The 109,434-nt window shown below is 66.4% G+C and carries 114 protein-coding genes (2 of these 114 cut by a window edge); 76 read left to right on the top strand and 38 right to left on the bottom strand.

Annotated elements, in window-relative coordinates; genetic code table 11:
* The 8 genes from CQW49_RS10760 to CQW49_RS10720 all read left to right on the top strand — a co-directional run.
* Positions 1-190 carry the 3' portion of a peroxiredoxin gene (locus CQW49_RS10760; RefSeq protein ID WP_003609938.1) on the top strand. The gene continues 464 nt to the left of window position 1, outside the view, so only the last 190 of its 654 coding nucleotides appear in the window; its start codon lies off the left edge, out of view; its stop codon occupies positions 188-190.
* The gene (locus CQW49_RS10755) at positions 187-588 is read left to right on the top strand and encodes an ArsR/SmtB family transcription factor (RefSeq protein WP_003609940.1); all 402 of its coding nucleotides are present in this window, start codon (positions 187-189) and stop codon (positions 586-588) included. The genes CQW49_RS10760 and CQW49_RS10755 overlap by 4 nt, the downstream gene beginning before the upstream one ends.
* A gap of 100 nt (positions 589-688) precedes the next feature.
* Positions 689-961 (top strand): LPS translocon maturation chaperone LptM, encoded by a 273-nt coding sequence (gene lptM, locus CQW49_RS10750; RefSeq protein WP_003609941.1) that lies wholly within the window; start codon positions 689-691, stop codon positions 959-961.
* A gap of 108 nt (positions 962-1,069) precedes the next feature.
* On the top strand, positions 1,070-2,338 hold the full coding sequence (lysA, locus tag CQW49_RS10745) for a diaminopimelate decarboxylase (RefSeq protein ID WP_003609944.1): 1,269 nt from the start codon (positions 1,070-1,072) through the stop codon (positions 2,336-2,338).
* Between the two features lie 23 nt (positions 2,339-2,361).
* Positions 2,362-2,760, top strand: a complete 399-nt coding sequence (locus CQW49_RS10740) for a carboxymuconolactone decarboxylase family protein (protein WP_003609946.1) — start codon at positions 2,362-2,364, stop codon at positions 2,758-2,760.
* Between the two features lie 470 nt (positions 2,761-3,230).
* A complete protein-coding gene (rpmF, locus tag CQW49_RS10730) occupies positions 3,231-3,419 on the top strand; it encodes a 50S ribosomal protein L32 (protein WP_003609948.1) in 189 nt (62 codons plus the stop codon).
* 135 nt (positions 3,420-3,554) lie between these two features.
* Entirely contained in the window at positions 3,555-3,977 is a 423-nt protein-coding gene (locus tag CQW49_RS10725; protein ID WP_003609949.1) for a ferritin-like domain-containing protein, read from the top strand.
* 90 nt (positions 3,978-4,067) lie between these two features.
* Complete coding sequence (locus CQW49_RS10720; RefSeq protein ID WP_003609951.1) at positions 4,068-4,682, top strand: hypothetical protein; 615 nt, start codon at positions 4,068-4,070, stop codon at positions 4,680-4,682.
* 22 nt (positions 4,683-4,704) lie between these two features.
* On the opposite strand, the gene CQW49_RS10715 is transcribed toward CQW49_RS10720, so the two are convergent.
* The 3 genes from CQW49_RS10715 to CQW49_RS10705 form a co-directional block, all read right to left on the bottom strand.
* The gene (locus tag CQW49_RS10715; RefSeq protein WP_003609952.1) at positions 4,705-5,505 is read right to left on the bottom strand and encodes an ABC transporter permease; all 801 of its coding nucleotides are present in this window, start codon (positions 5,503-5,505) and stop codon (positions 4,705-4,707) included.
* 129 nt (positions 5,506-5,634) lie between these two features.
* Positions 5,635-6,054, bottom strand: a complete 420-nt coding sequence (locus CQW49_RS10710) for a group III truncated hemoglobin (protein ID WP_003609954.1) — start codon at positions 6,052-6,054, stop codon at positions 5,635-5,637.
* Between the two features lie 33 nt (positions 6,055-6,087).
* Positions 6,088-6,957, bottom strand: a complete 870-nt coding sequence (locus CQW49_RS10705) for a helix-turn-helix transcriptional regulator (RefSeq protein WP_003609956.1) — start codon at positions 6,955-6,957, stop codon at positions 6,088-6,090.
* A 310-nt stretch (positions 6,958-7,267) separates the two neighbouring features.
* Between CQW49_RS10705 and modA the strand changes: the two genes are divergently transcribed.
* The 3 genes from modA to CQW49_RS10690 all read left to right on the top strand — a co-directional run bounded on the left by modA (position 7,268) and on the right by CQW49_RS10690 (position 12,737).
* Positions 7,268-8,071: a molybdate ABC transporter substrate-binding protein gene (gene modA, locus CQW49_RS10700; protein ID WP_003609957.1), complete on the top strand. Its 804-nt coding sequence runs from the start codon at positions 7,268-7,270 to the stop codon at positions 8,069-8,071.
* Positions 8,072-8,239: 168 nt separating this feature from the next.
* Positions 8,240-9,760, top strand: a complete 1,521-nt coding sequence (locus CQW49_RS10695; protein ID WP_003609959.1) for a TldD/PmbA family protein — start codon at positions 8,240-8,242, stop codon at positions 9,758-9,760.
* Positions 9,761-9,929: 169 nt separating this feature from the next.
* A complete protein-coding gene (locus CQW49_RS10690; RefSeq protein WP_003609961.1) occupies positions 9,930-12,737 on the top strand; it encodes a hypothetical protein in 2,808 nt (935 codons plus the stop codon).
* Between the two features lie 94 nt (positions 12,738-12,831).
* Here CQW49_RS10690 and CQW49_RS10685 read toward each other — a convergent pair whose 3' ends face one another.
* Positions 12,832-13,740, bottom strand: coding sequence for a polysaccharide deacetylase family protein (locus tag CQW49_RS10685; RefSeq protein ID WP_003609962.1), 909 nt, complete (start codon positions 13,738-13,740; stop codon positions 12,832-12,834).
* Between the two features lie 91 nt (positions 13,741-13,831).
* Between CQW49_RS10685 and mgtE the strand changes: the two genes are divergently transcribed.
* The 4 genes from mgtE to CQW49_RS10665 all read left to right on the top strand — a co-directional run bounded on the left by mgtE (position 13,832) and on the right by CQW49_RS10665 (position 17,452).
* Positions 13,832-15,244, top strand: coding sequence for a magnesium transporter (mgtE, locus tag CQW49_RS10680; RefSeq protein ID WP_003609964.1), 1,413 nt, complete (start codon positions 13,832-13,834; stop codon positions 15,242-15,244).
* A gap of 87 nt (positions 15,245-15,331) precedes the next feature.
* Complete coding sequence (locus tag CQW49_RS10675) at positions 15,332-16,300, top strand: glycoside hydrolase family 25 protein (RefSeq protein WP_003609966.1); 969 nt, start codon at positions 15,332-15,334, stop codon at positions 16,298-16,300.
* Between the two features lie 141 nt (positions 16,301-16,441).
* Positions 16,442-16,852, top strand: a complete 411-nt coding sequence (rplS, locus tag CQW49_RS10670; RefSeq protein WP_003609968.1) for a 50S ribosomal protein L19 — start codon at positions 16,442-16,444, stop codon at positions 16,850-16,852.
* A 177-nt stretch (positions 16,853-17,029) separates the two neighbouring features.
* The gene (locus CQW49_RS10665) at positions 17,030-17,452 is read left to right on the top strand and encodes a hypothetical protein (RefSeq protein ID WP_003609970.1); all 423 of its coding nucleotides are present in this window, start codon (positions 17,030-17,032) and stop codon (positions 17,450-17,452) included.
* Positions 17,453-17,735: 283 nt separating this feature from the next.
* Here the strand turns inward: CQW49_RS10665 and kdpC are convergent, their stop codons facing one another.
* From kdpC to CQW49_RS10640, 5 genes are all read right to left on the bottom strand, one after another.
* The gene (kdpC, locus tag CQW49_RS10660) at positions 17,736-18,335 is read right to left on the bottom strand and encodes a potassium-transporting ATPase subunit KdpC (RefSeq protein ID WP_003609973.1); all 600 of its coding nucleotides are present in this window, start codon (positions 18,333-18,335) and stop codon (positions 17,736-17,738) included.
* 11 nt (positions 18,336-18,346) lie between these two features.
* Complete coding sequence (gene kdpB, locus CQW49_RS10655) at positions 18,347-20,443, bottom strand: potassium-transporting ATPase subunit KdpB (RefSeq protein WP_003609975.1); 2,097 nt, start codon at positions 20,441-20,443, stop codon at positions 18,347-18,349.
* 13 nt (positions 20,444-20,456) lie between these two features.
* On the bottom strand, positions 20,457-22,166 hold the full coding sequence (kdpA, locus tag CQW49_RS10650) for a potassium-transporting ATPase subunit KdpA (protein WP_003609977.1): 1,710 nt from the start codon (positions 22,164-22,166) through the stop codon (positions 20,457-20,459).
* Between the two features lie 13 nt (positions 22,167-22,179).
* Entirely contained in the window at positions 22,180-22,266 is an 87-nt protein-coding gene (gene kdpF / locus CQW49_RS26340) for a K(+)-transporting ATPase subunit F (protein ID WP_065083650.1), read from the bottom strand.
* Positions 22,267-22,490: 224 nt separating this feature from the next.
* Positions 22,491-23,996: a bifunctional aminoglycoside phosphotransferase/ATP-binding protein gene (locus CQW49_RS10640; RefSeq protein WP_003609980.1), complete on the bottom strand. Its 1,506-nt coding sequence runs from the start codon at positions 23,994-23,996 to the stop codon at positions 22,491-22,493.
* Between the two features lie 238 nt (positions 23,997-24,234).
* Here CQW49_RS10640 and CQW49_RS10635 point away from each other — a divergent pair, with 238 nt between their 5' ends.
* A complete protein-coding gene (locus CQW49_RS10635; protein WP_003609981.1) occupies positions 24,235-24,486 on the top strand; it encodes a hypothetical protein in 252 nt (83 codons plus the stop codon).
* A 140-nt stretch (positions 24,487-24,626) separates the two neighbouring features.
* Positions 24,627-24,986 (top strand): hypothetical protein, encoded by a 360-nt coding sequence (locus tag CQW49_RS10630; protein ID WP_003609983.1) that lies wholly within the window; start codon positions 24,627-24,629, stop codon positions 24,984-24,986.
* 275 nt (positions 24,987-25,261) lie between these two features.
* On the opposite strand, the gene CQW49_RS10625 is transcribed toward CQW49_RS10630, so the two are convergent.
* Entirely contained in the window at positions 25,262-25,915 is a 654-nt protein-coding gene (locus tag CQW49_RS10625; protein ID WP_003609985.1) for a hypothetical protein, read from the bottom strand.
* Between the two features lie 422 nt (positions 25,916-26,337).
* Here CQW49_RS10625 and carB point away from each other — a divergent pair, with 422 nt between their 5' ends.
* The 6 genes from carB (at position 26,338) to glyS (ending at position 35,840) form a co-directional block, all read left to right on the top strand.
* Positions 26,338-29,823: a carbamoyl-phosphate synthase large subunit gene (gene carB, locus CQW49_RS10620; RefSeq protein ID WP_003609987.1), complete on the top strand. Its 3,486-nt coding sequence runs from the start codon at positions 26,338-26,340 to the stop codon at positions 29,821-29,823.
* A gap of 176 nt (positions 29,824-29,999) precedes the next feature.
* Positions 30,000-30,473, top strand: coding sequence for a transcription elongation factor GreA (gene greA, locus CQW49_RS10615; RefSeq protein ID WP_003609989.1), 474 nt, complete (start codon positions 30,000-30,002; stop codon positions 30,471-30,473).
* Between the two features lie 9 nt (positions 30,474-30,482).
* Positions 30,483-31,652 carry a mitochondrial fission ELM1 family protein gene (locus CQW49_RS10610; RefSeq protein WP_099831778.1) on the top strand — a complete coding sequence of 390 codons (1,170 nt, stop codon included), beginning with the start codon at positions 30,483-30,485 and terminating at the stop codon, positions 31,650-31,652.
* Between the two features lie 92 nt (positions 31,653-31,744).
* Positions 31,745-32,737 (top strand): thioredoxin-disulfide reductase, encoded by a 993-nt coding sequence (trxB, locus tag CQW49_RS10605; RefSeq protein ID WP_003609996.1) that lies wholly within the window; start codon positions 31,745-31,747, stop codon positions 32,735-32,737.
* A 153-nt stretch (positions 32,738-32,890) separates the two neighbouring features.
* Positions 32,891-33,298, top strand: a complete 408-nt coding sequence (locus tag CQW49_RS10600; protein ID WP_024749780.1) for an endonuclease domain-containing protein — start codon at positions 32,891-32,893, stop codon at positions 33,296-33,298.
* A gap of 205 nt (positions 33,299-33,503) precedes the next feature.
* Entirely contained in the window at positions 33,504-35,840 is a 2,337-nt protein-coding gene (gene glyS / locus CQW49_RS10595) for a glycine--tRNA ligase subunit beta (RefSeq protein ID WP_003610000.1), read from the top strand.
* A gap of 62 nt (positions 35,841-35,902) precedes the next feature.
* Here the strand turns inward: glyS and CQW49_RS25110 are convergent, their stop codons facing one another.
* The 5 genes from CQW49_RS25110 to CQW49_RS10565 all read right to left on the bottom strand — a co-directional run bounded on the left by CQW49_RS25110 (position 35,903) and on the right by CQW49_RS10565 (position 40,167).
* Positions 35,903-36,340: a hypothetical protein gene (locus tag CQW49_RS25110; protein WP_003610001.1), complete on the bottom strand. Its 438-nt coding sequence runs from the start codon at positions 36,338-36,340 to the stop codon at positions 35,903-35,905.
* A gap of 461 nt (positions 36,341-36,801) precedes the next feature.
* Entirely contained in the window at positions 36,802-38,133 is a 1,332-nt protein-coding gene (locus CQW49_RS10585; RefSeq protein WP_024749781.1) for a DUF3422 family protein, read from the bottom strand.
* Between the two features lie 128 nt (positions 38,134-38,261).
* Complete coding sequence (locus CQW49_RS25105) at positions 38,262-38,879, bottom strand: hypothetical protein (protein WP_003610004.1); 618 nt, start codon at positions 38,877-38,879, stop codon at positions 38,262-38,264.
* A 139-nt stretch (positions 38,880-39,018) separates the two neighbouring features.
* On the bottom strand, positions 39,019-39,456 hold the full coding sequence (locus CQW49_RS10570) for a cyclic nucleotide-binding domain-containing protein (RefSeq protein ID WP_003610005.1): 438 nt from the start codon (positions 39,454-39,456) through the stop codon (positions 39,019-39,021).
* 15 nt (positions 39,457-39,471) lie between these two features.
* On the bottom strand, positions 39,472-40,167 hold the full coding sequence (locus tag CQW49_RS10565) for a winged helix-turn-helix domain-containing protein (RefSeq protein ID WP_003610006.1): 696 nt from the start codon (positions 40,165-40,167) through the stop codon (positions 39,472-39,474).
* Positions 40,168-40,236: 69 nt separating this feature from the next.
* Between CQW49_RS10565 and CQW49_RS10560 the strand changes: the two genes are divergently transcribed.
* Complete coding sequence (locus CQW49_RS10560; RefSeq protein WP_003610007.1) at positions 40,237-40,803, top strand: L,D-transpeptidase family protein; 567 nt, start codon at positions 40,237-40,239, stop codon at positions 40,801-40,803.
* Here CQW49_RS10560 and CQW49_RS10555 read toward each other — a convergent pair.
* The gene (locus CQW49_RS10555) at positions 40,788-41,459 is read right to left on the bottom strand and encodes a YggS family pyridoxal phosphate-dependent enzyme (protein WP_003610008.1); all 672 of its coding nucleotides are present in this window, start codon (positions 41,457-41,459) and stop codon (positions 40,788-40,790) included. The two genes, CQW49_RS10560 and CQW49_RS10555, sit on opposite strands and share 16 nt — an antisense overlap.
* A gap of 13 nt (positions 41,460-41,472) precedes the next feature.
* A complete protein-coding gene (locus tag CQW49_RS10550) occupies positions 41,473-42,012 on the bottom strand; it encodes a coiled-coil domain-containing protein (RefSeq protein ID WP_024749783.1) in 540 nt (179 codons plus the stop codon).
* A gap of 462 nt (positions 42,013-42,474) precedes the next feature.
* Here CQW49_RS10550 and rpsL point away from each other — a divergent pair, with 462 nt between their 5' ends.
* The 27 genes from rpsL to CQW49_RS10415 all read left to right on the top strand — a co-directional run bounded on the left by rpsL (position 42,475) and on the right by CQW49_RS10415 (position 58,801).
* The gene (gene rpsL, locus CQW49_RS10545; protein WP_003610013.1) at positions 42,475-42,846 is read left to right on the top strand and encodes a 30S ribosomal protein S12; all 372 of its coding nucleotides are present in this window, start codon (positions 42,475-42,477) and stop codon (positions 42,844-42,846) included.
* Between the two features lie 12 nt (positions 42,847-42,858).
* Complete coding sequence (gene rpsG, locus CQW49_RS10540) at positions 42,859-43,329, top strand: 30S ribosomal protein S7 (protein ID WP_003610014.1); 471 nt, start codon at positions 42,859-42,861, stop codon at positions 43,327-43,329.
* Positions 43,330-43,365: 36 nt separating this feature from the next.
* A complete protein-coding gene (gene fusA / locus CQW49_RS10535) occupies positions 43,366-45,441 on the top strand; it encodes an elongation factor G (RefSeq protein WP_003610016.1) in 2,076 nt (691 codons plus the stop codon).
* Between the two features lie 45 nt (positions 45,442-45,486).
* The gene (gene tuf, locus CQW49_RS10530; RefSeq protein WP_024749352.1) at positions 45,487-46,677 is read left to right on the top strand and encodes an elongation factor Tu; all 1,191 of its coding nucleotides are present in this window, start codon (positions 45,487-45,489) and stop codon (positions 46,675-46,677) included.
* Between the two features lie 113 nt (positions 46,678-46,790).
* The gene (rpsJ, locus tag CQW49_RS10525; RefSeq protein WP_003613511.1) at positions 46,791-47,099 is read left to right on the top strand and encodes a 30S ribosomal protein S10; all 309 of its coding nucleotides are present in this window, start codon (positions 46,791-46,793) and stop codon (positions 47,097-47,099) included.
* Positions 47,100-47,157: 58 nt separating this feature from the next.
* A complete protein-coding gene (gene rplC, locus CQW49_RS10520; RefSeq protein WP_003613512.1) occupies positions 47,158-47,871 on the top strand; it encodes a 50S ribosomal protein L3 in 714 nt (237 codons plus the stop codon).
* 3 nt (positions 47,872-47,874) lie between these two features.
* Complete coding sequence (gene rplD / locus CQW49_RS10515) at positions 47,875-48,495, top strand: 50S ribosomal protein L4 (RefSeq protein ID WP_003613513.1); 621 nt, start codon at positions 47,875-47,877, stop codon at positions 48,493-48,495.
* On the top strand, positions 48,492-48,788 hold the full coding sequence (locus CQW49_RS10510) for a 50S ribosomal protein L23 (RefSeq protein ID WP_065083667.1): 297 nt from the start codon (positions 48,492-48,494) through the stop codon (positions 48,786-48,788). Before rplD ends, CQW49_RS10510 begins: the two co-directional genes overlap by 4 nt.
* Positions 48,789-48,810: 22 nt before the next feature.
* Positions 48,811-49,650, top strand: a complete 840-nt coding sequence (gene rplB, locus CQW49_RS10505; RefSeq protein ID WP_003613515.1) for a 50S ribosomal protein L2 — start codon at positions 48,811-48,813, stop codon at positions 49,648-49,650.
* 3 nt (positions 49,651-49,653) lie between these two features.
* Positions 49,654-49,932: a 30S ribosomal protein S19 gene (gene rpsS, locus CQW49_RS10500; RefSeq protein ID WP_003613516.1), complete on the top strand. Its 279-nt coding sequence runs from the start codon at positions 49,654-49,656 to the stop codon at positions 49,930-49,932.
* 6 nt (positions 49,933-49,938) lie between these two features.
* Positions 49,939-50,325: a 50S ribosomal protein L22 gene (gene rplV, locus CQW49_RS10495; RefSeq protein WP_003613517.1), complete on the top strand. Its 387-nt coding sequence runs from the start codon at positions 49,939-49,941 to the stop codon at positions 50,323-50,325.
* A gap of 13 nt (positions 50,326-50,338) precedes the next feature.
* Positions 50,339-51,082, top strand: a complete 744-nt coding sequence (gene rpsC / locus CQW49_RS10490) for a 30S ribosomal protein S3 (RefSeq protein WP_003613518.1) — start codon at positions 50,339-50,341, stop codon at positions 51,080-51,082.
* A gap of 18 nt (positions 51,083-51,100) precedes the next feature.
* Entirely contained in the window at positions 51,101-51,514 is a 414-nt protein-coding gene (gene rplP / locus CQW49_RS10485) for a 50S ribosomal protein L16 (protein WP_003613519.1), read from the top strand.
* 12 nt (positions 51,515-51,526) lie between these two features.
* Positions 51,527-51,742, top strand: coding sequence for a 50S ribosomal protein L29 (rpmC, locus tag CQW49_RS10480; protein WP_003613520.1), 216 nt, complete (start codon positions 51,527-51,529; stop codon positions 51,740-51,742).
* Positions 51,743-51,751: 9 nt separating this feature from the next.
* Positions 51,752-51,994, top strand: a complete 243-nt coding sequence (rpsQ, locus tag CQW49_RS10475) for a 30S ribosomal protein S17 (RefSeq protein ID WP_003613522.1) — start codon at positions 51,752-51,754, stop codon at positions 51,992-51,994.
* Between the two features lie 85 nt (positions 51,995-52,079).
* The gene (rplN, locus tag CQW49_RS10470) at positions 52,080-52,448 is read left to right on the top strand and encodes a 50S ribosomal protein L14 (protein ID WP_003613524.1); all 369 of its coding nucleotides are present in this window, start codon (positions 52,080-52,082) and stop codon (positions 52,446-52,448) included.
* The gene (gene rplX, locus CQW49_RS10465; RefSeq protein ID WP_003613525.1) at positions 52,448-52,765 is read left to right on the top strand and encodes a 50S ribosomal protein L24; all 318 of its coding nucleotides are present in this window, start codon (positions 52,448-52,450) and stop codon (positions 52,763-52,765) included. The genes rplN and rplX overlap by 1 nt, the downstream gene beginning before the upstream one ends.
* Positions 52,758-53,435: a 50S ribosomal protein L5 gene (gene rplE / locus CQW49_RS10460; protein ID WP_003613527.1), complete on the top strand. Its 678-nt coding sequence runs from the start codon at positions 52,758-52,760 to the stop codon at positions 53,433-53,435. Before rplX ends, rplE begins: the two co-directional genes overlap by 8 nt.
* A 41-nt stretch (positions 53,436-53,476) precedes the next feature.
* Complete coding sequence (rpsN, locus tag CQW49_RS10455) at positions 53,477-53,782, top strand: 30S ribosomal protein S14 (RefSeq protein ID WP_003613528.1); 306 nt, start codon at positions 53,477-53,479, stop codon at positions 53,780-53,782.
* Between the two features lie 12 nt (positions 53,783-53,794).
* The gene (gene rpsH, locus CQW49_RS10450; protein ID WP_003613529.1) at positions 53,795-54,193 is read left to right on the top strand and encodes a 30S ribosomal protein S8; all 399 of its coding nucleotides are present in this window, start codon (positions 53,795-53,797) and stop codon (positions 54,191-54,193) included.
* A gap of 34 nt (positions 54,194-54,227) precedes the next feature.
* On the top strand, positions 54,228-54,761 hold the full coding sequence (gene rplF / locus CQW49_RS10445) for a 50S ribosomal protein L6 (RefSeq protein ID WP_003613531.1): 534 nt from the start codon (positions 54,228-54,230) through the stop codon (positions 54,759-54,761).
* 11 nt (positions 54,762-54,772) lie between these two features.
* Positions 54,773-55,135 carry a 50S ribosomal protein L18 gene (rplR, locus tag CQW49_RS10440; protein ID WP_003613534.1) on the top strand — a complete coding sequence of 121 codons (363 nt, stop codon included), beginning with the start codon at positions 54,773-54,775 and terminating at the stop codon, positions 55,133-55,135.
* A gap of 182 nt (positions 55,136-55,317) precedes the next feature.
* Positions 55,318-55,890 carry a 30S ribosomal protein S5 gene (gene rpsE / locus CQW49_RS10435; protein ID WP_003613536.1) on the top strand — a complete coding sequence of 191 codons (573 nt, stop codon included), beginning with the start codon at positions 55,318-55,320 and terminating at the stop codon, positions 55,888-55,890.
* A gap of 15 nt (positions 55,891-55,905) precedes the next feature.
* A complete protein-coding gene (gene rpmD, locus CQW49_RS10430) occupies positions 55,906-56,094 on the top strand; it encodes a 50S ribosomal protein L30 (protein ID WP_003613538.1) in 189 nt (62 codons plus the stop codon).
* A gap of 10 nt (positions 56,095-56,104) precedes the next feature.
* Positions 56,105-56,587 carry a 50S ribosomal protein L15 gene (gene rplO, locus CQW49_RS10425; RefSeq protein WP_003613540.1) on the top strand — a complete coding sequence of 161 codons (483 nt, stop codon included), beginning with the start codon at positions 56,105-56,107 and terminating at the stop codon, positions 56,585-56,587.
* A 280-nt stretch (positions 56,588-56,867) separates the two neighbouring features.
* Positions 56,868-58,202: a preprotein translocase subunit SecY gene (gene secY / locus CQW49_RS10420; protein WP_003613542.1), complete on the top strand. Its 1,335-nt coding sequence runs from the start codon at positions 56,868-56,870 to the stop codon at positions 58,200-58,202.
* Positions 58,199-58,801 (top strand): adenylate kinase, encoded by a 603-nt coding sequence (locus tag CQW49_RS10415; protein ID WP_003613544.1) that lies wholly within the window; start codon positions 58,199-58,201, stop codon positions 58,799-58,801. Before secY ends, CQW49_RS10415 begins: the two co-directional genes overlap by 4 nt.
* 131 nt (positions 58,802-58,932) lie before the next feature.
* On the opposite strand, the gene CQW49_RS10410 is transcribed toward CQW49_RS10415, so the two are convergent.
* Positions 58,933-60,225: a metallophosphoesterase gene (locus CQW49_RS10410; RefSeq protein WP_003613546.1), complete on the bottom strand. Its 1,293-nt coding sequence runs from the start codon at positions 60,223-60,225 to the stop codon at positions 58,933-58,935.
* Between the two features lie 151 nt (positions 60,226-60,376).
* Between CQW49_RS10410 and CQW49_RS10405 the strand changes: the two genes are divergently transcribed.
* Positions 60,377-60,712 (top strand): hypothetical protein, encoded by a 336-nt coding sequence (locus CQW49_RS10405; RefSeq protein ID WP_003613548.1) that lies wholly within the window; start codon positions 60,377-60,379, stop codon positions 60,710-60,712.
* 37 nt (positions 60,713-60,749) lie between these two features.
* Here the strand turns inward: CQW49_RS10405 and CQW49_RS10400 are convergent, their stop codons facing one another.
* The 5 genes from CQW49_RS10400 to CQW49_RS10375 all read right to left on the bottom strand — a co-directional run bounded on the left by CQW49_RS10400 (position 60,750) and on the right by CQW49_RS10375 (position 65,677).
* The gene (locus CQW49_RS10400; protein ID WP_003613549.1) at positions 60,750-61,451 is read right to left on the bottom strand and encodes an acid phosphatase; all 702 of its coding nucleotides are present in this window, start codon (positions 61,449-61,451) and stop codon (positions 60,750-60,752) included.
* Positions 61,452-61,725: 274 nt separating this feature from the next.
* Complete coding sequence (locus CQW49_RS10390; RefSeq protein ID WP_003613550.1) at positions 61,726-62,523, bottom strand: PopZ family protein; 798 nt, start codon at positions 62,521-62,523, stop codon at positions 61,726-61,728.
* Positions 62,524-62,703: 180 nt separating this feature from the next.
* A complete protein-coding gene (locus tag CQW49_RS10385) occupies positions 62,704-64,137 on the bottom strand; it encodes a TolC family outer membrane protein (RefSeq protein ID WP_003613552.1) in 1,434 nt (477 codons plus the stop codon).
* 106 nt (positions 64,138-64,243) lie between these two features.
* Positions 64,244-64,969 carry a protein-L-isoaspartate O-methyltransferase family protein gene (locus tag CQW49_RS10380; protein ID WP_003613554.1) on the bottom strand — a complete coding sequence of 242 codons (726 nt, stop codon included), beginning with the start codon at positions 64,967-64,969 and terminating at the stop codon, positions 64,244-64,246.
* A 246-nt stretch (positions 64,970-65,215) separates the two neighbouring features.
* Positions 65,216-65,677: an RrF2 family transcriptional regulator gene (locus tag CQW49_RS10375; RefSeq protein ID WP_003613555.1), complete on the bottom strand. Its 462-nt coding sequence runs from the start codon at positions 65,675-65,677 to the stop codon at positions 65,216-65,218.
* 218 nt (positions 65,678-65,895) lie between these two features.
* On the opposite strand from CQW49_RS10375, the gene CQW49_RS10370 reads away from it, so the two are divergent.
* Positions 65,896-66,399: an Lrp/AsnC family transcriptional regulator gene (locus CQW49_RS10370; protein WP_024749787.1), complete on the top strand. Its 504-nt coding sequence runs from the start codon at positions 65,896-65,898 to the stop codon at positions 66,397-66,399.
* A gap of 82 nt (positions 66,400-66,481) precedes the next feature.
* Positions 66,482-67,453, top strand: coding sequence for a cysteine synthase A (gene cysK, locus CQW49_RS10365; protein WP_003613557.1), 972 nt, complete (start codon positions 66,482-66,484; stop codon positions 67,451-67,453).
* On the opposite strand, the gene CQW49_RS10360 is transcribed toward cysK, so the two are convergent.
* Complete coding sequence (locus tag CQW49_RS10360) at positions 67,398-67,790, bottom strand: hypothetical protein (RefSeq protein WP_003613558.1); 393 nt, start codon at positions 67,788-67,790, stop codon at positions 67,398-67,400. The two genes, cysK and CQW49_RS10360, sit on opposite strands and share 56 nt — an antisense overlap.
* A 33-nt stretch (positions 67,791-67,823) precedes the next feature.
* Complete coding sequence (locus CQW49_RS10355; protein WP_003613559.1) at positions 67,824-68,774, bottom strand: aspartate carbamoyltransferase catalytic subunit; 951 nt, start codon at positions 68,772-68,774, stop codon at positions 67,824-67,826.
* 184 nt (positions 68,775-68,958) lie between these two features.
* Here CQW49_RS10355 and CQW49_RS10350 point away from each other — a divergent pair, with 184 nt between their 5' ends.
* The 5 genes from CQW49_RS10350 (at position 68,959) to nadC (ending at position 73,970) form a co-directional block, all read left to right on the top strand.
* Positions 68,959-69,450: an SH3 domain-containing protein gene (locus tag CQW49_RS10350; protein WP_003613560.1), complete on the top strand. Its 492-nt coding sequence runs from the start codon at positions 68,959-68,961 to the stop codon at positions 69,448-69,450.
* 257 nt (positions 69,451-69,707) lie between these two features.
* Complete coding sequence (gene nadA, locus CQW49_RS10345) at positions 69,708-70,799, top strand: quinolinate synthase NadA (RefSeq protein WP_003613561.1); 1,092 nt, start codon at positions 69,708-69,710, stop codon at positions 70,797-70,799.
* Between the two features lie 42 nt (positions 70,800-70,841).
* The gene (locus CQW49_RS10340; RefSeq protein WP_003613563.1) at positions 70,842-71,474 is read left to right on the top strand and encodes a DUF4202 domain-containing protein; all 633 of its coding nucleotides are present in this window, start codon (positions 70,842-70,844) and stop codon (positions 71,472-71,474) included.
* Between the two features lie 100 nt (positions 71,475-71,574).
* Complete coding sequence (locus tag CQW49_RS10335; protein ID WP_003613564.1) at positions 71,575-73,122, top strand: L-aspartate oxidase; 1,548 nt, start codon at positions 71,575-71,577, stop codon at positions 73,120-73,122.
* Complete coding sequence (gene nadC, locus CQW49_RS10330; RefSeq protein WP_003613566.1) at positions 73,122-73,970, top strand: carboxylating nicotinate-nucleotide diphosphorylase; 849 nt, start codon at positions 73,122-73,124, stop codon at positions 73,968-73,970. The genes CQW49_RS10335 and nadC overlap by 1 nt, the downstream gene beginning before the upstream one ends.
* Positions 73,971-73,973: 3 nt before the next feature.
* Here nadC and CQW49_RS10325 read toward each other — a convergent pair whose 3' ends face one another.
* Entirely contained in the window at positions 73,974-75,035 is a 1,062-nt protein-coding gene (locus CQW49_RS10325) for a bile acid:sodium symporter (protein WP_003613568.1), read from the bottom strand.
* Between the two features lie 178 nt (positions 75,036-75,213).
* Positions 75,214-76,059 (bottom strand): ChbG/HpnK family deacetylase, encoded by an 846-nt coding sequence (locus CQW49_RS10320; RefSeq protein ID WP_003613570.1) that lies wholly within the window; start codon positions 76,057-76,059, stop codon positions 75,214-75,216.
* Between the two features lie 316 nt (positions 76,060-76,375).
* Between CQW49_RS10320 and CQW49_RS10315 the strand changes: the two genes are divergently transcribed.
* Together CQW49_RS10315 and murJ are read left to right on the top strand one after the other, a co-directional pair.
* Complete coding sequence (locus CQW49_RS10315) at positions 76,376-77,335, top strand: glycosyltransferase family 2 protein (RefSeq protein WP_099831776.1); 960 nt, start codon at positions 76,376-76,378, stop codon at positions 77,333-77,335.
* Positions 77,336-77,427: 92 nt separating this feature from the next.
* Positions 77,428-78,966 (top strand): murein biosynthesis integral membrane protein MurJ, encoded by a 1,539-nt coding sequence (gene murJ, locus CQW49_RS10310; protein WP_003613573.1) that lies wholly within the window; start codon positions 77,428-77,430, stop codon positions 78,964-78,966.
* A 3-nt stretch (positions 78,967-78,969) separates the two neighbouring features.
* On the opposite strand, the gene CQW49_RS10305 is transcribed toward murJ, so the two are convergent.
* Positions 78,970-79,938: a beta-ribofuranosylaminobenzene 5'-phosphate synthase family protein gene (locus CQW49_RS10305; protein WP_003613575.1), complete on the bottom strand. Its 969-nt coding sequence runs from the start codon at positions 79,936-79,938 to the stop codon at positions 78,970-78,972.
* A gap of 162 nt (positions 79,939-80,100) precedes the next feature.
* Here CQW49_RS10305 and CQW49_RS10300 point away from each other — a divergent pair, with 162 nt between their 5' ends.
* From CQW49_RS10300 to CQW49_RS10245, 12 genes are all read left to right on the top strand, one after another.
* The gene (locus CQW49_RS10300; RefSeq protein WP_003613577.1) at positions 80,101-80,475 is read left to right on the top strand and encodes a 4a-hydroxytetrahydrobiopterin dehydratase; all 375 of its coding nucleotides are present in this window, start codon (positions 80,101-80,103) and stop codon (positions 80,473-80,475) included.
* A gap of 33 nt (positions 80,476-80,508) precedes the next feature.
* Positions 80,509-81,348: a dihydropteroate synthase gene (gene folP, locus CQW49_RS10295; protein ID WP_003613579.1), complete on the top strand. Its 840-nt coding sequence runs from the start codon at positions 80,509-80,511 to the stop codon at positions 81,346-81,348.
* Positions 81,345-81,878, top strand: coding sequence for a 2-amino-4-hydroxy-6-hydroxymethyldihydropteridine diphosphokinase (gene folK / locus CQW49_RS10290; RefSeq protein ID WP_003613580.1), 534 nt, complete (start codon positions 81,345-81,347; stop codon positions 81,876-81,878). The genes folP and folK overlap by 4 nt, the downstream gene beginning before the upstream one ends.
* A 520-nt stretch (positions 81,879-82,398) precedes the next feature.
* The gene (gene amoC, locus CQW49_RS10285) at positions 82,399-83,169 is read left to right on the top strand and encodes a bacterial ammonia monooxygenase, subunit AmoC (RefSeq protein WP_003616009.1); all 771 of its coding nucleotides are present in this window, start codon (positions 82,399-82,401) and stop codon (positions 83,167-83,169) included.
* Positions 83,170-83,413: 244 nt separating this feature from the next.
* Positions 83,414-84,172: a bacterial ammonia monooxygenase, subunit AmoA gene (gene amoA, locus CQW49_RS10280; RefSeq protein WP_003616006.1), complete on the top strand. Its 759-nt coding sequence runs from the start codon at positions 83,414-83,416 to the stop codon at positions 84,170-84,172.
* A gap of 173 nt (positions 84,173-84,345) precedes the next feature.
* Positions 84,346-85,641 (top strand): bacterial ammonia monooxygenase, subunit AmoB, encoded by a 1,296-nt coding sequence (gene amoB, locus CQW49_RS10275; protein ID WP_003616003.1) that lies wholly within the window; start codon positions 84,346-84,348, stop codon positions 85,639-85,641.
* Between the two features lie 425 nt (positions 85,642-86,066).
* Complete coding sequence (locus CQW49_RS10270) at positions 86,067-86,642, top strand: HD domain-containing protein (RefSeq protein ID WP_051418902.1); 576 nt, start codon at positions 86,067-86,069, stop codon at positions 86,640-86,642.
* A 2-nt stretch (positions 86,643-86,644) separates the two neighbouring features.
* Entirely contained in the window at positions 86,645-87,157 is a 513-nt protein-coding gene (locus CQW49_RS10265; RefSeq protein WP_003615948.1) for a tyrosine phosphatase family protein, read from the top strand.
* Positions 87,154-88,173, top strand: a complete 1,020-nt coding sequence (locus CQW49_RS10260) for an NUDIX hydrolase (RefSeq protein WP_003615949.1) — start codon at positions 87,154-87,156, stop codon at positions 88,171-88,173. The genes CQW49_RS10265 and CQW49_RS10260 overlap by 4 nt, the downstream gene beginning before the upstream one ends.
* A 74-nt stretch (positions 88,174-88,247) precedes the next feature.
* Positions 88,248-89,000, top strand: a complete 753-nt coding sequence (locus CQW49_RS10255) for a hypothetical protein (RefSeq protein ID WP_003615950.1) — start codon at positions 88,248-88,250, stop codon at positions 88,998-89,000.
* 260 nt (positions 89,001-89,260) lie between these two features.
* Positions 89,261-90,922, top strand: a complete 1,662-nt coding sequence (locus CQW49_RS10250; RefSeq protein ID WP_051418722.1) for a peptidoglycan L,D-endopeptidase MepK — start codon at positions 89,261-89,263, stop codon at positions 90,920-90,922.
* A 156-nt stretch (positions 90,923-91,078) separates the two neighbouring features.
* Entirely contained in the window at positions 91,079-92,254 is a 1,176-nt protein-coding gene (locus CQW49_RS10245) for an IS4 family transposase (RefSeq protein WP_024749735.1), read from the top strand.
* A gap of 108 nt (positions 92,255-92,362) precedes the next feature.
* Here CQW49_RS10245 and CQW49_RS10240 read toward each other — a convergent pair whose 3' ends face one another.
* Positions 92,363-94,840 (bottom strand): putative bifunctional diguanylate cyclase/phosphodiesterase, encoded by a 2,478-nt coding sequence (locus CQW49_RS10240; RefSeq protein WP_003613445.1) that lies wholly within the window; start codon positions 94,838-94,840, stop codon positions 92,363-92,365.
* Positions 94,841-95,122: 282 nt separating this feature from the next.
* Here CQW49_RS10240 and cobT point away from each other — a divergent pair, with 282 nt between their 5' ends.
* Positions 95,123-97,042, top strand: coding sequence for a cobaltochelatase subunit CobT (gene cobT, locus CQW49_RS10235; RefSeq protein WP_003613448.1), 1,920 nt, complete (start codon positions 95,123-95,125; stop codon positions 97,040-97,042).
* A 475-nt stretch (positions 97,043-97,517) separates the two neighbouring features.
* Here cobT and rpmB read toward each other — a convergent pair whose 3' ends face one another.
* The 3 genes from rpmB to CQW49_RS10220 all read right to left on the bottom strand — a co-directional run bounded on the left by rpmB (position 97,518) and on the right by CQW49_RS10220 (position 100,054).
* Complete coding sequence (rpmB, locus tag CQW49_RS10230) at positions 97,518-97,814, bottom strand: 50S ribosomal protein L28 (RefSeq protein ID WP_003613454.1); 297 nt, start codon at positions 97,812-97,814, stop codon at positions 97,518-97,520.
* A gap of 281 nt (positions 97,815-98,095) precedes the next feature.
* Positions 98,096-98,290 carry a hypothetical protein gene (locus CQW49_RS10225; RefSeq protein ID WP_003613455.1) on the bottom strand — a complete coding sequence of 65 codons (195 nt, stop codon included), beginning with the start codon at positions 98,288-98,290 and terminating at the stop codon, positions 98,096-98,098.
* A 126-nt stretch (positions 98,291-98,416) separates the two neighbouring features.
* Positions 98,417-100,054 (bottom strand): autotransporter domain-containing protein, encoded by a 1,638-nt coding sequence (locus tag CQW49_RS10220; protein WP_003613457.1) that lies wholly within the window; start codon positions 100,052-100,054, stop codon positions 98,417-98,419.
* A 134-nt stretch (positions 100,055-100,188) separates the two neighbouring features.
* Between CQW49_RS10220 and CQW49_RS10215 the strand changes: the two genes are divergently transcribed.
* Complete coding sequence (locus tag CQW49_RS10215; protein ID WP_099831879.1) at positions 100,189-102,204, top strand: tetratricopeptide repeat protein; 2,016 nt, start codon at positions 100,189-100,191, stop codon at positions 102,202-102,204.
* Between the two features lie 15 nt (positions 102,205-102,219).
* On the opposite strand, the gene CQW49_RS10210 is transcribed toward CQW49_RS10215, so the two are convergent.
* Entirely contained in the window at positions 102,220-103,710 is a 1,491-nt protein-coding gene (locus CQW49_RS10210) for a caspase family protein (protein WP_003613461.1), read from the bottom strand.
* 223 nt (positions 103,711-103,933) lie between these two features.
* Between CQW49_RS10210 and CQW49_RS10205 the strand changes: the two genes are divergently transcribed.
* Complete coding sequence (locus CQW49_RS10205) at positions 103,934-104,944, top strand: TraB/GumN family protein (protein WP_003613463.1); 1,011 nt, start codon at positions 103,934-103,936, stop codon at positions 104,942-104,944.
* A 94-nt stretch (positions 104,945-105,038) separates the two neighbouring features.
* Here the strand turns inward: CQW49_RS10205 and CQW49_RS10200 are convergent, their stop codons facing one another.
* The 5 genes from CQW49_RS10200 to CQW49_RS10175 all read right to left on the bottom strand — a co-directional run.
* Complete coding sequence (locus CQW49_RS10200; RefSeq protein WP_157926083.1) at positions 105,039-106,022, bottom strand: efflux RND transporter periplasmic adaptor subunit; 984 nt, start codon at positions 106,020-106,022, stop codon at positions 105,039-105,041.
* 2 nt (positions 106,023-106,024) lie between these two features.
* A complete protein-coding gene (locus tag CQW49_RS10195; RefSeq protein WP_003613466.1) occupies positions 106,025-107,752 on the bottom strand; it encodes an AsmA family protein in 1,728 nt (575 codons plus the stop codon).
* Positions 107,753-107,872: 120 nt separating this feature from the next.
* Positions 107,873-108,217, bottom strand: coding sequence for a hypothetical protein (locus CQW49_RS26170; RefSeq protein WP_065083576.1), 345 nt, complete (start codon positions 108,215-108,217; stop codon positions 107,873-107,875).
* 395 nt (positions 108,218-108,612) lie between these two features.
* The gene (locus CQW49_RS10180) at positions 108,613-109,095 is read right to left on the bottom strand and encodes a hypothetical protein (RefSeq protein ID WP_003613470.1); all 483 of its coding nucleotides are present in this window, start codon (positions 109,093-109,095) and stop codon (positions 108,613-108,615) included.
* 111 nt (positions 109,096-109,206) lie between these two features.
* Positions 109,207-109,434, bottom strand: partial view of a GNAT family N-acetyltransferase gene (locus tag CQW49_RS10175; RefSeq protein ID WP_003613472.1) — the 3' portion only. 219 nt of this gene lie beyond the right edge of the window; the window shows 228 of its 447 coding nt (coding positions 220-447); the start codon falls outside the window, past its right edge — the gene reads right to left on this strand; the stop codon is at positions 109,207-109,209.

Raw genomic sequence — 109,434 nt, 5'->3', positions numbered from 1 at the left:
CGGCCGTTCGGTCGAGGAGATGCTGCGATTGGCCACGGCCTTGCAGAAGACCGCCTCGGGCGAGGTGATGACGCCGGAGGGCTGGACGCCCGGCGGCGATCTGTTGCTGCCGCCCGCCACCGGCGCAGCCGAGGCGCTGACGCCCGGCGCCCCCGACGACTGGTTCTATCGGATCTGCAAGGACAAATGACCGCGATCTACCAATCCCGCGAGCGGGCCAATGAAGCGGCCGAACGGCTGAAGATCTACGCTCAGCCGCAGCGGCTCATGATTCTCTCGTATCTTCTCGCCGGCGAGCGCACCGTCGGCGAGATCGAGGCGGCGACGGCCATCGGCCAGCCGGCGCTCAGCCAGCAGCTCGCCGAGCTGCGCCGCGCGGCGCTGGTCGAGACGCGGCGCGCCGCCAAGCAGGTCTATTACAGGCTCGCCGACGCTCGCGCCGCGCTGTGCATCCGCTGCATCGAGGCCGTCTTCGAGGGCGAGGGCGATCCGGAGAGCGCGCTCGCGGGCGTCCTGCGCACGCCGGATGCGGGGGAGGAGCCGCGCGGCCGCGCCGGCGCCGCCAGCTTCGCCAAGATCATTTTATGAGAGATCATTCCGTGAGAGATCATTCCGTGAGGCGGCCCTCGTCATCGGCCCGCTTTCGTCTATAGTGCCGCGCCAATCGCATCCGAAGGACTTCTCGTCCATGCCATACCTCGCACGGCCGCGCAGGGCGGCGCTGCTCCTCGCGCTCGCGCTCGCCGGCCTTTCCGGCTGCGGACGGCGCGGCCCGCTGGACCTGCCGCCCGAGGTCGCGGCGCTGCCCAAGGAGACGGTGGTGCAGACGACCACGGTCACGCCCGAAGGCTCGAAGAAGCCGGTGGCGGAAGATGTGAAGGCGGTGGAATATATCCCCGGCACGTCCGGCTTTCGGCCGCCCGAGCGCTATCCCTTCATCCTCGATCCGCTGCTCGACTAAAGGCGCGCGTCGGTCTATCGGGAAGCGCAACGGCCCTCACCCTCCCCGCTCCGCGGGAGAGGGGGCGTCACGAGCCCTGCGTCGGACGCAGGCAGCCAGGACCCGCTCATGCATCATTTCGACTATCGCGCCGGCGTCCTCCACGCCGAGGACGTGGCCCTGCCGAAGATCGCCGAGGACGTCGGCGCGCCCTTCTACTGCTATAGCGCGGCGACGATCCGGCGGCACTTCACCGTCTTTTCCGCCGCTTTCGCGGGGCTCGACGCGCTCGTCTGCTATGCGGTGAAGGCCAATTCCAATCAGGCCGTGCTCGCCCTGCTCGCCGGACTCGGCGCCGGCATGGACGTCGTCTCCGGCGGCGAGCTGCGCCGCGCCCGCGCCGCCGGCGTTCCCGCGAGCAAGATCACCTTCTCCGGCGTCGGCAAGACGGCGCAGGAGATCGCGCTCGCGATCGACGAAGGCATCTTCTGCTTCAATGTGGAGTCCGAGCCGGAGCTCGAGGCGATCGCTGCGATCGCTGCGGCGAAGGGGAGACGCGCCCATATCTCTCTGCGCGTCAATCCGGACGTCGACGCCAAGACCCACGCCAAGATCTCGACCGGCCTCGCCGAGAATAAATTCGGCGTGCCCTTGTCGCGCGCCCGCGACATTTACGCGCAGGCGGCGCGGCTGCCGGGACTCGACATCGTCGGCGTCGACATGCACATCGGCTCGCAGATCACTGATCTTCGCCCCTTCGACGCGGCCTTTTCCCTGCTCGCCGAGCTCGTCGTCGGCCTGCGCGCCGACGGACACGCGATCTCCCATGTCGATCTCGGCGGCGGCCTCGGCATTCCCTATCACGCCGGCGAGGACCCGGCCTCCTATCATCCAGACCGCTATGCGGAGATCGTGCGCCGCCATATGGGCGCGCTCGGCTGCAAGCTCCTGTTCGAGCCCGGCCGGCTCATCGTCGGCAATGCCGGCGTGCTGGTGACGCGCGTCCTCTATGTGAAGCAGGGCGAGGCCAAGACCTTCGTCATCGTCGACGCCGGCATGAACGATCTCGTCCGTCCGACCCTCTACGACGCCTGGCACGAGATCATTCCGGTGACCGAGCCCGCGCGGGGGCGGAACGAGATTCTCGCCGATGTCGTCGGGCCGGTGTGCGAGACCGGCGATTACATTGCGCTCGGCCGCTCGATCCCGGCGCCGGCGCAGGGCGATCTGCTCGCGGTTCTGACCTCCGGGGCCTATGGCGCCGTGCAGGCGGGAACCTATAATTCGCGGCCGCTCATTCCCGAGGTGCTGGTCGACGGCGCGCGCTGGGCGGTGGTGCGCGCGCGTCCGAGCATAGAGAGCCTCATCGCGCTCGACAGCGTTCCCGATTGGCTGTGATCGCGTGCAGTGAGGAGCAAACAATGTCCACGGTTCGACTGCTGAGCGACGAGGAGCTCTCAGAGGAGGCGCGCGCCGTCTTCGCCGATATACGCGCGACGCGAAACAGCGATTTCGTCAATAATTTCTGGCGCGCCCTCGCGCATAATCCCGTCACCTTGAAGCGCACATGGGAGAGCATCAAGGCGGTGATGGGGCCGGGCGCGCTCGATCCGAAGATCAAGGAGATGATCTATATCGCCGTCTCGATCGCGCATTCCTGCCCCTATTGCATTCATTCGCATACGGCGAGCGCGCGCGCGAAAGGCATGACCGAGGCCGAGTTCCACGAGCTTATCGCCGTCGTCGGCATGGCGTCGGAGACCAATCGTCTCGTCACCGCGCTGGGCGTGCCGATCGACGAGCTGTTCGAAGTGAAGTGAGCATCGCATGATTTCAGCCCATTGGTGGTCGGCGCCATGTCCGCCGGCCGCGCCGGTCGAGAAGAAACCGCGATCCGATCGCGCGGCCTCTGCGGTTCTCAGTCGCGGAAAAGGCGAGGCTATCAATTCGAGTCCAAAGCTCCGAATTCGGGTCGATGACGCCGCCTCATCTCCTCGTATGTCGCAATGTCTCGGCTCGGCGCCCGCGACAAGCGCGGTCATGACGCGGCTGTAGGGGAATTGCTGACCTGGACTCGGAGCTCTGTGTCCGAGCCCGGGGCATCGAATCCAGGTTGACAATTCCTCTACGGCCGCACATTGGGTCGGGACGGGGGCAATGGGCTGTCGTCCTGCGCCTGATCGACTCGATCGGATCGGAGCGCGCTCTAGCCAGCCGCGTCGATTTCGTGTATGCGCCCCCAACCGAGTTTCGCCCCGCCGCCGCGCGGGGAGCTGGAGATCGAGACACTATGGCCGTTCCGAAGAGAAAAACCTCGCCGATGAAGCGCGGTTTCCGCCGCTCCGCCGACGCCGTCAAGGCGCCGACCTATGTCGAGGACAAGGATTCGGGCGAGCTGCGCCGTCCGCACCATATCGACCTGAAGACCGGCATGTATCGCGGCCGTCAGGTGCTGAAGGTCAAGGCTCAGGAAGCCTAAGCGAGCCCGCGAGACGGCGATCGGCGGGGCCCGCGTCGCTTCGCCGCGTCCGCGATGTTTCGAGCCGCGTGGCGGCTCCTGCGCGGAAGGACGGAGCGTTCCCATCTCTCGAAAGAGATATCGGGGAGGATTTCCGTGACCGACACACAAACGATCGAAGCCCTGGCGGACGCCCTGGACGACGCGTTCAAGGCGCGCGCGACTTATCGCAAGGTCATCGAACGCTTCGGGCCGACGCCCCCATTCGCGAATATCGTCGAAGCCGAAGAGCGGCATGTGGCCGCGCTTCTCGCGCAGTTTCGGCGCCTTGGCGCAACCCCGCCGAAGGATCGTTGGGACGGTCGCGTCGACGCGCCGCTGTCGATCGCCAACGCCTGCGCCGACGCGGTGCGGGCCGAGATCGATAATGACGCATTATATGAGCGCCTGCTCGATCGCGTGACCGACCCGCAGGCCAGGCTGGTGATGGAGCGCCTGCAGGCGGCCTCGCGCAGCCGCCATCTTCCCGCGTTCAAGCGCTGTCTCGAGCGCGAGGGCCGCGGCCGCCGCTCCTTCTGACCGGGCGAGATCGGCGCGTTGCCAGCGGCGCGGCTTGGTTCTATTCGACGGCTCGGCTCGCCGCAGCGAGCCGCGAGAGACGGGTCCCCCATGAAACCGATCATCATCGTCGCGGCCAGCGCGCTGCTCGGCCTCGCGGCTCCGAGCGTGGCGCAACCTCGGCCGAGCGGCGACTGGCCCTGCCGGCAGGTGAAGGTGCCGAGCGTCGCCGTCGCTGGAGTATGGACCGGCCCCGCCATCGACGATGCGGCGAAGCAGCGGCTGCGGGAGGATTTAGCGCTCGGCGAGCTCGCGGCGCGGATCAGCGCGCGGCGCACGCCCGTCGAGGAGGCGCAGAAGGTCGTCGAGACATTCGCGGCCGCGGCGGGCGACAAGCGCAAGGAGCGGCTGACGGCCCTGTTCGCCGGCGTCTATGAGCGGCTCGAGGCGGAGCGCCGCGAGGTGATCGACGGGCTCGAGCGCTATGGCGCGAAGCAACGGCAGCTCGCCGAAAAGCTGCGCGATGAGAGCGAAGCGCTGCGCGCCGAGCAGGACAAGACGCCGCAGGATGCGCAGAAGGTGAGCCGAGCGAGCGAATCGCTGCAATGGGATTTGCGCGTGTTCGACGAGCGCCGCAACGCGCTCGCTTATGTCTGCGAGACGCCCGCGCTGATCGAGCAGCGGCTCGGCGCGCTGGCGCGGGCGATCGAGGCGGCGATCGATTGACCGCCGCGCGGCGTTCGGGCGATCAGCGCAACAGATAGCCGCGCATGAAGCGCTCGCACACGAGGCCGAGGAAGATCGCCCCGACGCCGAATTTCAGCACATAGGGCTTGTCGAGAAATCCAACGCCGATGCCTTCATAATAGGCCGAGCGCATCCATTCGAGCGATTGCGCGAGCGGATTATAGCCCATCAGGCTGCGCAGCGGCTCGGGCAGCTTGTCGGGCAAAAAGAGCACGCCCGAGCTGACGTAGAGGGTGATGCGGGCGAGGCCGAAAATCACCATCCACATCGGCACCACCATCACCATAATGGAGTTGAGCATTCCGATTCCGATGCCGAGCAGAATCGCCGAGCCATAGGCGCAGAAGGCCTCCTCTATATTGCGGGGCATGACGTCGATGCCGAGGGATGCGCCAATGACGAGGACAATCAGCGTCACCGTGCAGCAGGAGAGAATCTCGAGCAGCGAGGCGGCGAACATGGCGTCGAGCAGTTTGACAGAAGGAAAGCCGAGCAGCGGCCGCGACGAACTTATCGAGCGCATCGTAAAATTGGCGAGATAGCTGAAAGCCTGGAAGGTCGCCGCGCCGGTGGCGTAGAACAGCGCGGCGCTTTCGCCGATGGGCGCCTGGCGGCCGCGAAAAACCGAGACCGCGACGAAGGCGGTGATGTGCGTCATGGGCCAGGCGATCGCCAGTAGAAAGCCGAGGCCGCTGCCGAAGAAGCGAGTGCGCATGTTGCGGAGCATCAGCGCGAGCAGCACGCGCCGCTGGCGGCGGAATGCGGCGCCCAATCCCACTTCTTCATCGGAGTTCAGAAGCATAGGCGGTTTCCTGTCGTCTTGTGCATTGCGGCGAAAGCCGTGCTGCTCCGCGGAATATAACCGGCGGCGCGCAATGAACAAGGCGAGTTGGAACAGCCGATGCGCCGTCGCGGGTCCAGACGGCTCAGCTCACGCTGGATGGCGCGATGGACGGCCGTCGGCGTCGGTGAAGGGAAAGAGCCCGCCCTGGAAGCATTGCGCCATATGCGTCGCCTTGGCTGCCGCCTGCTCGGCCTGAGTCGCCGGCAGCGTCTCGCGCGCAGTCTCGACGAACAGCTCCAGCCAGCGCGTGAAATGCTGCGGCTCGATCGGCAGATTGATATGGACCGCGAAGGGATGGCCTTCGTAGCGCTCGGTGCGCAGCAGCGATTTCGACCAGAAATTGGCGATGATGGCGAGATGGCCGTCGAGATCGGGAATGGCGGAGAATATCGGTCCGATCAGCGGATCGGCGAGGCCCTTGTCGTAGAAGCGGCGCACGCAGGTCGTGATGGCGGCTTCGACGGCCGCGCGCTCGGCGTCGTCGGGGACTTCGGGAAACTCGAACATCTTCTTCTCCTCGAGGTGACGGCGCCGATCGCGTCACTCGGCGTTGAAATGCACGGCGCCGAATTGCGAGACGTCATAGCCGCCGAGCGTTTCGGCGCGCTCGCGAAACGCCGCGCCCGCGCAAAAGCGCGCGAGCTTCTGGAATGGCGGATCGAAATAGGCCTTGCGCCAGACGACGAGATCGAAGCGCTCGACGACGACCGGCGCAAATTCGAGGCCGAATTGGCGGGCGCTCGCCTCGAGGCCGAAGCCGACATCGGCGCGTCCGGCGGCGACGGCGGCGGCAAGATCGGTCTCCGAGCGCTCGACCGCGGGGATGCGCTGCAAATCCTCGCCGCTCATGCCCTCGCGATGCAGCAGCGCCGACAACACCAGCTCGCTGCCGGCCTCGGGCTGCCGCGACTGGAAGCGCAGGCCGCGGGCGTCTGCGAGCCGCTCGACGCGCCGTCCGAGCTCCTTGCGCACCATGAGGCCGCGCGTGCGCTTGGCCCATTCGATCAGCACTACGGGCTCGCCGGCCAGGCGCTCGGAAACGGCGGCGACGTTCCAGCCGTCCTCGCCGGGCTCGGGAATATGCAGGCCCGCGGCGATGCACCCGCTCGTCGCGGCGCGCTCGAGGCCGTCGAGCGCGCCGTCGAGAAAGGCGGCGATGCCGGAGCGGGACTCGCGCAGCGCCCATTCGAGCAGCGGATCATGGCCGCCCGCGACGATGAGCGGGCGCTCCCCGCGCGCGGCGCCGCGACCCTTGGCCGCCAGCCAGTCCTCGATCTCGCCGCGCGGAAACAGCAACTTGCCGGTGACGCGACGCACCGGCAGAGCGCCCTCGGCCGCGAGATCATAGACCTTGCGCTCCTTGACGCGCAGCAGAGCGGCGAGCTCGCGTGTGGTCAGAAAATCAGACATTGTGCATTTTTTCCGAAGGCCCGTAAAATTAGCAGAGCAGAGCGAAACCGGCAATGCGGAAGAATGGGCGTTTCTTTCCCGCAGGGCCGGAGAATTGGCCCTGCGAATCGGGGTCTGATGAGGGTTCCCATTGTAATAGCAGAGGAAATCGCAAATCGCGAGGCGCCGACGCCGCCGTCTCCCGCGAGCGGGCGAAGGGAGACGCTCCCTTTTTGTCGCAGATGCGAAATTATGTGATTTATTCCACACGATCAGAAATTATGCATAATTGCTCCAAGGCCGTGTCGCGGCATGTTCTCGAGGACATCTCATGGAAAAAATCGCCAGCCTGGCGCTTGTCGCCGCATTGCTCTTCCATCTCCCGGCCCGCGCCGAAGCCCCCGCCGCCGACAAGGCGACCGACGCCAAGACCGTCACCGTCTTCGCCGCCGCCAGCCTCAAGAACGCGCTCGACGAAGCCGCCGCCGCCTTCAAGAAAAAGACCGGGACCGAGGTGTCGATCAGCTATGCGGCGTCCATGCCGCTGGCCAAGCAGATCGAGGCGGGCGCGCCGGCCGATATTTTCGTCTCCGCCGACACGGCCTCGGCCGACTATCTCTCCACGCGCGGCCTGCTGAAGGCGGGCACGCTGACGAATTGGCTCGGCAACAGCCTCGTCCTCGTCGCGCCGAAATCCGCAGGCGGCAAGAAGATCGCGCTCGAGAAAGGCGCGGTGCTGGCCGCCCTCGGCGCCAGCGGCCGCATGGCCGTCGGCGATCCGGCCTCGGTGCCGGCCGGCAAATACGCCAAGGCGGCGTTCACCAGCCTCGGCATATGGGAGGCGCTGGAGCCGCGCCTCGCCATCACCGAGAATGTGCGCGCCGCGCTGACCTTCGTCGCGCGCGAGGAGGCGCCGCTCGGCGTCGTCTATCAGACCGACGCCAATTCCGATCCCAAGGTCGCCGTTGTCGGAGTTTTCCCGGCCGGCTCGCATCCGCCGATCGTCTATCCGATCGCTCTGACCGCAGCGTCGACGAGCAAATCCGCCGCCGATCTCCTCGCCTTTCTGGAGAGCCCGGCGGCCGCGCAATTCTTCACGCGCCAAGGCTTCACCATGCTTTCGCATGGCCGCTGAGCGGAATTGACGTCTCGAGCGCGGCGGCGCGGGCCGCGCTCGAGTGGTTTCGAGAGCGAGCATGTGAGCCAACGGAAGCCGTCGTGACGCGGTGGAAATAAGAGAAACCTTTTCCCCGAGCCCCCTTCGGCGCTAATCTCGCGCGGCCGCAGCCGGAGGAGCTTCGAGATGACGCCGCGCCCCTTCCCACAGGAGCCGGAGGCGGAATGGGATTTCCGCCTCGATCGAGCCGGTCTCGCCGATCTCGCCGAGACGGCGCTGGCCGCCGCCCGCGCGGCCGGCGCGAATTATGCCGACATCAGGCTCGGCGCGACGCGGCGGCAGTCGATCAGCGCCAGAGAGGCGCGGCTCGATGATTTTTCCGAGAGCGTCGCGCCCGGCTTCGGGCTGCGCGTGCTCGTCGACGGCTGCTGGGGCTTTTACGGGGCGCGCGCGCTCGACGCCGCGACCCTCGCCGAGGCCGCGCGGCGCGCCGTCGCCCAGGCCCGCGCCGTCGCGCCGATCCGCACGCTCCCCGTGTTCGTCGAGGAGACGGCGCCGCAGCAGGCGGAATGGATCATGCCGATGGGCGTCGATCCATTCGCCGTCGAGGCGCGCGACAAGGTCGATCTGCTGCTCGCGGTGAACGCCGCGGCGCAGGAGGCCGGCGCCGATTATTGCCACGCCTCGCTCGCCTTCGCGCGTGAGGACCGCTTCTTCGCCGACAGCCGCGGCAGCCGTATTTTTCAGTCGCGCACGCGCACGCAGCCCTCCTTTCTCGCGACCGTCGTCGACAAAAGCGGCTCCGGCCGTTTCGCGACGCGCGAGAGCCTCGCGCCGGCGCGCGCGGCGGGATGGGATTATGCGCTCTCCTGCGATCTCGTCAGCGAGGCGAAGCTCGCCGCGCGAGAGGCGCGCGAGAAGCTGGAGGCGAGGCCGGTCGAGGCCGGCGTGATGGATGTGGTGATCGATCCCACCAATCTCTGGCTGACGATTCATGAGACGGTCGGCCATTCGACCGAGCTCGACCGCGTGCTCGGCTGGGAGGCGAATTTCGCCGGCACCTCCTTCGTCAAGCCGCATATGCTGAATGATCTGCGCTTCGGCAGCGAACTGATGACGATCCGCGCCGACCGCTCGCAGGATGGCGGGCTCGCCGGCGTCGCTTACGACGACGACGGCGCGCCGCGCGAGCGGGCCGAATTCGAGATCGTCTCCAAGGGCGTGCTGCGCAATTTCCAGATGGCGCTCGGCCAGGCGCATCTCATCGGCGCGGAGCGCTCCAATGGCTGCGCCTATGCCGACGATCCGACCGCTTTTCCGATCCAGCGCATGCCCAATATCTCGCTGGCGCCAAATTCCTCGCCTTGCTCGCTCGAGGAGCTGATCGGCGGCGTCGAGAGAGGAATCTATGTCGTCGGCGCGGGCAGCTGGAGCATCGACCAGCAGCGCGACAATTTCCAATTCGGCGGTCAATTGTTCTACGAGATCAGAGACGGCCGCCTCGGCGAGATGGTGCGCGACGCCGCCTATCAGGGGCGCACCATTCCGTTCTGGAACTCGCTCGACGGGCTCGGCGACGCCTCGACCTATCGGCTCTGCGGCACCTTCACCTGCGGCAAGGCCGAGCCCATGCAGCTCGCGCCGGTCTCCCATGGCGCGCCGGCCGCGCGCTTCCGCGGGCTCAGCGTGCTGAACACCGGGCGCTGAGTTCCGAATCGCGAGCTGACACCTGTGAAGGCCCTTTGCGAGTCCTTCAATGTATGCGCCGATGATGCTACTTGAGATTGTGTGATTCTGCTGATACAAGTTTAGAGTAGTGATTGAAGAGCGGGTGCGAACAACACCATCGCTGCTGACTAACTCGTAGGTTTGCGCCATGCAAAACAGTAATTTGGATGTTGCTCCGCCCAGCTCGGCCGCGAACGACGGACAGTGGGATTTTTATCGGGATTACCGCCCGGCGCTAGGCGCTGCGGCGAGATCGTCCCGCGTTGCGATGATGCTCGAGCGTGAAAGCGGCGATGACGCCGCCAAGCTCAGCGGCGCTCTTGCTCTGATGCGGCGCAGGCTCGACATTTTCGATGCGCCGAAGGAAGAGCTCGCTTCTCGCTTTCGTGAATTGCTGGCGAATGCGCGATCCGCGGTTTCGGCGGCGGATGAGGTGGCCCAAACACTGATGTCCGCAGCCTCGGGCCGTTCCGCGCTTCTGGTGGAACGCCGAACTCACGCCAGGGCGTGCATCGAGGCGATGATTCTGGAGATTGCGACGTGGGGAGGCGCTGCGGCCGCCGGTCCGGTCGGCGCGACGCTCGATCTGGTTCTAAACCTCTATTCAGGCTCCGATCATGGCGCCCTGGCCGCGCCGGACAAGGAGTTTCTGGCGAGCGCCTATGTCGCGCTTCGGGCGGCGCTCGTCGGAGCCGCCCGTTCCGCTTACATCGACAGGATGCTCGATATCCGCGTTCGCACCGCGGGACCCGAACATGAGAGAATTGAGATTTACGATCGCAAGCGCGGCGCGGCTCTGACGCCGTCCATCCTTTATGACGGCGAGGGAGCGATGCAATCCGCCATCGCGGTCCGCGACCTTCTTCGCGAGTCGTTGGCTTGGGAGCATATCTCCGATTCCGATCTGTGCGAGCTGGGAGATCTGCTCGACGCGACACTCGAAGGTGGCGCGCTTTCGCATGCGCTTCGCGCAGATCCGGCGAGCGGACGTCCCATCGACATCTCCACGGTTGGCGAAATCAGAGAGACTGCCCGTGAATTTGCGCCGCGCGTTCCGCTCGCGCTCGCACCGCTGCGCCGGACGGCTCCTGTGCGAGACGATGGCGGCGCTGTCGGAGAAAGTAATCTCGCGGTCAGGATCGCGCCGCCAGAATATCCGTATCCGTTCGATGGGCTGACGCCGGACGATCTCGCCGTGTTCCTGACGCCGACGCTCGCACGCGGCCCGCTCCAGCAGCTTGGTCTCGACGTGGACCAGGTCGCAGCGGCGCGACGGCGCAGGATCGCCGCCGAAAGCGTCGCGTCCGCATACCAGGAGTCCCGCGAGCGTGGGGCGGCTGGCGACCTCGGCAAGGAAACTTTGACCGCGTTTTCTTCGCAGCTCGTTCAAGAGCTGGCAAAAGAGTTCGCAGCGGAGCAGTTCAAGGATTTTTTCAAGGGTGCAGCGAAGATGGCGCTTTTGTCCTCCGGCGTGGCATGTCTCGGCCCGCTGGTCGATCTGGTCTTCGGCTTCATCTTTCCCAAGCCCAAACCGCTCACGATCGAAGACGTACAGAAGCTGATCGATGAGGCTATCGGCTACAACAACGATATTTGGGCGGGCATCCGTCTTTCCGACGCCTATTGCGATGCCTTCAACGCCTACACGTCGCATGTCGAGTCATTGGAGCTCGAACGCACCAAGCCCAACAAACAAAAGACTATGATGCAGTATGACCAATGGCGCGCCCCCTATACAGAATGTAAAAACCTTTGGGGTCGGGTGGCTGGTACAAGCCAGACAGGCTGGATTTTTGAATGTGGCCGGCTGCCGATTGTCGAAGACTCTGTCATGCTGTACTTCAAGGTCGTTTCAGATATGATTCTCGCTGATGATCTTCATTTTACGTATGAACAATGGCTTGTGAGCGGAAAAAAATCATCGGAAACCGATCTCGCCACCCAATACGAGATTCATAAAAAGAAGACAAATGAAATCATTATGGGCCACATCTCAGAGCTAGGATCGATTCTGAAGCAATACGAAACAATACTTCATGACGCGCCAGATTCGACTTATATAAAGACGATCGCAAGAAATGATTTTAAATTTGTTGATTATCGATGGTGGGTATTTGAAGTCAGATATAATATAGAAGACAAATTCTATCACAAAATATTCAAAAAAGACCTAAAGGTTCTGGAGCACGCCATTTACACAGGCTGGTCTAAGAATATGGAGAAAATATATAATCACCATCATGGCTGGCTGGCTCATCTACAAACGATGTATTATGCACGATACGCTCGATTCATGAATATAAGAGCTGAATTCAATAAATTATTCTCGCATATTTCTAGCATTCCGATGAGTTTGTGGCGCATAAAATATACGATTGGAAACCACAGCTCTTTTATAAACGAGTACAATTTCGTTATACATAAGGAGGACAATAGCAAGATGCATTTCAATCTTCTCAAGAGACCAAGTAATGGTTACGATAACAAAATGAGCTTCTTAACGCAATATGGATTCGTTTGGATATATTTTGATACGTGCACGGCCATGTTCGGTGTCGGTGATTATGCGGATATTTACAGTGCAGACTACGGAATTGGCGTGACTCCACCACTATCGGACTGGCAGTGGCCAGGAGAAAGAATTGATGATATCCGGGGAATAGCACGGCGCAGTATAAAATTATTGAGGGTTACGACGCCCTACACGATCACGTTTTGGTCTGAGACGAATTTTGAAGGCAAGAAATTCTCTATGCCGTCCAACAATACAACGCATCAGTACGACGATGTCTCTCCCTGCAAGAGCATGCAGATCAGGGTGGATACGCGATTTTGGTATGGACTGAATCAAGTCGGACGAACGCTCGAGATCGCATTCAAAAGCAAGAAAAACACAGAGGAGCCATCGGATCGCTTCGCCCTCGATCCCGACATGAGCGCAATCTATGGACAATAGGATTTTGTGGCAATCGGACGAGGCGTGACAACAAGCGCTTTCCGATCGAACGGAATATCGTTCGATCGATCAGAATTCGCTCGAACGCATCGCCTCAGCGCGGCGATGCGTCGTTGGTCTTCACGCCGCGGCCCTCCTGCGGCTCGCGCCTTTGTCCCTTCGGCCCGAGCGTCTTGGCGATGATCGCCTCCGTCGCCGATCTCCAGCCGGGCTTCGCTTCCTCGATCGGCGTCGGCCCCCGGCCGGGGACGAGATGGACGAGCCTGAAGCCGCGCTCCTTCAGCGCGCGTAGGAATTGCGGCATCATGCGCGCGGTCGAGCCGCGCGGATCGTGAAACAGAACGATTCCCTTGCGCGCCGCCTCGAGCCGCGACATGACCAGCGCCAGCTCGGCTTGCGGGGTCATCTCCTGCCAGTCGGAGGCCCAGAGATCGGCGCCGAACACGGCGATGGAGCGATCCTCGAGCCAGCTCACCAGCTCGGGCGTGTCGGCGAAGCCGGGGAAGCGGAAGAAGGGCGTGCGCGGCGCTGGTCCCGCTGCGCCGAAGCCGGCCGCGTCCACCGCCGCTATGCCCTTGTCGATATCCACACGCGCCGACTCGTCGCTCATCAGCCGCAGCGTCCGCGCCGGATGGCTGTAGGAATGATATCCGGCGTTGTGGCCGTCAGCGATGATGCGCCGCACCAGCGCCGGCGCTTCCGCGGCATGGCGGCCGATCAGGAAAAAGGTCGCGCGCGCGCATTCGGCTTTCAGAGCGTCCAGAACCTGATCGGTCGGCCCGGCCACTGGCCCGTCGTCGAAAGTGAGCACGACCTCATGATCGGCGAGCGCGAGCGTGCGCGGATAGGTCTCGAGGCCGAGCGCCAGCCTCTGGCCGCCGTCGATGACGATCTCGCGCGCGACGCCGAGCGCCTGCGGCCCGCAATCGCGCGCCGCGGCCGCGGCCGCGGTCGCGGTGAAAAGGCCCAGGAACAGCGGCAGGAGGCGAGTTTTCAGCGACATCGGCAGTTTGCTTTCCCGTCTCGGCGCGTTATGCACCCCTCGCCCCCGGCGGCTCCGCCGGGGAGGAATTTTCGCAGCATCGGGGCTCCATATGTCGCAAGACCATGAAAAATCGGCGCCCCTCGAGAGATGTTTTCGCGACGAGGAGACCGGCGAGCCGCGCGCCGACTTCGTCGCAGCCGTAGAGACGGCGATCGCGGCGGAGGACGCCGACGCCGTGCGGGCGCTGGTGGCGCCGCTGCACGAGGCCGATCTCGGCGCGCTGATCGAGCTGCTCGGCCATGAGGCGCGGCCGAAGCTCGTCGAGCTGATGGGCGCGGAGTTCGACTTCCTCGCTCTGACCGAGGTCGGCGAGACGACGCGCGAGGACATCCTCGAGGAGGTGCCGGTCGAGACCTTGGCCGAGGCCATGCTCGAGCTCGAGAGCGACGACGCCGTCGCTCTGCTCGAAATGCTCGAGCCCAAGGAGCAGGCGCAGGTTCTGGAGGCGCTGCCGGCGCATGAGCGGGTGGTGCTGCGCCGCTCGCTGGAAGCCGCCGAGGGCACGGCCGGGCGCCTGATGCAGACGACGCTGGTCGCCGTGCCGCCGTTCTGGACCGCGGGCGAGGTGCTGGATTTCTTCCGCGCGACCGAGCCCGACGTGCTGCCCGACAATTTCTTCGAAGTGTTCGTCGTCGATCCCGGCTATCGCCTGCTCGGCACGGTGTTTCTCGACGCTCTGGTGCGCGCTCACCCGAAGACGCTCGTCGAGGACATCATGCAGGCGGATCGCCGCCGCGTGCGCTTCGACGAGGAAGGCGAGGAGGTGGCGCGCATGTTCGAGCGCTATAACCTCGTCTCCGTGCCGGTGGTCGACGAGGCCGAGCGGCTCGTCGGCGTCATCACCATCGACGACGTCGTCGATGTGATTCAAGAGGCCGCCTCCGAGGAGATCAAGGCGCTCGGCGGCGTCAATCCGCACGAGGAGCTGACCGACAGCTTCTGGTGGATCGTGCGGAGCCGCTTCGTCTGGCTGTTCGTCAATCTCGGCACCGCCTTCCTCGCGGCGAGCGTGCTCAAATCCTTCGAGAACCAGCTCCAGCAGATGGTGGCGCTGGCGGTGCTGGCGCCGATCGTCGCCAGCCAGGGCGGCAATTCGGCGACGCAGACCATGACCGTGACCGTGCGGGCGCTGGCGACCCGCCAGCTCTCGCGCGCCAACGCTCTGCGCATCATCTTCCGCGAGCTCGGCACCGGCGCTCTGAACGGCGCCGCCTTCGGGCTCATCACCGGCCTCGTCGCCGCCAATTGGTTCGAGAATGTCGGCCTCGGCCAAGTGATGGCGCTGGCCATGCTCACCAATCTGACCGCCGGCGCGCTCGGCGGCATTCTCGTGCCCATGCTGTTCGACCGGCTGAACATCGACCCGGCGGTGTCGTCCAGCGCCTTCGTGACGACGGTGACGGATGTGACCGGCTATGGCTCGTTTCTCGGGATCGCCACCTTGTGGTTCCGACTGGGGTGATCGCTGGAGCTCGGGCGCTCCCGATTCGCTCGAGCCCGAAATTTTCGCATTAACGCTTCGTTACCGGTCGGGGTATAATCTTCCCCGATGCGTTCCTACCGCCTCATTCTGGCGGCGCCTGCCGCCGCCCTCCTCGCGACCGCCCTCTCGGGCTGCGGCGGCGCGCTCGACCCGACCGCCACCCACCGTCCGCGCTTCGCGACCAGCTCGCCGCCGATCGTCAACAAGCGCAAGGACCCGAGCTATCTCGCTTATGCGGTGCCGGAGTCGGAGCTGCACGCCTATCCGGCGACGCGCAGCGCCGAATATGCGGTGCATGGCGTCGACGTGTCGAAATATCAGGGCGAGATCGACTGGCAGGCGGTGAAGAACGCCGGCGTCTCCTTCGCCTTCATCAAGGCGACCGAGGGCGGCGACGCGCTCGACTCGAAATTCTACCGCAATTGGGCGGCGGCCAAGGCCGCCGGGATTCCGCGCGGCGCCTATCATTTCGTCTATTGGTGCCGTCCGCCGCACGAGGAGACCGGCTTCTTCAAATCCGTCGTGCCCAACGAGCCCGACGCGCTGCCGCCGGTGCTGGACGTCGAGGCGACGCCGACCTCGCGCAGCTGCAAGCGCACGCTCTATCGCGAGGAGGTGCTGCGCGACATGCGCGCCATGCTCGAGGATATGGAGCGCCATTACGGCAAGAAACCGATCATCTACAGCTCGGTCGACTTCTATCAGGCGATCCTGCACTCGGGCGCGCTCGCCGAATATCCGATCTGGGTGCGCTCGACCAAATATCATCCGACGGTGCGCTACGGCGACCGCAAATGGACCTTCTGGCAATATCGCTCCGACGGCAGCGTGCCGGGCATCACCGGAGCGGTGGACCAGAACGCCTTCCACGGCAATCACGCGCAATGGAAGGACTGGCTCGCCTCGGTCACCGGGCTGCAGGCGGCGCCGGTCGCGGCGCGGCCGGTCGACGACCGAGCCGCCGGCCGGCTCGTCGAGGACGAGCCCTCCCTGCCGCCCGCGGTCGAGGCGATAATCTCGTCCGGCTCGAACTGACGCGCGTTTCGGCCGGCTTTTCGGCGATGCGCTCGACAATCGGCTCCGCCTCGTGTATGGCGGCGCGTCCAAATCAAAACAGCGTCCCGAAACGCTCGCCTGGCCGTCGATGCGGCGAAGGCGAAACGGCAGGAGTTTTTCATGCCCTCCATCATCGAGCAGCTCGACGCCGAGCAATCCGCCCGCCTCCTCGCGAACAAGACCATCCCCGAGTTTCGCCCCGGCGACACCGTCGTCGTCAATGTGAAGGTCAAGGAAGGCGACCGCACCCGCGTCCAGGCCTATGAGGGCGTCGTGATCGCGCGCCAGGGCGGCGGACTCAACGAGAGCTTCACCGTCCGCAAGATTTCCTACGGCGAGGGCGTCGAGCGCGTCTTCCCGATCCATTCGCCGCTGGTCGATTCGATCAAGGTGGTGCGCCGCGGCAAGGTGCGACGCGCCAAGCTCTATTATCTGCGCGACCGCCGCGGCAAGTCGGCCCGCATCGCCGAGCGCATCGACACCAAGGCCAAAGGCAAGACCAAGGACAAGGCCGCTCCCGCCGCCGAGTGACGCGGCCGTCATCGCGAGCCGAAGGCGAGGCGATCCCTCGGATCGTTTCGTCGCGCATCTCGAGAAGCGAGCCTGAAGGCTCGCGCTCCAGCGTCGCTCTTGGACCACGAGTCTTGGACCACGAGCCTTCAGGCTCGCTCTTCGGAAGGCCGCAATGACGCTATCCACTGGGTCTCGATGAGCAAGCTGCTGTTCTGGGCGCTGGACGCCCTCGTGCTCCGCGGGCCCGAGTCTCGGCTCGCGGAGGGCGCGCTCGCGGCTCTTGACAAGCTCTCCGTGGCGGGTTGGCGTCATGTCGTCGTCGCCGATGAAGCGGCTGGCGCCGATACGCTCGACCGTCTCGGCGTCGCCGACCGCGTGGCGTGGTTCTTCGACGGCGCGCCGGTCGCCGAAGCGATCGGAGCGCTGCGTCCCTTCGACGAAGCTTTCGTGATCGGCTCGAACCTGCCGCGCCACATCCTGCCGGCGCGCGAGGAGGCGCTTCCCTCGATCCTCGTCGGCGACGCCTCGCCGCTCGCGCAATTTTGCGCCGAGCAGGCGAGCGATGTTCCCGACGCGCTCGCAACCTGGACCATCACGCGCAAGAATCTGCTGGCCTGACTGCGCGTCGAGAGCGAGCCTCCGAGATAAATATTCATTTGCCGGCTCTCGACGCGCGCTCCTTCTCCCACTCTTGGGAGACCCTCGCTTCAGCGAGAATCGGATGAGGGCGTCTCCGGCTGGCCAGCGGCTCATCGGCTGCGGCCCTCATCCGACCCGGCCCCAGCCCGTCGCTTGCGACGGGCGTCCTTACGGACGCCCTACGGCCGGGCCACCTTCTCCCGCAAAGCGGGAGAAGGGAGGGACCTTTCGTCGACTGACGGGATGCCCGGCGGCTTGTCGCCTAACGCAGTTCGTCCAGCGCCAGATTGAGCTCCAGCACATTTACGCGCGGCTCGCCGATGACGCCGGCGACGCGCTGCTCGATGCGCGCTTCGACGAGCGCCTGCACGCGCGCCGGCGTCAGCTTGCGCGCCGCCGCCACGGCGGGAGCCTGCGCCAGCGCGAATTGCGGCGAGATATGCGGATCGAGCCCGGACGCTGATGCGGTCGCCGCATCGGCCGCGACCACATCGATGCGCCCCGCCGCGAATTCCGCCTCGATCGCGGCGTCGACGCGATCGACGAGCTTTTTCGAAGTCGGCCCGAGATTGGAGCCGCCGGAATTGGCGGCGTTGTAAGGCGCGTCGATCGTCTTGGACGAATCCTCCGGGTCGGGCGCGACGGTCGCCGAGGGGCGGCCGTGGAAATAGCGAGCCGATGTGAAATTCTGTCCGATCAGGCGCGAGCCGATGGTGACGCCATCGCGCTCGATCAAGCTTCCATTTGCGTTGTCTTTAAAGGCGAGCTGCGCGATCGCAGTGATCGCCAGCGGATAGGCGAGGCCGGTGAGGAGAGAGAAGAGCGCGATCATCACGATTGCGGGACGAAGTTGTGCGAGCATGGAGCGGCTCCTCAGGCGAGATGCAGCATCGACACGAGAAGGTCGATGAGCTTGATGCCGATGAAGGGGATGACGACACCGCCCAATCCGTAGATCAGCAGGTTTCGCCGCAGCAGAGCGGCGGCGCCGACGGGCTTGTAGGCGACGCCGTTCAGCGCCAGCGGAATGAGCGCGACGATGATGAGCGCGTTGAAGATGATGGCGGAGAGAATCGCCGATTGCGGCGAGCCGAGACGCATCACATTCAGCGCCTCGAGCTCCGGATAGGTCACGACGAACAGCGCCGGGATGATGGCGAAATATTTGGCGACGTCATTGGCGATCGAGAAGGTGGTGAGCGAGCCGCGCGTCATCAACAGCTGCTTGCCGATGGCGACGATCTCGATGAGTTTGGTCGGATCGCTGTCGAGATCGACCATATTGCCGGCTTCGCGCGCCGCCTGCGTGCCCGTCTGCATGGCGACGCCGACATCGGCCTGCGCGAGCGCCGGCGCGTCATTGGTGCCGTCGCCGCACATGGCGATGAGACGCCCGCCCTGCTGCTCGCGGCGGATGTAAGTGAGCTTGTCCTCCGGCGTCGCCTGCGCCAGAAAATCATCGACGCCGGCCTCGGACGCGATCGCCGCCGCGGTGACGGGATTGTCGCCGGTCACCATCACCGTCTTGATGCCCATAGCGCGCAGCTCGGAAAAGCGCGCCTTGATGTCCGGCTTGATGATGTCCTTCAGATGAACGACGCCGAGCAGGCGACCGTTTTCGCTGACGGCGAGCGGCGTGCCGCCGGCGCGCGAGATGCGCTCCACTGCGCGCGCGAAATCCTCCGGCGCCTGGAGCTTGCCGGGCTTTGCGCGCTCGAGCGTGTCGGCGCCGGCGCCGCCGTCCGGCGCGAGCGGCGCATCCTTCAGGCTCTGCTCGAGAATGGCGTCGACGGCGCCCTTGCGCAGCGAGCGGCCCGGCAGATCGACGCCGGACATGCGCGTATGCGCGGTGAACGGAACCACGCGCGCTTCCGCAGGCAGCTGCGGCGCGGCGAGATCATAGCGGCTGCGCGCCAGCGCGACGATGGAGCGGCCTTCCGGCGTCTCGTCGGCGAGCGACGCGAGCAGCGTCGCCTCGGCGAGCTCATGCTCGCTCGCGCCGCCGACCGCGATGAATTCATCGGCCATGCGATTTCCGAAAGTAATGGTCCCGGTCTTGTCGAGCAGCAGCGTGTCGACATCGCCCGCCGCCTCCACCGAGCGGCCCGATGTGGCGATCACATTGAAGCGGATCAGCCGGTCCATGCCGGCGATGCCGATCGCCGACAACAGGCCGCCGATCGTCGTCGGTATGAGGCAGACGAGCAGGGCGGCCAGCATTGTGAGCGACAGATTGGTTCCCGAATAGCGCGCGAGCGGCCACAGGCCGACGCAGACGATGAGGAAGATGATGGTGAGGCCCGACAGCAGGATCGACAGCGCCAGCTCATTGGGCGTGCGCTGCCGCTCGGCGCCTTCGACGAGCGCGATCATGCGGTCGATGAAGGTCGAGCCGGGCGCGGCGGTGATCTTCACCTTCACCCAATCGGAGAGCACGCTGGTGCCGCCGGTGACGGCGGAGCGGTCGCCGCCGGCCTCGCGAATGACCGGCGCAGACTCGCCGGTGATGGCGGATTCATTGATCGAGGCGACGCCTTCGATCACCTCGCCGTCGCCGGGAATGAGATCGCCGGCCTCGACCAGAACGACATCGCCGATGCGAAGATCGAGCGCGGAGACGCGTTCGACCGCGGCGCCCTTGCAACGCTTGGCCTCGGTATCGCTGCGCGTGCGTCGCAACGTGTCGGCCTGCGCCTTGCCGCGCCCTTCGGCCACCGCCTCGGCGAAATTGGCGAACAGCACGGTGAACCACAGCCAGGCGGCGATCTGGCCGGAGAACAGGGCGTCGCCATTGCGCGCGACGAGATCGCGCAGGAACAGGATCGTCACCAGCGCCGAGACGATCTCGGTGACGAAGATGACGGGATTGCGCGCGAGCCGGCGCGGGTCGAGCTTGCGGATCGAGTCGATCGTCGCTTGTCGTAGAATGGCGGGGTCGAGGAGAGCGGGAGCGGCGGGTTTCGCAGACATGACGAAGCTCCGTTCAGAAGGTCTTGCCGGCCGCGAGCAGCAGATGCTCGACGACGGGACCGAGCGCGAGCGCCGGGAAATATTGCAGCAGATAGAGGATCACGATCACGCCGAGCAGCAGGCCGACGAACAGCGGCCCATGCGTCGGAAAGGTTCCGCTCGACGCGGCGGCGCGCTTCTTGGCGGCGAATGAGCCGGCCATGGCCAGTACCGGAATGACGAAAGCGAAGCGCCCGAGGATCATGGCGACGCCGAGCGTCGTGTTGTACCAGGGCGTGTTGCCGGAGAGGCCGGCGAAGGCCGAGCCATTGTTGTCGGTGGTCGAGGCGTAAGCGTAGAGGATTTCCGACAGGCCGTGCGGGCCGGCGTTGCTCAATGAGGAGAGCGCGCCGGGCAGCAGGACGGAGGCGGCCGAGAAGCCGAGCGCGCTGAGCGGATAGATCAGCACGGCCAGCATGGCGAGCTTCATCTCGCGCGTCTCGATCTTCTTGCCGAGATATTCCGGCGTGCGTCCGACCATGAGGCCGGCGACGAAGACGGCGATCACCGCGAGCAGCAGGAAGCCATAGAGCCCGGCGCCGACGCCGCCCGGCGCGATCGAGCCCATCAGCATGTTGAACAAGGGAACGAGGCCGCCGAGCGGCAGGAAGGAGTCGTGCATCGAATTGACGGCGCCCGTGCTGGTGCCGGTCGTCGCCGCCGCGAACAGCGCGCTGGTCGCGACGCCGAAGCGCACTTCCTTGCCCTCCATATTGCCGGGCGACGGATCGACGCCGATCTCGGCGAGAAGGGGATTGCCGCCGGCCTCGGCCCAATAGGCGACGAAGGCGCCGGCGACGAGCACGATGAGCATGGCGATCGCGATGGCGCGGCCCTGGCGTTTGTCGCCCGCGGAGCGTCCGAAGGCGAAGACGAGCGCGAAGGGAATGACCAGCAGCGCCCAGATCTCGAGGAGATTGGTGACGGCGTTGGGATTTTCGAAAGGATGCGACGAATTGGCGTTGAAGAATCCGCCGCCGTTCGTGCCGAGCTCCTTGATCGCCTCCTGGCTGGCGATCGGGCCGATGGCGATCGTCTGCTTCGCCCCTTCCAGCGTCGTCGCGTCGATGGAGCCCTGCAAGGTCTGCGGTGTTCCGAGAGCGACGAGCGCGATGGCGAGGACGAACGAGAGCGGCAGCAGCAGATAGAGAATCGCGCGCGTGAGATCGACCCAGAAATTGCCGACGGTCGCCGATTCCGCGCGGGTGAATCCGCGAATGACGACGAAGGCCATGGCGAGGCCGGTCGCGGCGGAGAGGAAATTCTGCACCGTGAGGCCGAGCATCTGGACGAGATGACTCATCGTCGTCTCGCCCGCGTAATTCTGCCAATTGGTGTTGGTGACGAAGCTGATCGCCGAGTTGAAGGCGAGATCGGGCGCGACGCCGTCGAAGCCCTGCGGATCGAGCGGGAGCATGTTCTGCAACCGCTGCAGCGCATAGAGCGACAAAAAGCCGACGAGGCTGAAGGCGAGCATGGCGAGCGTATAGGCGAGCCAGCTCTGCTCGCGCGCCGGATCGACGCCGGCGAGCCTGTAGAACCCTCGCTCGATCGGCGACAGGATCGGCGAGAGAAAGTTGCGCTCGCCCGCGAGCATGCGGGCGATGAAGGCGCCGAGTGGAACAGCGGCGGCGATGACGAGCGCCAGCACGAACAGGATCTGCGCCGAGCCTATGGCGGTCATGACGAGACCTCTTTTAGAATTTTTCGGGGTGAAGCAGCGTGTAAACGAGATAGGCGCCGAGCAGCAGCGCGACGCCAAGGCCGATGATGGGCTCCGACATGGGCGGGCTCCTCTCACAAGCGGCCGCAAGCGCGGGCGTAGGCGCCCATCAGCGCGAGCAGAGCGAGGCCGAGGGCGATGAAGACGAGATCGAGCATGGCTGGTCTCCCAAAGCGAAATGCGATGGCGATATGCCCGCGACGCGCATAAGGGCGCCATTCGGATTTCCGTCCGGGCGCATAAGGGACTCGTAAGGATCGGCCGAAAATATAGGGCGGGCGCTTCCTACGAGCGCCCCGCCATGTCGCGGGCGATCGCGTCGACCGGGCGCGACGCGTCGATGCGCGTCCAGCTCACATCGCCGATGTCGTAGCGGCGCTGCGCGACGAGCACATCGGGCGTCGCGTCGGAGACGTCGTCGCGGCGCGCGGCGACGCGCTGCTCGGAGAGAGCGGCGTCGGCCTCGAGCCAGAATCCTGAGAAGGGGAGGCCGCACGCGCGTGCTTGCGCCTCGATGGCGGCGCGCTCGTCGGAGCGCGCATGCACGGCGTCGACGATGACGCTCCAGCCGCAGGCGGCGACGCGCGCCGCCTCGCCGCGCAGCAGCGCATAAACTCGTTCCGACATATCGGGCGTGTAGGCCTCGGGCGGCAGGCGCGTCGTCGGCGCGACGCCGCAGAGCCGCTTGCGCAGCCGGTCGCTGGAGAGCGTGCGCGCGCCGGGCGCCGAGCCGAGCAGCGGCGCGAGGGCCACGGCGACGCTCGACTTGCCGGTTCCGCTCAACCCGCCGATCGCGACGATGCGCGGCGGGGCAGGGCGCAGCAGCGCGCCGGCGAGATCGAAATAGTCGCGCGTCTCCTGGTTCATCGCATCGGCGTCGGCGTCCGGCTGGCCGGCGCGGGCCGCCGCCACATCGGCGCGAATGGCCGCGCGCAGCGCCATGAAGAAGGGCAGCAGCGGCAGCCCGTCGGTCTCGTCGCGCGCGTCGAGATAGCGGTTCAGCGCGCGCGCCGCCAGCTCGCGCAGCCCGCGGCGCGTCAGATCCATCAGCAGAAAGGCGAGGTCGTAGAGAATGTCGATCGTCGCCAGCGCGTCGGAGAATTCGATGCAGTCGAAGGGCGTCGGCTCGCCGTCGACGACGCAGATGTTGCGCAGCGTGAGGTCGCCGTGGCAGTGGCGCACCTTGCCCTCGTCGCGCCGGCGGTCGAGCAGCGCGCCATGCGCCTGCGCCGCCCTGCGCAACCCGTCCGCCAGCGCGCGGCGCTCCGCCGCGCCGACTGCCGAAGATTTGGCGAGCGAGCTCGTCTCGCCGAGATCGAGCAGCTCGGCCATCACGGCGCCGCCGCCGCGCGTGCGGATTTCGGCGCCGTCGTGGAAGGCGGCGAGGCGCGTGGCCAGCCGCTCGATCAGCGGCGCCGTCAGGCCGCCGGACAGGGCGAGACGGTCGAGCAGCGCATCTTCGTCGAAGCGGCGCATCTCGACGATGGCGTCGACGAGCTCGCCCGCTCCGTCGAAAGCGAGAGCGCCGTCGGCCTCGCGGGTGATGCGCCGGGCGGCGAGATACAGCGAGGGGGCGAGCCGGCGATTCAACGCGTGCTCGCGCTCGCACATGGCGAGCCGGATGTGCGGCGTGTGGAAATCGAGATAGGGGAAAATCACGTCGCGCTTGAGCTTATAGGCGCGGTCCCGCGTCAGCACGACGATGGAGATATGGGTGATGATGGGCGCGCCGGCGCTCTCGCCCTGCGCCATGAGGAAGCGGACCGTCTCGTCCTGCGCGCCGAAGCTCATGATGGTGATTCCCGCCTGCTCACTGGCATCATATGGACGCGGCGCGGCGGAGGCAAAGCGCGCTTCTGATCCGCGGCCGTCGGGCCGACAGGCGGACAACAGGTTGATTATTTCTGCCGAATTGACAGATATGGGGCATAAACCTACGCTCTAAATTCAGGCTGCCGCCGCTCGATCGGACGGCCACGGCCGAAGGTGACGAGCGAGGGCGTTCACATAAGGAGAAGGGTCGTCTTCAATGTCCGATGAAGCCTTGAAAAATAGCTCGCCCGAGGCTGCGAGGGTGCGACTGACGCTCGATCTCTCTCAACGGTTGAGCGCGATCGTGGATCGCATCGCGGCCGAGAACGAGTCCTCGAAAGCCGACGTTCTGAGATTCGCGATCGAGTTTCTGAGCGCGGCGACCGAGGCGAAGAAGGCCGGAATGCACGTCGGCGCCTGGAAGGAGGAGGGCGGAAACCGTCGCGAGCGCGAATTCGTCGGCATCTGAAGCGAGCTTGCATCTCCAATTTTCTGTTAAACTCCCGTATTCGCATCGACCTCAGCCGCTCAACCATTTTCGAACGACTTCTGAACACCGTAGTTGATCGGCGGCTCGGCGTGGGATCACTGCGGAATCGGGAGGCCCAAATGGGTATTATGATCTGCGAGACCCACGGGCGGGTCGGATTTGTTGAGACCTGTTCGCATGTGGCGAAGGAGATTGAACGCAAGAACGTGCCGGACGGCCACCGTCTGATGATCATGGGAAATCTGTTTGTGTGTGACGATTGCTTCAGGTCCCTCGGATTTGAGAAGTTCGCGAGCCTCGCCGAGTTGTCGCTGGAGGAAGTCGTTGAGGTTACAGACGGCCGGATGGAAGCGTTCGAAGTGGCGTACGAGGCTATCGAAGGTCGGCGAGTATTCTGCTTGAAATGTCTTGCAGAACTTGAATCTCAGAGCCCCGCTACGGCGCTACCCATCGCGGAGCCAGACGACCAAAAACGATAAGGACATCGAAATCAAAACGGGATGGTGGGCCGAGCGGAGCAGTTGCGAGGAACGTCGCCCCGAGTTTGTCGCAGATGTCACGCTCTAACCAACGGAAAGTGGAGGACGACAATCTGACGCAATGCCCTGCTGGCGGCGCCCATGCTGCGTGTCACAGAAGGAGCCGTTCATGGGCTATGATGGTTGGCCGGGGTCCGCATGCTTATCTCCGAGATGTCCGCAAACTCCCGGAATCACACCGACCTCGGCTGTTCAACCATTTTCGAAACGGCTTCTCACGGGCCCGAAGTCCCCTGTCCTTTCCCCATCCGCTTCTCGATCTCGCCGCGCGCCCATTTATAGCCCTCGATCGCGCGCGGTTTTCCCCATTGGTAGAGCTCGATCGCGCGCGGCTTCGCCCAGTCATAGGCGCGGGCGCCCCATTGACAGGCTAGCAGCCCCGCCTTTTTCGAGCCCTCGACCGTCCGGTCGAACCAGGGCAGCATCTGGCTGTCCGGCGGAATTTTCGCCCGCATCCAGGCGACGCCGTCGTCGCCGATCTGGCCGAGGTCGCGTCCGAGATGTCCCCAGGGGTCCTCGACCGGCGTCTTCGCCATCTTCTCGCGGAAACGGGCGAAATCCTCGGCGAGCGCGGCGTTCTTGCGGCGCTCTTCATCGAGAAGGCTCTGGAGCTGGCGCACCAGCGCTTCTTCCTCCTGCGCGTGGCGCTCGTTCTTTTCGGCGAGACGGGCCTCGCGGCGCGCCTCCAGCTGAGCGTCGTCGATCTCATGGGTCGATTCGTTCACCTGATAGGCCATCGCCTCATATTTCGAGATCACCTCGTCGCGCTGCTGGATCGCGCTGCGCAGCAGTGCGATCAGCGCGTCGCGGCCGAGCTTGTCGTAATCGGCGTCCGGCTGGGACGTGCGGGTTTCGGCCCTCTTCTCCATGCGATGCTCCGCCCTCTCGCTCTGCGGCTCTCGCTCGCGAGGCCCGCCGGCAGGAAATAATGCGGCGCAGCTTATTGTCCACCGCTGGGGAGAGCGGCGATGAGAGGAAGATTTCCGCATAGACGCCGAAAGCGCCGCCCGATCGCGAGAGGAGCGAGCCCTTCGCCGCCGGCCGGGTCCGAGACGACGCGTCGTCGCGCCCCCTTCCCCTGCCGCGGATTCTCGTCTAACACACGCTCGACCGTCGGGCCGGGCCGCCCGCCCCGTTCGGTCTCGTCTCGAGGGAGGGCGCGCTGAACCTTGAAAAGGCTGCGGCGCGGCCTTTTTTTGTGCGCCCGTGCGGATTGTGGCGGCGTGGCGACGGAACGCGCGTTATCCTCATTCCGAGGCGCGCGTGAAGAAAGGATGACAGTCGGACCGACATGCCGAAACGAACCGACATATCGACCATTCTGATCATCGGCGCCGGCCCCATCGTCATCGGCCAGGCCTGCGAGTTCGATTATTCGGGAACCCAGGCCTGCAAGGCGTTGCGCGCCGAGGGCTATCGCATCGTCCTCGTCAACTCCAATCCCGCCACCATCATGACCGATCCCGATATGGCGGATCGGACCTATGTCGAGCCGATCACGCCCGAGATCGTCGCCAAGATCATCGAGAAGGAGCGATACGCCATTCCCGGCGGCTTCGCGCTGCTGCCGACCATGGGCGGGCAGACGGCCCTCAATTGCGCCCTGTCGCTGGAGCGCATGGGCGTGCTCGAAAAATTCGACGTCGAGATGATCGGCGCCGACGCCAAGGCCATCGACAAGGCCGAGGATCGCGAATTGTTCCGCGAGGCCATGACCAAAATCGGCCTCGAGACGCCGCGCTCGCGCCTCGCCAACGCCACCGATCTGAAGACCTCCGACAAGGCGCGGCGCAACGCCGAGATCGCCGAGATCGAGGCTTCCGAGCTGCCGCTCGAGGAGAAGCAGAAGCGCATCGCCGACATTCGCCGCCGCTGGGAGACGGGCGAGCCGGAGCGCAAGCGGCGCTATATCTCCAAGGGCCTCACCGAGGCGCTGGAGGCGCTGGAGGACATCGGCCTGCCGGCGATCATCCGCCCCTCCTTCACGCTCGCCGGCACCGGCGGCGGCATCGCCTATAACAAGGCCGAGTTCATCGACATCATCGAGCGGGGCCTCGACGCCTCGCCGACCACCGAGGTGCTGATCGAAGAGAGCGTCATCGGCTGGAAGGAATATGAGATGGAGGTGGTCCGCGACCGCGCGGACAATTGCATCATCGTCTGCTCGATCGAGAACATCGATCCGATGGGCGTGCATACGGGCGATTCGATCACCGTCGCCCCGGCGCTGACGCTGACCGACAAAGAATATCAGATCATGCGCGACGCCTCGATCGCCGTGCTGCGCGAGATCGGCGTCGAGACCGGCGGATCGAATGTGCAATTCGCCGTCGATCCGGCGACCGGCCGCATGATCGTCATCGAGATGAATCCGCGCGTGTCGCGCTCCTCGGCGCTGGCGTCCAAGGCGACCGGCTTTCCCATCGCAAAGGTCGCGGCCAAGCTCGCCGTCGGCTACACGCTCGACGAGATCGCCAACGACATCACGGGCGGCGCCACGCCGGCCTCCTTCGAGCCGACGATCGATTACATCGTCACCAAGATTCCGCGCTTCGCCTTCGAAAAGTTTCCCGGCGCCGAGCCGGTGCTGACGACGGCGATGAAATCGGTCGGCGAGGCCATGGCGATCGGGCGCAATTTCGCCGAATCGCTGCAGAAGGCGCTGCGCTCGCTGGAGACCGGCCTCTCGGGTCTCGACGAGATCGAGATCGACGGAATGGGCCGCGGCGACGATATGAACGTGCTGCGCGCCGCTCTCGGCACGCCGACGCCGGACCGGCTGCTGGTCGTCGGCCAGGCGCTGCGCCTCGGCATGGATCCGGCCGAGATTCACGAGGCCTGCAAGATCGATCCCTGGTTCATCGCGCGCATCGCCGAGATCGTCGCGTTCGAGACCAAGGTGCGCAAATTCGGCCTGCCGAAGGACGCCGAGAATTTCCGCGCGCTGAAATTCGCCGGCTTCTCCGACGCCCGCCTCGCGACGCTCTCGGGCGAGGCCGAGAAAGGCGTGCGCGCCGCGCGCCGCGCCCTCGACGTGCGTCCGGTCTATAAGCGCATCGACACTTGCGCGGCGGAATTCGCCTCGCCCACCGCTTACATGTATTCGACCTATGAGACGCCTTTCCTCGGCGCGCCCGCCAATGAGGCGCGCCCTTCCGACAGGCGCAAGGTCGTCATCCTCGGCGGCGGACCGAACCGCATCGGTCAGGGCATCGAATTCGATTATTGCTGCTGCCACGCCTGCTTCGCGCTCGCCGACGCCGGCTTCGAGACGGTGATGATCAATTGCAATCCGGAGACGGTGTCGACGGATTACGACACATCGGATCGCCTCTATTTCGAGCCGCTGACGGCGGAGGACGTCGAGGAGATTCTCGATGTCGAGCGCAGCAATGGGACGCTGCACGGCGTCATCGTGCAATATGGCGGGCAGACGCCGCTGAAGCTCGCCCATGCGCTGAATTCGGCCGGCTTGCCGATCCTCGGCACGCCGGTCGATTCGATCGATCTCGCCGAGGACCGCGACCGCTTCAAGCGCCTGCTCGACAAGCTCGGCCTGAAGCAGCCGAAGAACGGCATCGCCTATTCGGTGGAGCAGTCGCGGCTCGTCGCCGGCGAGCTCGGTCTACCGCTGGTCGTGCGCCCGTCCTATGTGCTCGGCGGGCGCGCCATGGCCATCATCCGCGATCAGAACGCGCTCGACGATTATCTGCTCGGCACGCTGCCGAGCCTCGTTCCCTCCGATGTGAAGGCGCGCTATCCCAACGACAAGACCGGCCAGATCAACACCGTGCTCGGCCGCAATCCGCTGCTGTTCGACCGCTATCTGACCGACGCCATAGAAGTCGACGTGGATTGCGTCGCCGATGGGACGAGCGCGGCCATCGCCGGGGTGATGGAGCATATCGAGGAGGCCGGCATTCATTCCGGCGATTCGGCCTGCTCGCTGCCGCCGCGCTCGCTGTTGCCGGGCACCGTGGCCGAGCTCGAGCGGCAGACGATCCTGCTCGCCGACGCGCTCGGCGTCGTCGGCCTGATGAATGTGCAGTTCGCGCTGAAGGACGGCGAGATCTATGTGCTCGAGGTCAATCCGCGCGCCTCGCGGACCGTGCCTTTCGTCGCCAAGGTGGTGGGCGCGCCGATCGCCAAGATCGCGGCGCGAATCATGGCCGGCGAGAAGCTCGCGGGCTTCGGCCTGCCGCGGCCCATGCCGAATCACGTGGGCGTCAAGGAATCGGTGTTCCCCTTCGCGCGCTTCCCCGGCGTCGACACTGTGCTCGGCCCCGAGATGCGCTCGACGGGCGAGGTGATCGGGCTCGACCGCAGCTTCGAGGCGGCCTTCGCCAAGAGCCAGCTCGGCGGCGGCACCAAGGTGCCGCGCCAGGGGACCTTGTTCGTCTCGGTTCGGGACGCCGACAAGCCGCGCGTTCTGCCGGCGGTGAAGCTATTGGCCGAGCTCGGCTTTTCGGTGGTCGCGACCGGCGGCACGGCGCGCTATCTCGCCGAGAACGGCGTGCCGGCGCAAAAGCTGAACAAGGTCTCGGAGGGGCGGCCGCATATCGTGGACGCGATCAAGAACGGCTCGGTTCAGCTCGTGTTCAACACGACCGAAGGCGCCCAGGCGCTGGCCGATTCACGTTCCTTGCGCCAAGCTGCGCTATTGCATAAAGTGCCCTATTATACGACGCTCGCCGGCGCGATCGCGGCGGCGCAGAGCATCCGGGCCTATGTATCGGGAGATCTCGAAGTCCGCGCCCTGCAGGACTATTTCGCGTGACTGACGCGCCTCGGCCGGGCGCGCGCGAGCTTGAGATTCGGTCGCCGCGTCAGCGGCTCATTCATGTTCAAGGGGTTCGATCGCCTGCCTGGTTTCGCGAAACCGGCGGAGGACGAGCGATTTATTAAAGAAGCGCGGCCGAGCCTCCGGAACAAAAAGAGCAGAGAGCAAGAGAGATGGACAAGGTGCCCATGACCGCCGCCGGCTACGCCGCTCTCGACACCGAGCTGCGGCATCGTCAGCAGACCGAGCGCCCGCGCATCATCCAGGCGATCTCCGAGGCCCGCTCGCACGGCGATTTGTCGGAGAACGCCGAATATCACGCCGCCAAGGAAGCGCAGTCGCTGAACGAGGGCCGCATCGCCGACCTCGAGGACAAGCTGTCGCGCGCCGAGGTCATCGACGTCTCCAAGCTCTCGGGCTCCACCATCAAATTCGGCGCGACGGTCACGCTGGTCGACGAGGACACCGAGGAGGAGAAGGCCTATCAGATCGTCGGCGAGCCCGAGGCCGACGCCAAGAACGGCCGCGTCTCCATCGCCTCGCCGATCGCCCGCGCGCTGATCGGCAAGAAGGCCGGCGACACCGTCGAGGTGAAGACGCCCGGCGGCGGCAAGAGCTATGAGATATTGAAGGTGGCCTTCGTCTGAGCCGCGAGTGTGACGAGGTTCGCCCTGCCTTCTCCCGCCGAGCGGGAGAACGGCGAGGGCGCTGGCGATATTGCGTCAGCCTGGGTTCTCTCCGACGGCCGCGCTGGTCATGAGGCGCAGACGCTCGGCCTTGCCGCGGCGCTGGGCCTCGCTCCGCGCCTCGTCCGCATCGCGCCGCGCCGCCTGATCGCCGCGCTCGCGCCTTTCGGCCCGATCGATCCGCGCGAGGCGGGCCTGCTCGCTCCGCCCTTTCCCGATCTCGCGCTCGCCTGCGGGCGGCGCACCCTTCCTTATCTGCGTCATCTGAAGCGCGCCTCCGGCGGCGCGGTCTTCACCGTCTATGTCAACACACCGGCGACCGGGCGGGCGGCCGCCGATCTCATCGTCGCGCCGCGCCACGATGGTTTTTCGGGCGCCGATGTGCTGACGCCGCTGACGCCGCCCAACCGGCTGACGCCGCAGCTTCTGGCGCAGGCGCGGGCCGCGCCCGATCCGCGCATCGCCGCGCTGCCGGCGCCGGTGGCGGGGCTGCTCATCGGCGGGGACAGTCGGCATTTCCGGTTTTCGGAGAGGGATGTCGCCGGGCTGGCGGCGGCGGCGCGCGGGTTGCTGGAGGAGGGGTGGAGCGTTGCGGCGACATTGTCGCGGCGCACGCCGAAGCGCTTGGCCGCGGCGCTGCAGTTCTCCCTTCTCCCGCTTGCGGGAGAAGGTGGCCCGACGAAGTCGGGTCGGATGAGGGCGCCGGCAGCTCGAGGCGAATGGGGGCCGCGCGGCGACACGGACCCTCATCCGACCCCGCTTCGCGGAGCCACCTTCTCCCGCGCGCGGGAGAAGGAAGGGAGCGGCCACATCCCGCGCGCTTTCCTCTGGAATGGCGATGGGGAAAACCCCTATCTCTCCATCCTCGCCCGCGCCGACGCCCTGCTCGTCACCGGCGACAGCGTCAACATGGTCTCCGAGGCGGCGGCGACTGGCGCGCCCGTGCATGTGTTCGCGCCCGGCGGCGGCTCGGCCAAGCTCGCCGCTTTCCTCGCCGGCCTCGAGGCGCAAGGGGCGGCGCGGCGCTGGACGGGGCGGATGGAGCGATGGTCCTATGCGCCCGTCAATTCGACGCCGGAACTGGCGGAGGCCATTGCGCTCGCCTATCGGCGATTCGCCGACGGCGCCCGATTTGCCTAAAGAAGGCGACGGTTGCGGCGCAAACAGGAATGACTAGATTGCGCTCATCCGAGCGCGCCGGCGCCGCCCATCCTTTCGCAGAGGCCCCTTCCATGTCCGCAGACGATCAAGGCCTGCACGCCCGCGTCATCGTGCTCGGCTCCGGCCCCGCCGGCTATACCGCCGCCATCTACACGGCGCGCGCCATGCTGGAGCCCGTGGTCATCGCCGGCTTCGACCAGGGCGGGCAGCTCATGATCACCACCGACGTCGAGAATTACCCCGGCTTCGCCGAGCCGATTCAGGGCCCCTGGCTGATGGATCAGATGCGCGCCCAGGCCGAGCATGTCGGCGCGCAGCTCGTCTCCGACCATATCGTCGAGGCGCGGCTCGGCAAGCGGCCCTTCGAGCTGTTAGGCGATTCGGGCAAGCTCTACACCGCCGACGCGCTCATCATCGCGACCGGAGCGAAAGCCAAATGGCTCGGCGTTCCGAGCGAGGAGAAGTTCAAGGGCTATGGCGTCTCCGCTTGCGCCACCTGCGACGGCTTCTTCTTCCGCGGTAAGAAGGTTCTGGTCGTCGGCGGCGGCAATACGGCGGTGGAGGAGGCGCTCTATCTCTCGCAGATCGCCGCCGAGGTGACGATCATGCATCGCCGCGACAGCTTCCGCGCCGAGCGCGTTCTGCAGGAGCGGCTCGCCGCAAAGCCCAATGTGAAGATCCTTTTCGATCACGCCATCGACGAGATTTTGGGCGACGAGTCGCCGCTCTCGGTCACGCAGACCCGCGTGAAGAATGTGAAGACCGGCGCGACGCAGACGCTCGACGTCGACGGCGTGTTCATCGCCATCGGCCATCAGCCGGCGTCGGAGCTGTTCGTCGGCCAGCTGGAGCTGAAACCGTCCGGCTATATCGTCGTGCAGCCGGGCACGACGCGCACCAATATTCCGGGCGTATTCGCGGCCGGCGACGTGGCCGATGAGATCTATCGCCAAGCGGTGACGGCGGCCGGCCTCGGCTGCATGGCGGCGCTCGATGTGGAGCGATATCTTCTCGACACGCCCGCCCCGGCGGGAGAAGCGCTCGCATCGGAGGAGCCGTTGTGAATGATCCCGCGCGCCACCCTCGCCTTGAAGGGGGAGGCTCGCGCCGCAGGCGCGGGTGGGGACCCGCCGCTGAGGCTCGGGGAACGCCACCTCACCCGGGCTGCACGGCAGGTCGAGGCCTCCCTATCGGGGGATGAGAGAGGCGATATATTCATGCGCAGCAACGATAAGCTCCGTCGATTTCGTCTTGAAACCGCCCGGCGGCTGCGCGCGAATGCGACCAGCGCCGAACAAAGGCTCTGGCAAAATCTCGACCGCGTCCCACTGCTGCGTACGCATTTTCGACGGCAAGCGCCGATCGGGCCTTATGTCGTCGATTTCGCCTGTCTCAGCAGGAAGTTGCTGATCGAGATCGATGGGCCGTCGCACACCGAGGAGGGCGCGCAGGAGCGAGATCTCGCGCGGACTCGCTGGCTGGAAAACGAAGGCTATCGCATTCTCCGATTTTGGAACCATGAGGTGTTCGAGAACATCGACGGCGTGCTCGACACGATTTACGCGGCGCTGTACGGCTCGCTCGGCGTCGAGCCGAAAGCTGCGTCCGCCGATCGAAAAGATTGAGGCCGCCACATGCTTCTGCGCGATATTGCGGAAAGCCCACCCTCCCCTTCAGGGGGAGGGTCGCGCCGAAGGCGCGGGGTGGGGTTCACCGCCGAGACTCGGGGAGCACCCCACCCCGTCGTGCTTCGCACGCCGACCCTCCCCCTCGAGGGGAGGGTGGAGGGCTGCGCGGTTTCTCCTCTCAGACACAGATGCAGATAAAGCGATGCCCGACCTTCTCCTCGAGCTGTTCTCCGAAGAAATTCCCGCCCGCATGCAGCGTCAGGCGGCCGATGATCTGCAGCGGCTCGTCTGCGGCGCGCTCGCCGAGCGCGGGCTCGCCTATGAGGGCGCGGCCTCCCATGCGACGCCGCGCCGGCTGGCGCTGCATGTCGCCGGACTGCCGGCGCGCCAGCCCGATGTGCGTGAGGAGAAGAAGGGGCCGCGCGTCGGCGCGCCGGAGGCCGCCATCGCCGGCTTCTTGAAGAGCGCCGGCCTCGCCTCGATCGACGAAGCGAAGATCGAGAAGGATCCGAAGAAGGGCGAGTTCTATGTCGCCGTCATCGAGCGCGCCGGGCGCGAGACGATTCAAGTGCTGGCGGATGTGCTGCCGGGAGTTGTGAAGGGCTTTCCCTGGCCGAAGTCGATGCGCTGGGGCGCCGCCTCGGCGAAGCTCGATTCGCTGCGCTGGGTGCGCCCGCTGCAATCCATCCTCGCCACCTTCGGGCCGGAGACGGAGACGCCCGAGGTGGTTCGCTTCTCGGTCGACGGAATCGAGAGCGGCAATGTCGCTTTCGGCCATCGCTTCATGGCGCCGCAGGGTTTCTCCGTGCGGCGCTTCGACGATTACGCGCCGGCGCTGGAGAAGGCGAAGGTGGTGCTCGACGCGGCGCGGCGGCGCGACATCGTGCTGCATGACGCGCGCACTCTCGCCATGGCGCAGGGCCTCGAGCTGGTCGAGGACGCGGCGCTGCTCGAGGAGGTCGCCGGCCTCGTCGAATGGCCGGTCACGCTGATGGGCGCTTTCGACGAGAGCTTCCTCTCCATTCCGCCGGAAGTCATTCGCGCCACCATTCGCGTCAATCAGAAATGTTTCGTGCTGAAGCGCGCCGACGGCGGGCTCGCCAACAAGTTCATTCTCGTCGCCAATGTCGAGGCGAATGACGGCGGCGCCACCATCGTCGGCGGCAATCAGCGCGTCATTGCGGCCAGGTTGTCGGACGCGAAATTCTTCTATGAGACCGATCTGAAGACCAAGCTCGAGGAGCGCCTGCCCAAGCTCGACAACATCGTCTTCCACGAGAAGCTCGGGACACAGGGTGAGCGCGTCGCGCGCATCGCCGCGCTGGCGCGCGAGCTGGCGCCGCTCATCGGCGCCGACGCCGACAAGGCCGAGCGCGCGGCGCGTTTGGCGAAAGCCGATCTCGTCACCGAAATGGTCGGCGAATTCCCCGAGCTGCAAGGACTAATGGGCCGTTATTATGCGAGGGCGCAGGGCGAGGACGCCGATGTCGCGGCGGCGCTGGAAGACCACTACAAGCCGCAGGGGCCGAACGACCGCATTCCGACGAATCCCGTGTCGATCGCCGTGGCGCTCGCCGACAAGCTCGACACGCTGGTCGGCTTCTGGGCGATCGACGAGAAGCCGACCGGGAGCAAGGACCCTTATGCGCTGCGCCGCGCCGCGCTCGGCGTCATTCGCATCGCGCTCGAGAGTGAGCTGCGCCTGCCGTTGCGCGACGCATTCGCCGCGGCCCAAGCGACGATCTGGTTCGACGCGCGCACGCCCTTGCGCGATCTGGTGACGAGCGAGGTCGAGCGCGTCGGCTGCGATCTTTCGCCGACCGGCGCCGCGAGCCTCTCGGCGGATGCGCTGACGCATCTGCGCGCCGATATCGAAACGCAGCTCGCGGCGGTCGGCCGCGAGAAAGGCGCCGAGGCTCCGTCCGCGCAGGCGGAAATCTTCATGCGCGAGACTCTGCCGTCGCTGCTCGAGGCCAACGCCGCCGACCTCCTCGCCTTCTTCATCGATCGCCTGAAGGTCTATCTTCGCGATCGAGGCGCCCGATATGACCTGATCGATGCGGCGCTCGGAGCCTCTGCTTCGGCGCAGGTTCGGGAAGGGAGCGCGAAGATGCCGGATGATCTGCTCACCATCACCCGCAAGGTCGAGGCTCTGGCCAAGTTCCTCGACACCGACGACGGCAAGAATCTGCTCGCGGGCTTTCGCCGCGCGGCCAATATTCTCAAGATCGAGGAGAAGAAGGACGGGGCCGGCGCCTATGACACGCCGCACCATCCCAATTTGCGCATGGAGCAGCCCGAGCACAAGCTCGCCGCGGCGGTCAAGCGCGCGCGCGAGGAGACGGCGGAGCGGCTCGAGGCGGAGAATTTCGAGGGCGCGATGCGGGCGCTCGCCAAGCTGCGCGAGCCGGTCGACGCCTTCTTCGATCAGGTGACGGTCAATTGCGAGGACGAGAAGCTGCGGCTCAACCGGCTGCGCCTGCTCGCCGAGCTGCGCGGCGCCATGCTGCAGGTCGCCGATTTTGCCAAGGTGGCGTGAACGAAGGGCTCGCGGCAAGGCCCGCGAGCCGCCTTTTTAGGAGCGCGGTCCGGCGCCGGCCGTCAGCTGTCGCGGCGCAGTTGCGCGCTTCGCGCGCGGCGCTTCGCATAGATCGGATCGTTCGGAGACTCGAAGAAGCGCGGCTCGCTGGGCTCGACGCGTCGTGGGCGGCGCGAGAAGGCCAGCACCACAGCATCGTGACGGCGGGCCTCGAGCGGCTCCGCATGCGCAAGCGCGAGCGCCGGCCAGCGCGCCGCCGGATGAAGGGTCAGCAGCATCCGCAGCACGATCAGGAGATCGGCGGCGCGCGCCGGCACGCCGAGATCGAGGAAGCGGCGCAGATCGGCGACGATGGCGCCGCGCACGGTGTCGAGGCCCTTGTGGGCGTTGAGCAGATAGCTCGTCAGCAGCGAGCGGTGCTTCGCAGAGGGAGCGGCGCCCAGAACCAGCTCGTTCGACGCGAGGCCGGCGATGGCCGCGCATTCCGACACAGAAATCATGATGAGCTCCTTACGCGTTACGCAAACATGGACACGCCCGGCGGGCGGCGGCGGCTCAGAAGGACAAGGGCGCCTCCATCGGATCAAAGACAGGTAAAATCATGAAAAGAAATATCTCAAATTGATCGAATGCGTACGTATGGCTTTGCTCATCTCCTGCCCTCTTCTTGTCTTCTTCGAAGTTTCTTCCCGACCGCGAGCGGGGTCGATGCTCGTCAATACTTGCTGGCGAGCGAATCCAAAATTAGGGCATTTACTTATGTTGGCGCGAGCTGGCGCGCCGGCGGAAAATACATGATGATTTTCAATTGTTTGCCTCGCACCGTATTTCTGCTGCCGAGCGAATGTCGGAGAGGGCGGCCTATGGAAATAAAATCAATTCTAGCAATTCTGCTCGTTTAAACAAGATGTATTTCATAAAAGTCTAGTAATTCGCGCCGGAGATAGGGCGCTGGAGCGCGTCAGCTGACGCGCTCCTCCTCCTGCGCCTTGGCCGAGAGCCGCTTCACCCGCTGCCAGAACGCCCAGGCCCCCAAGATCACCAGAGGCATGGCCGTGGCGGCCGCCTCCTCGCCGGTGAAGCCGAAGGGCAGGAAGCCGGCGTCCTTCACGCCCTTGAAGAAATACAGCGAGAGGCCGGCGACATAATAGCTGAGCGCGGCGATGGAGAGGCCGCCGACCAGCTTCTGCAGGCGCATCTGCAGCCGCGCGCGGCGGTTCATGTCGTCGAGCAGATCGCGGTTCTGCTGCTCGAGCTCGAAGGTGATGCCGGTGCGCATCAGGTCGACGGCGCGCTCGACCTGGGCGGCGAGCCGCGCCTGCCGCGCCTCGAAAGCGTTGCAGGTCTCGATCGCCGGATCGAGCCGGGCGCTGAAGAAGGCGGAGATGGTCGTGTAATGGCTCTCCTTCGCCTCCTGGATCAGGGCCAGTCGGTTCTTCACTATGGCGTGATAGGCGCGGCTGGCGCCGAAGCGGAAGGCGGTGCGCGTCGACAGCGCCTCGCTCTTGGCGAGGAGATCGCTCGAGCGCTTCAGGAGATCGCGGCTCGTGCGCATGTCCTGGGTCTGGCTGAGCGCATGGGTGACGTCGGAAATCTCGCTCTCCATCGCCCGCAACTGAGGCCCGGCGGCCCGCGCCTCCGGCAGGCCGAGCAGGGCCATGGTGCGATAGGTCTCGATCTCCAGCACGCGCTGCAGCAGCCGCCCCGTCTCCAGCGCGCCGATGCCGCCCGTCTTCACCAGCAGCCGGGTGAAGCCGAAGGGATCGACGGCGAAATCGGTCATCACGTGCGCGGCGCCCTTGGCCGCGCGCACGAGGCAGAGGCTCTGCGAGTTGAACAGCTGCGCGAACGCCTCGTGGGAATGGCCGCCCTCGACGGCGCAAAGATGGGTGGCGACGATCAGCCGGCCCGGCGCCCGAAACGCGAACTCGCCGGCGCCGAGCGGATCGGGATGAGTAAAGGGCTCGCCCGCCTCCTTCTGCGTGGACCAGGTGTAGGTGGTGAACTCGGTGTGCTGCTCCCAGCGCAGTCGCCAGTCGCCGATCGAGAGGCGCTGGAATTTGGCGTCGCCGGTCGGCGACGGCAGCATATGCGAGCGCAGCAGCTCGGCGAGCGCGGCGCGGTCGGCGCGGGCCTCGTCCTCATTGGTCGCAAAAGCGAAATGATAGATGCGCTGCGGCAGCTCGATCGGCAGGAACGGCCTCGCGTGCAGCTCCGCGAGAATTGCGGCGCGCGCTTCATGCTCCTGCAGCCGGCTCGCCGCGGCGGCGCGGCCTTCGTCGTCTCTTTCCATCACGGTCGCTCTTCTCTCACGCTTCGGACGAATCGCGAGGACGAGCATATCGGCTCCGGCCGCCGATGGAATGCGGCGAATGGCGCCGCGCCGGGCGCATCGGCCCGGCGCGAAACCAGGGTGTGACGTCAACGCCCGCCGTGGAACCCGCCGAAGCCGCCGTGATGGAAGCCGCCGCCGAAGCCATGACCGCCGAAGCCATGACCGCCTCCCCAGCCGCCGCCGAATCCGCGACCGCCTCCCCAGCCGCCGCCGAAGCCCCGGCCGCCTCCCCAACCGCCACCGAAGCCCCGGCCGCCGCCCCAATAGCCGACGCGCCGGCCGCCCCAGCCGCCGCCCCATCCGACGATTGGTCGGCGATAGCCCCAGCCGCTGGAATAAACGGGGGAGCCATAGCCGTAACCGTAATAAGGATAGCCGTAGCCGTAGCCGTAGCCGTAATAAGGATAGCCATAGCTGTAGTTGTAATAATAAGGATTGTCAGAGTAGACGGGGTAGGCGCTGCTCACGATCGGCGCCGGGCTCCCATAGACGTAATGATAGACATGCCTGATGCGGCTGCGCGCGTAGCCGCGGTGACGGTGTCGTATGGCGCAATAGGCGACGGTCTCGACCTGGGAGGGCAGTTCCACGGTCGATCGGCCGGCGACGCTGGTCGGCGCGGCGAAGCTGTCGGACGGGACGAAGGCGAGCGCGATTGTCGCGCCGAGCGCCGCCGTGGCGCCGAAATGGGCGGGATAGGACATGGCTTTTCCTCCTCGCCGGCGGCGCGACGCTGGCCGCGCGCCGGAACACGATGCGCCCCTACTCGCAATTTTCATAAATTAGGAGGGAATCGCCCCGCCGTCGAGAGCGCGCCCGCGGGATTCTCGCGGCGACGGTCGCTCAAGACGCGAGAGCGAGTTCGCGCGCGAGCAGCGTCAACCGCTCGGCGAGGCGCCGGCGCACGCGCAGAGTGGTGGCGGGATATTCCTCGAGCAGCCGGTGGAACAGAGCGCGGGTGATCTTCAGCGTCGTCGCCGGCTCCCGCGCCATGGCCGTGATCGGGCGAGTGGTTTCTGCGATCAGCGCGGTCTCGCCGATCAGCGCGACCGGGCGCAGGATCTTCTCGGCGGGCCGGCCGTCGTCATGCTTCTCCAGCGCGATCGAGCCGCCGGTGAGAATATAGCCGCCGTCCGACGGCTCGCCGCGCCGGAACAGCGCGTCGCCGGCGCGCAGCAGCTTGGTCTCGGAGCCGAACACGAGCAGGCGCAGCGCCTCGGTCTCGAAATCCTCGAACAAAGAGATGCGCCGCAGATTGGCGATGTCGTCCTCGAGAGCCATGTCTCCCGCGCCCTTTCAGAGTCCGTTGCGCGTCGCCTCCTCGTCGCTGCGTCGCCGGAACACGAGGCGATAGCCGTTGTTCCTCGCGATCAACAGCCGCCCTGGCGCGCCGATCTTGCGACGCAGGCGGCTGAGATGAACCTCCAGCGTCCGAGTCGTCACATCGGGACGATAGCCCCAAATGTCGCGCAGCAATATCTCCTTCGTCACGATCTCCCCATCGGCTTCGACGAGCCGGGTGAGAATCGCCGATTCCTTCTCGGTGAGCGGCAGCCGGCGCCCGGCCGCGTCGACGAGCTCGAAAGCGCCGGGCCGGAAGCGGCGGGCGCCGATGTCGACCTCCCGCGCCTTCGCGCCGCTCGCGACGCGCAGCCGCGCCAGCAGATCGGGGAAGCGAAAGGGACGCGCGATGCGGATGGTCCCCGGGGTGGGGGAGGAGCCCTCGCCGATCCGCAGAACAGGTCCCTCGAATCGCTGCATCACGCCGGCGAGCGCCGCTCCGCTCTCCGCATCGACGAGCAGAATATCGAGCGCGCCGGCGGCGATGAGCGTCTTCGCCGCGTCGATGGCGCTCGCGTCCAGGATCACGAAATCGGGATGGAGGGCGAATTGCTCGACCAGCGCTCCGCGCAGGCTCGGCGCTGCGGCGATCAGGATGCGACGCGGCGGCGACACGAAATGGACCTCCGGCGCTCTCTCCTCACCGAACATGAGCGGCTCGGCTCGCGCCGGCGCCGTTCGATTTTCTCCCGGCGCGCCGGGAGTGTAAAGAAGAACGCCATGTCCGCCCTCTTCTCCCGCCCGCCGCGCGTCCGCGGCCTTCGCCTCCTGCGCGTGGCCCGCCGCTTCGACGGCGCGCCGAGCCACAGGGGCAAGCTCATCGCGGGGACGCTCGTCCTTCCCTGCGCCATCGGCCGCGCCGGCGTCACCCGCGCCAAGCGCGAAGGCGACGGCGCGACGCCGGCGGGACGGCTGCGGCTGCTGCAGCTGCTGCTGCGGCCCGGACGGGCGGCGGCCTGCGCCATTCCCTCGCGCTTCATCCGGCCGGACGATCTCTGGTGCGACGATCCGGCGTCCTTCTCCTATAATCATCCGCTGCGCGCGCCGACGAAGCTCGGCCATGAGCGCCTGTGGCGAGACGACCGGCTCTATGACGTCGTCGGCGTGCTCGACTACAATATCCGTCCGCGCGCGCTCGGGCGCGGCAGCGCGATCTTCTTTCACATTGCGACGCTGGATCTCGGTCCGACCGCCGGCTGCGTGGCGCTGCGCGCGCGCGACATGGCGCGGCTGCTGCCACGGCTCGCGCGCGGCGTGCGGATCGCGATCGATCAGCCTTTCGAATAATCGCGCTCGCCCATGATCGCCGATCCAATGCGCACATGGGTCGCGCCGAGCTGAATGGCGAGCTCGTAATCGGCGCTCATGCCCATAGACAGATCCTTCAGCCCGTTGCGCCGCGCGATCGCCGCGAGCAGCGCGAAATGCGGCGAGGCCTGCTGATCGACCGGCGGCACGCACATCAGCCCGGCGATCTCGAGCCCAAATTGCTCGCGGCACTGCTTTATGAAGGCGTCGGCCTCCTGCGGCCGCACGCCGGCCTTCTGCGGCTCCTCGCCGGTGTTGACCTGCACGAGAAGGCGCGGACGCCGCCCCTGGCGCGCGATCTCGGCGGCGATGGCCTCGGCGATCTTCGGGCGGTCCACGCTCTCGATGACGTCGAAGGTCTCGACGGCCTCGCGCGCCTTGTTGGATTGCAGCGGACCGATGAGATGCAGCTCCACGGGAAATCGCTCCCGCAGCGGCCCCCATTTGGCGCGCGCCTCCTGCACCTTGTTCTCGCCGAAGACGCGATGGCCGGCTTCGAGCAGCGGGATCACCGCCTCGCCGGGAAAGGTCTTGGAGACGCAGACGAGCGTGATCTCCGCCGGATCGCGGCCGCAGTCGCGCGCGCGCTCGGCGATGGCATGCTCTGCGGCCTTCAGACGGTCGACTATTGTCATGGGTTGTTTCGGCTCAGCGGACGTATTTCACGATGGTGAAGCTGGCGCCGATCAGCACGATGACGAAGCCGAACAGCCCGCGCAGCGTCTCGTTCTTCGATTGGGCGATCTCGAGGCGCACGCGCGTCTCCGACTCGGAGATGTCTCGCTTGACCTCATGCCGCAGCCGCGCTTCCGATTCGACGACGTCGCGCCGCAGCGTGTCGAAATCCTGCCTCAGCAGCGAGATGTCGTGCTTGACCCCCTCGACGCTCAATTTGGTCTCGTGCCGCAGCGCCTCGATGCTCGCAGCCGTCTCATGCTCGAGAGCCTCGCTGCACGCGGTCATCTCACTCTTGAGGGCGTCGCTGCTCGTGGTCGTCTCATGCCTCAGGGCCTCTATGCTCGCCTGCAGCTCGTGCTTGGCGTTCTCGACATCCGCTTTGGTCACGACGCCTTCGGAGAATGCGCTATCGAGCGCTTCCGCCGAGGCGCGCGCCTGCTCGGGCGTGAAGCCGCCCCGAGGGAGGCGATCCACATAGGCGAGCTGGTTGAAAAGCACTTGCGCGGGCATGGCTTCGATATAGCACGCACGCGCCGTTTCGGCGAGGGCGCCGGGCCGTGGGGGAGAGCCCCCGATCACTCCCCGCAGCCACCGCGCACGAATTCGCAAAGCTCCTGGCGGCCCCTTCTCGAAATTTTCTTCCCGCATTGCAATCTGCGCTTGACGCGTCGAGGCGCGGACATTAGGTTCCGCCCACTTTCGGCAGGCCGTAAGTTCCATGTGGTCGCGAGCGCCGAGCGCGCGACGTTCCGGACTTAAACGCTGCTGGCCTCACCTGAGACTGCCACGCGGTTGGTCATCATACGGCGAGAAATCGCCGGACAGGAAGGCACGACCCCGGATTCGGGGTCCTCTGCATGAGGAGCGCCTTGGGCCGGCCGGCCGAGGGCGCTCAGCTCGCTTGCGTTTCATCGAACGCGAGCGGGTCCAAGAAGAACGATTCGCCAATTCGCCACACGCGAAGGACCTGGAATGCCGACGATCAGCCAGTTGATCCGCAAGCCGCGGCAACCGAAGACCTACCGCGAGAAGTCCCGCCATCTCGGGGCCTGCCCGCAGAAGCGCGGCGTCTGCACGCGCGTCTACACGACGACGCCGAAGAAGCCTAACTCGGCTCTCCGCAAGGTCGCCAAGGTTCGTCTCACCAACGGCTTCGAGGTCATCGGCTATATTCCGGGCGAGGGCCACAATCTGCAGGAGCACTCGGTGGTCATGATCCGCGGCGGCCGCGTGAAGGACCTTCCCGGCGTGCGCTATCATATTCTGCGCGGCGTGCTCGACACGCAGGGCGTCAAGGACCGCAAGCAGCGCCGTTCGAAATACGGCGCGAAGCGTCCGAAGTAAGGAGCGAGAGCCATGTCGCGTCGCCATCGCGCCGAGAAGCGGGAAATCATCGAGGACGCCAAGTTCGGCGATACCGTCGTCACCAAATTCATGAACTCGATCATGTACGCCGGCAACAAGTCGGTCGCCGAGGCGATCGTCTACGGGGCCTTCGACATCATCGAGTCCAAGGCCAAGAGCGACCCGTTGCAGGTCTTCAAGACCGCGCTCGAGAATGTCGCGCCGGCGATCGAGGTTCGCTCGCGGCGCGTCGGCGGCGCCACCTATCAGGTGCCGGTCGAGGTGCGCAACGAGCGCCGTCAGGCGCTGGCGATCCGCTGGATCATCACCGCGGCGCGCGCTCGCAACGACAAGACGATGGTCGATCGTCTGTCTGCGGAGCTGCTCGACGCCTCCAACAACCGCGGCAATGCGGTGAAGAAGCGCGAGGACACGCACCGCATGGCGGAAGCCAACCGCGCCTTCTCGCATTACCGCTGGTAACCTTGTTCCGTCGCCCTCTCACCGAGGACTTGTCCTATGCCCCGTAGCCATCCCATCGAAGACTATCGCAACTTCGGCATCATGGCCCACATCGACGCGGGCAAGACGACGACGACCGAACGCATCCTCTATTACTCCGGCAAGAGCCATAAGATCGGCGAGGTGCATGAAGGCGCCGCGACGATGGATTGGATGGAGCAGGAGCAGGAGCGCGGCATCACCATCACCTCGGCCGCGACGACGACCTTCTGGAACGGCAAGCGCCTCAACATCATCGACACGCCCGGCCACGTCGACTTCACCATCGAGGTCGAACGTTCGCTGCGCGTGCTCGACGGGGCGGTCTGCGTTCTCGACGGCAATCAGGGCGTCGAGCCGCAAACCGAGACGGTGTGGCGTCAGGCCGACAAATATCATGTGCCGCGCGTCGTCTTCGTCAATAAGATGGACAAGATCGGCGCCGATTTCTATCGCTGCGTCGACGACATCGTGACCAAGGTGGGCGGCAAGCCGATCTGCATGCAGCTGCCGATCGGCTCCGAGAACCAGTTCAAGGGGATCGTCGATCTCGTCCGCATGAAGGCGGTGGTCTGGGACGACGAGGGTCTCGGCGCCAAATATCATGACGAGGAGATTCCGGCCGATCTCGTCGAGAAGGCCAAGGAATATCGCACCACGCTGGTCGAGGCGGCGGTCGAGCTCGACGACGACGCCATGGCCGCCTATCTCGACGGCCAGGAGCCGAGCGAGGAGGTGCTGAAGCGCCTCGTCCGCAAAGCCGTCCGCTACACCGCCTTCCATCCGGTGTTCTGCGGCTCGGCCTTCAAGAACAAGGGCGTTCAGCCGCTGCTCGACGCCGTCGTCGATTATCTGCCGTCGCCGCTGGATCGCGAGGCGATCAAGGGTGTCGACATGAACACGGGCGCCGAGCTCGTGCGCAATCCGTCCGACAGCGAGCCCTTCTCCATGCTCGCCTTCAAGATCATGGACGATCCCTTCGTCGGCACCATCACCTTCTGCCGCGTCTATTCCGGCAAGATCGATTCGGGCACGACCGTGCTCAACTCGACCAAGGACAAGAAGGAACGCGTCGGCCGCATGCTGCTGATGCATGCGAACAACCGCGAGGACATCAAGGAAGCCTTCGCCGGCGACATCGTCGCGCTGGCGGGCCTCAAGGAGACCCGCACCGGAGACACGCTCTGCGACACGCTGAAGCCGGCGATCCTCGAGCGCATGGAGTTCCCGGAGCCGGTCATCGAGATCGCCATCGAGCCGAAGTCGAAGGCCGATCAGGAGAAGCTCGGCATTGCTCTGTCCAAGCTCGCCGCCGAGGATCCGTCCTTCCGCGTGTCCACCGATCAGGAGAGCGGCCAGACCATTCTGAAGGGAATGGGCGAGCTGCATCTCGACATCAAGGTCGACATTCTGAAGCGCACCTATAAGGTCGACGCCAATATCGGCGCGCCGCAAGTCGCCTATCGCGAGCGTCTGACGAAGCGCGTCGAGATCGACTACACGCATAAGAAGCAGACTGGCGGCACGGGCCAATTCGCTCGCGTCATCATCATTTTCGAGCCGAATGAGCCCGGCTCCGGCAACGCCTTCGAATCGAAGATCGTCGGCGGCTCGGTGCCGAAGGAATACATCCCCGGCGTCGAAAAGGGCATCAACAGCGTGATGGGCTCCGGCATCCTCGCAGGCTTCCCGGTGGTCGATGTCAAGGCGACGCTGATCGACGGCGGCTTCCACGATGTCGACTCGTCGGTGCTCGCCTTCGAGATCGCCTCTCGCGCGGCGTTCCGCGAGGCGCTGCAGAAGGGCGGCTCGGTGCTGCTCGAGCCGATCATGAAGGTCGAGGTGGTGACGCCCGAAGACTATACGGGCTCGGTCATCGGCGATCTGAACTCTCGACGTGGCCAGATTCAGGGCCAAGACATGCGCGGCAATGCGGTGGTCATCGACGCGATGGTGCCGCTCGCCAATATGTTCGGCTACGTCAATCAGTTGCGCTCCTTCAGCCAGGGGCGCGCCAACTACACGATGCAATTCGACCACTACGACCAGGTCCCCGAGGCGGAGTCGAAGAAGGTCCAGGCGAAATACGCCTGATCATATCTCGACGTCTCGGAATCAGTCTTCTGAAGGAGTGTGGCCATGGCCAAGGAAAAGTTCTCTCGCACGAAGCCGCATTGCAACATCGGCACGATCGGACACGTCGACCATGGCAAGACGTCGCTGACGGCGGCGATCACCAAGGTTCTGGCCGAGAGCGGCGGCGCGACCTTCACGGCCTATGACCAGATCGACAAGGCCCCCGAGGAGCGCGCGCGCGGCATCACCATCTCGACGGCGCATGTCGAATATGAGACGCAGAATCGCCACTACGCCCACGTCGACTGCCCCGGCCACGCCGATTATGTGAAGAACATGATCACCGGCGCCGCGCAGATGGACGGCGCCATTCTGGTCGTGTCCGCCGCCGACGGCCCGATGCCGCAGACGCGCGAGCACATTCTGCTCGCCCGCCAGGTCGGCGTGCCGGCGCTGGTCGTGTTCCTGAACAAGGTCGACATGGTCGACGATCCGGAGCTGCTCGAGCTCGTCGAGCTCGAGGTGCGCGAGCTTCTGTCGAAATACGAGTTCCCCGGCGACGATATTCCGATCGTCAAGGGCTCGGCTCTGTGTGCGCTCGAGAATAAGAATCCCGAGCTCGGCCATGACGCGATCATGAAGCTGATGGCCGAGGTGGACGCCTATATTCCGCAGCCGGAGCGTCCGAAGGATCAGCCCTTCCTGATGCCGGTCGAGGACGTGTTCTCGATCTCGGGCCGCGGCACGGTGGTGACGGGCCGCATCGAGCGCGGCGTGGTCAAGGTCGGCGAGGAAGTGGAGATCGTCGGCATTCGCGCGACGACGAAGACGACGGTGACCGGCGTCGAAATGTTCCGCAAGCTGCTCGATCAGGGCGAGGCGGGCGACAATGTCGGCTGCCTGCTGCGCGGCACCAAGCGCGAGGACGTGGAGCGCGGTCAGGTTCTGTGCAAGCCGGGCACGGTGAAGCCGCACACCAAGTTCAAGGCCGAGGCCTATATTCTGACGAAGGAGGAGGGCGGCCGCCATACGCCGTTCTTCACCAATTATCGTCCGCAGTTCTACTTCCGCACGACGGACGTGACCGGCATCGTGACGCTTCCGGAAGGCGTCGAAATGGTGATGCCGGGCGACAATGTCTCGATGGATGTCAGCCTCATCGTGCCGATCGCCATGGAGGAGAAGCTGCGCTTCGCCATCCGTGAAGGCGGCCGCACCGTCGGCGCCGGCGTCGTCGCCTCGATCATCGAGTAACAGGGATTTGGACCGCGAGCCTAGAGGCTCGCATTCATGAAGCGGGGCTGCGAGCGTGAAAGCTCGCGGTCCAAAGCGAGCCGCGCGGCCCGCGGTCCAAGAGGAAGACGCTGATGAACGGACAAAACATCCGGATTCGCCTCAAGGCGTTCGATCACCGGATTCTCGACACGTCGACCAAGGAAATCGTCTCCACCGCCAAGCGCACGGGCGCGCAGGTGCGGGGGCCGATTCCGCTGCCGACCAAGATCGAGAAGTTCACGGTGAACCGCTCGCCGCATATCGATAAGAAATCGCGCGAGCAGTTCGAGATCAGAACGCATAAGCGCGTGCTCGATATCGTCGATCCGACCCCGCAGACGGTGGACGCGCTGATGAAGCTCGATCTCGCCGCGGGCGTCGACGTCGAGATCAAGCTTTAAAAAATAAACCGGGCGCCTCTCGCATCGAAGAGCGATGCGCCTTGCGAAGGAAGAGATCATGCGGTCTGGCGTCATCGCGCAAAAGGTCGGAATGACCCGCGTTTTCACCGAGGCGGGCGAGCATGTGCCGGTCACGGTGCTGAAGCTCGACGGCTGCCAAGTCGTCGCGCATCGCACCATGGAGCAGAACGGCTACACCGCCGTGCAGCTCGGCATCGGCCGCGCCAAGGTGAAGAACGTCTCCAAGGCCGAGCGCGGGCGCTTCGCCATCGCCAAGGTCGAGCCGAAGCTGAAGCTCGCCGAGTTTCGCGTCGCCGAATCCGAGCTGCTGCCGGTCGGGGCCGAGATCACCGCCGATCATTTCGTGGTCGGCCAGTTCGTCGATGTGACCGGCACCTCGCTGGGCAAGGGCTTCGCCGGCGCTATGAAGCGCTGGAACTTCGGTGGTCTTCGCGCCACTCACGGCGTGTCGGTGTCGCATCGTTCCCATGGTTCGACCGGCGGCCGTCAGGACCCCGGCAAGACCTTCAAGAACAAGAAGATGGCGGGCCATATGGGCGTCGACCGCGTGACCACGCAGAATTTGCGCGTCGTGCAGACGGATGTCGAGCGCGGCCTGCTGCTGGTCGAGGGCTCGGTTCCCGGCCATGCCGGCGGCTGGATTTTTGTGCGCGACGCTGTGAAGCGCGCGCTGCCGGCGGAGGCGCCGCAGCCGGGCAAGTATCGCCTCGGCGAAGCCGCCGCCGCGCAAGACGAAAACAAGGAGGACTGAGCCGTGCAGATCGGCGTCACGTCGTACGACGGCCAGGAGGCCGGCTCGATCGAGCTCGCGGACGAGATCTTCGGTCTCGAGCCGCGGACCGACCTCATCTTCCGCATGATCCGCTGGCAGCTCGCCAAGCGGCGTGCGGGCACCCATGCGGTGAAGAACCGCGCGGACATCGCCCGCACCGGCAAGAAGATGTATAAGCAGAAGGGCACCGGCGGCGCCCGTCACGGCTCGCGTCGCGTGCCGCAGTTCATCGGCGGCGGCCGCGCCTTCGGGCCGGTGGTGCGCAGCCATGAGCATGACCTCCCCAAGAAGGTGCGCGCCCTGGCGCTGAAGCACGCGCTCTCGGCGAAAGCCAAGGACGGCGCCATCATCGTCTGGGAGAATGCGTCGCTCGACGCGCCGAAGACGAAGATGCTGAAGGCCGGTTTCGACAAGACCGGGCTGACCAGCGCGCTGATCATCGACGGCGCCGAGCCGCAGGTGAATTTCGCGCTCGCGGCGCGCAATCTGCCGAAGATCGACGTGCTGCCGGTCACGGGCGTCAATGTCTACGACATTCTGCGCCGCGATAAGCTGGTTCTCACCCGCGCCGCGGTCGATGCGCTGGAGGCGCGCCTGAAATGAGCAAGGACCCGCGCCATTACGACGTGATCGTCTCTCCGGTCATCACCGAGAAGGCGACGATCGCCTCGGAGCAGAACAAAGTGGTCTTCAATGTCGCGCGCACCGCGACCAAGCCGCAGATCAAGGCGGCGGTCGAGGGGCTGTTCGACGTGAAGGTGGATGCGGTCAACACGCTGCTGCGCAAGGGCAAGCTGCGCGCCTTCCGCGGTGTGCGCGGCCGCCAGTCGACAGTGAAGAAAGCCGTCGTCACCCTGGCCGAAGGCCATAAGATCGACGTGACGACGGGACTGTAAGAAGGGCTCGAGGACAAGAACCATGGCGCTGAAGACATTCAAGCCGGTCACGCCGAGCCTTCGACAGCTCGTCATCGTCGACCGCAGCGATCTCTACAAGGGCAAGCCGGTCAAGACGCTGACCGAGGGCAAGACGTCGTCGGGCGGCCGCAACAACAACGGCCGTGTGACGGTGCGCTTCCGCGGCGGCGGCCACAAGCAGACCTACCGTCTCATCGACTTCAAGCGCCGCAAGCTCGACGTCTCCGCAAAGGTGGAGCGGATCGAATATGATCCGAACCGCACCGCCTTCATCGCGCTCATTCGCTACGCCGACGATGAATTGTCCTACATTCTCGCGCCGCAGCGGCTTTCCGCCGGCGACGTGGTGATCTCGGGCAATCAGGTCGATGTGAAGCCCGGCAACGCCATGCCGATCGGCAACATCCCGGTCGGCACGATCGTGCATAATGTCGAGATGAAGATCGGCAAGGGCGGCGCGATCGCCCGCTCGGCCGGCAATTATGCGCAGATCGTCGGCCGCGATCAGGGCTATGTGATCATTCGCCTCAATTCGGGCGAGCAGCGTCTGGTGCACGGCCAGTGCTTCGCGACGATCGGCGCGGTGTCGAACCCCGATCATATGAACATCTCGCTCGGCAAGGCGGGGCGCGCGCGCTGGCTCGGTCGTCGCCCGCACAATCGCGGCGTCACCATGAATCCGGTCGACCATCCGCACGGCGGCGGCGAGGGCCGCACCTCGGGCGGCCGTCACCCGGTGACCCCCTGGGGCAAGCCGACCAAGGGCAAGAAGACGCGCACGAACAAGCAGACCGACAAATTCATCGTGTCCTCGCGGCACGCCAAGAAGAAGAAGGGCTGATCCATGGCTCGCTCTATCTGGAAAGGCCCGTTCGTCGACGGCTATCTGCTGAAGAAGGCGGAGACCGCGCGCGGCTCGGGACGCAACGAGATCATCAAGATCTGGAGCCGTCGCTCCACCATCCTGCCGCAGTTCGTGGGGCTGACCTTCGGCGTCCACAATGGCCACAAGCATATTCCCGTCAATGTCAGCGAGGATATGATCGGCCATAAGTTCGGCGAGTTCTCCCCGACGCGCACCTTCCACGGCCACGCCGCGGACAAGAAGTCGAAGAGAGGCTGATAACCCATGTCCAAGCCGAGCAATCCGCGCGCGCTGGCCGACAATGAGGCGAAAGCCGTCGCCAACACGCTGCGCGTCTCCCCGCAGAAGCTCAATCTTCTCGCGCAGCTCATCCGCGGCAAGAAGGTCGATCGCGCGCTGGCCGATCTCGAATTCTCCCGCAAGCGCATCGCGCATGAGGTGAAGAAGACGCTCGAGAGCGCCATCGCCAATGCCGAGAACAATCACGGCCTCGACGTCGACGATCTGATCGTCGCCCAGGCCTTCGTCGGCAAGTCGCTCGTGATGAAGCGCTTCGCCGCTCGCGCGCGAGGCCGCTCGAGCCGCATCGAGAAGCCCTTCGCGAATCTGACCATCATCGTCCGCGAAGTCGAAGCGACGGCGAAGGCGTAAAGAGGAGCTATCGATGGGTCAGAAGGTCAATCCGATCGGTCTGCGCCTCGGCGTCAACCGCACCTGGGACTCTCGCTGGTTCGCCAGCAAGGGCGAATATGCGAAGCTGCTGCACGAGGATCTCGCGATCCGCGCGGCGGTCGCCAAGCATCTGAAGCAAGCAGCGGTGTCGCGCATCATCATCGAGCGCCCGCACAAAAAATGCCGTGTCACCATTCACTCCGCCCGTCCGGGCGTCGTGATCGGCAAGAAGGGCGCGGATATCGACAAGATCCGCAAGCTGGTCGGCCGACTGACCGGCAGCGAGGTCGTGATCAATATCGTCGAGGTGAGGAAGCCCGAGGTCGAAGCGACGCTGGTCGCCGATTCGATCGCGCAGCAGCTCGAGCGCCGCGTCGCCTTCCGTCGCGCCATGAAGCGCGCCGTGCAGTCGGCCATTCGCCTCGGCGCACAGGGCATCCGCATCAATTGCTCGGGCCGTCTCGGCGGCGCGGAGATCGCGCGGCTGGAATGGTATCGCGAGGGTCGCGTGCCGTTGCATACGCTGCGCGCCGATGTCGATTATGGCGTCGCCACCGCGCATACCGCTTATGGCGCCTGCGGAATCAAGGTGTGGATCTTCAAGGGCGAGATCCTCGAGCATGATCCGATGGCTCAGGACAAGCGTCTCGCCGAGGCGGCCGCGGGCGGCGGAGAGCGCGACCATCATGGCGAGCGTCGTCGTCGCGAGCCCCGCGAACCGCGCGACGCGGCCTAATTTCGAGAGCAACGCATCATGCTGCAACCCAAGCGCACCAGATTCCGCAAGGCCTTCAAGGGCCGCATCCACGGAAACGCCAAGGGCGGTTTCTCGCTCAACTTCGGCCAGTTCGGCCTGAAGGCGATGGAGCCCGAGCGCGTGACGGCGCGCCAGATCGAGGCGGCCCGCCGCGCCATGACGCGCCATATGAAGCGCGCCGGACGCGTGTGGATTCGCATCTTCCCGGATGTGCCGGTGTCGAAAAAGCCGACCGAGGTGCGCATGGGTAAAGGCAAGGGCGCGCCGGAGCTCTGGGCCGTGCGCGTCGCGCCAGGCCGCATCATGTTCGAGGTCGACGGCGTGCCCATGCAGCTCGCCCGCGAGGCCCTGACGCTCGCAGCGGCGAAGCTGCCCATCAAAACGCGCTTCATCGAGCGCATCGCCGAGTGAGGACGCTTTAAGATGAGCACGACCAAGCAACGCGTATCCGATCTTCGCGCCCAGTCCGAGGATCAGCTGAACGACGAGGTCCTGAAGCTGAAGAAGGAGCAGTTCAATCTGCGCTTTCAGCGAGCGACGGGGCAGCTCGAGAACACCGCGCGCGTGCGGGTCGTTCGTCGCGACATCGCCCGGGCCAAGACCATCACCGCGCAAAAGCGCGCCGAAAAGCTGAGTTGAGAGGGCGCAATGCCGAAGCGAATTCTCCAGGGCGTCGTCGTCAGCGACAAGCAGGAAAAGACCGTGGTGGTGAAGGTGGAGCGTCGCTTCACTCATCCGCTGTTCAAGAAGACGGTGCGGCGCACCAAGAACTATCACGCTCATGACGAGGAGCGTCAGTTCAAGGTCGGCGACGAGGTGGCCATCGAGGAGACGGCCCCGATCTCGCGGCTGAAGCGCTGGAAGGTCGTCGGCGTTGTCGGCAAGGCCTGACGCGCCGGGCAAATATCGATGAAATGGTTTTCTCGGACGAAGTCGGGGAACCGAAACCAGACCGAGGCGAAAGGCGGGACGTGCCATGATACAGATGCAGACAAATCTCGATGTCGCCGATAATTCGGGCGCCCGCCGCGTCATGTGCATCAAGGTGCTGGGCGGGTCGAAGCGCAAATACGCCGGCGTCGGCGACATCATCGTCGTCTCGATCAAGGAGGCGATTCCGCGCGGCCGCGTGAAGAAGGGCGACGTGCTGAAGGCGGTCGTCGTGCGCACGGCCAAGGACATCAAGCGCGCCGACGGCTCGGTGATCCGCTTCGACTCCAACGCCGCGGTGCTGATCAACAATCAGCAGGAGCCGATCGGCACCCGCATCTTCGGACCGGTGCCGCGCGAGCTGCGCGCCAAGAACCATATGAAGATCATCTCGCTCGCTCCGGAGGTGCTGTGATGGCCGCGAAGATCAAGAAGGGCGATAAAGTCGTCGTTCTCACCGGCCGCGACAAGGGACGCTCGGGCCAGGTGCTGCAGGTCATTCCGACGGAAGGCCGCGCGGTGGTGGAGGGCGTCAATCTCGTCAAGCGGCATCAGCGCCAGACGCGCACGCAGGAGGCCGGCATCGTCACCAAGACGGCGCCGATCGACCTCTCCAATCTCGCGATCGCCGATCCCAAGGACGGCCAGCCGACGCGCGTCGGATTCAAGATTCTCGAAGACGGCCGCAAGGTCCGCTTCGCCAAGCGTTCCGGAGAACAGATCGATGGCTGAGGAAAAGAAGCCGAAGGCCGCCAAGGCTCCGAAGGGAGAGGGCAAGGCCGGCAAGGCGAAATCCGCCCCGGAGGCCGCGCACGCCGAATCGTCCTCCCACCAGAAGGCGGTTCTGCCGGAGGGGCCCTATACGCCGCGCATGAAGAAGCACTACGACGAGGTCGTGCGCGCCAAGCTCACCGAGCAGTTCGGCTATAAGAACGCCTTCGAGGTGCCGACGATCGAGAAGATCGTGCTGAACATGGGCGTCGGCGAGGCGGTCAACGACAGCAAGAAGGTGACTTCCGCCGCCGCCGATCTCGGCCTCATCGCCGGCCAGCGTCCGGTGGTGACGCGCGCCCGCAAGGCGATCTCCACCTTCAAGGTGCGCGAGAACATGCCGATCGGCGCCAAGGTCACGCTGCGCAAGACGCGCATGTACGAGTTTCTGGATCGGCTCATCACGATCGCGCTGCCGCGCGTTCGTGACTTCCGCGGGCTGAACCCCAAGTCGTTCGACGGCCGTGGCTCATTCGCGCTCGGCATCAAGGAGCACATCGTGTTCCCGGAGATCGACTACGACAAGGCCGAGTCGATCCTCGGCATGGATGTGATCGTCGTGACAACGGCGAAGACCGACGACGAGGCGCGCGCCCTGCTGCACGCGTTCAATTTCCCGTTCCGGCAGTGAGACTGTAAACAGTCTCAAACGCGGAAACCGAAGGCGAGAACATGGCCAAGAAGAGTTCGATCGAGACCAACAAGCGCCGGGCGAAGCTCGCCAAGGCCTATGCCGGCCGCCGGGAGCGCCTGAAGGCGAAGGCGAATGACGAGGCGTTGACGGCTGAAGAGCGCTTCGAAGCGCGCCTGAAGCTCGCCGAGCTGCCGCGCAACTCGGCCGCAATCCGCATCCGCAACCGCTGCGAGGTGTCGGGCCGACCGCGCGCTTTCTATCGCAAGCTGAAGCTCTCGCGCGTCGCGTTGCGCGAGCTCGGCTCGCGGGGGCTCATCCCCGGTCTCGTGAAGTCCAGCTGGTAAGGGAGAGCGCTCATGTCGATCAGCGATCCGTTGGGCGATCTGCTCACCCGCATCCGCAATGCGCAGATGCGCCGCAAGGACAAGGTCTCGACGCCGGGCTCGCGGCTGCGTGGCCATGTGCTCGACGTTCTGAAGGACGAAGGCTATATCCGCGGCTACACGACCACGGATTTCGGCAATGGCCGCACCGAGTTCGAGATCGAGCTGAAATATTACGACGGCGAGCCCGTCATCCGGCAGATCGAGCGCGTCTCGCGTCCGGGCCGGCGCGTCTATGCGGGCGTGGACAAGACCCCGCGTGTCGCCAACGGCCTCGGCATCACCATCGTGTCGACGCCCAAGGGCGTCATGGCCGATCACAAGGCCCGCGAGAACAATGTCGGCGGAGAGGTGCTGGCGAAGGTCTTCTGACCTTCGCTCCAGCGATCGAGGATAGGAACCACCCATGTCTCGTATCGGCAAGAAGCCCGTCATCGTGCCGGCCGGCGTCACCGCCAAGGTCGACGGCCAGCTCGTGCAGGTCAAGGGCGCGAAGGGCGAGCTGCAGTTCCGCGTGCCGGACGATGTCGCTGTCACGCATGAGGGCAATGCGATCAAGGTCGATCCGCGTTCGACCAGCAAGCGCGCCCGCGCTCTGTGGGGCACCTCGCGGGCGCAGGTGAACAATCTCGTGATCGGCGTCACTACCGGCTTCGAGAAGAAGCTGGAGATCAACGGCGTCGGCTATCGCGCCGCGGTCGCCGGCAAAAATCTCCAGCTCGCGCTCGGCTATTCGCACGATGTGAACTATCCGATTCCGGCCGGCATCAATATCGTGACGCCGAAGCCGACCGAGATCGGCATCTCCGGCATCGACAAGCGCCAGGTCGGGCAGGTCGCCGCCGAGATCAGAGCGCTCCGCGGCCCCGAGCCCTATAAGGGCAAGGGCGTCAAATATGCCGGCGAATTCATCTTCCGCAAGGAAGGCAAGAAGAAGTAAGGACGCCAGCCATGGCAAAGGACGTCAGTGCACTCGGCCGCCGCAAGGCGCGTGTTCGCCGCAGCATTCGCGCGCGCGCCTATGGTCGGCCGCGCCTTTCGGTGTTCCGCTCCTCGGAGCAGATTTATGCGCAGATCATCGACGACGAGAAGGGCGTGACGCTCGTTTCGGCGTCGACGCTCGAGAAGGCCAATCGCGAGAGCCTCGCGACCGGCGCCAACAAAGAGGCGGCGCATATCGTCGGCAAGCAGATCGCCGAACGCGCCATCGCCAAGGGAATCACCGAAGTGGTGTTCGACCGCGGCGCCTATATCTACCACGGCCGCGTGCAGGCGCTGGCCGAGGGCGCCCGTGAGGGTGGACTGCAGTTCTGAGGAGCCTCCCGGTCACGGGAGCGGCGTCGCGCAGTGGCGCGACAGACGAAGGCCGCGGCGACGAGAGGGATGAGGGAGCAACCTCGTCCGACCACATCGCCAGAGGCCGCCTCTCCCGGGATCGGGAGCGGAGAGAGACCCAAGCGAGCGGCGATCCTGCCGCGTAAGTGACGGAAGAAAAAATGGCGCGTGAACCAGAAGGCGGCCGCGGCCGCGACCGGGATCGGGATGACCGCGACAGCGAATTCGTGGACCGTCTGGTCCACATCAATCGCGTCGCCAAGGTGGTGAAGGGCGGCCGGCGCTTCGGCTTCGCCGCGCTCGTCGTCGTCGGCGACCAGAAGGGTCGTGTCGGCTTCGGCCATGGCAAGGCGCGCGAGGTGCCGGAGGCGATCCGCAAGGCGACGGAGGCGGCCAAACGCTCGCTGATCCGCGTGCCGCTGCGCGAAGGCCGGACCCTGCATCACGACGTCAACGGCCGCCATGGCGCGGGCCGCGTCGTGCTGCGCGCGGCGCCTCCCGGCACCGGCATCATCGCCGGCGGCCCGATGCGCGCCGTGTTCGAAACGCTCGGCGTTCACGACATCGTCGCCAAGAGCCAGGGCTCGTCCAATCCCTACAACATGATCCGCGCGACCTTCGACGCGCTGGAGAACGAGGATTCGCCGCGGTCCGTCGCGGCGCGCCGGTCTCTCAAGGTTTCGGCACTGCAGGCGCGCCGCCAGGGCGCCGAGGCCGAAGCGGTCGACGCCTGAGGGGAGCGCTGAGCGATGACGGACAAGAAGATCACCGTGGAGCAGACCGGCAGCGCGATCGGAAGGCCCGAGCGCCAGAGCCGTACGCTGCTCGGCCTCGGCCTGACGCGCATCGGCCGCCGCCGGACGCTCGAAGACACGCCCGCTGTGCGCGGGATGATCGCCAAGGTGGCGCATCTCGTCAAAATCGTCGACGAGAAGTGAGGGCTCGACCATGAAGCTCAACGAACTCTCCGACAATTCCGGCGCCAGCAAGAATCGCATGCGCGTCGGCCGCGGCATCGGCTCCGGCAAGGGCAAGACCTGCGGCCGCGGCGTCAAGGGCCAGAAGGCCCGCACCGGCGTCGCCGTGAAAGGCTTCGAAGGCGGTCAGATGCCGCTGCATCGGCGCCTTCCCAAGCGCGGGTTCCATAATCCGTTCCCGACGGATTACAACGAGGTCAATCTCGGCCGCATTCAGCAGGCGGTCGAGGCCGGCAAGCTCGATCTCGCCGCGCCGGTGACGGTGGAGGCGCTGATCGCCGCCGGCGTCGTCGCCAAAGCGCGTGACGGCGTCAAGATCCTCGGCAATGGGAAGCTCGAGGCGAAGCTCGCCTTCGAGGTCGCCGCCGCGTCCAAGGGCGCGGTCGCGGCGATCGAGGCTGCGGGCGGCACGGTCAAGCTGCTCTCCGGCGCGGTCGAGGAGCCGTCGGCCTGAGGCTGATCGGGTCGAGGCGGGCGGCTGCGCCGCGTCGCCCGGCCTAGACGGCGCGCGAGCCTCCAAAATACTGGCGGCCCGCCGCTCCGTCGTGATACGGAGTCGCTGGGACGGTCCGGCGACAAAACGCGCAATCGTTTTTTTCGCCGCTTTCGTCCGATAATAATGCGCCGGGTCCGGCCGAATGCGCCGGGACAGAACGAAGCGCGGCGTCGTGGCGTGGCGCCGCGGCGCTTAGACGCTCAAAGAAACGCGCGGCGCGCGACAGGGAGCCCCGCACATGGCATCGGCAGCCGAACAGCTCGCGGCCAACGTCAATTTCTCCGCCTTCAGCAAGGCGGATGAGCTCAAGAAACGCATCTGGTTCACGCTCGGCGCGCTGATCGTCTATCGACTCGGCACCTATATCCCGCTGCCCGGCATCGACCCCGAAGCGTTCGCCAAGAGCTTCTTCGGCCAGTCGAAGGGCGTGCTCGAGCTGTTCAACATGTTCGCCGGCGGCGCCGTTCAGCGCAGCGCGATCTTCGCGTTGAACATCATGCCCTACATCTCCGCCTCCATCATCATTCAGCTGCTGACGACCGTCATTCCGACGCTCGAGCAGGTGAAGAAGGAGGGCGAGCAGGGCCGCAAGGTCCTCAATCAATACACCCGCTATCTCACTGTCGTGCTGGCGACCTTCCAGGCCTATGGCATGGCGATCGGCCTCGAGGGGCAGCAGGGCGTCGTCACCGAGCCCGGCCTGTTCTTCCGACTGACGACGGTCTGCACCCTCGTCGGCGGCACCATGTTCCTGATGTGGCTCGGCGAGCAGATCACCTCGCGCGGCATCGGCAACGGCTCGTCGCTGATCATCTTCGCCGGCATTGTCGCCGCTTTCCCGGCCGCGATCCTGAGCACGCTGGAGCTCGGCCGCCAGGGCGCGATCTCGACCGGCCTCATCCTCGGCGTGCTGGCGATGTCCTTCTTCGTCATCGCCTTCATCGTCTATATGGAGCGCGCGCAGCGACGCCTGCTCATAACCTATCCCAAACGCCAGCACGGCAATCGCGTCTATGAGGGGCAGACGTCCTTCCTGCCGCTGAAGCTCAACACGTCGGGCGTCATCCCGCCGATCTTCGCCTCCTCGCTTCTGCTGCTGCCGACGACGATCGCCAATTTCTACCAGACCCAGGGCACGGATAATCTCTTCGCGACCATCTCCGCCTATTTCGGGCATGGACGGCCGCTCTATATGCTGTCCTATGTGGCGCTGATCGTGTTCTTCGCCTTCTTCTACACGGCCATCGTCTTCAATCCGACGGAGACGGCGGACAATCTGAAGAAGCACGGCGGGTTCATTCCGGGCATCCGGCCGGGCGAGCGCACGGCGAAGTTCATCGATGACGTGCTGATGCGGATCACCGTGCTCGGCGCCGCTTATCTCGCGGTGATCTGCCTGCTGCCGGAGATGCTGATCTCCTACGCCAATCTGCCCTTCTATTTCGGCGGCACATCGCTGCTCATCGTCGTGAGCGTCACCATGGACACTGTCGCTCAAATCCACGGTCATCTACAGGCCCATCAATATGAGGGCCTGATCCGGAAGACCAAGCTGCGTGGGCGGCGCAAATGAGGCTGGTTCTCCTCGGCCCGCCAGGCGCGGGCAAGGGAACGCAGTCGGCGCGGCTCGTCGCCAAATATGCGATCCCGCAGCTCTCGACTGGCGACATGCTGCGCGCGGCGGTCGAGGCGCGCTCGCCTATCGGTCTCCAGGCCAAGGAGATCATGGACAGCGGCGCCCTGGTGCCCGACGAGGTCGTCGTCGGCATCATCGGTCAGCGCATCAAGGAGAAGGACGCCGCCCGCGGCTTCATTCTCGACGGCTTTCCGCGCACGGTGGCGCAGGCGCGCGCGCTCGATGAGCTGCTCGCGCGGGAGGGCCAGCGGCTCGACGCGGTGATCGAGCTTTCGGTCGATGAGAATGCGCTGCTGGCGCGGATGCAGAAGCGTGTCGCGGAGACGATCGCCAATGGCGGCTGCGTGCGCGGAGACGACAATCCGCAGGCGTTCAAGACGCGGCTCGAGGCCTATCGCAGCCAGACCGCTCCCGTTTCGCATTATTATGCGGAAAAGGGTGAGCTGAATCAGGTCGACGGGATGAAGGCGGTCGAGGCGGTGAGCGCGGCGATCGACGCGGCGCTCACGACAGGCGAGCGCAAGGCTGTCGGCTGAGCCGACTGCCTTCGCAATCAGCCAGCTCGCTCGCGCGCTTTGGCGGGTGAGCGACGGCTCCATAATCGGAATTTATGAGTGGCCGAAGAGCGAGCCTTCAGGCAGCTCTCCGGTCCGGTCCATCCGTGCGCTCAGCGCGATGGGCCTCTGCGGTCGCAATCGAGCTTGCGTCCGCGCAACAGGCAGCCGAGCAGCGGCTTGCCTTCGGCGTCGCGATCGTTGAGGAGCCAGTCCTCCTTCTCGCGCTCCAGCGTGACGAAGCCGAATACGCCGCCGACGCTGCGGCCCTGCGCGACCGTCACGCGATCGATCCGCAGGCCGTCGAAATTGGCGGGTACAAAGAGGTCCATCGCGTCGCCGCCATGCCCGGCGACGATCTGGATCGGATAATCCTCGACATAGCTCGCCGCCTGAAATGTATGGAGGTGACCGGAGAGCAGCGCCTGCACATTGCTGGGCAGGCCGGCGCGCGCCGCTTCTCCCAAGGTCTTGTTGTCGCCGATCGTGGCGCCGGCGGTGACGCGTATCGTCGAGTAGATCGGCTTGTGGAAGGCGTACCAGACAGGGCCGCGAATGGCCTCGGCGGCGGTCAGCTCGCGTGCGAAATCCGGCGCGAGAGCGGCGTCGACGGCGCGGTCCTCCGCCGCGGTGTTGTCCATGACGACGAGAGTGGGTCCGCCGAGATCGACCGAATAGCTCGGCTCGCGCAAGGCGCAGGCGTCGCCGAGATAGGGCGTGGGCGACAGCAGCCGCGCCCAGCCCCGGCGCCCACGCTCGCAATTTTCGTGATTGCCTCGCACGAAGACAAAAGGCGCGGCGGCGAGCAGCGGAGCGGCGGGCGCGAAGAAATCGGCCTCCCAGCTCGCCCAATTGTCGCCGTGCGGCGAGCCCGCGCAGGATCCGCGCAACGGCGGACAGGCGCTTTCGCGATAATAATAGTCGCCGACATGGAGCACGAGTCCCGGAGCCGTCGCCGCCGCCGACGTCGCGATGTGGGCGAAGGGCCAGCTGTCCGGCGAATTGCACTCCTGCCAATAAAGGCCCTTCAGCCGGCACCCGGTGTCGCCGATGACGACGAGCCGATCCACGCGCGGCGGCGGTAGCGCCAGCGCGGCGCCGTCGACCGACACGCGCCCGGCGCTTCGTGGGAGATCCAATGTGCAGACGAGGATCGGAAAGTCGGCGTCCGGCGATGCGCGCGGGGTCATTGCGGCGGCGACGCCGTCGATCTGCGCGGGCGGACAGGCCGCGTCGCGAGTGACGGCTCGCGCCTGCAGCCCGCCAGTGGTGAACTGCGCCCACACATAGGATGAGGCGGCGTCCGCCGGCGTCGTCGCTTCGAGCGCAAATGCGCAAACGGCGGCGAGGCGGCGGAAGAGAATTGATCGAATTGTAGATGTTTCGGTAATTCTGTCCGCCGACAATGGCGCCGGCCTCGCGCCACTTTTTCGCCCGCTTGCGCCGGTTGTCTCGAACGTAGCCGTCGTGGCTCCGTACGATTCGCTCACGGGGCCGGGAGCGTCATCGAAGGCGCGGGCGCGCTCGCGCGGGCTGGTCGGAAGGGAGAGACGGTTCATGAAACGCATTCTCATCATGGCGACTGCGCTGGCGTCAGCGCTGTCGCTCTCGGCTTGTAACACGCCGGGCGAGCGCGCCACAGGCGGCGCGCTGATCGGCGGCGCCAGCGGGGCCGCGATCGGCGCAGCGGCTTCCGGCGGGCGCGCCGGCGGCACTCTCGCGGGCGCGGCTCTCGGCGCGGCGACCGGCGCCGTGGTCGGCGCCGCGACCGCACCGCAGCCGGAGCCAGGCTATTATCCTCCTCCGCCGCCGCCCCCGCCGCGCTGCGCGCGCTGGGGCTGGGACGATTATGGCAACCGCGTCTGCATCCGCTTTTACCGCGGCGGATACTAACGAGCCGGGACGCGTCCGCGCGCGTCCCGCCTTCTTTTCACTCGGCGCGCGCCGAGCCGAGCGCGCGGCTCAGCTCCGCCTTGGCCGCGGCGAGCTCCTCGCGATAGCGAGGGTCGAGCGCGATGACGGCGTGCAGCGCATAGGCCGTGAGCCTGCCGGCGGCGACGTCGCTCGGATGATGCGCCCCGCACACCAGCCTGTTGCGGCCATATTCGTCGGCCCGCGCCAAAATCGCGTCGCGCCGCTCCGGCGCGAGATCGATCAGCGTCAGCGCCAGCACATATCCGAGCGTCGCATGGCCGCTGGGATAGGAATCGTCCTTCTCGCTCGTCTTGCACACCGGATGCAGCGTCCCGTCGGTCTTATAAGGACGCGGGCGATGAAACACCGTCTTCGTCTCCTCATTGGCCTCGTGCTCGTCATGAGCGAGGCGCGCGCCGAGAGCGTCGAGCGCGGGGAGATTTTCCTTCGCGAATTTGTCTCCGAAGACGCTTCTGAACAAGAAAATGCTCTTGTCGGCGGCGTCCGAGCGCGCCCTGGCGACATCAGCCTCCGAGCGCGTCGCCTCGATGCGATGCAATTCGGCGAGATCGGCGTCATTGGCGGGCGAGCCCGGCTCCGGCGGCGTCGGCAGATGCCGATGTGCGTCGACGCGCTCGGGTGCGAGGAGCCCGCTTTCGCGCGCGCAGGCGGCGCCGCAGGACAGGAGGAGAACGAAAGCGACGAGAAGCGTCTTCATCGAGCACGACCATGCGGACGATGGGAGGAGATGCGCTCGGCTCCGACCGCAGAGTTCCCGACGCGAGGCCTCTCTTCTAACCGAAAACGCCGCGAGAGGCGACCGGACGGCGAATCGGATGACGGAGAAAATCGCGAATGATCTGGTCACCCGATCCGATGTGGCCGAAGAGCGAGCCGGGAGGCTCGCAGTCCAGGGTCGCGCACGTCGGACAGCGAGCCATCAGGCTCGCTCTTTCAGCCTCGGCGATCAGCTGTATCATGCCCCAGTGGCGTCACCGCCGTCCGCGGGCGACGCGCTCGATCTCGACGCGCACCAGCCGCTCGACGATATGCGGCAGATTGTCGTCGAGCCATTGCTTCAGCAAGGGGCGAAGCAAGTCGCGCGCGTAGCGTTCGATGAGATCGGATTCGCTGAGCACGATGCTCGCCGCCAGCGCCTGGAAATGAGATGCGACCGAATTGGCCGCGTCGGCCGAGACGAGCGCGGGGGAGGCGTCCTCCGCTTCCGGCTCTTCCTCCGGCTCGGCAGCCTTCATGACGGGCTCGGAGCGATCGGGCGCATCGACCGCTTCGTCGTCCTCCGGCTCGTCGGCGTCCTGCTCGGCGTCGATCGCCCAGCGGCTCTGTTCCGAAGACGGCTCGTCGCTGTCGTCCGGCGCGTGACGCTCGTCCGGCCGTTGGCTGCCGCGCAGCCAGAATGCGTCGGAATCGTCCGGCTCGGTCGTCTCTTCGGCTAAATCCGCGTCGGACTCCGCCGCGATAATCGGCGCGAGGGCGGCGACGGGCGGACGCGTCGGCTCGGGAGCGGCCACGGCCGGGACGGCGGGCGCGGGACGGCGCGGCTCCGGCGCGGCGACGGGAGGCGCGACGCGCGGCTCCGCCTGCTTCGGCGCTTCGGCCGCCGTCAGCGGACGCTTCTCCTTCTCGCGCTCGCGGCGAATCACCGGCAGCGCGTCGTCGTCGGCGATGATGCGCCGAATCGACGCCAAAATTTCTTCCATCGACGGCTCGTGCGCTCGGCGCTCGGCGTCGAGCGTGGTCGGATTGATCGAAGCGTTCATTGCGCTCATGGATGTCGTGCTTCTCATGTCGTCGCAGGGACGAGGGCCGCGCGCCCGTCGCGCTGTCCCCGCCGACAAGGCTCATAATCGAACAATTCGGCGCGATCGTAAAACCAGGTGATTGTGCGGAGCCGACTTAATCACATGCTTTTTTCGCTTTTTGGTAGAAAGGGCGCCGGCGCGACGACCTCAGCGGTCGTCCATGCCGATCCAGCGGAATTTCACCGCCTCGAAATGCGCGCGCGGATCATAGACCGCGACATCGAGTCCGATCATGGTCGCGGAGAGGCGTCCGATCGCGCCGAGCGCGGCGTAGGAGGCGACGATTCGGTCGCGCTGCGCGGTGATCAGCGCGACGCGGGCGTTGAGCAGCGCATATTGCGCGTTGAGCACGTCGAGCGTCGTGCGTTGCCCGACCTGCGCCTCCTCGCGCACGCCCTGCAGCGCCATTTCCGCCGCTTTCACCGCCGCCTGGCTGGACAGGATGGACGCTCTCGCGGTCTCGAGCTGGCCATAGCTCGCGACCACGCTGGCGCGCACGCTGTCGCGCTGCAGATCGGCGTTGAAGCGCGCCTGGCCCAATTGCTCCTTGGCCTGGCGAATCGACGCATATTCGGCTCCGCCCTGGTAGAGCGGCACATTGAGCTGCCCGCTCGCCGAAGCGGAGAGTTGCCGCGTCCCCGGCGAGCCGAGAAACGAATCATATTGCTGGCCGACTTGCGCGCCGACCGAGAGCGTCGGGGCCAGCGCTCCCTCCGCCGCGCTCACCGCATGTTCGGCCGCATCGACCTGACGCAGCGCCGCCACGACTCCGGGATGCTCCATGATCGCCGCCGCGACAGCCTGATCGAGCGATCTCGGCAGCAGAGCGTCGACCGCCTGCGCCGGCTGCAGATTTTTCGGCTCGGAGCCGATGATCTGCCGATAATTGGCGACGGCGCTCTTCAATTGCGCCTGCGCGCCATAGAATTCTGTGCGGGCCTGGGCCAGCGTCGCCTCCGCCTGGGCGACGTCGGTGCGCGTCACCTCGCCGACGTCATAGCGGTCGCGCGTCTGGCGCAATTGCCGCTCGAGCACGGCGATGTTGTTCTTGCGCAGACCGAGCACCGCGGTGTCGCGCAGCACATTCATGTAAGCGGTCGCGCCGTTCTGGAGAATCGCCTGCTCGGCGAGGCGCAGGGAGGCGCGGGCGGCCTCTATTCCGGATTCCGCCTGCCGCACGGCGGCGCCGGTGCGGCCGCCGTCGAACAGAGTCTGCGACAGATTGAGCGTCGCCCCGCGCGGATAGCCGAGATATTCGTCGTAGAGATGCGTTCGGGCTCCGGTCAGCGCATTGCGGCCGGCGGGGATTTTGATGTTGGAGAATTGCGGTCCCGCACTGGCGGAGATGCTGGCGCGCGGGCGCAGGCCGGCGGCCGCCTTCGGCGCTTCTTCGTCCCGAGCACGGACGCCGGCGCGCTGCTGCTGCAGATCGGGGTTGACGTGATAGGCCTGGGCCAGCGCCGCTTTCAGCGTCTCGGCGGGCGCCGGCGCGAGCCCGGCGAGACTCGCGAGCGATGCGGCGCCGAGCAGTCGCGGGAGACGGCGTCCGCTCCAAATCGAACGCTCGGCGACGAGACGCATGACCAACGAACCCCGCTCGGGCGACACTTCACTCGGTCTACGCTTCCGGCCGCGCGACAGCGCGCGGCCTCTTCACGATTGCGCCAGTGTCGGCGATCTGCGCGCGTCAGAACGCGAAGGCCGGCGCCTTGGCGAAGCCTTCGAGAACCGGAGCCGAAGCGTCGAACAGCGCGCGCGTCCCGGCGGGCTGGCCGCCCGAGCGCTCGAACCGCGTCACCGCCCATCCGGCGTCGGCGTCGGGCTTGGCGATGGCCAGCAGGCGGCCGTCGCCGGTGAGCTGCGCCTCGAGCGCGCCGAGATTCGCCTCGACCGCGCCTTCGATGACAATGAGATCGAAAGGCGCCGCCGCGGGGACGCCAGCCGGCAGCGGACCTTGCTCGACGCGCAGGCCGGACAGGCCCAGGGCGCCGAGATAGCTCTGCGCCGTGGCGGCGAGGCGCGCGTCGCTCTCGAGCGCCACGACCTCGCGGGCGAGCGGCGCGATCAGCGCCGCGGAATAAAAGGCGCCGCCGCCGATGAGCAGCACGCGGTCGCTCTCGCGAATTTCCGCCTCCTGCAGCAGGCGCGCCAGCACGAGCGGCGGCAGCAGCTGGCGCAGCGGACGGCCGTGCTCGGATTTGAGCGTCAGCGGCAGGTCCGAATAGGCGAGGGGGGCGAGATCGTTCGGCAGGAACAGCTCGCGCGGCACGGCGAGGAAACGCCGCAGCAGCGGCAGGTCGGTCACATCGAATGTGCGCAGCTGCCGCTCGACCATGGTCTGGCGCAGAGCGGCGGTCGTCGCGCCGAGGCGCGAGCAGGAATCTTCTGCGGGGATCTCAGCAGCTTCGGCCATCGACCATCCGGCGTCGCGCCGGCCTCTCGCGGTGTTTCGCCCTGCGGCCGCCGGTCCGCCGCGCGAAAGCCCGCCGTTGATGCGACCTCGAGAGCGCAAAACCTCGAGGGAGGATGTCCGCTGTCGGGCCGGCTCCCTGCGCGCGGACGCTCATCGTCATGCGCCGCGCTCGCTCATGAGCTCGGCCTTGCGCGCTTTATAGTTTCGCGCCGCACGCATGTCCATGCCGCGCGCGCGCTCACCTCCTCAATTCTCGCCGAGCGCCGGCTCGGCCTCGAGCGGCTGCGGAGCTTCGGCGAGCGCGCGCATCTGGGCGAGGGTGCGATTGTCCAGCACATTGGCGATGGCGTCGCGCGCCTCCACCATCACCAGGCGAACCGTGCAGAGCGCCTCGTTTTCGCAATCGTCGCAGCGGCGATAGACGGTGCGGCTGGCGCATTGGATCGGAGCGAGCGGCCCGTCGAGCACGCGGATCACGGCGCCGACGCGAATATCCTCCGGCGGCCGCGCGAGAGTATATCCGCCGCCCTTGCCCTTCTTGGAATGGACGAATCCGGCGTTGCGCAGCTCGCCGAGAATGGCGTCGAGGAATTTTTTCGGAATCTGATTGGCCGTGGCGATATCGGCGACGAGGGCGGTCCGGCCGGGCTCGAAGCCGGCGAGATAGACCATCGCCTTCAACCCGTATTTCGCTTTCTTCGTCAGCATGAAGCGACGCCTTCCTGGAGTGTTTTTCGCGAGCTCGCGTCGGCGGTTCGAAGCCCCGCTCGCGGGTGGGTCGTCGCGGTTGTCCCCGCGTCGCTCGATCGCGGCGCGAGACGATCTTGACATTCTATACTAAATTTGTGGACTATGTGGTCATTCCTCTCCGAGCGGGTCCGCGCGTCTTGTGGCGCGGCTGCGATCAGAACGGACGGCACGGGCCAATGGACGCGATCGATCATCATATCTTATCTATTCTACAGGAAGACGCGTCGCTTTCGATCGCCGAAATCGCCGCGCGCGTCGGCCTGTCGCAGACGCCGTGCTGGAAGCGCATCCAGCGGCTCGAGGCGAGCGGCGTGCTGCAGGGCCGGGTGGCGCTGCTGTCGCCGGAAAAGCTCGGGCTCGGACTGAGCGTCTATGTCTCGGTGGTCGCCGGCGAGCATTCGGACCTCTGGCTCGAGCGCTTCACCCGCGCCGTCGCGGCGATGCCGCAGGTCGTGGAATTCTATCGCATGGCGGGGGACGTCGACTATGTGCTACGCGTCGTCGTGCCGGATATGGCGGCCTTCGACGTCTTCTACAAACGTCTGATCGCGATCGCGCCGCTGCGCAATGTCGTCTCCCGCTTCGCCATGGAGCGCATCAAGGCGACGACGGCGCTGCCGCTCGACGAGGTCGCGGCGCCGCCGCGGGCGCGCCGGATCGCCGAGGCGGCGGCCGAATAGCGCGGGATCGTAGCGCGAAGCTTGCAAGGCGGAGACGCCTTCCAAAGATCGAAGGACGAGGAACAGCCCAAGGAGCAATTTCATGTCGGAGACAGCGATCGCCCACAAGCCCGGACGCGGGCGCATCTATGATTCGATCACCGAGACGATCGGCGACACGCCGCTCGTGCGCTTCGATCGCCTCGCCAAGGAGAAGGGCGTCAAGGCCAATATCATCGGCAAGCTGGAGTTCTTCAACCCGCTCGCCAGCGTGAAGGACCGCATCGGCGTCAATCTCATCGATTCGCTGGAGAAGAGCGGCCGCATCAAGGCCGGCGAGACCCTGCTCATCGAGCCGACCTCCGGCAACACCGGCATAGCGCTCGCCTTCGTCGCCGCGGCGCGCGGCTATCGCCTGATCCTGGTCATGCCCGAATCCATGTCTCTGGAGCGCCGGCGCGTGCTCGCCCTGCTCGGCGCCGAGCTGGTGCTGACCCCGGCCGCCCAGGGCATGAAGGGCGCCGTCGCCAAGGCCGGCGAGCTCGCCGCCGAAAACCCGGGGGCCGTCATTCCGCAGCAGTTCGAAAATCCCGCCAATCCGGAGATCCATCGGCTGACCACGGCCGAGGAGATCTGGAACGACACCAAGGGCGAGATCGATTATTTCATTTCCGGCGTCGGCACCGGCGGCACCATCACCGGCGTCGGCCAGGTGCTGAAGCCGCGCCGTCCCGGCATCAAGATCGTCGCCGTCGAGCCCGAGGATTCGGCGGTTCTGTCCGGCCGCCCGCCGGGACCGCACAAGATTCAGGGCATCGGCGCCGGCTTCGTGCCGCCGATCCTCGACCGCGGCGTCATCGACGAGGTCGTCACCATCGGCAATCCGACGGCGTTCGAGACCGCGCGTCAGCTCGCGCGCGTCGAGGGCATTCCGGTCGGCATCTCGTCCGGCGCGGCGGTCGCCGCCGCGCTCGAGATCGCCGCGCGGCCGGAGGCCGAGGGCAAGAACATCGTGCTGATCATTCCGGATTTCGCCGAGCGCTATCTTTCGACTGCGCTTTTCGAGGGGATTTGACCTGCAAATGCGGCGCGGCTCGGCCGCGCCGCTCCATGTGCCGGCGCCCGAGCCGTCCGGCGAGATAGCCGATGACGGAAATGAAGAAGTAAATCAGCAGCAGCCAGATCAGCCGCTCGCTGGCGCTCGCGGATTTGTCCGAGATCGCGATCTGCCCCTCGAAGAACAAATCGACTCCGACGCCGAAGCCGAAGGTGAGGACCAGCACGCTCCACCACGGCGCGCGCAGGAAGCCGGCGGCGAGCGCCGCCATCAGCCCCACAATGCCGATTCCATTGATGAACTGCTGGAGAATGCTTTCGAGAAACAGCGCGAGCAGCCGTAGGATCTTCAGCATGCGGAGCCCCCTCGGAACAGCGGACGCCGCATTCTACACATTCGGCAGATGCTGCGCGAGCGCCTCCAGCACCGCCATGCGCACGGCGACGCCCATTTCCACCTGATCGCGAATGAGCGACCGCGCGCCGTCGGCCACGCTCGAGTCGATCTCGACGCCCCGATTCATCGGCCCCGGATGCATCACCAGAGCGTCAGGCGCGGCGTAGCGCAGCTTCTCCTCGTCGAGGCCGAAGAAGTGGAAATATTCCCGCGAGCTCGGCACGAAGGCGCCGTTCATGCGCTCACGCTGCAGCCGCAGCATCATCACAATGTCGGCGCCGTCGAGGCCGCGGCGCATGTCGTGGAACACATCGACGCCGAGCCGCGCCAGAAAATCGGGCGCGAGCGTCGAAGGCCCGACCGCGCGCACGCGCGCCCCGAGCGCGCCGAGCAGCATGATGTTGGAGCGCGCGACGCGCGAATGCAGCACGTCGCCGCAGATCGCCACGGTGAGGCCCTCGATGCGGCCCTTGTGCCGGCGGATCGTCAGCGCGTCGAGCAGCGCCTGGGTCGGATGCTCATGGGCGCCGTCGCCGGCGTTGACCACGGCGCAATCCACCTTGCGCGCCAGGAGATGCACGGCGCCGGCTTGCGCATGGCGGATCACCAGAATATCCGGGCGCATGGCGTTGAGCGTCATCGCCGTGTCGATGAGCGTCTCGCCCTTCTTCTCGGAGGAGTTGGCGACCGACATGTTCATCACATCGGCGCCGAGGCGTTTTCCCGCGATCTCGAACGAGGCCTGGGTGCGGGTCGAGGCCTCGTAGAACAGATTGACCTGGGTGCGGCCGCGCAGCGTGGCGCGCTTCTTCTCGACCTGGCGCGACACCTCGATCGCATCCTCGGCCATATCGAGCAGCGTCTCTATGTCCGGGCGCCTCAGCCCCTCGATCCCGAGCAGATGGCGATGCGGAAAGGCGAGGGGCGGCGATCGTTGCGGCATGAGGGCGGTCTATAGCAGCTTCTCTTGCGCGAGCCATCCCGCGAACGCGCTCGAATGCTCGAGAAATCCTCAACCAGATCGCTCGAAAGCGACGGCGGAACCAAGGACCTCGATAGGAGTTCTCGGTCTGCCCCGTTCGAGACGCCCTATCTCGACAATTTCAGTGAAATTAAAGGAGATCGCCATGCAAATTCGGCCCGCATCGCCGCTCGTCGCGGCGCTCTTCTGCGTCGTCGCCGCCGCCGCCGCCGCGGCGCCGCGCATCGCCACGGATGTGTCCAGCATGCGCTCCGGTCCCGGCGCCCGATGGCCGGTGATCGCGCAGATTCCGGCCGGCGCGAAAGTGCAGCTCGACAATTGCGGGCCCGGCTGGAAGCGTGATTGGTGTCAGGTCCACTTCAAAGGCAAGATGGGCTTCGTGCCGGCCAACACGCTCGCGCCGACCAGCAGCAGCGTCGTCGTCGCGCCGCTGGTGACGCGCGACATCACCGCGGTGCGCTCCGGCCCCGGCAACAAATGGAAGGTGATCGCCAACATCCCGCCCGGCCGCAAGGTCGCCGCCTCCGCCTGTCAGCAGGGCTGGACCAACGGCTGGTGCAAGGTGACTTATGAGGGCAAGTCCGGCTATGTCGACCGCGGCATGTTGAAGCGGAAAGGCGCTGTCTTCGCGCGTTGATGCGCCGCAAAAGATCCGCGAGCCGCCCGCCGGCTCGCGGAATCGCTTCGGCTCTCGCAAGCACGAATGAATTTCGGGGCGCATTTGACATATGCTCACCAGGAGCATATGTGTCCTCGCAACAGCTCGGCGAGGGTTGCCGAATTGTCATACAGCCTCTAAGCTGAACCATCCTGCTCCTTCGAGCGTCGCCCGTGGGAGTTTTTGATCGGCCGACTTATGCTCTTACTGAGCATAAGTTAGTTCGGAGCAAGGTCATGACCCTGCCGTTTCAGACTGGCGACAAAGCCGCGGCTCCCATCCCGCCGTCCCTCGCGACGCCCGGCGCAGCGCGCCGTTTCCCGATTCTCCCGGCGCCCGTCCTCGCCTGGAACAAGGACGTGGAGGCCGCCACCGCCCACCTCTATGCGCGGGTCGCCAAGGTCATTCCGCCGATCGAATGGCCGTTCCACGCGCCTTATGTGAAGGCGATCAACGAGCTGAAGCGCGAGCGCAACGCCGTCATCCTGGCCCATAATTATCAGACGCCGGAGATCTTCCACTGCGTCGCCGATTACGTCGGCGACAGCCTGCAGCTCGCCAAGCTGGCGGCGGCCTCGGAGGCCGAGGTCATCGTGCAGGGCGGCGTGCATTTCATGGCCGAGACCTCGAAGATTCTGAGCCCCGAGAAAATCGTGCTGACGCCGGACTCGGAGGCCGGCTGCTCGCTCGCCGCTTCGATCACCGCCGCCGATGTGCGCGCGCTGCGCGCCGAATATCCGGGCGTTCCGATCGTCGCTTATGTGAACACTTCCGCCGAGGTGAAGGCCGAGGTCGACATCTGCTGCACCTCGTCCAATGCGCTGAAGATCGTCGAGAGCCTCGGCTCCGATCGCGTCATCATGCTGCCGGATCGTTATCTCGCCGAGAATGTCGCGGCGCAGACCAAGGTGAAGATTCTCGCCTGGCACGGCGCCTGCGAGGTGCATGAGCGCTTCACGCCGCAGGAGCTCGAGGCCTATCGCGCCGATCATCCGGGGCTGACCATCATCGCCCATCCCGAATGCCCGCGCGAAGTGGTCGAGATTTCCGACTTCGCCGGCTCGACCGCGGCGATGATCGACTATGTGCGGCGGAACAAGCCGGCGCGCGTGCTGCTCGTCACCGAATGCTCGATGGCGGATAATGTCGCGGCCGAGACGAGCGGCACGGAATTCGTGCGTCCGTGCAATTTCTGTCCGCATATGAAGAGGATCACTCTGCCGAAGATCCTCGACTCGCTGCTCTACATGCGCGAGGAGGTGACGGTCGATCCGATGATCGCCGAGCGTGCGCGCAGAAGCGTTCAGCGAATGATCGACGTCGGGTGAGGGACGGCGAGCTTTGAAGGCTCGCATTCGCAGGGAGCGACCATGAGCCGTTTCGAGACCCTCGTCGCGGCGATCGACGCCGCCAACGCCGATGATCCGCGCAAGGTCGAGATCGACGGCGCCGAAACGCCGTTCGAGATCGTCTATGCCGAGCGCATGACCGCCCGCCTCGCGGCGACCTATCCGGAGGCTTCCGAGCTGTTGAAGATCGCCGCGCGCGCGCAGCATCTGCGCCGATGGGACATCCCGCGCGAAAATTTCCCGCTCGGGCGGCACGGCTACAACGAATGGCGCAAGGAGTGCCGCGTCCATCACGCGCGGCTCGTCGGCGAGCTGATGCGCGCGCATGGCTATGACGAGGAGGGCGTCGCGCACGTCGGCTCGCTGATCCGCAAGGAAAAGCTGAAGAAGGAGCGCGAATCCCAAGCGCTGGAGAATGTCGCGGCGATCGTCTTCCTCGAGCATTATTTCGACGACTTCCACGAAAAATATAAGGACTATGACGACGACAAGATCGTCGACATCTTGGCCAAGACTTTGTGCAAAATGTCGCCCAAGGGCCATGCGGCGGCGCTCGCTCTGCCTCTGCCCGAGCGCACGCGCGCGCTCGTCGCCGCGGCGATCGCGCGCGAGAGCGAGGCGCTCGCCAAGCTCGCCGCCGTCGCGGTCGACTGATGGCGCGCATCGCTGCGAGACGCGAGGCTGAAGGCTCGCGGTCCGAGCGCGCTCGTGGAACGCGAGCCGTCAGGCTCGCTCGCAGGAGCTCGGCGGTCGGATGACACAAAGCGCCAAATCGACAGAGCGGCCTGCAATCCTCATCGTCGGCGGCGGCCTCGCCGGCCTTTTCTGCGCCTTGAAGCTCGCGCCGCGTCGCGTCGCCGTGCTGACTCCCGGAGCGGTCGACGAAGGCGCCGCCTCCTTCTGGGCGCAAGGCGGCGTGGCGGCGGCGGTGCTCGACACCGATTCGCCCGAGCGTCACGCCGAGGATACGGTGAAGGCCGGCGCCGGAATCGTCGACGCCGAGGTCGCGCTGGGCATGGCCCGTGAGGCGCGCGCGCGCATCGACGATCTCTTTTCCTTCGGCGTGCCTTTCGATCGCGAGGGGAGCAATTTCACGCCCTCGCGCGAGGCCGCGCATTCCGAGCGGCGCATCGTGCGCGTCAAGGGCGACACGGCGGGCCGCGCCATCATGGAGACGCTGGTCCGCGCCGCCCGCGCCTCTTCGTCGATCGAGCTGGTCGAAGGTTTCTCGGCGCAGGAATTGCTGATGCGAGACGGCCGCGTCATCGGCTTGCGCGCGCTGCATCGGGGCGGCGCGACGCGCGACTTCCTCGCGCCCGCCGTCGTGCTGGCGACCGGCGGAATCGGCCATCTCTATCGCGTCACCACCAATCCGAACGAAGCATGCGGCATCGGCCTCGCCATCGCCGCCCGCGCCGGCGCGCTGATCGCCGACCCCGAATTCGTGCAGTTTCACCCGACGGCGATCGACATCGGCGCCGATCCGGCGCCGCTCGCGACCGAATCTCTGCGCGGCGAGGGCGCGACCATCGTCGACAGGGCGGGCCGCCGCTTCATGGCCGATATCGATCCGGCCGCCGAGCTCGCGCCGCGCGACATTGTCGCGCGCGGCGTCTTCGCCTCGATCGCCGCCGGACGCGGCGCCTTTCTCGACGCGCGGGTCGCCGTCGGCGCGGAGTTTCCGACGCGTTTTCCGACCGTTTATGCGAGCTGCAGGACGGGTGGCGTCGACCCGGTGCGGCAGCCGATACCGATCGCGCCGGCGGCGCATTATCATATGGGCGGCGTCGCCACCGATGCGCGGGGACGGACCTCGCTCGCGGGGCTGTGGGCGGCGGGAGAGGTCGCCTCCACCGGCGTGCATGGCGCCAATCGGCTCGCCTCCAATTCTCTGCTCGAGGCGCTGGTGTTCTCCGCCCGCATCGCCGACGATCTTCGCGATATGAGCGAAGAGGCGCCGTCTGTTCAAAATCTCGACTCCGCGCGAGCGCAGGACGCGCTCGACGCTGCGCTCGTCGAGGAACTGCGCGATGTGATGGCGCGCGATGTCGGCGTCATTCGCGATCGCGCCGGGCTCGCGCGCGCGGCGTGCGCGATTCTGAGCATAGAGGCGGCGACGACCAATGCGCAATTGCGCAATATGGCGACGACCGCTCTCTTCGTCGCCAGCGCGGCGCTGGCGCGGCGCGAGAGCCGCGGCGGGCATTTCCGCTCCGATTTCCCGCAAGCCGACGCCGCGCTGGCGCAGCGTTCCTATATGACGCTGGCGCAGGCGCGCGCCCTCGCCGAGGAGGCGCTGTGATGACGGGCTGGACGCTCCCTCCCGCGCTCGTCGAGGACGCGGTGCGCGCCGCGCTGGCCGAGGACTTCGGCCGCGCCGGCGACATCACCACGCAGGCGACGATACCGCAGGCGGCGCGCGCCTGCGCCGTCATCGCCGCGCGCGAGGCGGGCGTCGTCGCCGGTCTCGACATAGCGTCCCGCGCCTTTCGTCTCGTAGACTCGTCGGTCGCTTTCGAGGCGATGACGCAGGACGGTGAGCGCATCGCGAAAGGCGAGGTTCTGGCCCGCATCGAAGGCCCGGCGCGCGCCATTCTCTCGACGGAGCGAGTAGCGCTCAATTTCCTCGGCCGCCTCTGCGGAATCGCCTCGCTGACGGCGCGCTACGCCGAGCGGATCGCGCAGACGAAGGCCAAGGTGTGCGACACGCGCAAGACCACGCCGCTGCTGCGCGCCTTCGAGAAATATGCGGTGCGCTGCGGCGGCGGCGCCAATCACCGCTTCGGCCTCGATGACGCGGTGCTGATCAAGGACAATCACATCGCCGTCGCCGGCGGCGTCGCGCCCGCCCTGCGCGCGGCGAAGGCTTTCGCCGGACATATGGTGAAGATCGAGATCGAGGTCGACACGCTCGACCAATTGCGCGAGGTCCTCGCCGAGGGCGCCGACATCGTGCTGCTCGACAATATGCCGCCGCCCTTGCTCCGCGAGGCGGTGGCGCTGATCGGCGGCCGCATGATCGCGGAAGCCTCGGGCGGCGTGACGCTGGAGACGATCGCCGCCATCGCCGAGACCGGCGTCGACCTCGTCTCGGTCGGCGCGCTCACTCATTCGGCGCGAACGCTCGACCTCGGCCTCGATATCGCGTGACGCTCAGCGCGACGCGCCGCGACGACAAAGGCCGACGTCGACCACGGACGCGCCGAGATGCTGCACGAGATTGTAGAAAATGATCGGCAGCATGACCTGCGGGTGATCGGCGAGAGCGACCGACGCGAGCACGAGCCCGGAGCCGTTGTTGTTCATTCCGAGCGCGAACATCAGAGACGCCGTGTCGTTGCGGCTGGCGCCGAGCAGGGTCGAGATCAGCAGGCCGCTGCCGAAGCCGACGACACAGAGCAGTCCGATGACCACGGCGACGAGCGCCAGGAAATCCGCGTCGGGGCTCGCGACGACGCCCGGCAGCACGAGTGTGGCGTTGGAGTAATTGAGGAGAATGATGACGAGGAAGTTGAGCAGCTTCACATAGGGAAGCAGTCGCGCGAAGCGATGGTCGCCGAGCCCTGCGCGGCAGCTCGATCCGAGCAGCGATGGCAGGATCACCCATGCTCCGAGAAAAGAGGCGACCTCGCCCGACGCCAGCTCATGCAGATCTTCGGAATAGTCGCCGGTCGTCAGCCAGCCGACCGCATGGAGAATCTGCGGCGTCGTCAGCGGGCTGAGCAGCGTCGTGAGCAGCACCAGGCCGAGGCTGAGCACGAGGCTTCCGCCGGCGTTCTGCGCCCAGGCCGTCGAGGCGCCGGCGATCGGCATGGCCGCGACGAGCGCGAGGCCGACCAATAATTGCTGAGATTCCTCCGGATTATGCCATTGCGTCATCGCGACGCTGACGAGGAAGATCGCCAGCAGCGGGGCGGCGACATTGCCGAGCAGGCCGGCGAAGATCATCGCCGCCTTGCTGCGCGCGTTTTTCAGCTCGGTCGGCGAAATGCCGAGACCGGCGTTGAAGAGGAGCAGCGCGAGCAGGAAGGGAGGCAGGCCGAGCCTGATCTCTCCCAGAGGCGTGACGGCGCTCCCCAAATCCAACTTGCGCATCCACAGCCCGAGCTGCGGAAACAGCGCCGCGGCCAGGTAGGAGAGCAGAATCGCCCAGATGAACCAAGCGTGCAGAAAATGCGCCGCGGCCGAGGCGAAATAATGCGTCTTGTTCTGCATCGGGCGATCTCGCCTGTCGCGGGCGTTCTTGGCCGGCGGTCACTCGATGTTCGGTCGTCCGGATACGACGATCCGGACGACCGAAGGCGACCGCAGCTCGATCGTCATTGTTCTAAACGGATTTCTATGCGTTGGCGATGGCTTTGCCGGTTGTCGCGATCCGCTGCGGCTTGCGGGATCACGCCCGCCCCAGCCGCCCGAGCCGCGCGCCGCGCAGCGTCATCACCTCCTCGAACACGGGCGAGAGCAGAAAGGCGAGCTCCTGCTCGCGCGTCACCGTCACCGGATCGAGCGCGATGAGGTCCTGGTCCACGCGGCCGGGATGGCACATCACGAGATGGCGCTCGCCCGGCGCGCGCAGATAATTTTCGAAGCGCGCCGCATAATCGCCCTCTGGATCGAAGTCCGAGAAGCCGGCGAAGCCGTCATTGAGCGGAAAGCCGCGCTCCCTGGCCTCGCGCTCGAAGCCGCGGCCGATGGCGCGCACCGCCAGCGCCTTGCGCATGTCCGAGCCGCGCAGGACGATGCGAAACAGCTTGTCTCCGGCGTCGCGCAGCCATACGCGGCCGCCGAGGTCGCGGCGCTCCAGCGCGTCGAGCAGCGCCGTGCGGATTCCCGGCAGCGCATGCACATGCTGATGGCCGTCGAGATGGTCGGGCGCGCGGCCCATCACGGCGATGAAGCGGTCGAGCTGGCGCTCGATCTCGGTCTTGATCTCGTCCATCGGCAGCCGGCCGCGCATGGCGGCGCGAATCACCTCGCCGACCGGCGGCAGCATTCCGTTGGGCGCGAATTTCGGCATCGGCGACAGAGGCGCGCCGAGCGTCAGATTGAAATGCAGGCCGATATCGGCGTCGAGCCGCCGACGCGCCAGCTCGCAGCCCATCGCCGGCCAGACCAGGCCATTGGTCATCGCCGAGACGGCCGAGAGCCGGCCCGCCTCGAGCGCCTCGAGAATGCCGTGGCTGACGCCCATCGACAAACCATAATCATCCGCGCAGAGCGTGATCGATCTCGCCGCCATGCCTTCGTCGCCTCGCTTCCGGGAGTTTGAACAAAATCTTCGGGGGCTTTCCCGCACTCCGAGAATCGGGTGAAGCATATAACCCCGTCCCTCATCCTGAGGAGCCGAGAAACGGGCGTCTCGAACGACGACAACGGGGCGAAACCTCGAGACTTCGCCTCACGGCCGCCCTTCGAGACGCCGCCTGCGGCGGCTCCTCAGGACGAGGGTCGGGGATCTCGATCTTCAGCCGATCGCCCGTTCCCCGCGCTCTCCCCTGTTGCGCAAATTCGCGCGCCCGCCTAGGTCTTGCCCCGTTCGAAGCATAGAGCGAGCAATGGTCGATATAGCCGAAAATTCGCCGCCGGAAATATCCGTGGCCGTTCCCGTCTTCAACGAGGCGCAAAATCTGGGCCCGCTGGCGGCGCGGCTGACGGCGGCTCTCGAGGCCTGCGCCCGCTCCTTCGAGATCGTCTTCGTCGACGACGGCTCGAGCGACGCCACCTTCGAGACGCTGCGCGCCCTCAACGCCGTCGATCCGCGGATCAAGGCGGTGTCCTTCAGCCGAAACTTCGGCAAGGAGATCGCTATCGCCGCAGGGCTGGACCATGCGCGCGACGCCGCCGTGGTGCTGATGGACGCCGATCTGCAGCATCCGCCCGAGGTGGTGCCACAATTCATCGCCAAATGGCGGGAGGGTTACAAGAACGTCTATGGCGTGCGCCGCGACCGCTCCAGCGATCCGCCTCTGCGCAACCTGTTCGCCAATCTGTTCTACGGCCTGTTCGACCGCTTCGGCGAGACCTCTCTCCCACGCGGCGCCGGCGACTTCCGCCTGCTCGACCGCCAGGCCATCGACGCGCTGTCGCGCATGCGCGAGCGGGCGCGCTTCTCCAAGGGCCTGTTCGCCTGGATCGGCTTCAAATCGGTCGGCGTCCCCTTCGACGTCGAGGAGCGCGCCTCGGGCCGCTCGAAATTCAGCTATGGCAAGCTGATCCGTTTCGCGCTCGACGGACTCATGTCCTTCTCCTCGGCGCCCTTGAAGATCTGGGCCTATGTCGGCATGGGCGTCTCGGCCTTCGCGCTCGCCATGGCCGCTTTCTATTTCTGGCGCACGGTCATCTATGGCGTCGATGTTCCCGGCTACGCCTCGCTCATCGTCTCGATCGCCTTTTTCGGCGGCATGCAATTGTTCTCGCTGGGCGTGCTCGGCGAATATATCGCGCTGATCTTCGCCGAGGTGAAAGGCCGCCCGCTCTATCTCGTCGCCGAGCGGCTCGGAGTGGAGGAGCGGTGAGCGCTGGGGTCTCCGGTCGTCATCGCGAGCGAAGCGATCCAGAGCCGCGGGGCGGCCCCTGGCTTCGCCGATTTTCGACAGGGACGCCGCCGATGATCCGCAACCTGCTCTCGGTCGGCGGCTTCACGCTGCTCTCGCGCATCACCGGCTTCTTCCGCGACGTCATGCTGTCGGCGATTCTCGGCGCCGGCTTCGTCTCGGACGCCTTCTTCATCGCCTTCCGCCTGCCCAATCATTTCCGCGCCATTTTCGCCGAGGGCGCCTTCAACGCCGCTTATGTGCCCTGCTACTCCAAGGCGCTGGAGCGCGAAGGCAAAGCCTCCGCCAAGGAGTTCTCGAGCGAGGTCTTCACGCTGCTGCTGGCGTCGCAGCTCGTGCTGCTGGCGCTCGCCTACGCATTCATGCCGCAATTCGTCGCGCTGCTGGCGCCGGGCCTCGACGATCGGCCGGAGAAATTCGAGCTGGCGGTGACGCTGACGCGCATCACCTTCCCTTATCTGCTGTGCATGACCCTGGTGACGCTGCATCAGGGAACGCTCAACGCCAATGGCCGCTTCGCCGCGCCGGCCTTCGCGCCCAATCTGCTCAATCTCTCGGTGATGGCGGCGCTCGCCCTCGCCTTTCTGTTTCCGAACGCCGGTGTCGCGGCGAGCGTCGGCGTCACCGTCTCCGGCGCGCTGCAGCTCGCGCTGCTGATGGCGGACGCCCGTCTCGCCGGCGTGCTCGAGGGCTTCGCTCGGCCGCGCTGGAAGCGCGTGCGCGACTTCTTTCTGATGCTCGGCCCGGCGGTCATCGGCTCGGCCAGCGGCCAGATCGCCATTTTCGCCGACACGATCATCGCGTCCATGCTGCCGGACGGCGGCCTTTCGGCCATCACTTACGCCGACCGCATCTATCAGCTGCCGAACGGCGTCATCGGCATTGCCGCCGGCACGGTGCTGCTGCCGGAGATGAGCCGCCGCCTCGCGGCCGGCGACGCCGCCGGCGCCCATGCGGCGCAGAACCGAGTGATGGCGCTCACCGTGGCGCTGGCCGCGCCCTTCTTCATCGCCTTCGTCACCATCCCCGAGCTCATCATGAGCGGCGTGTTCCAGCGCGGCGCCTTCACGGCCGCCGATGCGCTGCGCTCGGCCGATGTGCTCGCCGCCTATGGCGGCGGGCTGATGGCGCTGGTGCTGATTTCCTCGGCGCGCGCCGGCTTTCAGGCGCAGGGCGACACACGCACGCCCATGTATGTCGCGCTCGGGGCCGTCGCCGTCAATGTCGCGCTGAAGGTCGTTCTCTATCGCCCGCTCGGCGCCGTCGGCCTCGCCACCGCCACCTCGGTCGGCCTCTGGATCAATCTCACTGCGCTGATCGGCATCGCTCTGCATCGCGGCGCCATGCGCTTCGATGAGATTTTTCTGCGCGTCTCCATCGCCAGCCTCGTCGCCTGCGTCCCGCTGGTTCTCGTCGCCGTCTTCGGCTATGGCCCGGCGGCCCGGCTCGGCGGCGCTCTCGGCGGCTTCGGCAATGTGACGGCGCTGGCCCTTCTCGGCGCGGCGGGAGGCCTCGCTTATGCGGCGGTCCTGCTCGGCGCGCTGCGCCTCTTCGGCCTGCGGCTCTCGCAGCTGCGCCCGCGCCGCGCCTGAGACTCAGGCGATCCGCGCATAGACGGCGTCGATCTTCGCGCCTTTGTCGAGCCCCGCCACGACCGCGATCGTCAGCCCGTGCGCCGCGCTCATGTCGCGGGCGCGCGCGGCGAGCCGCTGCGCCTCCGCCTCGCTCGGCGCGAAGGCGAAGCCGGTCGGGCCCCAGGAGGTCTGGCCGACGCCGGTCGCGCCCGCCTCGGCGAGCCCGGCGAGCAGACGCTCCACCGCCGCGCTGGTGAAACGCCGCCCGCCCTGCGCCGGAGCGAAATAATCGCCGACAATGGCCTGAATCTCGGTGATCGCCGCGCCGAAACCCGCAAAATCCGCCTCGGACGCCGCTGGCAGCGCCTGCATCAGCACCAGTCGGCAGAGCCGTCCGGCGTCGGTCTCGGAAAAGGCCGGCAGCTCGGCGAAGGCCTTGCGCTCCTCTGCGCCGTGCAGGCCGACCGCGGTTGGGTCCGAGACGAGGAGAATGCGCCAGTCGGGCGGGAACGGCAGGCGGGAGACGACCGGCGGCGTCCGCGTCGCGGCGCCGCGGCCCCCATCCACCACCAGCCCGCCGCGCGAGAACAGCCCGGCGCCGAGGCCGGAGCGGGCGCCGCGCTGCAACAGCGCAGCGTCGGCCTCGACATCCTGTGGCAGATCCTCGAGCCGTCGCAGCGCCGCGGCGACCGCCAGCGCCAGCTGCGTGCCCGAGCCGAGCCCGGAATGCGGCGGAATGGCCTCCTCCATGACGAGCCGATACCGCCTGCCGGGCGCATGGGCGGCGGCGGCGCGCTCGAGCAGAGCGGCCGCGCGTTCGGCGTCGGGGCCGAAAACGCTCGTTGTTTCCGCATGTTCCAGCGTCAGCCTAGTCGCCGGCGCATCAATCGACAGCCCGAGCCCGCCGAATTTGCGGCCGAGGGCGCCGTTCATGTCGAGAAAGCCGAGGTGCAGTCTCGCAGCGGCGGCGACGCTCACTCTGGTCGGCATGGCGCCTCGTTTTCAGACTTCTCGCGGATTTTCCGCTATATCTCGCTTCCCGGCGCGCGCCGGCAACCCTCGAGGCGCTGGCGCGATGCGAAAAGGCCGAGTAAGGCGCCGCGCGTGCGAAGGCAAGAGCCCGCGCGCCGGCCGAGACGAGGAGGGGACGAGATGGCGAAAGAGGAGCGCGTCTTTACCGAGGACGAGGTCACGGCCCGCCTCGCGGCCGAGCTGCCGCGCTGGCGGCTCGAGAACGGCTGGATCCGCCGCAAATACAAGACCCACGGCTGGAAGGGCACGCTGATGGCCGTCAACACGATCGGCCATCTCGCCGAGGCAGCCTGGCACCATCCGGACATCACTCTATCCTATGCCTGGCTCGAGGTGCGGTTGATGACCCATACGGCCAAGGGTATTACCGACAAGGACTTCGAGCTCGCGCGCAGAATCGAGGACGTCGTCTGCTGGCGGCCGGGCCAGGAGGGCGGGGCGCTCGAGGGGACGCCGGAGAGCGACCAGCGTTTCGCCTATATCAAATACGACTGAGCTGAGCGCTCGCTTCATCTTCGGAGAAATCCAGTGACGACGACGAACGCGTCGCGCGAGCGATTCTTCTCGCTCATCGGAACGCGGCCGGTGATCATGGGCATCGTCAATGTGACGCCCGATTCCTTTTCCGACGGCGGGCGCTTCCTCGCGCCGCAGGCGGCGCTGACGCAGGCCAAGAAGCTCGTCGCCGACGGCGCCGACATTGTCGACGTCGGGGCCGAATCGACGCGTCCCGGCCATACGCCGCTCACGGCGGAGGAGGAATGGGCGCGGCTCCGGCCCATGCTCGCGGCGCTCGTCGAAGAGTGCGGCGCGCCGGTTTCGATCGACACCTACAAGGCGGCGACCGCGCGGCGCGCGCTCGCCGCCGGGGCGGCGGTCGTCAACGACATCTGGGGCCTGCAGCGCGATCCCGACATGGCTCCTGCGATCGCCGAGGCGGGAGCGGGGGTCGTCGTCATGCATAATCGCGAGAGCGTCGACGACAGCATCGACATCGTCGACGACATGCGCCGCTTCTTCGAGCGCTCGCTCGCCATCGCCGAATCGGCGGGCGTTCCGAGGAGCCGCATCCTGCTCGATCCGGGCGTCGGCTTCGGCAAGACCCGCGAGCAGGATTTCGCCGCTCTGCGGGCGGTCCCCGAGCTCCGCGGCTTCGGCCTGCCGCTCCTGATCGGCGTCTCGCGCAAGCGCCTGTTCGGCGCGCTGCTCGGCGCCGAGGTCGATGCGCGGCTCATCGCCACCATCGCCGCCAATCTGATCGCCGCCATGGAGGGGGCGCATGTGTTCCGCGTGCATGACGCGGCCGAGCACAAGGCGGCCTTCGCCGTGCTGGAGACGTTGCGGCGGCGCCCGCAGGAGACGAAATGAGCGATCTGACCCGCGTCGGCTTCGGCTTCGGCAGCAATCTCGGCGACAAGCCGGCCAATATCAGGGAGGCGATTCGGCTCGTCGGCGCGCGTGGGATCGCGACTCTGGACGCCGTCTCGCGCCTCTATCGCACGCCGCCCTGGGGCGATCTCGATCAGGGCGATTTCGCCAACGCCTGCGCGCTCGGCTGGACGCGGCTCTCGCCCTACGAATTGCTGGCCGCCGTCAAGACCATCGAGGCCGATATGGGTCGCGCGGCCACGCGCCGCTGGGGTCCGCGTCTGATCGACGTCGATATTCTCTTTCTCGGCGACCACACGCTCGACGATCCCGAGCTGACCTTGCCGCACAAGGAGCTATTCGCGCGCGCCTTCGTGCTGAAGCCGCTGGCGGAGATCGCCGGCGATCTGCGGCTCGACGGAGTGAGCGTCGCAGAGGCGGCGGAGCAGAGTGCGGCGGAGGGGATCGTTCCCTGGGACGAATGTCCATCGCCCGAACCTGAGCCACAGAGCCGCAGCCTGAAAGGGTAGCTTTATTGGCCTTATGGGCAGGGCGCGACACAGCGGCCGAAGCAAACAAAAAAATCATTTATATTCAGTGCTATATCAATATATAGAAAATCCCTATCAAGCGCGTTTCGGGTAGGCTTGTGCATGGCTATCGAGCGTATCTAGCCATCTTATCGGCAGACGAAGAACTGCTCATTAGATTGTCACAGCCTACCTGATTAGATATTGTCATTGAAGACGCGTACGGAAATGGTTGCGGCTCGCCGGACGAGGGTTTTCGGCGGGGCGTTTCGGGGGGATCCTGGGCGCTTCGTTCGGAGGAGCGCTCGTTCTGCGCGGCGGCTTTGGGGACTTCGTCTTCGACAAAGAAGAACAACGCCGGGCTCGGGTGACCGAGGATCGGCGCGACGGGAGGTCGAAAGACGCGTCGGCGACGACGCGCATATTTCACGTAACCGGCAAGACGAAGGCGTTCGCCCGCAGGGAGGGGGGAGCGCGAGGAGCCGCCTCGAAATCCCTGGGAGCACTTAGGAGGATTGAGATGAGCGTAACAACAGAGACAACAGCCGGCGCAGCCGCCGGCTCGGACGCGATCGTTGATCTGCGTGGCATGTGGGTCGGTGTCGCCGGCCTGAACATCTTCTATCTGATCGTCCGCATTTACGAGCAGATCTACGGCTGGCGCGCGGGCCTCGACTCGTTCGCTCCGGAGTTCCAGACGTATTGGCTGTCGATCCTTTGGACCGAGATTCCGCTGGAGCTGGTTTCGGGCCTCGCGCTCGCCGGCTGGCTGTGGAAGACCCGTGACCGCAACGTCGACGCGGTCGCTCCGCGCGAGGAGCTGCGCCGTCACGTGGTCCTGGTCGAGTGGCTGGTGGTCTACGCCGTCGCCATTTACTGGGGCGCGAGCTTCTTCACGGAGCAGGACGGCACCTGGCACATGACGGTGATTCGCGACACGGACTTCACGCCGTCGCACATCATCGAGTTCTACATGAGCTACCCGATCTACTCGATCATGGCGGTGGGCGCGTTCTTCTATGCGAAGACCCGCATTCCGTATTTTGCTCATGGCTTCTCGCTGGCGTTCCTGATCGTCGCCATCGGCCCGTTCATGATCATCCCGAACGTCGGCCTGAACGAGTGGGGCCACACCTTCTGGTTCATGGAAGAGCTGTTCGTCGCTCCGCTGCATTGGGGCTTCGTGTTCTTCGGCTGGATGGCGCTCGGCGTGTTCGGCGTCGTTCTGCAGATCCTGATGGGCGTCAAGCGCCTCATCGGCAAGGACTGCGTCGCGGCCCTGGTCGGCTGAAGATGAATTGGACCGCCCGACTTTTTTTAAGGGGCCGGGCGGTCCGCACGGACATCTCGCAATCCGATAGTCTCCTGAACGGGACCTTCGTCCGAACGGCCGCGCAACGCGGGGCCGGCTCGGGCGGGGTTCGGGAGAGAGGGGAGCGGGAGGCACGAAAGACAACCCGGCGCGAGAAGAGTCGGGGACTGGTCGACGGCTGCGGCGGGAACCGCCGGGCGGACCGACACCAAGGAGAAGAGTGATGTCTACATCGAAGAGCGGGGGGGCAATCGGGCCTTTCCATTCGGTCGCGGAAGCGGCGGGATGCGTCAAGACCACCGATTGGATGCTTCTGACGCTGCTGTTTCTGGCGGTGCTGGGCGGCTACCACATTCACTTCATGCTGACGGCGGGCGACTGGGACTTCTGGGTCGACTGGAAAGACCGTCGTATGTGGCCGACCGTGGTTCCGATCCTGGGCGTGACCTTCGCCGCTGCGGCGCAGGCGTTCTTCTGGGAGAACTTCAAGCTGCCGTTCGGCGCGACCTTCGCGGTCCTCGGCCTGCTGATCGGCGAGTGGATCAACCGCTACTGCAACTTCTGGGGCTGGACCTATTTCCCGATCAGCCTGGTGTTCCCGTCCGCTCTGGTGGTTCCGGCGCTGTGGCTGGACATCATCATGCTGCTGTCGGGCTCCTATGTGATCACGGCGGTTGTGGGCTCGCTGGGCTGGGGCCTTCTGTTCTACCCGAACAACTGGCCGGCGATCGCGGCTCTGCATCAGGCGACGGAGCAGCATGGTCAGCTGATGTCCCTCGCGGATCTGGTCGGCTTCCACTTCGTCCGCACGTCGATGCCGGAATATATCCGCATGGTCGAGCGCGGCACGCTGCGCACCTTCGGTAAGGACGTCGTTCCGGTGGCCGCGTTCTTCTCGGGCTTCGTGTCGATGATGGTCTACTTCCTGTGGTGGTTCGTCGGTAAGTGGTATTCGACCACCAAGGTGATCCAGAAGATCTGATCGAAGAGAGCAATTAGCTTCTCTTTGGTTCCTCGGAAAAGACGAGGAGCGGTTCCCGGATCGGCGATGAGATCGCCGCGAAGGGGCCGCTCCGGAGAAGACGAGTGAGGCCGCCTGGCGCTCCGCGATGCGGACAGGGCGGGCTCGAAGAGAAAACTGGGAGGTAGATTCACATGAAAGCTCTGGAGAGAATGGCCGAGCTGGCGACCGGACGGGTCGGAAAGCTCCTCGGCCTGAGCGTTGCGGCTGCGGTCGCGGCGACGGCGGCCTCGGTGGCCCCGGCGGAAGCGCACGGCGAGAAGTCGCAGCAGGCGTTTCTGCGCATGCGCACGCTGAACTGGTATGACGTGAAGTGGTCGAAGACCTCGCTGAACGTCAACGAGTCGATGGTTCTGTCGGGCAAGGTTCACGTCTTCTCGGCGTGGCCGCAGGCGGTCGCCAATCCGAAGTCGTCGTTCCTGAACGCCGGCGAGCCCGGCCCGGTTCTGGTTCGCACGGCGCAGTTCATCGGCGAGCAGTTCGCTCCGCGCTCGGTGTCGCTCGAGGTCGGCAAGGACTATGCGTTCTCGATCGATCTGAAGGCTCGCCGCGCCGGGCGCTGGCACGTCCATGCTCAGATCAACGTCGAAGGCGGCGGTCCGATCATCGGACCCGGCCAGTGGATCGAGATCAAGGGCGACATGGCCGACTTCAAGGATCCGGTCACGCTGCTCGACGGCACGACCGTGGACCTCGAGACCTATGGCATCGATCGCATCTATGCCTGGCATTTCCCGTGGATGATCGCGGCCGCGGCCTGGATCCTCTACTGGTTCTTCAAGAAGGGCATCATCGCTTCTTATCTTCGCATCAGCGAAGGCAAGGACGAGGAGCAGATCGGCGATGACGACCGTCGCGTGGGCGCGATCGTTCTCGCGGTGACGATCCTGGCGACGATCATCGGCTATGCGGTGACGAACAGCACCTTCCCGCGCACGATCCCGCTGCAGGCCGGCTTGCAGAAGCCGCTGACGCCGATCATCGAGGAAGGCACCGCCGGCGTTGGTCCGCATGTGGTGACGGCCGAGCTCAAGGGCGGCGTCTACAAGGTGCCGGGCCGTGAGCTGACGATCCAAGTGAAGGTGACGAACAAGACCGACGAGCCGCTGAAGCTCGGCGAGTATACGGCGGCGGGTCTGCGCTTCCTGAACCCCGACGTGTTCACGACCAAGCCGGAGTTCCCGGACTATCTGCTGGCCGACCGTGGCCTGTCGACCGATCCGACCCCGCTCGCCCCCGGCGAGACGAAGACGATCGAAGTCAAGGTGCAGGACGCCCGTTGGGACATCGAGCGTCTCTCGGACCTCGCCTATGACACGGACAGCCAGATCGGCGGCCTGCTGATGTTCTTCAGCCCGTCGGGCAAGCGCTACGCCACCGAAATCGGCGGCCCGGTCATTCCGAAGTTCGTCGCCGGCGACATGCCCTGATCGACTTCGAAATCATACCGAACAAAAGCCGGCCGGACCGAAAGGTCCGGCCGGTTTTCGTTGCGCGCCCGGTCTCGCATCGTCAGCGCCGCTAATCGGGCGACGCCCAAGTCTTGCCAGCCGAGCCTCGAGAGCGGCCGTTGCGCGCAAAATCCGCACGTGAGCGTCACGGCGCGCTTGTCGCGCCGCCCGTCTCTACGATATTGGGCGAGGACAGCGCCTTCGCGCGCCGGGCGTCCGGCGTCGCGAGGCGAACTGGAGCACTTTCCGATCGAACGGACTCGTTCGATCGATGAGAATTCGCTCAAACGAAAACGCTAGAGCGCTATCCGCTCCAATTGGATCGGATAGCGCTCTAGCGACGTCATCGGAGACGGCGGGTGAAGGGCAAGACCGCGCAGGCTGCGCCGCGCGCCTGGCAGCGTATGCTGTCCGGCCGACGCCTCGATCTGCTCGACCCCTCGCCGCTCGACATCGAGATCGAGGACATCGCCCATGGGCTCGCGCGCGTGGCGCGATGGAATGGTCAGACCATCGGGCCGCATATCTTCTCGGTCGCGCAGCACAGCCTGCTGGTCGAATCGATCGCCGCCGCGCTGGAGCCGGGGCTGACGCCGCAGCGACGTTTGTTCATGCTGCTGCATGACGCGCCCGAATATGTGATCGGCGACATGATCTCGCCGTTCAAAACCGTCATCGGCGACGCCTATAAGAGCGTCGAGAAACGCATATTGACCGCGATCCTGCTACGATTCTCGCTGCCGCACGAGCCCGACGCCGCACTGCTGCGGCTCGCGAAGCGGGCGGACCGAGCCGCTGCTTTTTTCGAGGCGACGGGTCTCGCCGGCTTTACACACGCCGAGGCCGAGCGCATCTTCGGTCGCCCGGCGATCGCGCTGGAGGTCTGCGAGGAGGCGCTCGCCCCGCTCGATGCGGAAGCGGCGCAGCAGCGTTTCCTCGCCCGCTTCGCCGCGGTCGAACGAGGGGCCGAGGGGGGGTGAAAATGGCGCGCCTCTACGTCTGCTCGCTCACCAAGGTCGTCGAGACTGTGCGTTCCAGCGGAGCGCGTTCGCTGATCACGATATTGACCGGGGGCGCCTCTCTCGTGCGCCCGTGCGAGATCGCCCCCGAACGGCATCTGCGCCTGTCGGTGTCGGATATCGATGTGCGCCAGGAGGGGCATGTTCTGGCCTGCGGCGAGCATATCGAGACGCTGCTCGCCTTCGCCGCCGCCTGGGATCGCCGCGAGCCGCTGGTCATTCATTGCTACGCTGGCGTCAGCCGCTCGCCGGCAGCCGCTTTCATTCTGGCCTGCGCCCTCGCGCCGGAGCGCAGCGAGACCGATCTCGCGCGCGATCTGCGGCGCGCCTCGCCCACGGCGACCCCCAATCGCCGCCTCGTCGCTCTCGCCGACCGGATCATGCGCCGCGACGGCCGCATGAGCGATGCGATCGAGGGCATCGGCCGCGGCGCGGATTGCTTCGAAGGGGCGCCTTTCGCGCTCGAGCTCGCGTGAGCTTGCGCCATGGCGCGGCGGAGGATCGACCGGGCGATCATGCCGCCGCCGGCCCGCTGCCGGTCGAGATCGGCCTCACCGCGGCGATCGTCGCCGTCCAGGGCGACGCCCCGCTGATCCTCACCATGCGCGCGAGCGAGATCGACACGCGCGCCTCGCTGCCGTCCGGACCCTTCGATCCGGTGCGGCACCGGACCTTCGAGATCGGCCTTCGATCCTGGGTCGCCGAGCAGACCGGCATGACGCTCGGCTATGTGGAGCAGCTCTATACATTCGGCGACCGCGGCCGCCATGCGCGCGCCGGCGACCGCGATCCGCATGTGGTGTCCGTCGGCTATCTGGCGCTGACGCGGATCGCCGAGGGTCAGACGGGCGAATTCGCCGGCTTTCGCAGCTGGTACGACTTCTTTCCCTGGGAGGACTGGCGCGCGGGCCGACCCGAGCTCTTGGAGACCACCGTGCTGCCGGGGCTCGCCCAATGGGTCGAGGAGGCGCCGGCTGCTCTGTCTTCTTCGGGCCTGCGACGGCGCGAGCGCGTCAATCTCCTCTTTCAGCCGGCGAGCCGCGGCTTCGACGAAGAAAACGCGCTGGAACGCTATGAGCTGCTCTATGAGGCCGGCCTCGTCGAGGAAGCCTGGCGCGACGGTCGCGAGGCCGCGCTGCAGCGCGGAAGCCGTCCGCCGCCGCTCGGCGCGCCGATGCAGCACGACCATCGGCGCATTCTGGCGACGGCCATGGGTCGGCTGCGCGCCAAGATGAAATATCGGCCGGTGATCTTCGAGCTGATGCCGCCCGCCTTCACGCTCACAGAATTGCAGAGAACCGTGGAGGCGATCGCCGGACGCCATCTGCACAAGCAGAATTTCCGCCGCCTCGTCGAGACTTCCGCGGCCGTGGAGCCGACCGGCGAGGTGTCGCTGAAGACGGGCGGGCGTCCCGCCGCGCTCTTTCATTTTCGCCGCAATGTCCTGCAAGAACGATCCGCGCCGGGGCTGCGGGTCGGCGTGAGGGGATGACGCTTTAAGAGGTTGTTCACCATGACATGGTGAATTTTCCTCGCGGCCGTCCTCGTCGAGTGCAGAGGTGTTGCTTGGGTTATCTGTCGCCGCCGCCCGCTCCGGCGCCGGTCATCGTCTATAAGGACGTGGGCGGTCTCGTCTCGGACTATCAGGCGCAAACCGAAATCTATCGCCGCGAGGGCCGCGAGGTTCGTCTGCATGAATGCCGGTCGGCCTGCACATTGGCGCTGAGCCTGCCCAATGTCTGCGTCTATCCCCATTCGCTGGTGAAATTCCACCTCGCCTACAACGCCATCGACCGACAGACCGACGCCGGCGTCTCGCAGCAGCTGTTCGACTCCTATCCGGCGGCGGTGCAGCAGCGGCTCGGCGGCCTCACCCGTCAATATAGGGTGCTGACCGGCGCCGAGCTGATTTCGCTCGGGATGCGCAATTGCAATGGCGATACGATGATCGCCTCGCGGAACCGGCGTGCGCCGACCGCGAGCGCATTGGCCGCCGCGCCGTCGAGCCCCATCGGCGATCTCGCCGAGACGGTGCGCGGCGCCGTGGCTGGAGCCTTCGGCCCCTCCGCACCGGCGCCGCAGGGACCCATTCGCGTCGCTGTGGCTCGGCCCGACCCGGCGCGCGGCGTCGACCCCGCGCCGACCGCCTCGATCGGCCCCCGCCTCGCCGAGGCTCCCGAGCCGCCGCGCCGGCCGCTGGCGCTCGCCCCGGTCCCGCCTCCGCCGGCGCTTCCGCCTCCGCGCATTCCAGGCGGGCAGCCGATCCTCGCCAGCGGCGTCTTCGTCCTCCCCCTGCCGGCGCGCCTCGCGCAAAGATGATCGGACAAAAGCGTAGGCGAGGCATTGTGTCCTAATTGCGCCTCGGCTATTTTTCGCCACGATGTTGCTCTACGGACACAGTCGGCGGGCAAATCGTGGCGTGCTTGCGCAGATTCCATGCGTTCCGCGTCACGGAGAAGCGCTGATCCGGCGCTTCGCCGATTCGTGACTCTTCCCTTCGCTAGCTCGCGCGCCATCGCGCGAACGAGAGCCAACACGTCGGGCGCCCGCGCCCGCCGCCAGCGGAAAGACGAAATAATTTGACGGATCGCTGGAGACTGACGTCCTGCAGAGGGTCGCGCGCGCTCATTCGCGCGGCCGGCGTTCTCGCGATCCTGGCGGCGGCGCTCGCGCCGTCCTTCACGGAAAGCGCGGTCGCCAATGGCGAGACCCGCACGCTCTATCTCTACCACGCCCATACGCATGAGCAGATCGCCGCGACCTATCTGGTGAACGGCCGTTACGACGAATCCGTGCTCGAGCAGCTCAACTGGTTCCTGCGCGACTGGCGGCGCGACGAGCCCACCAAGATGGACCCGCGCCTCTTCGATGTGGTGTGGCAGGCCTATCGCGACGCCGGGGCGAACGAGCCCGTGCATGTCGTCTCCGCCTATCGCTCGCCGGAGACCAACGCCATGCTGCGCTCCCGCTCGCGCGCGGTGGCGCGCCATTCGCAGCACATGCTGGGCAAGGCGATGGACACGACCATGCCGGGCATGTCCATGTCCACGATCCGCGAGATCGGCATGCGCATGCAGCGTGGCGGCGTCGGCTATTACCCCAACGCCGGGACGCCCTTCGTCCATCTCGATGTCGGCAGCGTGCGCTCCTGGCCGCGCATGAGCTATGACCAGCTCGTGCGGCTGTTCCCGGACGGCAAGACGGTGCATTTGCCGACCAACAACCAGCCGCTCGCCCGCTATGAGGAGGCCAAGGCCGAGATCGAGGCGCGCGGCGGCACCTATGCCCCGGTCGAGCGCAAGACCAAGAGCTTCTTCGCCTTCCTGTTCGGCGGCGAGGACGACGAGGACGCTTCGGTCTCGGCGCCGGCGCCCGCTCCGCGCAAGCAATGGGCGTCGCTGGCGCCGCGGCAGACCGCGCGGTCCGCTGAAGCCGAGGAGGAGGGCGCCGAAGCCGCGCCGGCCGGGACGCCGGCGCGACGCGGCCGGGCCGAGAGGGCGATCGCCGCCGCCGAGCGCGATCTGCCGCGCGGCGAGACGCAGCTGCGCCAGGGACCCGCCGAGCCGCCGGCGCTGGAGCGGATCAAGCCGTCGGCGGAGACGGTCGCCTCGCTCGAACCCCTCGCCGCCGCCGAGGAGACGCCGGCGCTCGCTCCGCTGCCGCCGCGTCGTCCGTCCGGGCTCGCGCTGCTCGGCGCGCCGCTGCCGCCGGCCCGGCCGTATGGCCTCGTGGCGCTCTCCGACGGCTTCGCATCGGTTCCGCTGCGGCCGGGCGCGGGCGTCGCCATCGCCAATCTCATCGAGGCGTCGCCGCCGCCCGCGCCGCCCGAGGCGCGTCCCGCCAAGCCCGAGCCTCTGCTCGCTTATGCGCCGACCGTGGCGCCGGATGCGGACGCCCCGCCGCCCGCCGCCGTCGCGGCTCCGCGCCGGGATGGCGTCGCCGCGGCGTCGGCTGATCTGCGTCTGTCCTCGGCCGTGGCCAAATCGCCGGCCGAGCCGGCTGTCGCGGCGAAGATCGCTCTGGTCCCGGCCCGGCTCGATCGCTCGAATTTCCAGGCGCTCACATCGGCGCGCTCGGCGCGGCTGCTGGCCTCGGGCTCGGCGCTCGGCTCGATGATCGGCGCGCCGCGCTCGGCGGCGCGGGCGGAAACGGGCCTGTTCGTGGCCTCAACTTGCGGTCAGGCCGGCGTCTTCGCCGCCAAGACCGACATGTTGCCGACGGATCATTTCGCGCGGCGCTGAAGCCTCTCATTGTTCCAGCGGCGCCGGCCGCCTCCTCTCCCGCTTGCGGCACGGCTGTCCGGGGAATGAGTCGATAAGTCGCGGGCGCATGCCTGGTACTTCCGAAGGTTTCGGGGTATTTTCCGGTTGTCGAGACTGGAAAATAAAGGACCAGACATGCGCTTCCAGAATAGCGTTTTTGTCGACTTGCTCAAGCCGATCGATCGTCGCGCGTTCGGCCAAATCGTCGCGCGCCACAAGGGCGACGCCTACGACAAATCCTTCAAGAGCTGGGATCATCTCGTCGTCCTGATCGCCGCTCAGCTCGGCGGCGAAACGAGCCTGCGCAGCCTCGAGGCCGCCTTCAACGCCAACAGCGGCTCCCATTATCACCTCGGCGTCCGCAGGATCGCCCGCTCCACCCTCGCCGAAGCCAACGCACGCCGGCCCGTCGGCGTCTTCGCCGATCTTTTCGCGCGCCTCTCCTGCGAACTCGACCGCAGAACGCGCCGCGACGGCGCCGAGCTGCTGCGCCTCATCGATTCGACGCCTATCCCGTTGAGCAAATTCCACGACTTCGCCCGCTCGAACGGCCGCATCCACGGCATGAAGATGCACGTCGTCTACGATCCCGGGGTCGACCGCCCCTTCTGCGTCGAGGTCACGCCCGCCAATGTCAACGATGTCGAGATCGGCAAGAAGACGCCGATCGAGGCCGGCGCGACCTATGTCTTCGACAAGGGCTATTATGATTTCAAATGGTGGAGGGACATTCACGAGGCCCGAGCCTTGTTCGTCACGCGCCCCAAGAGCAACACCCGCCTCACCGACCTCGCGGATCGGGAGATGCCGCAGACGCGCGGCGAAGGCTACACCGTGCTCAGGGATTGCGAGGTCGAGCTCGCCAGCAAGGGCGACTCGAAACTGCCCATGCCGCTGCGTCGCCTTCATATTCAACGCGATGCGCTGAAGGACGGCAAGCCGCAGCTGATCGTCGTGATCACCAACGACATGACGCGTTCGGCGGTCGAGATCGCCGCGCTCTACAAGGCGCGCTGGGCCATAGAGCTGCTGTTCCGCTGGATCAAGCAGCATCTCAACATCCGCAAGTTTCTCGGCGAAAACGAGAACGCCGTGCGGCTGCAGCTGATCGCGGCGATGATCGCTTTCGTGCTGCTGCGCATCGCCGCCCACCGCCACGATATCGAACTCGCGCATCTGCGGTTCTCGGAGCTCGCCGGCAGGTTTCTGTTCGAGCGGCGACCGATCGACAGACTCGAACGGCCGCCGCCCAAATATCAGGCCGCGCGGCGGCGCATATCGCCGAGGCAGCTGGAGCTCGCCTATGCCTGATTTTCCCCGGACAGCCGTGCGCTTGCGGGGAGAGGTGAGGTGAGGGGCGATGGAGGCGTCGCGGCGTCTCGACTTCGCGAACTCTCCTGACCCCATGCGCGTGAGGTCTCAAGCCGCAGGCGCCGCCGCGATTTCCGGCCCGGCGAGCATGCGCCGCAGCTCCGCCGCCGGCGTCGGCCGGCTGAACAGGAAGCCCTGCATCTGCGTGCAGCCTTCCTGGCGCAGCCGCGCCAGCTGGTCGAGCGTCTCCACCCCTTCCGCCACTGTGGCGACGCCGAGGCATTGGCCGAGGCCGGCGACCGCGCGCACGATCGCCCCGCATTCGTGATTCTCCGGCAGCTCCTTCACGAAGGAGCGGTCGATCTTGATCTTGTCGAAGGGGAAGGAGCGCAGATAGCTGAGGCTCGAATAGCCGGTGCCGAAATCATCGAGCGAGATGCGCACGCCGAGTCCGCGCAGCCGGTGCAGCACCGACAGATTGGCGTGATTTTCCGCCAGCAGCACCGTCTCGGTGATCTCGAGCTCGAGCCGGTGCGCGACGAGGCCGCTCGAGGCCAGCGCCGAGACCACCGCCTGCGTCAGCGCGCGCGAGCGGAACTGCGCCGGCGACAGATTGATGCTGACGCCGATCGGCGTCGGCCAGCTCGCCGCCTCGCGGCAAGCTTCGCGCAGCACCCATTCGCCGATCGGCACGATGAGGCCCGTGTCCTCGGCGAGCGGGATGAAGTCGCTCGGCGGCACCGAGCCGCGCATCGGATGGAACCAGCGCAGCAGCGCCTCCGAGGCGACGATCTCATTGGTCACAATGTCGATGATCGGCTGATAATAGATTTGGAACTCGCCCGCGCGCAGCGCTTGGCGCAGATCGGCCTCCAGCGTGCGGCGCTGGTGAATGGTCGCGGCCATTTGCGGCTCGAAGAAGCGATGCACGCCGCGCCCGTCGGCCTTGGCGCGATAGAGCGCGATATCGGCGTTCTTCAGCAGCGTGTCGGCGTCGTCGCTGTCGTTGGGCGCCACGGAGACGCCGACGCTCGCGCCGATATTCACCTGATGTCCGTCGATCTCATAGGTTCGGCTCAGGGCCTCGACGACGACGCAGGCGAGACGCTCCGCCTCGTCGCGGTCCGCGCCGCATTGCACCAAGGCGAACTCGTCGCCGCCGACGCGCGCGACGAGATCGCCCTGTGGCAGAAGACGGCGCAGACGTTCCGCGACGGCGACGAGCAGCCGGTCGCCGACGGGATGGCCATAGGCGTCGTTCACATCCTTGAACCCGTCGAGATCGAGATAGAGCACGCCGATGCCCGGCGCGCTCGTTTCGTCGAGGCGCTCCAGTCCTTCCGACAGCCGCAAGCGGAACAGGGTGCGATTGGCGAGGCCGGTCAGCGGATCGTGATGAGCGAGATGGGCGATGCGCGCCGCCGCCTCGCGCTGCTCGGTCACGTCGACGACGGCCAGCAGCACGGCGGGGCGGTTGTCGAAGACGAGCTCGCGTCCATAGTTCAGCACCTTGATGACGCGCCCGCCGGCGGTCCGGTTCGACCAGACGCGGTCGGGCGCGTGACGGCGCGCCGGATAATCCCGGCTCATCGCCAGCGCCGGCCATTCCTCCTCCGCATAGAGGTCGAACAGCGTCGAGGCGAGAAAGCGCTCGCGCGGCAGGCCATAATGCTCGACGGCCGCGTCATTGACGGCGAGGACGCCGAGGCTCTGCGGATCATGGACCCACATGGGCATCGGATTATTCTCGAACAGCAAGCGGAACGAGGCCTCGCGCTCCTTCAGCTCGGTCACATCGGTTAGCGTCAGGCCGATGAGATCGCCCATCGGGGAGGCGGCGACGCGCAAATGCGTCCGCTCGCCGCCGGCGCTGCGCTCGACCTCGAACTCGTCGTGCCGCATCGCCTCGAAAATCGCGCCGAGACGTTCGAACGTCCCATTGGTCATCCATTCGGGCGCGATCTCGCGCAGCCGTCGCCATTGCAGATCGCGCTCGGCGCCGCCGAGAATGCGCGCGGCGCTGTCATTGAGGCTGACGATCTGCAGATCGACGATGCTGCGCCCCGCTCCATGGACGGCGGCGAGGGTGAGGAGTCCGTCGCGCGTCGCGCGATAGATGGCGTCGACGAGATTATGCGCCGCGGCGCGCTCGCGGACGAAGATCAGGAACAGCGCGTCGCCCCAGCGGCTGGAGAGCGGAAAGACGACGATCTCGCAGGTTCGCACCAGCCCGCCGCGAATAGAGCGAGCGAGAGTCCCGGCCGGCGTCGCGCGCAGATGCGCCTGCCCCAGCGCATCAAGCAGCGCATCGGCGTGATTGCGCGGAAGCGAGTCGACGGCGAGACCGCGCGGCGCGGCCCCGAGCCAGGCGCCGACGCCGTCGCCGCCATAGAGTATTTGATAGGAGCCGCCTCGCTCTCGCGTCGCGAGCGCCAGATCGTCGGCGAGCCGGCCGAGGCTGCCGAGCGCCATCTCCTCATAGGGAGGCAGTCGACCCGGCTCGGCTGCGACCTGCCAGTTCCGGCAGAGCTCCGCGACCTCGGCGAAATCAGTGGCGACGCCAAATTGCTGGGCGATCTTCTTCATGGGGCAGGAGCAAGGCTGAGAGTGAGCCGGGAGGGCCCCGGATCACTCTAAGCTGAACCATGGCGTTGAAAAAAACGTAAACATTTCAATTATTTGCGTCGCATTGTCGTCATATTGACTTCATAAACTTCATTATCTATTTGAAATTATTCAAAAATAAATCACTGTAGAGACGCGGGGAACGCGCTTGTCCATCTTCGCGCGTGTTTCTTGGGGCAGGGCGGAGAACATCGGCTATATTGGGCGGATCAGCCGCGCCGCGGATCGCAAAAGAAAAGACCAATGGCCACGAATCGCAAGCCCGCTACGCCGAGGGAGGCTCCGCAGGAGCCGTTCAAGCGCGCCGTCGCCGGCGCCATGCGCGCCATGGCGAGGACGCCGGAGCTCGAGGTCGCCTTCGCGCCCGAGCGCGCCGCGCTGTTCGGCTCGGACGGCAAGGCCAAGGCGCGCCTGCCGGAGCCGCCGCGCAAGCTGACGCCCCAGGATGCGGCGGTGCTGCGCGGACACGCCGATTCGATCGCGCTGCGCCTCGCCTGCCACGACGATGCGATCCATCGTCGGCTGCAGCCGGTCGATCTCGAGGCGCGCGCCGCTTTCGACGCGCTGGAGCAGGCGCGCGTCGAGTCGATCGGCGCGCGGCGCATGGCCGGGGTCTCCGCCAATATCGGCGCCATGCTCGAGGACCGCTATGCGCGCGCCAAGCTCGGCGACATCGAGAGCCGCGAGGACGCGCCGCTCGAGGACGCGCTCGCCTTGATCGTGCGGGAGCGGCTCACCGGCCTCACGCCGCCGGCCAATGCGCGCCGGCTCGTCGATCTCTGGCGTCCCTTCGTCGAGGAGCGCGCCGGCGCCGAGCTCGACAAGCTCGCCGCCGCGATCGAGAATCAGCGCGGATTCGGACAAGCGGCGCATCGTCTGCTCACGGCCCTCGATCTTTCCGGCGAGAGCGCCGGCGGCGAGGAGCAATCGGAGGAGGCCGAGCAGGACGAGCCGAAAAATCCCGACGAATCGGAAGGCGACGAGAATGAGGAGGAGACGCCCTCCGGCTCCTCCGAGATGGAGACCGCCATGGCCTCCGAGGATGATCTGAGAGAGGGAGAGAGCGAGCCCGCCGAGTCTCCCGACACCGAGAAGATGGAGGAGGTCGAATCCGGCGACCTCGACGAGGCGATGGAGGCGCGGCGCGGCCAGGCGCCGCCGCTCGACCGCGCCAGCGGCGAATACCACGTCTATACGACGCGCTATGACGAGATCGTGAAGGCCGAGGAGCTGTGCGACGTCGAGGAGCTGGACCGGTTGCGCTCCTATCTCGACAAGCAGCTCCTGCATCTCTCATCGGTCGTCGGCCGCCTCGCCAACCGCCTGCAGCGGCGCCTGATGGCGCAGCAGAATCGCTCCTGGGAGTTCGACCTCGAGGAGGGCATGCTCGATCCGGCGCGCCTGCCGCGCGTCGTCATCGATCCGCAGCAGCCGCTGTCCTTCAAGCGCGAGAAGGACACGGATTTCCGCGACACGGTGGTGACGTTGCTGCTCGACAATTCCGGCTCCATGCGCGGGCGCCCGATCACCGTGGCGGCGACCTGCGCCGATATTCTCGCCCGCACCCTGGAGCGCTGCGGCGTGAAGGTGGAGATATTGGGCTTCACCACCAAGGCCTGGAAGGGCGGCCAGTCGCGCGAAGCCTGGATCGGCGACGGCAAGCGGCCCAATCCCGGACGGTTGAACGACATTCGCCACATCATCTACAAGGCCGCCGACGCGCCCTGGCGGCGTGCGCGCCGCAATCTCGGACTGATGATGCGCGAGGGGCTGCTGAAGGAGAATATCGACGGCGAGGCGCTCGATTGGGCGCATCGCCGGCTGCTGGCGCGTCCCGAGCAGCGGCGCATTCTCATGATGATCTCCGACGGCGCGCCGGTCGACGATTCGACGCTCTCGGTCAATCCCGGCAATTTCCTCGAGCGCCATCTGCGTCATGTGATCCAGGAGATCGAGACCAAATCGGCGGTCGAGCTGATCGCCATCGGCATCGGCCATGACGTGACGCGCTATTACCGCCGCGCCGTCACCATCGTCGACGCGGAGGAGCTCGGCGGCGCGATGACCGAGAAGCTGGCGGAATTGTTCAATGAGAACGTGCGGGCGTCGGCGACGCGCAGCGCTTTCCCCGGCGCCGCGCGTCGCGCCGCGACCGCACGCTGAGTGATTTCCCGCATAGGCGCTTCGTTTCGATCGGGTTAATTTCGCGCCCAGCGCTCAACCGCGCCGAAACGATAGTCGGCGGCGGGAACGAGAGGGCGGCTTTTGCGTTTACGTTTCGGCGCGACCGTGGTGTTCGCGTGATGTGACGATCGTCCGGCGCCTGTTGCGCGGCGGACGAAAGTGACGAGGGGGTTGCGTTATGATTTCCTTTGGCAAAGTTCGAAATGCGGGATTGCCCGCGGCGTCTTACGAGCCGCTCGACGTCCAGAGGGTTCTGTGCGTCGCCGCGATCTTCTCGCTGGCTTCCCTTCCCCTGCTGCTCAGTGTCGTCTTGTCGATCTGGGGCTGATACGCCGCCCGGAGCGATTGCGGCCGAGCTGACTGGGAACTCGACGGCAAGGGCGGACAGCGAAGACAGAAGACCCCGCATCCTCGAGGAGGCGGGGTCTTTACGTTTTGTCAGCCGTCTTTTCGCTCAGGCGCTCGCCGCGGTGGCCAGCTTCTTGGCGATCTCGCGCTTCAGCGCGCGCGCGTCGTCCGACAGCTCCGTCTCGCGCGCCTTCAGCAGGAAGGCGTCGAGGCCGCCGCGATGCTCGACCGAGCGCAGCGCCGCAGCGGAGACGCGCAGCCGCACGGAGCGCGCCAGTGCGTCCGAGGCCAGCGTCACATTGACCAGATTGGGCAGAAAGCGGGTGCGCGTCTTGCGATTGGAGTGGCTGACGAGATTGCCCGTCTGCACGCCTTTGCCGGTCAGTTCGCAACGGCGGGACATGTTCTTCTTCCTTTCGGTCGGGCGAAGCAGCGCGGCTCGGCGCTTCGAAATCGTCGCATGACGAGAAATTCGCAAAAGAGTCTCGCGCCCCGGGCGAGCCCTTGGTTGCGCGCTTTATAACGGCACGCGGGCGGAAAGGTCAACAAGGGATCGCATTCGTCGCTGGGCAATCGAGTGAAGGACGATATCCCCGACCCTCGTCCCGAGGAGCCTGCGAAGCGGGCGTCTCGAGACCACGCCGCCGCGGGACGCTCGCCTTCAGTTCATGGCGTGGCGGGAGTTCATTGGCGCGGCGGGAGCTTCAGCGCGGCTTCGAGCGCGATCAAGGTCGGCACGATCGCGGATTTTTCGCGCTCGAACTCGTCGACGACAATGGCGCCGCTGGCTTTCTCCAACGCCTGAATCACCTCGAGGCGGCGCTCCAGCGTCTCGATGAGGTTTCCGGCGACGGCGCGTTCCAACTCGATCCTGATCATCGTCGTCTCCGCGCGGTGGGAGGAGAGACCGGAAAGAGTCTTATCGTCGGCCGACCCGATTGGGAACGGCAAATTGCGGCCGGGCTTTCGGTGAAAGACGCGATCGGGCTCCGACGGCGCCCCGGGTCACCAGCTGAACCGGACGCCGGCCTTGCCGCCGCCGCCGATGAGATTCGAGCCGCTGCGAATCTCACCCTGGATGAAGGACACAATTCCGTCGCCATGATCGAAATTCAGCGCGACGATGCCGCGGCCGCGCACCTTGCCCTGATTCGCCTGCGCGAGGAAATTGCCGCCGTTGAACGCCAACTCCCTGACGAAGCCGCCGGCGATCAGCACGTCGTCATAGGCGAGGCCGGTGACGGTGAAGGTGGTCGGCGTGGAGGCGAGCAGGAAATTCGTGCCGACCCGCGCGCCGCCCTGCAGCCGCACCTGCTCGCCGTCGGCGAGGCCGAGCAGCGATGCGGAGCGGTCGTAGAGAGTGGCCGTGTATTGAGCGCCGACGGTCGGCTCGATCCACAGATGCGTCGAAATCGGCAGGCGATAGTTCAAATTGCCGGCGAGACTGACGTTCCTGACGTTGGTGGATTTCGACGCGCTGTAGGGCGTGACGCGTTGCACGACGCCATAATAGACGTTGCCTGCTCCGTCGATGTAATTGGGGGCGAAGGCGATGTTGTCGGTGAAGCTGGCGTTGAGATTGAACACATCGACCTTGGTCAGGAAATCGGCCGAGAAGGGGCCGTTGAAATAGGTCGCGTAGACGCCGACCGAGCCGCCGTTGAAGCGCGCCTGCAGCCGGCTCGAGCCATTGTCGAGCAGAGCGAGGTTGGACGAGGCCGCGCTCGTCGAGAGCGTGAGATCGGAATGGGTGGCGCCGACCAGCACGCCGGCGATGAGGCCGTCTTTGGGACGGAACACGCCCCGCGACGTCAGATCGAAACCCATCTGGAAGCCGTAGGTCGCGGCTTCGCTCTTGGCGGACACGCGGACCGGCAGCGTCCCCGAGCCGACATTGGGCCCTGTCAGCACATAAGCGTCCCCGGCGGCGGTGCGGCGTTCGAAATCGCCGAAACCTTCGACCCAGGTGCCGAAGCGGGCGTCGGGAGAAACCGGGATCGGCGTTCCGAACAGCATATAGCGCGATCCGGCCGCGCCATCCGCGCCGATCGGCTCGAACGACTCCGAGGGAGCCGACGCATATTTGCGCTCGCCTGCGGCGCCGGGGCGGCGCGCGCGCGGGCCCGAACCCGCTTTTCGTTCGGCCGCCGCGACGCGCTTGCCTTTTTCGGCGCGGCCGGCCGACGCGGCTTCCCTGCGCTTTCCCTGCGCAGTTTTTTGCTGAGCCGTCTCGGCTCGAGCCGGTCTGGCGCGCTCGGCGGGGCGCTGCTGCTGCGTCTCCCGCGGCTGCGATTCGTTCGCCTCCTGCTCGCGCCGCTCCCGGAGCTTGCCGAGGGCGCTGTTGTTGCTGGTCTGCGTCGTCGACTGAGATAGCGAGCTCAGCGCCTGACTCGCCACCGCGGCGCCGGAAAAGCCCGAGGCGTCATAGCATTGGCCGTTGATGAGCGGCGCGTTGCTCGGGCACAGCACATTGCGGGTGCGCTCGGCGAAGGCGGCCAATGCAGGATCGCGATTCACGGCTCCGGCGGAGCCGTCGCCGGCGCCTCCCCCGATTTCCTGCGCCTGCGCCGCCCTGGTCTCGAGGAAGCTCGCAAGGGTGGCGGACGCCACGAGAGAGAGAATCAGTGTCGCCCGGTTGGTCATCGCACCGCTACCCTTGACAAGTTGTTGACGACTATAACAATTTTACTGCTCGTAAAACTCAGGCGCGATCAGACTACCCCATTCGCAGCCGATACGTAGGATTCCTTAAGGTGAAAATGGTAAAGAAGTTCTATATGTTGCAAATTTGCCACAGGGCTCTGCTCGCGCTGACCCTCCTGACGGCGCTGTCCGCCTCGGCGCTCGCCAATGACGCCGATATCTGCATCGACGACGCCGCCAGAAACCCGGACGCCGCGATTCCCGCCTGCACACGGCTGCTCGTCTCAGGGAAATTGACGGAGGCGGAGGCCGCGGAGGCCTATGGCCAGCGGGGCATCGCCAAGGCCGGCATGGGGGATCTGGACGGGGCGCTGAAAGATTTGACCGCGGCGCTCGATCGAAACCCCAAGATGCTCGTCGCCCTGAAGCTGCGCGGCAAGGCCTATAAGGAGCTCAACCACCTCGATCTCGCCATCGCCGATTTCAGCCGCGCTTTGCGCGACGCCTTGCGCGGCGAGCAAAATCGGGCGCAGGCCGTCGAGCTCTATAATCTGCGCGGCGCGACGCAGATCGACAAGGACGAATACGACACGGCGATCGGCGACTTCAACAAGGCGCTGGCGATCGACCGCAATTATGTCGACGCTTATGTCAATCGCGGTCACGCCTATACTTTCAAACGCGATTTCGACAAGGCCATCGCCGACTTCGATCAGGCGGTGCGGCTGAAGCCCAGAGATGCGTTCGGATACGCCGCCCGCGCCATGGCGCGAATGGGAAAGGCCGATTTCACCGGCGCGGTCGCCGATTATGATCGCGCCATCAAGCTCGACCCCCAGAATGCGAAGCTCTACACGAGCCGCGGCGAGGCCTGGCGGCTGCAGGGCGACCTCGAAAGCTCGCTCCAGGATCACGACAAGGCGCTCTCGCTGAAGCCGAGCGAGGAGGTCTATAATAATCGCGCCTTGACATTGAAGGACATCGCTCTGAAGTCGAAGGACGTGACGAAGCTCGACGAGGCGCGCAACGATTGCAGCGAGGCCATATTGCTCAATCCGAGCTTCGCGGTTCCTTACACGAACCGCGGGCTCATCCGCCGACTCGCCGGCGATTTGCGCGGCTCTCTGCTCGATCTCGACAAGGCGATCGGTCTCGCGCAGCGCTCGATGGAGGCGCTGACCTTCCGCGGCGACACTTATCGCGCGATCGGCGACCTCGATCGGGCGCTGCAGGACTATGACGAGGCGATCCGCATCTTTCCCGATTATGTCGCCGCGCATAACGGCCGCGGCGCGGCGCTTCAGAAGAAGGGCGACCTCGCCGGAGCCAAGGCCGAATATGAGAAGGCGCTGAGCCTTCCCTCGGATGCGGATGCGGGCGTCGCCAAGCCGGCCCAGGCGGAGGCCCGCGTCGGGCTCGACGAGGTCCGGAGCCTGCTGGGCGAGGCGGCGCCCGGCGTCCGTGTGGCGCTGATCATCGGTAATTCCGCCTATCGCGCCGTTCCCGCCCTGCCCAATCCCGAAAGGGACGCGGACGCCGTCGCCAAGAAGCTCGAAGGTCTCGGCTTCAAAAATCAGATCAGGATCAACAACGCCACCAACGCCTCCTTCCTCGCCGCGCTGAAGAGCTTCGAGGAGAAGGCGGCGACGGCCGATTGGGCCGTGATCTTCTACGCCGGCCACGGCATTCAGATCGCCGGCGGCGCTTATCTCATTCCGGTCGACGCGCAGCTGCGCACCGACGAGGATGTGCAGAAAGAAGCCGTTCCGTTGGAGCGGGTGCTCCTGGCGGTCAACAAGGCGAAGAAGATGCGCCTCGTTCTGCTCGACGCCTGCCGCGACAATCCATTCGAGCAGAAGATGAAACATGCCGACAAGAGATTGCGGACGGTCGGCCTGCCCAGCATCGAGCCGGGCAGCGGAACGCTGGTCGCTTATGCGACGCGCGACGGACACACCGCCGAGGACGGCGACGGCGACCACAGCCCCTTCACCCAGGCGTTGCTCGATAATGTCGCCATCCCCGGCGTCGAGATCAACATGGTGTTTCGCAAGGTCCGCGATCAGGTCTTGAAGCTGACGCGGGGCCAGCAGGACCCGTTCACCTATGGCTCGCTGTCGAGCGAGCGCTTCTATTTCGTCGCCAGATGAACCATCCTAAGGGGCTCAGTCGAGGCAATATTCGCGATAGTCCTCGGCGATCGAAGGATTGATCGATTTCGCCTTGGTCAGATCCTCGTCGGCCTTGTCGGCCTGTCCGAGCTTGCGGCGCGCGAGGCCGCGCCCATAGAGCGAGGAGGCGTGACGGGCGTTGGCCCGCAGCGCTTCGGTGTAATCTTCGACCGCGCCATTGAGGTCGCCCTGCTTGAGGTGGACGAGGCCGCGGCTGTCGAGCGCGTCCGCATAGCTCGGCCGGCGGCGCAGCGCCTCGTCGCAATCCTGCAGCGCATGCGCGAGATCATTGCCGATGGCGCGGATCCAGCAGCGATTGTTCCAGGACTCGACATTGTCCGGATCGAGTCGCGTCGACCGCTCGAAATCGGCGAGCGCCGCCGGATAGGCGCGATGCAGCGCCAGCAGCTGCCCGCGCCGGCTGATCGAGCTCTCGTCGCTCGGATTGCGGACGATACGGGCGTCGAGATCGGTCTTGAGCGCGAGTTCCGAGGAGGAATAGGGCTTCACCTCATTGGCCCGGCATGTGGGGACTGGCTTCGGCTCCGGCTTGGACTCCACCTTCGTGTCCGGCTTCGGCTCCAGCTTGGTCTCCGGCTTCGACTCCACGCGACTGGTCGCCGGCTTCGTGTCCGGCTTCGGCTCCAACTTGGGCTCGGGCTTCGACGTGGGTGCAGGTCCAGTCTCCGGGGGCTTCGTCGCCGGGGCGCCCGCATGGGGCTTGCCGTCGAGCCAGACGCGCGCCGCGAGGCCATTGTCGAGCACCGGGGCGGGCTGGCCCTTGGCTTGGAGCGCGATCTCGTCGCGGGCGGCGCCGAGCGCCTGCGCCGCGTCGCGGTCGGCCTCGCCGATCTTGCGGACGATCTCGGTCACGAACAGGCTGTTCTTGGCCGCGGGCGGATCATTGGAGATCGCCCCGACGGCGGAATAGAAGCCGAGCGTTCCCTCGCTGTGGCGCGGCGCCGCGAGGCCCGGCGGCACGCTGCGAAAGCGCGTGTCGAATGGATTGCGCCGCGCCGCGTCGACGAGGACGATGCGCGTCTTGACGTTGCGCGCCGCGATCTTCGCCAGCACGTCGTCGAGCGAGACGCCCTGAGAGGCGACGTCGTCCTCGCTCCAAATATGCGCGTCGACCGGAATGAGATAGTTCTTGCCGCCGGCCTGCACGCCGAAGCCGGCGAAGAACAGCACCGCCGTGGACCCGGAATCGAGACGTTGCAGGAAGCGCTCGATCGCGTCTCCCATGTCCTTCTTGCCGAGATTTTTCACCACCTCGGCCTGATAGCCGAGGCGCTGCAGCGCTTCCGACAGTTTTTCGGCGTCGTTGACGGGCGTCGTCAGCTCCGCCTCTCCGTCCGGATAGGCGGCGTTGCCGATCAGCAGCGCCTGCAGCGACGAGCCGGACGGCGCTGCGCCGCCGGCGGTGAAGAATGCGCACGCCGCCAGAAGCGTCGAAGTCACGGCGAAAAGGCGAACGAGCCTCATGTACCACCCGCGCTGAGAAGCCAGAGCCCGAACGAGCGGTCTCGCCGCCCGATTAGCATATTTTCTCCATCGCTCGATAGCGCTTCGTAAAGCAGGTTCGAACTCGGGTTAACGCGCGCGAGCTCACGGGAAGCCGTTGCCGGCTCGCGCGCTTTGGCCTACAGACGGTTCGGCGCGCCTCCTGCGGGCCGGAGCGACCTGTTTCTTGCGATTCGTATCGGACATGAAGCGGCGTTCGGCCGCCCGCCTCGCCGGCCTTTCGGTCGCCGCGGCGCTCTGGGGCGGCCCTGCGGCGCTCGCCGCCTGTCAAGGGCGCGACCTCTTCCCTATTCTCAAGACGCTATCCCCCTTGGCCTTCGCCCGCATGGCGGCCGTGGTCGAGGCGACCCCCTTCGCGGAGGGGCGTCTGTTCCGCCTGACCGCGGGCGGCAAGACCTCTTACGTGTTCGGCTCGCTGCATCTTTCCGATCCGCGGGCGACCGATTTCTCGCCCGCGCTGCGCGAGGCGCTGGCCAAATCCGATACGATCGTCGTCGAGATGGCGGAGAGCGCCGAGGACCTCGACAATGTCGGGAAGGATGATCCCGCCCGATTGCGCGCGACGCTGGTCGCCGACAAGGACCGCCGCGCCGAGCGCCTGCTGGCGCGGGAGGAGTTCGGCCGGCTGGAGGCGCTGCTGCGCCATCGGCGCGTCGGCGGCGCGCCGGCGATCGAGCTCAAGGCCACGGCTCTGGCGCTGCTGCTCGATCTGCCGCCCTGCGCGGCGGAGGCTTCGGATCGCCAGCGATACGCCGACGCTCTTCTGGTGGAGGCGGGCCAGCGCAAGGGCGCGGCGGTGGTCGGGCTCGAGACCTTCTTCGAGCAGATCGAGAGCCTCGACGGCTTGACCCGCGCCGAGGAGCGCGACCTGCTCACGGCGACGCTGAAGCAGCGCGATCAGGCGGAGGACGCGCTCGAGACGACGCTCGCCCGCTATGCCGAGAAGAATCTCGGCTGGCTGCTCGCCTGGACGCGGTCGGCGGAGCCGCTGCCTTTCGTCGCCGGCGCGCAAATTCCGCCGGTCTTTTTCGACCGGCTGATCACGCGGCGCAATTATCGGATGCGTGACCGCGCCTTGCCGATCGCCGCGCGCGGCGGCGCCCTCGTCGTGGTCGGCGCGGCGCATCTGCCGGGCGCGGAAGGCCTGCTGTCGCTGTTCCGGCAGGCGGGCTATGAGATCGAGCGGATCGAGTAGCGTCCTCTCATGGTCGAAAGGGAGCGAGCCTGAAGGCTCGCGGTCCGGTCGCGCACCCCTGGACCGCGAGCCTTCAGGCTCGCATCTCGAACACTCAGCGCGTCTCGCCGCGGGAGACGCGGTCGCGCGCCGCTTCGGCGCCCGGAGCCTCCTCGACGCGGATCGGCGCGACGAGATCGCCGTCGCGCAGGAACGGCCCGGAGCGGATGACGACGAGATCATCGGCGGTCACGCCGGAGCGAATCTCGACGTCGCTGCCGGCGAGCAGGCCGACCTCGACCCGGCGCGCGACGACGCGATTGTCGACGACGACATGCACGATCGTGCCGTCCGGCGGATACATGATCGAGGAATAAGGCACGCCCGTTCCGCAACGCTCGGCCACGAGAATGACGCCGCGCGCGAACACGCCGGTCTGCAGCGAGCGCCCGGGCTCGATGGCGATCTTGACGCGGCCGAGCTGGCTCGCCGGATCGACCGAGGGCGCGATGAACTGCACTTTCGCCGGCGCCGCCGGGGAGCCGAGCGGCGTGACGACCACTTTCTGTCCCACCGAGAGCTTCTTCAGATCGTCGATGGGCGCCTCGGCGCGCAAATCCATCTCGCCATTGGCGACGATGCGGAACAGCCCGCCCTGCCGCGGCGAGGCGGGCATGCCGACGACGGCGGCGTTGCGGCTGACGACGCCCGCGACCGGGCTGCGCAGCGAGACGGCTCCGCCGCCGCCAGCGCCCTCGGCGGGGGACAGCTCGGCGAGCGCCTGACCGGCCGACACGGTCTCCAGCGGCTCGACCAGGACCTGCGAGACGACATAGCCCTCGCGGCTCGGCCCCACCTCGACCTCGCGCCGCGCGCTGATCGTGCCGGTCACCTCCACCTGATCCTTGAAGCACATTTCGCGGGCGCGCTTGACCGAGACGGAGAGCGCGCCGGGCGGCGGCTCCGTCTTGTCGGCCGCCGGCGCCGCCGTCGCGGCCGTCAGCAATGCGAGGAGGGAGAGCGGGAGGCGCGCGCGCCCGATCGTGCGGGGCGCTCGGCTCGCTCCGCCGCGCGTCGCGGCCCGATGCTGCTGCGTCACTGTCATCTCCCCGTTCGCTTGCGGCCGCCGCCCGAAAAGAGCGAATCGATCATGCCGCCGATGTCGCCGTCGCCCTTGCCCAGCGCGCCCCCCAGACCGAGCGCGTCGATCGAGGAGCCGATCGCGCCGTCGAGGTCGGCGTCGACCGACGGATCGCGCCAGGGACCGTGGACGCGGATCGGCGTCTCGATGCGCTTGCCGGCGAGCGATAGGCGCGCCTTGAAGGTGAAGTCGATCGCGCCCTGGACGAGATCGGCGCGACCGGCGCCGGCGGCGTCGACGAGCTTCGATTCGAATTTCAGATCATTGGACGAAGCCGCCCCGTTTTTGATCGTGAAAGAGCCGCCGAATTTGCGGAAGCGCGTCAGCGAGCCGTCGTCCAGGGCGCCGAGCAGCTCGGAGGCGAAGGGAATGCCGAGCGTCTTGCCGACGCCGCCGCCGCTCACCTCGCCATTGGCCAGGGCGATCTCGGCGCGGCCCTGCGCTGTCCGCAGCGCCTCCGCGAAAGTGTCGCCGGTCGTCTGCACGTCGACGCGCGAGGTCGCGACGCCGTCGAGGAGGCGTCCGGCGCCGGCGTCGGCCATGAAGGGGCCGATCCGGGCGGCGCCGATCGTGAGGCTGAGCTGATGCACGAGGCGGGTCTCGTCGCGCGCCGTGAGCGTGTAGCGGCTGCGCAGCGCGCCCTCATAGAAGCTCTTCGCGTCGATCGCGACGTCCACGAGCCGGTCCGCCGCCGTCGTGCGCGTCATGACGCCGCCGAGCCGGATGCGGCCGATGCGCAAATCCTCGATGGCGATCGTCGCCGAGAGCCGCAGCCGGTCGAGCGCGCGCGGATCGATCCGCTCCAGCTCCTCGATCGTGACGACATGCGCGCCCTGCCGCACCTCCGGAGCGACGCGCAGCGACGCGCCGGCGGAGTCGTCGGTGAGAACCACGCGGCTCGCGCGGACATCGGCGACGAGGATCGGCTCGGACGAGAGATCGAGCGTGGCGTCGCCGCTGAAGGGCGCGTCGCCGACCCTGCCGTCGATCTTCGCGAGCCGCAGGCGCGAGGCGTCGAGCGAGAGTGTTCCTGTCGCCTCGACGCGCTCGCCCGCTCCGGCGCGCGGCGCGACGACGAGCTTCGCCGCCCCCTCGGCGAGCGGCCAGGAGAAGCCGAGGGACGCCGATCGCGTCTTCGTCTCGAGAGAAAGATCGACCGCGGCCATTTTCGCCGCGGGCGCGAACCGGCCCGAGAGATCGAGCCCCTCCGCGCGCGCGGCGAGGGCGCCGGCGTCCGCGTCGTCGATCTCGACGCCGCGCGCTGCGGCCTTCAGCGCCGAAAGATGCGGCAGCGGCTGTGCGAGCGCCGCGGCGGCGATGTCCAGCGGCTCGGATGTCCGTTGCGGCCGGGTGAGGCGGAGCGCGACGCCGCCGAGCGAGGCGCGCCATCCGCCCGCGTCGCCGAGCAGCGCCGAGAGATCGCCGGTGAGCGTCGCCTCGCGCACAGAAAGCAGCGGCGGCCCGCTCGTCGCGGCGCCCGCCTCGCGCGCGCTCACGTCGCGCAGCGCCAATCCGGGCGCAAGATCGATATCGACGGCGCCGATGGACCAGACGAGGCCGGTCTCCGCGCCGAGACGCTGCTCGAGGTGGCGCAGCAGCTTTTCCGAGACGCGCGGCCAGGACACGACGCCGATCGCGGCGGCGGCGGCTAGAATGATCGGTCCGGCGAGAACACGGGACAGTTTCACCGCGTCGCGCCCTTTCCGGCTCCGAGCGGCTCGATGCGACACGAGCGTTCGGCGCCTCGGCAGGGCTGCAGAGCGACGGGCGAGGTCGACAGGGGGCGGGCGAGCTTCATCCGCGCGGCGTCACTGGATGCGCGTCTTGCTCTGGCACCAGTTGCGCCACACCTCGTCGGTGGAGGCGGGCTCCTTGTCGAAGACGCACCACTCGTTGTCGTCCGGCCGGATCGAGCGCGTGGCGACATGCTTGTCGTCCTTCGCCATGACGGTGCGGCACGCATTGCTCAGATGCGCTTTTTCGCGCTTGAGGCAGGCGACGATGCCGTCGACATTGGGGATCTCGGACATGCACAGACGGAAGACGTCGGGCGTGCAGGCGGCGCGCTCGGAGGCGGTGCCGCGCTCCACCGCCGCGGCCGGGCCCGCCAGAATGAGCGAGCCGAGGACAATGATCGCGATCTTCATTTTCATACCCTCACTCTCGGCGCCGACGCCGTTGCGAGGGCGCCGTTGCGAGACATTGCGAGACCTGCGCTGGCCCTGTCGGTCCTCGCCGCGCCGACCTCGAGGTGCAAATCGGCTTTCGCCCTGAAACCAACGAGCGCCCACGGACGCTGCGTTTCCATCAAGCTAGCACAGCGGGCGCGCGCAAGGAAGCGGCGGGAGAGAAGGCGGCGCGGAGCGAGCCGGCGCCGGCTCCGCGCGCGGTCGTTGATGAGGGCGCTTCGTCGATTTCGCCGCGCTCGAAGATCCGGCCTTAGGCGACACGGCGAAATAATTGCTTCATTGGCCGACTCTGGCCGCGCGAGTCGGTCTCCCAGCGAGATGTGCATAGCGCGCCGGGCTCGGTCGCAGCGCGCCTCTCGTCAAGAGACTCCGGCGAATTGCTCCAGCAGCGCGTCGCGGGCCTCGGCGATGAGGCGATATTGCTCGTCGCTGCCGCCGGCGTCGGGATGGGCTGTCTTGGCCTCGCGGCGGAAGGCGGCCCTGATCTCGGCCGGGTCGAGATCGCCTTCGAGCGGCAGGTTGAGCGCCTTGCGGTGTTCTTGATCATCCTCGTCGTCGTCGAAACTGAAACGAGCCTGATAGGCGCGGCGCTGGGCGCGGCCCTGGAGGCGCAGCTCGACCTGATCCTCCTTCCAGCGCTGGCTCGACATCACGAAGCAGGCGCCGAAGGCGATGCGCCCTTCCCGCTCCAGCTCGTCGAGGCTGAAAGGGCCGACGACGCCATAAGGATCGGCGAGATAGGCCATGCGTCCGGCCTCGCCCGCCTCGACGCGGCCGATCGCCACCTTGTCGAGAACTCCGAGCGAGCCGTTCCAGACGACCCATTCCTCTTTGTCCGCCATGCCGCGCGCTCTCGTGCCGAAGCAGCCGGGCGCGCGCCCTCGCTTTGTGCGAAAGCGTCCGAGGCCGCCGGCCCGAGTGCGGCCCATGCAGTTTCGAAGCCAGTCTTCGGCTCAGGCCGGCGCCAGCGCCTTGGCCAGGAACACCCGGCTGTGGCCGGGCGGAAAACCGACGATCTCGCCGCGGCGGCCGAAGCCGCAGCGCTCATAGAAGGCGACGGCGCGCGGATCGAAGCTGTCGAGATAGAGCCCGACGCAGGCGCGCGCCCGCGCCGCCGCCTCGGCGCGAGCGACGAGGCGCGCGCCGAGACCGAGGCTGCGGCATTGCGGCGCGACCCACAA

It is taken from the genome of Methylosinus trichosporium OB3b (assembly GCF_002752655.1).
In the GTDB taxonomy this organism is placed as follows: Bacteria; Pseudomonadota; Alphaproteobacteria; order Rhizobiales; family Beijerinckiaceae; genus Methylosinus; species Methylosinus trichosporium.
The sequence above is the reverse complement of the archived record's forward strand: the minus strand, read 5'-3'. Positions and strand labels throughout refer to the sequence as shown.

Excerpts from the sequence above, each read along its gene's own strand:
- kdpC (WP_003609973.1), bottom strand. The coding sequence starts at position 18,335 with ATGCTCGCACAACTTCGTCCCGCAATCGTGATGATCGCGCTCTTCTCT.
- CQW49_RS10355 (WP_003613559.1), bottom strand. The coding sequence starts at position 68,774 with ATGCCGCAACGATCGCCGCCCCTCGCCTTTCCGCATCGCCATCTGCTC.
- CQW49_RS10265 (WP_003615948.1), top strand. The coding sequence starts at position 86,645 with ATGGCGCGCCTCTACGTCTGCTCGCTCACCAAGGTCGTCGAGACTGTG.
- nadC (WP_003613566.1), top strand. The coding sequence starts at position 73,122 with ATGACGGGCTGGACGCTCCCTCCCGCGCTCGTCGAGGACGCGGTGCGC.
- CQW49_RS10335 (WP_003613564.1), top strand. The coding sequence starts at position 71,575 with ATGACACAAAGCGCCAAATCGACAGAGCGGCCTGCAATCCTCATCGTC.
- amoC (WP_003616009.1), top strand. The coding sequence starts at position 82,399 with ATGAGCGTAACAACAGAGACAACAGCCGGCGCAGCCGCCGGCTCGGAC.
- CQW49_RS25105 (WP_003610004.1), bottom strand. The coding sequence starts at position 38,879 with ATGTCCTATCCCGCCCATTTCGGCGCCACGGCGGCGCTCGGCGCGACA.
- CQW49_RS10755 (WP_003609940.1), top strand. The coding sequence starts at position 187 with ATGACCGCGATCTACCAATCCCGCGAGCGGGCCAATGAAGCGGCCGAA.
- rpsC (WP_003613518.1), top strand. The coding sequence starts at position 50,339 with ATGGGTCAGAAGGTCAATCCGATCGGTCTGCGCCTCGGCGTCAACCGC.
- secY (WP_003613542.1), top strand. The coding sequence starts at position 56,868 with ATGGCATCGGCAGCCGAACAGCTCGCGGCCAACGTCAATTTCTCCGCC.
- rplN (WP_003613524.1), top strand. The coding sequence starts at position 52,080 with ATGATACAGATGCAGACAAATCTCGATGTCGCCGATAATTCGGGCGCC.
- rpsQ (WP_003613522.1), top strand. The coding sequence starts at position 51,752 with ATGCCGAAGCGAATTCTCCAGGGCGTCGTCGTCAGCGACAAGCAGGAA.
- amoA (WP_003616006.1), top strand. The coding sequence starts at position 83,414 with ATGTCTACATCGAAGAGCGGGGGGGCAATCGGGCCTTTCCATTCGGTC.
- CQW49_RS10220 (WP_003613457.1), bottom strand. The coding sequence starts at position 100,054 with ATGACCAACCGGGCGACACTGATTCTCTCTCTCGTGGCGTCCGCCACC.
- CQW49_RS10415 (WP_003613544.1), top strand. The coding sequence starts at position 58,199 with ATGAGGCTGGTTCTCCTCGGCCCGCCAGGCGCGGGCAAGGGAACGCAG.
- rpmC (WP_003613520.1), top strand. The coding sequence starts at position 51,527 with ATGAGCACGACCAAGCAACGCGTATCCGATCTTCGCGCCCAGTCCGAG.
- kdpA (WP_003609977.1), bottom strand. The coding sequence starts at position 22,166 with ATGACCGCCATAGGCTCGGCGCAGATCCTGTTCGTGCTGGCGCTCGTC.
- CQW49_RS10665 (WP_003609970.1), top strand. The coding sequence starts at position 17,030 with ATGAGCAAGCTGCTGTTCTGGGCGCTGGACGCCCTCGTGCTCCGCGGG.
- trxB (WP_003609996.1), top strand. The coding sequence starts at position 31,745 with ATGTCCGCAGACGATCAAGGCCTGCACGCCCGCGTCATCGTGCTCGGC.
- CQW49_RS10630 (WP_003609983.1), top strand. The coding sequence starts at position 24,627 with ATGGGTATTATGATCTGCGAGACCCACGGGCGGGTCGGATTTGTTGAG.
- CQW49_RS10270 (WP_051418902.1), top strand. The coding sequence starts at position 86,067 with ATGCTGTCCGGCCGACGCCTCGATCTGCTCGACCCCTCGCCGCTCGAC.
- CQW49_RS10560 (WP_003610007.1), top strand. The coding sequence starts at position 40,237 with ATGTCCGCCCTCTTCTCCCGCCCGCCGCGCGTCCGCGGCCTTCGCCTC.
- rplE (WP_003613527.1), top strand. The coding sequence starts at position 52,758 with ATGGCTGAGGAAAAGAAGCCGAAGGCCGCCAAGGCTCCGAAGGGAGAG.
- CQW49_RS25110 (WP_003610001.1), bottom strand. The coding sequence starts at position 36,340 with ATGATTTCTGTGTCGGAATGCGCGGCCATCGCCGGCCTCGCGTCGAAC.
- CQW49_RS10370 (WP_024749787.1), top strand. The coding sequence starts at position 65,896 with ATGGACGCGATCGATCATCATATCTTATCTATTCTACAGGAAGACGCG.
- rpsN (WP_003613528.1), top strand. The coding sequence starts at position 53,477 with ATGGCCAAGAAGAGTTCGATCGAGACCAACAAGCGCCGGGCGAAGCTC.
- lptM (WP_003609941.1), top strand. The coding sequence starts at position 689 with ATGCCATACCTCGCACGGCCGCGCAGGGCGGCGCTGCTCCTCGCGCTC.
- CQW49_RS10205 (WP_003613463.1), top strand. The coding sequence starts at position 103,934 with ATGAAGCGGCGTTCGGCCGCCCGCCTCGCCGGCCTTTCGGTCGCCGCG.
- amoB (WP_003616003.1), top strand. The coding sequence starts at position 84,346 with ATGAAAGCTCTGGAGAGAATGGCCGAGCTGGCGACCGGACGGGTCGGA.
- CQW49_RS10570 (WP_003610005.1), bottom strand. The coding sequence starts at position 39,456 with ATGGCTCTCGAGGACGACATCGCCAATCTGCGGCGCATCTCTTTGTTC.
- CQW49_RS10690 (WP_003609961.1), top strand. The coding sequence starts at position 9,930 with ATGCAAAACAGTAATTTGGATGTTGCTCCGCCCAGCTCGGCCGCGAAC.
- CQW49_RS10320 (WP_003613570.1), bottom strand. The coding sequence starts at position 76,059 with ATGGCGGCGAGATCGATCACGCTCTGCGCGGATGATTATGGTTTGTCG.
- CQW49_RS10385 (WP_003613552.1), bottom strand. The coding sequence starts at position 64,137 with ATGCGTCTCGTCGCCGAGCGTTCGATTTGGAGCGGACGCCGTCTCCCG.
- CQW49_RS10715 (WP_003609952.1), bottom strand. The coding sequence starts at position 5,505 with ATGCTTCTGAACTCCGATGAAGAAGTGGGATTGGGCGCCGCATTCCGC.
- tuf (WP_024749352.1), top strand. The coding sequence starts at position 45,487 with ATGGCCAAGGAAAAGTTCTCTCGCACGAAGCCGCATTGCAACATCGGC.
- CQW49_RS10300 (WP_003613577.1), top strand. The coding sequence starts at position 80,101 with ATGGCGAAAGAGGAGCGCGTCTTTACCGAGGACGAGGTCACGGCCCGC.
- CQW49_RS10245 (WP_024749735.1), top strand. The coding sequence starts at position 91,079 with ATGCGCTTCCAGAATAGCGTTTTTGTCGACTTGCTCAAGCCGATCGAT.
- rpmD (WP_003613538.1), top strand. The coding sequence starts at position 55,906 with ATGACGGACAAGAAGATCACCGTGGAGCAGACCGGCAGCGCGATCGGA.
- rpsE (WP_003613536.1), top strand. The coding sequence starts at position 55,318 with ATGGCGCGTGAACCAGAAGGCGGCCGCGGCCGCGACCGGGATCGGGAT.
- CQW49_RS10510 (WP_065083667.1), top strand. The coding sequence starts at position 48,492 with ATGAGCAAGGACCCGCGCCATTACGACGTGATCGTCTCTCCGGTCATC.
- CQW49_RS10550 (WP_024749783.1), bottom strand. The coding sequence starts at position 42,012 with ATGCCCGCGCAAGTGCTTTTCAACCAGCTCGCCTATGTGGATCGCCTC.
- carB (WP_003609987.1), top strand. The coding sequence starts at position 26,338 with ATGCCGAAACGAACCGACATATCGACCATTCTGATCATCGGCGCCGGC.
- CQW49_RS10400 (WP_003613549.1), bottom strand. The coding sequence starts at position 61,451 with ATGAAGACGCTTCTCGTCGCTTTCGTTCTCCTCCTGTCCTGCGGCGCC.
- rpsJ (WP_003613511.1), top strand. The coding sequence starts at position 46,791 with ATGAACGGACAAAACATCCGGATTCGCCTCAAGGCGTTCGATCACCGG.
- CQW49_RS10705 (WP_003609956.1), bottom strand. The coding sequence starts at position 6,957 with ATGTCTGATTTTCTGACCACACGCGAGCTCGCCGCTCTGCTGCGCGTC.
- rplP (WP_003613519.1), top strand. The coding sequence starts at position 51,101 with ATGCTGCAACCCAAGCGCACCAGATTCCGCAAGGCCTTCAAGGGCCGC.
- cysK (WP_003613557.1), top strand. The coding sequence starts at position 66,482 with ATGTCGGAGACAGCGATCGCCCACAAGCCCGGACGCGGGCGCATCTAT.
- rplV (WP_003613517.1), top strand. The coding sequence starts at position 49,939 with ATGTCCAAGCCGAGCAATCCGCGCGCGCTGGCCGACAATGAGGCGAAA.
- modA (WP_003609957.1), top strand. The coding sequence starts at position 7,268 with ATGGAAAAAATCGCCAGCCTGGCGCTTGTCGCCGCATTGCTCTTCCAT.
- CQW49_RS10380 (WP_003613554.1), bottom strand. The coding sequence starts at position 64,969 with ATGGCCGAAGCTGCTGAGATCCCCGCAGAAGATTCCTGCTCGCGCCTC.
- glyS (WP_003610000.1), top strand. The coding sequence starts at position 33,504 with ATGCCCGACCTTCTCCTCGAGCTGTTCTCCGAAGAAATTCCCGCCCGC.
- CQW49_RS10390 (WP_003613550.1), bottom strand. The coding sequence starts at position 62,523 with ATGAGCGCAATGAACGCTTCGATCAATCCGACCACGCTCGACGCCGAG.
- CQW49_RS10225 (WP_003613455.1), bottom strand. The coding sequence starts at position 98,290 with ATGATCAGGATCGAGTTGGAACGCGCCGTCGCCGGAAACCTCATCGAG.
- rpsG (WP_003610014.1), top strand. The coding sequence starts at position 42,859 with ATGTCGCGTCGCCATCGCGCCGAGAAGCGGGAAATCATCGAGGACGCC.
- rplR (WP_003613534.1), top strand. The coding sequence starts at position 54,773 with ATGGCAAAGGACGTCAGTGCACTCGGCCGCCGCAAGGCGCGTGTTCGC.
- CQW49_RS10585 (WP_024749781.1), bottom strand. The coding sequence starts at position 38,133 with ATGGAAAGAGACGACGAAGGCCGCGCCGCCGCGGCGAGCCGGCTGCAG.
- CQW49_RS10210 (WP_003613461.1), bottom strand. The coding sequence starts at position 103,710 with ATGAGGCTCGTTCGCCTTTTCGCCGTGACTTCGACGCTTCTGGCGGCG.
- kdpF (WP_065083650.1), bottom strand. The coding sequence starts at position 22,266 with ATGTCGGAGCCCATCATCGGCCTTGGCGTCGCGCTGCTGCTCGGCGCC.
- CQW49_RS10180 (WP_003613470.1), bottom strand. The coding sequence starts at position 109,095 with ATGGCGGACAAAGAGGAATGGGTCGTCTGGAACGGCTCGCTCGGAGTT.
- cobT (WP_003613448.1), top strand. The coding sequence starts at position 95,123 with ATGGCCACGAATCGCAAGCCCGCTACGCCGAGGGAGGCTCCGCAGGAG.
- rpsL (WP_003610013.1), top strand. The coding sequence starts at position 42,475 with ATGCCGACGATCAGCCAGTTGATCCGCAAGCCGCGGCAACCGAAGACC.
- CQW49_RS10695 (WP_003609959.1), top strand. The coding sequence starts at position 8,240 with ATGACGCCGCGCCCCTTCCCACAGGAGCCGGAGGCGGAATGGGATTTC.
- CQW49_RS10360 (WP_003613558.1), bottom strand. The coding sequence starts at position 67,790 with ATGCTGAAGATCCTACGGCTGCTCGCGCTGTTTCTCGAAAGCATTCTC.
- mgtE (WP_003609964.1), top strand. The coding sequence starts at position 13,832 with ATGTCGCAAGACCATGAAAAATCGGCGCCCCTCGAGAGATGTTTTCGC.
- fusA (WP_003610016.1), top strand. The coding sequence starts at position 43,366 with ATGCCCCGTAGCCATCCCATCGAAGACTATCGCAACTTCGGCATCATG.
- CQW49_RS10740 (WP_003609946.1), top strand. The coding sequence starts at position 2,362 with ATGTCCACGGTTCGACTGCTGAGCGACGAGGAGCTCTCAGAGGAGGCG.
- rplF (WP_003613531.1), top strand. The coding sequence starts at position 54,228 with ATGTCTCGTATCGGCAAGAAGCCCGTCATCGTGCCGGCCGGCGTCACC.
- CQW49_RS10325 (WP_003613568.1), bottom strand. The coding sequence starts at position 75,035 with ATGCAGAACAAGACGCATTATTTCGCCTCGGCCGCGGCGCATTTTCTG.
- rplO (WP_003613540.1), top strand. The coding sequence starts at position 56,105 with ATGAAGCTCAACGAACTCTCCGACAATTCCGGCGCCAGCAAGAATCGC.
- CQW49_RS10315 (WP_099831776.1), top strand. The coding sequence starts at position 76,376 with ATGGTCGATATAGCCGAAAATTCGCCGCCGGAAATATCCGTGGCCGTT.
- murJ (WP_003613573.1), top strand. The coding sequence starts at position 77,428 with ATGATCCGCAACCTGCTCTCGGTCGGCGGCTTCACGCTGCTCTCGCGC.
- rpsS (WP_003613516.1), top strand. The coding sequence starts at position 49,654 with ATGGCTCGCTCTATCTGGAAAGGCCCGTTCGTCGACGGCTATCTGCTG.
- CQW49_RS10625 (WP_003609985.1), bottom strand. The coding sequence starts at position 25,915 with ATGGAGAAGAGGGCCGAAACCCGCACGTCCCAGCCGGACGCCGATTAC.
- CQW49_RS10685 (WP_003609962.1), bottom strand. The coding sequence starts at position 13,740 with ATGTCGCTGAAAACTCGCCTCCTGCCGCTGTTCCTGGGCCTTTTCACC.
- CQW49_RS10600 (WP_024749780.1), top strand. The coding sequence starts at position 32,891 with ATGCGCAGCAACGATAAGCTCCGTCGATTTCGTCTTGAAACCGCCCGG.
- CQW49_RS10240 (WP_003613445.1), bottom strand. The coding sequence starts at position 94,840 with ATGAAGAAGATCGCCCAGCAATTTGGCGTCGCCACTGATTTCGCCGAG.
- CQW49_RS26170 (WP_065083576.1), bottom strand. The coding sequence starts at position 108,217 with ATGAAAATGAAGATCGCGATCATTGTCCTCGGCTCGCTCATTCTGGCG.
- lysA (WP_003609944.1), top strand. The coding sequence starts at position 1,070 with ATGCATCATTTCGACTATCGCGCCGGCGTCCTCCACGCCGAGGACGTG.
- CQW49_RS10305 (WP_003613575.1), bottom strand. The coding sequence starts at position 79,938 with ATGCCGACCAGAGTGAGCGTCGCCGCCGCTGCGAGACTGCACCTCGGC.
- CQW49_RS10375 (WP_003613555.1), bottom strand. The coding sequence starts at position 65,677 with ATGCTGACGAAGAAAGCGAAATACGGGTTGAAGGCGATGGTCTATCTC.
- rplC (WP_003613512.1), top strand. The coding sequence starts at position 47,158 with ATGCGGTCTGGCGTCATCGCGCAAAAGGTCGGAATGACCCGCGTTTTC.
- CQW49_RS10350 (WP_003613560.1), top strand. The coding sequence starts at position 68,959 with ATGCAAATTCGGCCCGCATCGCCGCTCGTCGCGGCGCTCTTCTGCGTC.
- CQW49_RS10565 (WP_003610006.1), bottom strand. The coding sequence starts at position 40,167 with ATGTTCGGTGAGGAGAGAGCGCCGGAGGTCCATTTCGTGTCGCCGCCG.
- folK (WP_003613580.1), top strand. The coding sequence starts at position 81,345 with ATGAGCGATCTGACCCGCGTCGGCTTCGGCTTCGGCAGCAATCTCGGC.
- rplX (WP_003613525.1), top strand. The coding sequence starts at position 52,448 with ATGGCCGCGAAGATCAAGAAGGGCGATAAAGTCGTCGTTCTCACCGGC.
- CQW49_RS10675 (WP_003609966.1), top strand. The coding sequence starts at position 15,332 with ATGCGTTCCTACCGCCTCATTCTGGCGGCGCCTGCCGCCGCCCTCCTC.
- greA (WP_003609989.1), top strand. The coding sequence starts at position 30,000 with ATGGACAAGGTGCCCATGACCGCCGCCGGCTACGCCGCTCTCGACACC.
- CQW49_RS10710 (WP_003609954.1), bottom strand. The coding sequence starts at position 6,054 with ATGTTCGAGTTTCCCGAAGTCCCCGACGACGCCGAGCGCGCGGCCGTC.
- CQW49_RS10635 (WP_003609981.1), top strand. The coding sequence starts at position 24,235 with ATGTCCGATGAAGCCTTGAAAAATAGCTCGCCCGAGGCTGCGAGGGTG.
- CQW49_RS10405 (WP_003613548.1), top strand. The coding sequence starts at position 60,377 with ATGAAACGCATTCTCATCATGGCGACTGCGCTGGCGTCAGCGCTGTCG.
- CQW49_RS10640 (WP_003609980.1), bottom strand. The coding sequence starts at position 23,996 with ATGAGCTTCGGCGCGCAGGACGAGACGGTCCGCTTCCTCATGGCGCAG.
- CQW49_RS10215 (WP_099831879.1), top strand. The coding sequence starts at position 100,189 with ATGTTGCAAATTTGCCACAGGGCTCTGCTCGCGCTGACCCTCCTGACG.
- rpsH (WP_003613529.1), top strand. The coding sequence starts at position 53,795 with ATGTCGATCAGCGATCCGTTGGGCGATCTGCTCACCCGCATCCGCAAT.
- CQW49_RS10555 (WP_003610008.1), bottom strand. The coding sequence starts at position 41,459 with ATGACAATAGTCGACCGTCTGAAGGCCGCAGAGCATGCCATCGCCGAG.
- CQW49_RS10720 (WP_003609951.1), top strand. The coding sequence starts at position 4,068 with ATGAAACCGATCATCATCGTCGCGGCCAGCGCGCTGCTCGGCCTCGCG.
- kdpB (WP_003609975.1), bottom strand. The coding sequence starts at position 20,443 with ATGTCTGCGAAACCCGCCGCTCCCGCTCTCCTCGACCCCGCCATTCTA.
- rpmB (WP_003613454.1), bottom strand. The coding sequence starts at position 97,814 with ATGTCCCGCCGTTGCGAACTGACCGGCAAAGGCGTGCAGACGGGCAAT.
- CQW49_RS10340 (WP_003613563.1), top strand. The coding sequence starts at position 70,842 with ATGAGCCGTTTCGAGACCCTCGTCGCGGCGATCGACGCCGCCAACGCC.
- rplS (WP_003609968.1), top strand. The coding sequence starts at position 16,442 with ATGCCCTCCATCATCGAGCAGCTCGACGCCGAGCAATCCGCCCGCCTC.
- rplB (WP_003613515.1), top strand. The coding sequence starts at position 48,811 with ATGGCGCTGAAGACATTCAAGCCGGTCACGCCGAGCCTTCGACAGCTC.
- rpmF (WP_003609948.1), top strand. The coding sequence starts at position 3,231 with ATGGCCGTTCCGAAGAGAAAAACCTCGCCGATGAAGCGCGGTTTCCGC.
- nadA (WP_003613561.1), top strand. The coding sequence starts at position 69,708 with ATGACCCTGCCGTTTCAGACTGGCGACAAAGCCGCGGCTCCCATCCCG.